Origin of the sequence: Pseudomonas sp. W2Jun17, from assembly GCF_023127795.1 — a bacterium.
Taxonomy (GTDB): domain Bacteria; phylum Pseudomonadota; class Gammaproteobacteria; order Pseudomonadales; family Pseudomonadaceae; genus Aquipseudomonas; species Aquipseudomonas synxantha_A.
This window is the reverse complement of record NZ_SPKO01000027.1, coordinates 1-96,092: the sequence shown is the minus strand read 5'-3', so window position 1 is coordinate 96,092 and position 96,092 is coordinate 1. Positions and strand designations below refer to the sequence as shown.

Below are 96,092 nucleotides of genomic sequence, written 5' to 3'. Positions count from 1 at the left end.
GGTGTCCAGCGACCTGATGGAGGTGATGGGCATTTCCGACCGCATCCTGGTGCTGTGCGAAGGCGCCATGCGCGGCGAACAACTGCGCGAGCACGCGACTGAATCCAACCTGCTGCAGCTGGCCTTGCCGCGCGGCCTGGCGAACTGAGAGAAGACCATGACCATTCAAAACAACGCGCTGCCTTCGGCACGCAAACCCCTCGATATGCGCGCATTGCTCGACAACTGGGCGATGCTGTTGGCGGCGGTGGGCATCTTCGTGCTGTGCGCGCTGCTGATCGATAACTTCCTCTCGCCACTGAATATGCGCGGGCTGGGCTTGGCGATATCCACGGTGGGCATTGCTGCGTGCACCATGCTGTTCTGCCTGGCGTCGGGGCACTTCGACTTGTCGGTGGGCTCGGTGATCGCTTGTGCCGGTGTGGTGGCGGCGATTGTGATGCGCGATACCGACAGCGTGATGCTGGGCATCGGCGCTGCATTGTTGATGGGCCTGATGGTGGGGCTGATCAACGGCATCGTGATCGCCAAGCTGCGCGTCAATGCCTTGATCACCACCCTGGCGACCATGCAGATCGTGCGCGGCCTGGCGTACATCTTCGCCGACGGCAAAGCGGTGGGTGTGTCGCAGGAACAGTTCTTTGTGTTCGGCAACGGCCAGTTGTTCGGTGTGCCGGTGCCGATCCTGATCACCATCGTGTGCTTTCTGTTTTTTGGTTGGCTGCTCAACTACACCACTTACGGGCGCAACACCATGGCCATCGGCGGCAACCCGGAAGCTGCGTTGTTGGCGGGGGTGAACGTTGATCGCACCAAGATATTGATCTTCGCCGTGCACGGCCTGATCGGTGCCCTGGCCGGGGTGATCCTGGCGTCGCGCATGACCTCGGGCCAGCCGATGATCGGCCAGGGCTTCGAGCTCACAGTGATTTCGGCTTGTGTGCTGGGCGGCGTATCCCTGAGTGGCGGCATCGGTATGATCCGCCATGTGATTGCCGGGGTGTTGATCCTGGCGATCATTGAGAATGCGATGAACCTGAAGAACATCGACACGTTTTACCAGTACGTGATTCGCGGTTCGATCCTGCTTTTGGCCGTTGTTATCGACCGTATGAAACAACGTTGATTCAAGCCTTCGGGAGATCAAATTTGGAAGGGGCGGTGCGACGATTCGACTTGCTCGCGAAGGCGGCCTCAGGGCCGACCGGGGTGTTGGATCAGACTGAGTACATATCCGTTATTGGGGTAACGGCCGCTATGGGTTCCGCCCTTACGGCGGCTCACTTTTGAACAGCGCAAAAGTAAGCAAAACGCTCTTGCCCCACCACTCGGCACCTCGCTTAGGCTCGGTGTGCCCGTAATTCGCCAGTGATTTGGGGGGCCGCCGCCACGCGCCATCCATGGCGCGGGGCGGCTAAACCGGCATCCCTGCCGGTTTACCCCCCAAATCCCTGTCGAATTCCGGCCAGCGTGGTTTAACGGGGCGCCTGAGATCAAAAGCAGATCAAGATCAAGAGCGGCTCGCTTCGCATCGTAGTTACCTTCGGCTGCTACAACCTACAAAATTGTGTAGATACCTGTGCTCCCACATGTTCACCGAGCACGGCCGATCCAGACGGGTGGGTGGGTGCCAAGGCCGTTACGAAATCAAGCTTGCCCTTGCCTGAACAAATCCACTGCCACGCTTCAAGCGACCAACGGGGGCTTGCGTCACCTCTGTTTAATTGTTAGCTTCTGGCAAAATGTTAACGATAACATTTGCTCTAACAATAAAAACAAAACAGAGACTCACGCCATGAAAATGCTCCCAAAAACCCTGTGTTTACTGGCTGTCGGCATCACCTTCGGTGCTCAAGCCTTTGCCGCCACACCGCCCGCGCCCATTCGTATCGGCGCCTCCTTCCAGGAAATCAACAACCCCTATTTCGTCACCATGAAAAACGCTCTGGAAGAAGCCGGCGCGACCATCGGTGCCAAGCTGATCATCACCGACGCCCGCCACGACGTGTCCAAGCAGGTCAGTGACGTCGAAGACATGCTGCAAAAAGGCATCGATATCCTGCTGATCAACCCTACCGATTCGGTCGGCGTGCAGTCCGCCGTCAAGTCGGCCCACGCCGCAGGCGTCGTGGTGGTGGCGGTGGATGCCCAGGCGGACGGCCCGCTGGATTCGTTCGTGGGCTCGAAGAACTTCGACGCGGGCTTCCAGGCGTGTGAATACCTGGCGAAGACCATCGGTGGCAAAGGCAATATCGCCATCCTCGACGGCATCGCCGTGGTGCCGATTCTCGAACGTGTGCGCGGTTGCAAAGAGGCGGTGGCCAAGCACCCGGACATCAAGATCGTCAGCATCCAGAACGGCAAGCAGGAGCGCGACCAGGCGCTGACCGTGACCGAAAACATGCTGCAGGCCCAGCCGACCCTCAAGGGTATTTTCAGCGTGAATGACAACGGCTCCCTCGGTGCGCTCTCGGCCATCGAAGCCAGCGGCATGGACGTGAAACTGGTGAGCGTCGACGGTGCGCCGGAAGCGATCAAGGCGATCCAGAAACCCGGCAGCCATTTCATCGCCACCTCGGCCCAGTACCCCCGCGACCAGATCCGCCTCGCCCTGGGCATTGCCCTGGCCAAAAAGTGGGGCTCTCAAGTCCCGGCCAGCGTGCCGGTGGACATCACCTTGATCGACCAGGCCAAGGCCAGGGACTTCAGCTGGTAAACCCCCAGGCCCCAAGCAAACCGTGGGGCCCAGGTCTTCCTTCTGAGCGCGAGGTCGGCGGTATGAGCAGTCTTCTGAAGCTGGAAAACATCTGTAAGCGTTACCCGGGGGTACAGGCCCTCAAGTCCATCAACCTGCAAGTGGAGCGTGGCGAAATCCATGCCTTGCTGGGGGAAAATGGCGCGGGCAAATCCACCCTGATGAAGATCCTCGGCGGCGTCGAGCATCAGGACGAAGGGCAGATCCTCATTGACGGCCAGGCGCAGCAGTTCGCTACTTACCGCGATGCCATCGCCGCCGGTATCGGCATCGTGTTCCAGGAGTTCAGCCTGATTCCCTACCTCACGGCGGTGGAAAATATCTTCCTCGGCCATGAGTTGAGCAACCGCTTCGGCCTGTTGCGCAAACGTGAAATGACCGAGGCGGCGCAGGCGTTGTTTCAGCGTTTGGGGGTGAGTATCGACCTGTATTGCGCGGTCAAGCACCTGAGCGTGGCCGAGCAACAGTTCGTCGAGATCGCCAAGGCCCTGGCCCTGGACGCACGCCTGCTGGTACTCGATGAACCCACCGCGACGCTGACGCCCAGCGAAGCCGAGTTGCTGTTCGAGATCATGCGCGAACTCAAGCGCCAGGGCGTGGCGGTGATTTTTATCTCGCACCACCTGGAAGAGATTTTCCAGGTCTGTGACCGCATCAGCGTGCTGCGCGACGGCGGCAATGTGGGCGTTACCGACGTGGCCGACAGCGATATCGACCGCCTGGTGGAGATGATGGTGGGGCGCCGCCTGGAGTGCAGTTTCCCGCCCAAGCCCACTTGCGAGCGCGGCCCGCTGTTGCTGGAGGTCAAAGACATCCAGCTGGTGCGCAATGGCCCACACAACAGCTTCCAACTGCACAAGGGCGAAATCCTGGGCTTTGCCGGACTGGTCGGCTCGGGCCGTACCGAATTGGCCCTGGGCATGATGGGGGCGCTGCCGTCGGTGAGCAAAGAGGTGTGGCTGCGCGGCGAAAAAATCAGCCTTGACGACCCAGCCCAAGCCTTGGCGCACGGCATCGGCCTGCTGCCGGAAAGTCGCAAGAGCGAAGGGCTGATCACCGATTTCAGCATTCGCGAAAACATCTCCCTGAACAACCTGCCCAAATATCAGAACGCCTCGGGCCTGATCGACAAGGCCAAGGAGTGCGCCAGCGTCGAAGCGCTGATGCGCCAGCTGTCGATCAAGGCGCCCAGCGGCGAAAGTCGCGTGCTTAACCTCAGCGGCGGCAATCAGCAAAAAGTCGTGATCGCGCGCTGGATCAACCACCACTGCGAGGTGCTGGTGTTCGACGAGCCCACCCGCGGCATCGACGTCGGCGCCAAGGCGCAGATCTACGCGCTGATGCGCAGCCTCACCGAACAAGGCTACGCAATCATTATGATTTCCTCCGAATTGCCCGAAGTCATCGGCATGTGCGACCGCGTCGCCGTGTTCCACAAGGGCGCGATCGTCAAGGTCCTGGAAGCGTCCGCCGTCAATCCTCAAGAGGTCATGCGCCATGCAACAGGGGGCTCAAGTGAATACGTCCATTAACACCGCAAACACCGGCCGCTTGCGCCTGAATGTGGCACGGCTGCTGCGCTCGCCGGCGTTTTATCCCTTTGTCGGGCTGGTGGTGGTGACCCTGGTGATGATCCTCGCCAGTGACACCTTCCTCACCGCCAGCAACCTTTCCAATATTGCTCGCCAGGTATCGATCAACGCGATCATCGCGGTGGGCATGACCTGCGTGATTCTTACCGGTGGCATCGATTTGTCGGTGGGGCCGGTGATGGCGTTATCCGGCACGCTCACGGCCGGTTTGATGGTGGCCGGCGTGCCGCCCGGCCTGGCGATTGGCGCCGGGTTGCTGGTAGGCGTGGCGTTCGGCATCGGCAACGGGCTGTTCGTGGCTTACCTGCACATGCCACCGATCATCGTCACGCTGGCGACCATGGGCATCGCCCGTGGGTTCGGGCTGATGTACACCGACGGCTACCCGATTTCCGGGCTGCCGGAGTGGTTCGCCTTTTTCGGGCGCGGCAGCGTGTTCGGTATGCAGGTGCCGATCCTGATCATGTTGCTCACTTACCTGGCCGCCTATGTGTTGCTGCAACACACGCGTATAGGCCGCTACATCTACGCCATCGGCGGCAATGAAGAAGCGGTGCGTTTGTCCGGGGTGCGTGCGGCGCGCTTCAAGCTGCTGGTGTACGGCATCAGTGGCCTGACCGCGGCGATAGCCGGGCTGGTGCTCACCTCGCGGCTGATGAGCGGCCAGCCCAATGCCGGTGTGTCGTTCGAGCTTGATGCGATTGCCGCCGTGGTACTCGGCGGTGCATCGATCGCCGGCGGGCGCGGGGTGATCGTCGGCACCTTGCTCGGCGCCATGCTGCTGGGCGTGTTGAACAACGGCTTGAACATGCTTGGCGTATCGCCTTACGTACAGAGCGTGATCAAGGGCGGGATCATTTTGCTGGCGATCTTTATCAGCCGTCAGCGCCATCGATAAATACCTCATCACACAGGACCCAACACCATGGACAAGCACACCCACATGCAAGCCGTCGTCTGCCACGGCCCGAAAGACTACCGCCTGGAACGCATCGGCAAACCCCAGGCCCGCGCCAATGAGTTAGTGATTCGCATCGCTGCCTGCGGTATCTGCGCCAGTGATTGCAAGTGCCACTCCGGCGCTGCGATGTTCTGGGGCGGTGACAACCCCTGGGTCAAGGCGCCGGTGGTGCCGGGGCATGAATTTTTCGGCTACGTGGTGGAGGCGGGCGAGGGCGCCGAGGAACACTTCGAGGTCAAGGTCGGTGACAAGGTCATCGCCGAACAGATCGTGCCGTGCGGCAAGTGCCGTTTCTGCAAATCGGGCAAATACTGGATGTGCGAAGTGCACAACATTTTCGGCTTCCAGCGTGAAGTGGCCGAAGGCGGTATGGCCCAGTACATGCGTATTCCCAAGACTGCCATCGTGCACAAGATCCCTGAGGCGGTGTCCCTGGAAGACTCGGCCCTGGTGGAGCCCATGGCCTGCTCGATCCACACCGTGAACCGCGGCGACATCCAGCTCGATGACGTGGTGGTGATTGCCGGTGCGGGCACCCTTGGCCTGTGCATGGTCCAGGTCGCCGCGTTGAAAACCCCGAAAAAGCTGGTGGTGATCGACATGGTCGACGCGCGCCTGGAACTGGCCAAGCAATTCGGCGCCGATGTGGTGATCAATCCCGCCCGTGACAACGCCCGCGAGATCATCAATGGTCTCACCGACAACTATGGTTGCGATGTCTACATCGAGACCACGGGGGTACCGGCCGGCGTCACCCAGGGCCTGGACCTGATCCGCAAGCTTGGGCGGTTTGTGGAGTTCAGCGTGTTTGGCGCCGAGACCAGCGTGGACTGGTCGATCATCGGCGACCGCAAGGAACTCGACGTACGCGGCGCGCACCTGGGGCCGTATTGCTACCCGATTGCCATCGACTTGTTCGAGCGTGGCCTGGTCACGTCCAAAGGCATCGTCACCCACGATTTCCCGCTGGACGACTGGGCCGAAGCGTTCGAACTGGCGAACTCGACCAAGTCGATCAAGGTGCTGTTGAAACCGGTGCTGCCCGCCCATGAGTAACAACATGAACTACGTCATGGGTGTCGACATCGGCACCCAGAGCACCAAGGCGCTGCTGGTGGATGCCCAAGGCACGATCATTGCCCAGCACAGCCAGGGCTATCGCGTGGATACCCCCAAAGTGCGCTGGGCCGAGCAATGGCCGCAGGTGTGGCTGGACGCTGTGCAAGCCTGCGTTGCCCAGTGCATGGCCAAGGCTGGCGTGCCGGCGGGGCAGGTCAAGGCGCTGTGCATCAGCAGCCTGTACGGCGGCTCGGGGATTGCCGTGGATGCGCAGATGACACCGTTGCACCCGTGCCTGATCTGGATGGACCGCCGCGCTGGCGAGCAGGTCGAGTGGGTGCGTGAGCATGTGGATCTGGAGCGGCTGTTCGCGGTCACCGGTAACTCGGTGGACAGCTACTACGGTTTCACCAAAATGCTCTGGCTCAAGCAGCATCAACCGCAAGTGTGGGCGAACACTCGCTACTTGCTGCCGCCCAACAGCTACATCAACTGGTGCCTGACCGGTGAGTTGGCGGTGGACCACAGCAGCGCCGGCAATATCGGCGGTATCTACGATGTGGCGGCGCGCAACTGGTCAGGCGAGATGCTGGATGCGCTGGGTATCGCGCGGTCGATGATGCCCGAGCGCTTGGTGTATTCCGGTGAGGTGGTGGGTGGTTTGCTCGCAGACTGGGCCACTCGCCTGGGCTTGCAGGCGGGCACGCCCATCCTGGCCGGTGGCGTTGACGCGGCCATGGCGACCCTGGCCGCAGGTGTCACCCAGCCGGGCAACCATGTGGCGATGATCGGCACCAGCATGTGCTGGGGCTACCTCAACCAGCAGGTGGATGCGCACCACGGCCTGGTCAGCATGCCGCATGTCTATAACGGCCACCGCGACCTGTACATCTTCGGCGGTGCGATCACCGCCGGAGCGTCGGTCAGCTGGTTTCGCGAGCAGTTCTGCCAGGCCGAAGAGCAGCAGGCCCAGACAACCGGGCAAGACAGCCTGGTGCTGCTGGAGCAGAGTGCCAGGAAGATCCCGGCGGGCAGTGAAGGCGTGGTGTTCCTGCCGTACCTGATGGGCGAGCGCAGCCCGGTATGGGACGACCGCGCGAGCGGCAGTTTTGTCGGGCTGAACCTGTATCACAGCCGCATTCACCTGTACCGCGCGGTGCTGGAGGGTGTGAGTTTTGCCCTGCGCCACAATATCGAAGCGGGCACCCAGGGCGCGCATTCCCTTGACCCGCGTTTGATCGTGGTGGGTGGGGCGAGCCATTCGGATTTGTGGATGCAGATCATTGCCGATGTCACCCGCTACCCGGTGTACACCATTGTCCAGGAGGTTGAAGCGGCTCTGGGCGCGGCGTTGCTGGCGGCGCATACGGTGGGGTTGGTCAGTGATGAGGCGATGGACACAGGCTGGGTGCAACTGGAGCAACGGGCGCAGCCCAAGCGCGAGAATGTCATGGCCTATGACCGGGCGTTTACCGAGTACCTGAAGCTGTATCCGGCCCTGAAACCGATCATGCACAACCTGCAAGCTACCTGACTCAACACGGTTAAAAATGTGGGAGGGGGCTTGCTCCCGATGGCGGTGTATCAGTCAGCTTATCTGTAGCTGACACACCGCCATCGGGAGCAAGCCCCCTCCCACAGTCAATCTTCATTGTTCTTGAGATTTTTATCTATGAACGCAGTCTTCAACTTCACCCACCAGCGCATCCTAGTCACCGGCGCCAGCAGCGGCATCGGTCGCGAAATCGCGCTCCAACTGATCAACAGCGGCGCCGAAGTCTTTGCCCTTGGCCGCGATGCCCAAGCCTTGGCCGCACTGGGCTGCTACTCCCTCTGTGTGGACATTGCCGACAGCGCAGCCCTCGATAAAGCGCTGCAAGACCTGCCGCCCCTGCACGGCCTGGTCAACTGCGCCGGCATCTCGCGCCTGGAGCCCGCCGCCGCGATCAGCGCCGAGGCTTTCGACCAGGTAATGAACGTTAACGCCCGTGCCGCCGCCCTGGTGGCCAGCCGTGTCGCGGCCAAGATGATCGCGGCAAACATTATTGGCAGTATCGTCAACGTCTCCAGCCAGGCGTCGTTGGTGGCGCTGGACGATCATCTCGGTTACTGCGCCTCCAAGGCCGCCATGGATGCGATCACCCGCGTGCAATGCGCCGAATGGGGCCGCTTTGGTATTCGGGTAAACAGCGTCAACCCCACGGTGACCTTGACGCCGATGGCAAGCATGGCCTGGTCCGACCCGGCCAAGCGCGACCCGGCGCTGGCGGCGATCCCCTTGGGGCGTTTTGCGCAACCGGCGGAAGTGGCGTTGCCGGTGCTGTTCCTGCTGAGCGACGCAGCCAGCATGATCAGTGGTGTGAGCTTGCCTATCGACGGCGGCTATACCAGCCGTTAGCCGTTTTCCAATTGCCCGGCGATGACGACCTTGTCCCGTGGCTTGTAAGGGTCTTCAAGCCGATCGAGCAGCAGGCGTACCGCGCTGCTGCCAGCCAGTGACGCGTCGTGGGCCACGCAGGCGATCGGCACGCCAAAGATATCGGCGAAGGGCAGGCGGTCGATGCCGCAGATGGTCAGGCTGTCATGGGAGATGTTGTGCATGCGCAGTGCGCGCAGGGCGCCGAGGGTGATCAACTGGTTAAAACCCATGATCGCGTCCGGCGCCGAATGTTCGGCGAGGTAGTCGAGGGTGTGCAGGTAGGATGGCATCAGCGTGTAGTCACCGGCCCGCACTTCAACGTGCACCTGGGGATGCTCGGCCAGCACTTCGCGCAAGCCTTTGAGGCGCTCCACGGTGATGCGCGAGTGCTCGGGGCCGGTCAGCACCAGCAGGCGCTTGAGGTGCGGCGTCTGGCGCAACAAGTAGTGCGCGGCCTGGATGCCGCTGTGGTAGTTGTCGAGCACCACGCGGCTGAACGGGCTGTCGTGGATCGTGCGATCCAGCAGCACCACAGGGGTCTTGCCGTTACCCAGGCGTTCCAGGTAGTCGGGCTGGTAGTTCGGCTCATCGGAGACCGGCGACAGGATGATCCCCGCCACGCGGTAACCCAGCAGCGTATCGACCGCCTTGCTTTCCAGTTCTTCCAGTTCGTCGGTGTCCACCAGCATGATGGTGTAGCCGTGTTGTTTCGCCTCGCGGGAAATGGCCTTGATCATTTCGCTGTAGAACGGGTTGTCCACCGAGGCGGTGATCACGCCGATGATCAGGCTTTCACTGCGCTTGAGCCCGCGCGCGAAGGCGTTGGGCACGTAGTCGAGTTCGCGTGCCACTTCGAGGATGCGCGCCAGGGTGGCGGGTTTTACCAGGTCAGGTTTGCTCAGCGCCCGGGACACGGTGATGGTGGTCATGCCGACCCGTTTGGCAATGTCGCTGATGGTGACGGACTTTTTCTTGTTCATCGGTAAGGCTGCGAGAGGACACATCAGCAGGCTAGCATGTGTGCAGGCCCAGTGTGATTCAAATCAGCGGGTCCCAGCGTTGCGACCAGTCACCTTCAGCCTTGACCACCTCGCGCAGCAACGCCAGCGCCTGCTGCAACACCGCCGAATCCCGCGCCCGCGAATACACCAGGTAAGTCGGGAAACTGAACTCCGGCGCCTTGGGCACGCGCTGCATCACGCCACTGTCCAGATAGCTTTGCACCACCCGCGTGCGGAAATACCCGGCGCCGCCGTTTTCCAGGATGTACTGCAGCGCCAATGGGCCCAGGTTGAAACTCACGGCGGCACGTGCGCGGTCGGGCAGGGCGGCGTCATGCTGCTGGCGGAAACCCTGGCCCCAGTCGATATACACATAGGGCTCGGGTTTGCTCGCCAATTGCACCAGGATCAGTTTTTCTTCCAGCACTTGCTCTACCTGCAAACCTGGCCAGTACTGCGGCTGGAACACCAGCGCGGCATCGAGCACGCCCAACTCCAGTTGACGCAACAGGTACTCGCCCTCGCGAATTTCGGTACGCAGTGCATGTCCGGGAATATGCTCGCGCAGCGCCTTGGCCCAACCGAGCATCAGCGGGTTGCACAGGCTGACCTCACCGCCGATATGCAGCACATTGCGATAGCCATCGGGTAACGGCAGGTCACGGCGCGCCGCTTCCCAGGTTTGCAGCAGCTGGTTGGCGTACACCACAAAGGCCTCGCCATCGGCGGTCAGGCGTGCACCGGCACGGTTGCGGATAAACAGCGTGCTGCCCAACTGGCTCTCCAGGTTCTTGACCCGGGCGGTGATGGCGGTCTGGGTGACGTGCAGTTTCTCCGCCGCTGCGGCGAGGCTGCCGCAGCGGGTGATTTCGAGGAAGGTGCGTGCCAGTTCGATGTCCATGAAGCCCCCCGGAAGATGAATGGAGGGCATTGTAGTGGAATGCGGTAAAAACTGTGGGAGGGGGCATGCCTCCCACATTTTCGATTGAATCTCAGCTCAGGGTTTCAGGTGCTTGCAAATGCTCGATAGGGAAGGCTTTTGCATAGGCATGACACACCCTCAACACCTGCTCATCGGCAAACCGCGCAGCCACCACATGCAACCCCACCGGCAAACCATTGGCGGCCAACCCGCACGGCACCGACGCAGCCGGTTGCTGGGTGAGGTTGAAGGGGTAGCTGAACGGCGTCCATTCCATCCACTCGTTCATCCCCGAGCCGGGCGGTACGTTGTGCCCGGCTTCGAACGCGGTAATCGGCATCATCGGCGATACCAGCACGTCGTAGTGCTCATGGAACGCCGCCATGCGCGCAACCAGTGCGGCGCGCGCTTCCAGGGCGGCGTTGAAGTCGTCCAGGCTCAGACGCTCGCCCCGTTGCGCAATACGCAGCAGCCCCGGGTCCAGCAGTTGCTTTTGCGCGTCGCTCATGGAGCCAGTCAGGCGTGCAGCGCCGGCGGCCCACAGGGTGCTGAACACCTCAAGCGGGTCGCTGAAACCCGGGTCGATCTGCTCGACATGCGCGCCCAATTGCACCAGGCGCTCCACCGCCTGGGCGACGACCTTGGCGACTTGCGGGTCGACATCCACATAGCCGAACGTGGGGCTATAAGCCACGCGCAAGCCCTTCAGATCCGCCCCTGGGGTGAGCCAGGGCGTGGTCCTTGGCGCCCCGATCAGGCCATCGCGCACATCCATTTGTGCCACGGTCTGTAGCATCAGCACGCTGTCTTCCACCGTGCGGGTCATGGGCCCCAGGTGCGACAGGATGGTCATGGAGCTGGCCGGCCACTGCGGCACATAACCGAAGGTCGGCTTGATCCCGAACGTGCCGGTGAACGCACACGGGATGCGAATCGAACCGCCCGCATCGCTGCCCTGATGCAACACGCCGAGGTTCAACGCCGCCGCCGCCCCGGCGCCGCCGGACGAACCGCCCGCCGTGGTGCGGGTATCCCATGGGTTGCGGGTGATGCCGTACAGTGGGTTGTCGGTGACGCCTTTCCAGCCGAACTCGGGGGTGGTGGTCTTGCCCAGCAGCACCGCGCCAGCCTTGCGCATGAAGTGCGAGAAGGGCGCGTCCACATTCCAAGGCCCCTCGGCGGATGAGGTGCGCGAGCCCTTGCGGGTGGGCATGCCGAGGGTCAGCGTGAGGTCTTTTATCGACGCTGGTACGCCATCCAGGGCGCCGCAAGGGGCACCTTTTAACCAACGTTGTTCCGAGGCCCGCGCCGCGTTCAATGCACCCTCAGGATCGACATGGCAGTAGGCGTTCACCACCGGGTTGTAGCGTTCGATGCGCAGTAACGCATCTTCGGTGACCTCTACCGGTGACAAGCTCTTGTCGCGATAATGCTTGAGCAGTTGCACCGCCGTCAGTTGGCCGATCTCACTCATGCTTGAACTCCCTGCGCCGCATTGACCATGGCCCGCAGCAACACCGCGCAGCCAGCCGCCAGATCATCCGGCGCCGCGTTTTCGATTTCGTTATGGCTGATGCCGCCTTCGCATGGCACAAAGATCATCCCGGCCGGGCCCAGTTCGGCGACGAAAATCGCGTCATGCCCAGCGCCACTGACAATGTCCATATGGCTCAAGCCCAAGGCCCTCGCGCCATCGCGCACGGCATTGACGCAGGCCGGGTTGAAGTCCAGCGGCGGGAAGTCGGCGGTGGGTGTCAGTTCAAAGGTCAAGCCGTGTCGGGCGGCCGTGGTTTCGATCACTGCGTGTACTTCATCGACCATGGCTTGCAGCTTGTCGGCATGCAGGTGGCGCAAGTCGAGGGTCATCTGCACCTGGCCGGGAATCACATTGCGCGAACCCGGGTGCAGGCTCAGGCAACCAACGGTGCCGCAGGCATGGGGCTGTTGTTGATGGGCGATACGGTTGACCGCGCTGACCACCTCGGCGGCGCCGACCAGGGCGTCCTTGCGCAGGTGCATCGGTGTGGGGCCGGCGTGGGCTTCGACGCCGGTGAGGGTCAGGTCGAACCATTTCTGGCCCAGGCAGCCCATGACCACGCCGATAGTGGTGGCCTGGTCTTCCAGTACCGGGCCTTGCTCTATATGGGCTTCGAAGTAGGCCCCGACCGGATGGCCCAGAACCGCACGGGAACCGGCATAGCCAATGCGCTGTAATTCGGCACCTACCGACAGGCCCTGGTCGTCGCATTTGTCGAGGGTGTCCTGCAAGTCGAACTTCCCGGCAAACACCCCGGAACCCATCATGCACGGCGGGAAGCGCGAGCCTTCTTCGTTGGTCCACACCACCACTTCAATCGGCGCCTGGGTCTGGATCTGCAAGTCATTCAAGGTACGGATCACTTCCAGCCCGGCCATCACCCCGTAGCAGCCGTCGAACTTGCCGCCGGTGGGTTGGGTGTCGATGTGGCTGCCGGTCATCACCGGGGGCAGGGCGGGGTTGCGTCCGGCACGACGCGCAAAGATATTGCCGATGGCGTCGACAGTGACGCTGCACCCAGCCGCTTCGCACCACTGCACAAACAGGTCGCGGGCCTGGCGGTCCAGATCGGTGAGGGCCAGGCGACACACGCCACCCTTGGCCGTGGCGCCGAGTCGGGCCAGGTCCATCAGCGATTGCCACAGGCGGTCACGGTTGATCAGCGGGGCGTTGCTCTGGAGCGGTTGCGCAACACTATTCATCAGAGATCTCCAGTCAGGCACTCAAGGCCAGATAACGGTTCTTGATCGACGGGTCGGCACGGAAGTCAGCGGCGCTGCCTTCGTACACCACGCGGCCCTGTTCGAGTACGTAATGGCGGTCGGCGAGTTTGTCGCAGACCATCAGGTTCTGCTCCACCAGCAGCACCGGCAGGCCGTCGTCCTTGACCTTGCGCAGGATCTTCACCAGCTCGTCGACAATCACCGGGGCCAAGCCCTCGGTGGGTTCGTCGAGGATCAGCAGCTTGGGGTCGTTGAGCAGGGCGCGGGCGATGGCAAGCATTTGCTGTTCGCCGCCGGATAGCGCATGGCCGGCGTTTTTGCGCCGTTCCTTGAGGCGCGGGAACATGGCGTATACGTCGTCCAGTTGCCATCGGCTGCTTTTGCGCACGGCGATGCGCAGGTTTTCCTCGACGCTGAGCAGGCGGAAAATCCCGCGGTTCTCCGGCACCAGCGCTAAGCCCTGGCGTGCAATTTCAAAGATTTTCTGCCCCACCAGCGCCTGGCCATTGAAGTGAATCTGGCCCTGGCGCGGGCAGATGATGCCCAGGATGCTGCGCAAAGTGGTGGTCTTGCCGGCACCATTGCGACCCAGCAGGGTCACCAGTTCGCCAGGGTTGACGGTCAATGACACGCCCTCCAGCACATGGCTCTTGTCGTAGTAGGAATGGATATTCTCGACGATCAGCATCAGGCGGCCTCCCCAAGGTATGCAGTGCGCACACGTTCATCGGCACGCACGAACTCTGGCGTGCCTTCCACCAGGATCTGGCCGTGGCTCATCACCGTGATGCGTTGGCTGATGGACATGACGATGCTCATGTTGTGTTCGATCAACAGCACCGTGTGGTCGCGGCCCAGGTCGCTGATCAGTTGGGTCATGATCGGGATATCATCGATGCCCATGCCCGAGGTCGGTTCGTCGAGCATCAACAGTTTCGGTTTGGAGCAGATCGACATGCCCACCTCCAGCACCCTTTGCTGGCCGTGGGACAACTCGCCGGCCAGGGTGTCGGCGCGGGCAGTGAGTTGCAGGCGCTCAAGGACCTGGTCGGCCATCTCCAGGTGTTCGCGCTTGCTGTCAACTCGGCGCCAGAAGTTCAAGGCACGGGCGCCATCGCGGCCCTGGGCGGCCAGGCGCAGGTTTTCGCGCACGCTGAGGTTCTGGAACAGGCTGGTGAGCTGGAACGAACGCGCCATGCCCAGGCCGACGCGGGCATGGGCGGGCTTGCGCATCAGGTTGTTGCCGTCGAAATGGATCGCTCCGGCAGTGGCCTGGCGCTCACCTGTCAGGCAATGAAACAGGCTGGTCTTGCCAGCGCCATTGGGGCCGATAATGGTGTGGATAGTGCCGGCCTCGACCTTGAGGTTGACGCCATTGACCGCATGGAACGCGCCATAGGCCAGTTCCAGGTGTTGGGTTTCCAGCAGGATGCTCATAGCCCTTGCTCCTTGGCGACGACCGCGCTTTTGCGCGTGCCGCGCACCTTCTCGAACAGCGAGGCGAGGCCGCCCCACAAACCGCCGCGCATGAAGATCACCACCAGGATCAGGATCACCCCCAGCAGCATCAGCCAGCGCGGCCACAGGTCGGAGAGGAAATCCCCCAGCAGCACAATGGAACCGGCGCCCAGCAATGAGCCGAACAACGAGCCAGTGCCGCCGACGATGGTCATGATCAGAATGTTCTCGGACATCGCCAGGTCAATATTGGACAGTGGCACAAAGTGCAGCAGCATGGCGTACAGCGCCCCGGCAATCCCGGTGACCGCCCCGGACAGCACGAACACCAGGATCTTGAAGTGCCGCGTGTCGTAGCCGATGGCCGAGGCACGTGTCTCGTTTTCACGGATCGCCATCAGCGTGCTGCCGAACGGCGAAGCGATCACCCGGCGAGCGCCGATAAAGATCAGCAGGAACAGCACCGCGACAAATCCATAGAAGGCACGGGCATCGGCCAAGGACAACAGCACGGTTTCACCCACACGGATTTCCGGGCGCGGCACGCTGAGCAGGCCGTTGTCGCCGCCGGTCCAGTCGCTCAGGGTGTAGGCGACGAAATAGGCCATCTGGCTGAACGCCAGCGTGAGCATCACGAAGTAAATGCCGGTGCGCCGAATCGCCAGGGCGCCCACCAGCAATGCCAGGAAACCGCCGGCGATGGCGGCACCCAGCAGTGCGGTGAACAACCCCAGTTGCAGGTGGATCATCAGCAACGCCGCGCAGTAGGCGCCGGCCCCGAAGAAGATGCCTTGGCCGAATGACAGCAAGCCGGTGTAGCCCAGCAACAGGTTGCAAGCCAGGGCGGCCATGGCAAAGATCAGGATCTCGGTGGCCAGGGTTGCCGAGGGCAGTATCAACGGCAGGCCGATCAGCACCGCCAATACCCACAGCAGCATCGCTTTGGATTGGGTTTTGGCAAACGGCAGGGGGTTTTTCTCGCTCATTTCAGGCTCTCCCGAACAGGCCGTAGGGGCGGACCAGAATCACCACGGCCATCGCGCCGTAGATCATCAGGCTCGCACCCTGGGGCCAGAGTGTGGTCATCAGGCTTTGCACTACGCCTACCAGCAAACCGCCGACCAGCGCACCGCTGAACGAGCCCATGCCGCCGATCACCACCACCACGAACGCCACCCCGAGAATCTCCGGGCCGACAAAGGGCTGGGCACCACGCAACGGCGCGAACAACACCCCGGCGACACCGGCCAGGGCCACGCCGAGGGCGAAGGTCATGGAGAACAGGCGGAAAATATTGGTGCCCAGCAATGACACGGTTTCAGTGCTCTCACTGCCGGCGCGCACCAGGGCGCCGAAGCGCGTGCGTTCCAGCAGCAGCCACAGGCCCAGGCCGACGAGCCCGGAAAACACGATGAGAAACAGGCGGTAGTAGGGATAGACAAAATCCCCCACCACCAACACGCCGCGCAGCAACTCCGGTACGGCGACACTTTTGCCCACCGGGCCCCAGATCATCACGCTGGCTTCCTGGATAATCAGCGCGATCCCCAGGGTTACCAGAATCTGGAACATGTGCGGCAAGTGGTAGATCCGCTGGATCAGCACACGCTCGATCACCCAGGCCAGCGCAGCCACCACCAGCGGCGCGACGAGCAGCGCCAGCCAGAAGCTGCCGGTGAGGCTCACGGCGGTGTAGCAGATGTAGGCGCCCAGCAGGAAAAACGCGCCGTGGGCGAAGTTGACGAAGTTGAGCAGGCCGAAAATGATCGTCAGCCCGACCGCGATCAGGAAGTAGATCATCCCCAGCCCAAGGCCGTTGAGAATCTGGAACAGGTACAAATTGAGCATGCAGGAACCCTCTGCAGGCGGCCGCTTGCGCGGCCCTGCGCGACAAAAAGTAAGCAGTCAGCCGAGCGTGCAGCCCGTCGCCTCGACCGGTGGGAACGATTGGCCGGCGCTGAGCACCTTGGCCAGGTCGTCCTTGTCGGCCATGTCGCCGCTGGCCTTGCCGACCAGCAGGTAGTAATCCTTGATCACCTGATGGTCGCCGGCGCGGATCGACTCCTTGCCGGTCGGGCCTTCATAGCTCAAGCCTTGCATGGCCTTGGCCACGGTTGCGCCGTCGAAGCTGCCGGTGGCGATGACGGTGTCGAGCATGACCTTGGTGCTGATGTAGTCGGCGGCCAGCGGGTAGGTGGGGTTGATGCCGTATTTGGCCTGGGTCAGCTTGACCAGTTCGCGGTTGAGTGGCGTATCGACCTGATGCCAGTACTGCGCGCCGAGGTACACACCTTCGAGCACATCGCTGCCCAGTTCCTGGAATTGATCAAGGCCGGCCGACCATACCAGCAGCACCTTCATGCGTTCCTTGATGCCGAAGTTCACCGCCTGGCGCAGGGTGTTGGACGACTGGCTGCCGAAGTTGAGCAGTACCAGCACGTCGGGCCGGGTGGAAATGGCGTTGGTCAGGTAGCCGGAGAATTCCTGCTCCTGCAGCGAGTGGTAGCTGTTGCCGACGTGTTCCAGGCCGTGCTCCTTCAGCACGTTCTTTGCGCCTTCGAGCAAGGCTTCGCCGAACACGTATTGCGGCGTGATGGTGTACCAGCGTTTGGCGTCCGGCAGCAGTTTGATCAGCGGCACCATGGTTTCGCGGATCGCGCCGTAGGTGGGCACTGACCAGCGGAAGGTCGCCTTGTTGCAATCCTTGCCGGTGACTTCATCGGCACCCACCGGGGTCATGAACACGCCGCCGACTTTATCGACTTCCTTGGCCACCGCCAGGGCGGAAGACGACAGTGTGCAGCCCTGGAAGAACCGTGCGCCGTCCTGCGCGATTGCCTCCTGCACCTTGCGCACCGCTTTGCCGGCGTTGCCTTCGGTGTCGATAACCTTGTAGGTGAGCGGGCGGCCGAGGATCTCGGCATGCTGTTGCACGGCCAGGCGCGAACCCATGTCGGCAAATTTGCCATAGCTGGCAAACGCGCCAGACATGGACTTGAGGCCGTAAAAGGTAAAAGGCTCGGCGGCGAAGGCCGAACGCACGCTCAGCGGCAAGCTGAGGGCGGCGGCTGCGGTGAGGCTGGCTTTCAATAACGTACGACGCTGCATGGGGTGACTCCCTGGTTTAGTTATTGGCAGGAGCGGCAAGGGCGATACGGTGGTGCAAGGGCCTGTGGGCAGGCTTGTTATTGGGTAACTCGGTTCAACAGATGGACACGGTCAAATGTGGGAGCTGGCTTGCCTGCGATGCGGGCGCCTCGGTGTTACAGGGGGACCGAGCCGATACCATCGCAGGCAAGCCAGCTCCCACATTGATTGGGTTTTGTTCCTAACGGTGATCAAACTCCAGAAGGAAGTGCGGGCTGACCTGGCCTTCCAGCGCAGTCATATGGTGTTCGGCATCGCACATATGCTCATGCATCAAACTGCGCACGGCGCTTTCATCCCCGGCACGAAAGGCGATCAGCAGTTGTTTGTGATAGTCGAGGTTGGCCGCGTCGAACTGCTTGCGCTTGGGCTTGTAGGCTTTCTTCAGTACCACCAGGTCGCGCAGCAGGTCGTTGAGAAACTGCGCCATAAAACTCAGCAGCGGGTTGGGGCACGCCCGGGCCAGCAGGTTGTGGAACTCCAGTTCCGCCAGGCGCTGTTCGCGCTGGCCGGCTTCGCTGTCTTCGGGGGCGCTGCAAAAATCCACATTGGCTTGCAGGGCCTGATAGTCGTCTTCGCTCAAGCGCCCGAGCACCGATAGCGCCAGTTCCACTTCGATGACCTTGCGCAACTGATACACCTGCTCGCCATCCAGATGCTGGAAGTGCAGGTAGTTGCGCAAGGCGCGGCTGGCAGGTTCAGTGCCGGCCTGGTTCAGATAAGCCCCGCCACTGGGGCCGGTGCGCGTATTGACCAACCCTTCGACTTCCAATGCCTTGAGCGCTTCGCGTGCCGAGCCCTTGGAGCACTGGAAGCTTTCCATCAGCTCGCGTTCGGTGGGCAAGCGGTCGCCGGGCTTCAAGGCATCGGTGACGATGGAGCGCTTGACCGACTCGACAATCACATCGGACAGCTTCTGGCGTTTGCGGCGTAGCGGGCGAGTCAGCATGGGTTCGATTTATCGTATTAATGCGGATAAATAGCACTTAATAACGATTGCATCGGAGCGTCAACGCAGCGTGTCGTTTTCGATGGCAACAGGTCGCAAATGCGCCGGTTACTCCCAGGCACCAAGGTCAAGGCAGCGCGCGGAGGCTGGCGGCTGTTTGCCATAGGCGAGGAAATCCCCCAGCCAGCGGGTGACACAGCCGTCGGCGCCCGACTGCTTGGACTCCTTGAGCAATAACTGCTCGACGCCCACAGCGATAGGATCGCCCGGCGCCGCATTAATCAGCACCATGCGTGCGATGCGCTCGGGAAACAGCGTGCCGTAGCGGCTGCCAAGACGGGTCGCGGCGGCGCTGCCCAGGTAGTGCAGGCGCGCTTCGCCGAGCTGCCCGCGCACATATTCCATGTCCAGCGCCGCCTGCTCGACCGCGTTTGACTGGCGCAGGTCGCGGGTGCTCAGTTCGATCACGTCATAACGGTCCACCAGCGTGCGATAAGCGCGGGTGGCGAGCGACTCCCAGTGGCTGGCCAGGTGCAGCACGAAAGGCGCGTTGGCGGGCTGGGGCGGTTCGCCGGCCTGGATGAACACCACGCCCTCGCGGTTGAGCGGTTGCCTTGCGCCCACACGCGTCACGCTCAGGCGTATACGACCGCGCCCGGGAGCAGCGTGGTCCCGTGGCACACTGACCAGGCCGCATTGGGTGCGCCCGACCACCTCAGGGTCCAGGCGCGCAGTGGTAGTGAGGGGGCAATCCAACAGCCAGTCGATTGCAGTGGGCACGATCAAGGGCTCAGCGCGCACTGCGTTTGCTATAAGCCAGCAGCTTATGCAGACCAGGCTTTTTACAAGAACGCTGGGTGTCATCACGAGGTCCCGGGCAGCCGTATGTAACAGCTTTTTTACCAAGGACCTGGGGGTGGAGAATGTAAGGCTAAGAAACAGTTTGTGTAAGAAATGCCGATTTTGTTTATCAGCTATCGGTCTTCCATCCACCCCCTAATGCCTTGTACAGCGCGATACTGGCTTGCAGCCGCGACAGGCGCAGTTGCACGTTCAGGTCCTGGGCGGCATAGAGGGTGCGTTGGGTTTCCAGCACCGTAAGCAGGTCTTCGGCGCCGGCCTCGTAGCGGCTTTGCGCAATCTCAAAGGCCGTTTGCGCCTGCTGCAGTTCTTCGGTTTGCCATTGGCGTTGTTGATCCAGGCGAGTCAGGCTGCTGAGGGCTTTTTCCACATCGGCAAAGCCGTTGATGATCGCCCCGCGGTAGGTCTGCAGCAGTTCATCCTGGCGCGCACGGGCTTTATCGCGCTCGGCACTCAGCCGACCGTTGTTGAAGATCGGTGCGATCAGGCCCGAGGTCAGGGTGTAGAACGGGCTGCGCAGAACATCTTCAGCCTTGTACGCACCCGAGCCGAGGGTTGCGCCCAATGTCACCGTGGGCAGCATGGCCGCACGGGCCACTGTGACGTCGGCATTGGCCGCCGCCAGCTGTGCCTCGGCCTGGGCGATGTCAGGGCGGCGACGCAACAACTGGCTAGGCACACCGGGGCCGATATTCGGCCAGGTCAGTGCCTGGAACGGCTCGCTGCCCAGCGCCAGGGCCTGTACGGGCTGGCCGAGCAAGGCGGCGAGGGTGATGCGCGATTCTTCGGCCGATTGCTGGATCAGCGGCAGTTGCCGTTGCTGGCCGGCCACCAGGCTCTTCTGTTGTGCCAACTCCAGGCCCGTGGCGGAACCGGCATCGTAGCGGGTTTGCACCAGGTCCAGCACATTGCGCGCATTGGCCAGGTTCAGCTCGGCGATCTGCAGGCGCTGGTGCGCGGCCAGGGTTTGCGCATAGCGGTCGGCGACATTGCTGAGCAAGGTCAACTCCACGTTGGCCTGATCGAACTCACTGGCGTGCAGGCTATGCACAGCGCTGTCTCGCGCAGCGGCGCGGCCACCCCAGAAGTCGATTTCGTAGCTGGCCGTGAGGTTGGCATCATAGTTATTGACCGTCTTGTTGCTCTCGGTGGCGTCCAGATCCGAGTTGCCGCTGCCGCGCAACAGTCTTTGACGGCTGGCGCTGAGGTTGAACTTCACCTCGGGCAGTAACGGTGCGCCGGCAATCACCGCTGTCGCCTGGGCCTGCCGCACCCGCGCCATGGCCGCAGCCACATCAAAGCTGTCACGGCGGGCCTGATCGATCAGGCGGTTAAGCACAGGGCTGTCAAACTGCGTCCACCAACGCTGGTTGGTGGCCTGGTCGGCGTCGCGCTCGGCATATTGCCAGACGGCGGGCGCGGCAATGCTGCTGTCGAGGGCAGGCGAAGTGCCGGCACAGGCATTGAGCAACAGGCACAGGCTGAGCGTCGACAGGTGCGGTGCGATGGATCGTTTATTCACTGGTCAATGCCTTAACCGGATCGAGCCGGGCAGCTTTACGGGCCGGCATAAAGCCGAATACGACGCCGGTGACCAGCGCACAGCCAAACGCGCCGAACACCGCCACCAGGGAAAACTGCACCGCCACTTCGGCCAGCACCAGCACGCCGCCCACCAGCAATGCCAGGGCGATTCCGAACAGACCGCCGACCACCGAGAGCATCACCGCCTCGGTGAGGAACTGGCGCAGGATGTCGCGCTGGCGCGCCCCGGTGGCCATGCGGATGCCGATTTCGCGGGTGCGTTCGCGCACGGTCATCAACATGATATTCATCACGCCGATACCGCCCACCAGCAGGGAAATCGCGGCAATCGAGCCGAGCATCAGCGACAGGGTGTTCTGGGTCCGCGCTTCGGCCTGGATCATCGCGGCGTCGTTCGTCAGGTGGAAGTCGCGTTTGCCGCCGTGCAGCGTTTGCATAAGCTGACTGATGGCTTGCTCGGCCTCTTGCACCTTGCGCGCATCGGCGGCGGCAATGGCAACGTATTCGGGGTTATAGGTGCCGAACAGGCGCACGCTGGCGGCGGTATAGGGAATGGCGACACGGTCATCGCTGTCTTGCATGCCGGAGCTGGAGCCTTTTTCCGCCAACACGCCAATCACCTGGAAGGGCACGTTTTCGATCAGGATGTATTGGCCGATGGGGTCTAGCTGGCCTTTGAACAGCTTTTCGCGCACGCGGTGACCGATCACCGCCACCGTGGCCCCGGCGCGCTCGTCGGCTTCGGTAAAGTAGCTACCCTCGGCCACTGGCCAGTTGAAGATGTCCGGGAAGTTGGTGTCGTTACCGCCCACATAGGCCATGTAGTCGACGTTGCCGAAGCGAACACCGGCGTAGGTGCCGTTCACCGGCATGATGCGCTTGACCTGGGGCAATGTAGCCAATGCGGCCACATCATTGAGGGTCACGATACCTGGCGGTGTGCGCGGGTTAGGCGAAAAACCGCTCAGGTAGATGATGTTGGAGCCGAAGGCCGCCATCTGCGCCATGACCTGGCGCTTGCTGCCTTCGCCCACTGCCAGCATCACCACCACCGACGCCACGCCGATGATGATCCCCAGCAGCGTCAGCGCGGTGCGGAAGCGGTTGATCCACATCACCCGCCACGCCGCCTGCACCGCGTCCAGCAGCTCGGCTTTCCAGGCACCATTGTGTTCGGCGCCGTCGGCCAGGCGCTGGCGCAGGTCCACGGCTTGCAATGCGTCGCTGCCGGCCGTGACGGGCACGTGGGGGGGGCTCAACGCCGAATCGCTGATGATCAGGCCGTCGCTGATCTCGATGATGCGGTTGGCGTGCGCCGCGACTTCGCGGTCGTGGGTAATCAGGATAACCACGTGGCCCTGGCTCGCCAATTCATCCAGCAGCACCATCACCTCGGCACCGCTGTGGCTGTCGAGGGCACCGGTGGGTTCGTCGGCAAGGATGATATGCCCGCCGTTCATCAACGCACGGGCAATCGAGACGCGCTGCTGCTGACCACCGGAGAGCTGGTGCGGGCGGTTGTTGGTGCGATCGGCCAGGCCCAGGCGGGTCAGCAGAGCCTTGGCGCGGGCATGGCGTTCGGCAGCGCCGATGCCGGCATAGATCGCCGGCATCTCGACGTTTTCCTGGGCCGAGCCGGACGGGATCAGGTGGTAGCCCTGGAACACGAAACCAAAGGCTTCGCGGCGCAGCCAGGCCAGTGCGTCGCTGTCCAGGTGCGCGACGTTTTCCCCGGCGAACAGGTAGTCGCCCACGGTGGGGCGGTCGAGGCAACCGAGGATGTTCATCAGTGTGGATTTGCCGGAGCCCGAGGCGCCGACGATGGCAACGAACTCTCCTGCATGGATCGACAGGTCGATCCCGCGCAATACGTCGACCTGCGGGCTGTCACCGCCGCCGTAGGATTTGCGGATGTTCTTGAGTTCGATCAGTGGCGTGGTCACGTCAACCCCCGCTGCTGCTGGCGGGGCCGATCAACAGGTGATCACCTTCGTCCAGGCCATCCAACACTTCAACTCGCAGGCGGTCACTGATACCCAGCTGTACTTCTCGCTTCTGGATGGCACCGTTTTTGGTCACGACCCGCGCGATCTGCTTGTCGGTGCCTTGGCTGCCGAGCAGCGCTGCGACCGGGATGGTGAGAGCGTCCTTGACCTGGCTGGCTACGAAAAACACCTGGGTGGTCATTTCGGCCATCAGTGCATTGTCAGTGTTGTCCACATCCAGCAGTACGGTGTACAGCACTACGCGGCCACTACCGGTTTTGCTCGTGCTACTGGGGCTGCCGCTGCCCTGGCTGGTTTCATTCAGCGGCTTGGGCGGTATCGGCAGGATCTGGCGCACGGTGCTGCTCCAGCGCCGGTTGCCGCCGGCGAGGGTAGTGAAATAGGCGCTCATGCCCGGTTTGACGTGGCCGATATCGGCTTCGGACACTTCGGCCCATACGGTCATTGGTGACAATTTGGCGATGCGCAGGATCAACGGCGTTTGTTGTTGGGCGTTGAGGGTTTGGCCGACTCGCGCATCTACCGCCACCACGGTGCCGCTCATGGGCGCGTAAATCCGCGTATAGCCCAGTTCGGCCTCGTCACTGCGCAGGCTGGCCTGGGCTTGGCGGATCTGTGCCTGGAACATATCGACACGGGCTTGGGTGGCACTCAGTTCGGCTTTGGCGGTTTGCACATCTTCTTCGCGGGTGGCGTTGCCTGCAACCAAGCGTTGCTGGCGCTGGTATTTCTGGCGTGCGAGTTCGTGCTGGGCTTTCTGTTCCTGCAACTGCGCCTTGAGGTTTTCAATGGAATAGCGGCTGGCGTCGAGCTTGGCCTGTTGCGTGGCGGGATCGATTTCCACCAGCAGATCGCCTTCCTTGACTTGATCACCAGCCTCCACATGGATCTTGCGAATCTGTCCGGACGCCTGGGCACCCACGTCCACATAACGGCGCGGTTGCAGGGTGCCCAGTGACGTAACGCTATTTTCAATGTCGCCGCGGGTTACGGTGACCGTGGGTAGGCTGTCGCGGCCCGACGGCAGCACTTGCCAGGCAGCCACCACAAGGATGGGGAGCAGGCACGCCAGCACAAGCAGGGCGCGTCGGGCAGGTCGAGGGCGTTTCATGTCTTGGTTCCAGCCAGGAGGTGTTGGCCGCAGGAGCGGGGAGTTGACAGTTATACGAGAAAAATACTCGGGAATTTAGGTTGTTACACATGTGGTAACAGCTCGTGCGACGAAAAAAAATGCACCGTTGGTGCAAGACTCCTTTAAAAGTAGATGAGAATTACTATAAATTGCACGCACTCAAACTGCCATCATCGATGGGCTCGCTCCTACACGGGCTGGCATCGTTAGCACCACGGCCATGGGGCCAGGAGTCATGTTGGAAAACTACTATCGCGAGCTGGTGTGTTTCCTGAACGCCAAGCTGGGCAACCGTCAGGTGGCCGAAGATGTGGTGCATGACGCTTATGTTCGGGTGCTGGAGCGTTCCAGCGACATCCCGATCGAACAGCCCCGCGCCTTCCTGTACCGCACGGCCTTGAACCTGGTGATCGACGGCCACCGGCGCAACGCCTTGCGTCAGTCCGAGCCTCTTGAGGTGCTGGACAGCGAAGAACGCTTCGCCCCCTGTTCACCCCACGCCAGTCATGACCACAACCAGCGCCTGGAGATGCTTGAGCGCGCCCTGGCCGAGTTGCCGGCGGCGTGTCGCGACAGTTTCCTGCTGCGCAAGCTCGAGGGCCTGTCCCATGTGCAAATCGCCGAGCGCCTGGGGATTTCCCGCAGCCTGGTGGAAAAACACATCGTCAACGCCATGAAGCATTGCCGGGTGCGTATGCGTGAGTGGGAAGCGCACTGATCGCCAGTTGGTTAAATTTTATTTCACTGTCCTCGTTTCCTATCAACACACGGCCTGTTGTTCAGGCCATGAAGGTATTCCCGCCCCACCGCCAAGGGGCTTATCCAGAGGACACTGGAATGACACAGGCAATTGCTTCGCCCGCGGTTCACGACCTGATCGGTATCGGCTTCGGCCCTTCGAACCTGGCGCTGGCCATCGCCCTGCAGGAGCGTGAAAAGGCCCAGGGCAAGCTGGACGTGCTGTTTCTCGACAAACAGGCCGACTACCGCTGGCACGGCAATACGCTGGTGACCCAAAGTGAGCTGCAGATCTCTTTCCTCAAGGACCTGGTGACCCTGCGCAACCCCACGAGCCCGTACTCCTTCGTCAATTACCTCAAGGCTCACGATCGCCTGGTGGACTTCATCAACCTGGGCACCTTCTACCCCTGCCGTATGGAGTACAACGACTACCTGCGCTGGGTGGCCGGGCAGTTCCAGGCCCAGGCCAACTACGGTGAGGAAGTGCTGGCCATCGAACCGATCCTGCATCAGCAGCAGGTGGAGGCCTTGCGCGTCATTTCCCGCGATGCCCAGGGCGAGCAGCATGTGCGTACCACCCGCTCGGTGGTGGTCAGCGCCGGCGGCACTGCGCGCATCCCCGAAGCGTTCAAGGCGCTCAAGGGTGACAGCCGCGTGTTCCATCATTCCCAGTATCTGGAGCGCATGGCGAGCCAGCCTTGCGTGGATGGCAAGGCCATGCGCATCGCGGTGATCGGCGGTGGCCAGAGCGCGGCCGAAGCCTTTATCGACCTCAATGACAGCTTCCCGTCGGTGCAGGTCGATATGATCCTGCGCGGCTCGGCGCTCAAGCCGGCCGATGACAGCCCGTTCGTCAACGAAGTGTTCTCGCCGGCGTTTACCGACCTGGTGTTCCAGCAAGTGGGGGCCGAACGCGAGCGTTTGGTCGCCGAGTACCAGAACACCAACTATTCGGTGGTGGACCTGGACCTGATCGAGCGCATCTACGGGATTTTCTACCGTCAGAAAGTTTCCGGCATCGCCCGCCAGGCGTTCCGCACCATGACCGTGGTGGAGAAGGCCACGCCCGGGCCGCTGGGTATCGAACTGGTATTGCGCAACAACGCCACGGGCGAAACCAGCGTCAACCACTACGATGCCGTGATCCTCGCCACCGGCTATGAGCGCCAGATGCACCGCGAACTGTTGGCGCCGCTGCAAGCCTACATGGGCGACTTCGAAGTGGCCCGCGACTACCGCATCGTCACCGACGAGCGCTGCAAGGCGGGTATCTACATCCAGGGCTTCAGCCAGGCCAGCCATGGCTTGAGCGATACCTTGCTGTCGGTGCTGCCGATTCGGGCCGATGAGATTGCGGCGTCGTTGTATGAGAACGATCGAAACCGTGACAAGGGCCGTTCGGTGCAGGACCTGCTCCTGGCAACCGCCAGCTGATCTGCCCCTCCTACAGACGGCACTTGTGACAACGTGCGGCTATTGGTACTGTACAAAAAACCAGTATCGGTAGCCCGTCATGCAGTTGATCGAAAAACTCAGCATCCTCGCCGACGCCGCCAAGTACGACGCGTCGTGCGCCAGCAGCGGCGCGCCCAAGCGCAGCTCCGAGGGCAAGGCGGGGTTGGGTTCCACCGACGGCATGGGCATCTGCCACAGCTACACGCCCGATGGCCGTTGCGTGTCGCTGCTCAAGGTGTTGCTTACCAACTTCTGCCTCTACGACTGCCAGTATTGCGTCAACCGCCGTTCCAGCGACGTGCCCCGTGCGCGTTTCAGCCCGGAAGAGGTGGTCACCCTGACCCTGGATTTCTACAAGCGCAATTGCGTCAGCGGGCTGTTTCTCAGCTCCGGCATCATCCGTTCGTCGGACTACACCATGGAGCAATTGGTGCGGGTCGCCAAACTGCTGCGCGAAGAGCATGACTTTCGCGGCTATATCCACCTCAAGACCATTCCCGATGCGGATCCTGCATTGATTGCCGAGGCTGGTCGTTATGCCGATCGCCTGAGCGTGAATATCGAACTGCCCACCGAGGCCAGCCTGCAGACCCTGGCGCCGGAGAAGCAGATTGTGTCGATCAAGCAGGCGATGCAGACCATCTACACCGGCGAGCAGACGGTGTTCAACGAGCCTCGCGCCCCGCGTTTCGCCCCGGCCGGGCAGAGCACGCAGATGATCGTAGGTGCCGACGACACCGATGACAGCACCATCCTCCACGGTGCCGAGGCGTTGTATGGCAATTTCAAGCTGCGCCGCGTGTACTACTCGGCGTTCAGTCCCATCCCCAACAGCCCGAAAAGCGTGCCCCTGGCCGCGCCGCCGTTGATGCGCGAGCACCGCTTGTACCAGGCCGACTTCCTGCTGCGCAGCTACGGTTTCAGCGCCAGGGAGCTGTTTGCCGGCCCCGGCCACCTGGCCCTGGATATCGACCCCAAGCTGGCCTGGGCCCTGGAGCATCGCGAAGTGTTCCCCCTGGACCTGAACCGCGCAGAGCCCACCCTGATTGCGCGCATCCCCGGTATTGGCCTGCGCACCACCCAACGCCTGGTGGACCTGCGCCGCGAGCGCAAGATCCGCTTCGAAGACCTGGCGCGCATGCGCTGCGTACTGGCCAAGGCCAAACCGTTCTTCATCACCAGTGACTACCACCCGCAACAGGCCGACAGCACCAGCGTGTTGCTGCGCGAGCAATTGCGCGACCGTCCGCAGCCGCAACAGATGGGGCTGTGGGGATGATCAGTCTGGAATGCGACAACCTGTTCAGCACCTGGCGCGAACAGGCGCGCTGGCTGCTCAGCCATCAGGTCGACCCCAGCCAGGTGAGCTGGGGCGAGGCACAAGCAGCTGACCTGTTCGCTACCGATGAGCCGATCCCGCCAGGGTTGGGGCCGTTCCAGGCACGGATTCCCAAGGCGCTGTTGGAGTTGCTGGAGTCTGCCGCCTGTTATCACGGTGATCAACGCTGGAGCCTGCTGTATGAAGTGCTGTGGCGGGTCAGCCACGGTGATCGCACTGCGATGCTGGCGGGGGACAAGCTGGGCAGCGAGTTGCAGCGACGCATCAAGCAAGTCAGCCGCGAGGCCCATCACCTGCATGCGTTTGTGCGCTTTATTGCCCTGCCGGCCGAGGCGGGGCCCGAACTTCCTGAATACGTGGCCTGGCATGAACCGGCCCACGACATTCTTAAAAGTGCCAGCCAGCATTTTGTCGGGCGCATGGGCCGTCATCGCTGGATGATCGCCACGCCACTGGACGGGGTGTATTACGACGGCGAGCAGTTGATTCATCAGCGCCGCTGCCCCGAGGCGTGGCAGCAACTGGCGCAGAATGTTGACGACCCCCACAGTGCGATGTGGCTGACCTACTACAGTCACATCTTCAACCCGGCGCGGCTGAATCCCAAGGTCATGGAAGGGCACTTGCCCAGCCGCTTCTGGAAGAATTTGCCGGAGGGCAAGTTGATCCCGGGGCTGATCAGCGAGGCGCGTACGGGCAAGCAGAAGGATGGGCAGGCGAAGCTGGTGGGGGCCAAGCCAGGCAAAAGAATTGCAAACCCGGTCAATGTGGGAGCTGGCTTGCCTGCGATAGCGGTCGACCAGTCAGATGTGGGGTGACTGATGCACCGCTATCGCAGGCAAGCCAGCTCCCACATTTGGTTTTCGCAGCCTGAAGGAGTGGGTATCAGGCCAGTTCGGTCGCAGTGTTCTTGACTACTGCCAACTCTGGATGGGCCACCAACTTATCAATGTGCAACTCATCATTGTTCAACCAGATCTCGGTCAGCACCCGGTAATGCTCCATATCCCGGCAGCGCATACGCAGGCTGTAGTCGAACGGCCCGCTGATCAACTGGCATTCGAACACCTGCGGGCAGGCTTTGACGCAGGCTTCGAAGGCCTTTTGCGCCGAGCGCCCGCTCTGGTTGGACAAGGCCACCAGCACCAGCAGCGACAGCCCTGGTGAGACCATCTGCACATCGATGATCGCCCCATACCCACGGATCACCCCGCGTCGCTCCAACTTGCGCACCCGCTCCAGGCATGGCCTGGGGGTCAGGTGCACCAGCGACGAGAGTTTTTCATAGGTGATGCGCCCCTGGTGCCTGAGCACATCGATGATCGCCTCGTCGATGCGATCCAGCGCAGGGGAGGAGTGGGGTCCGTTGGCCTTGGTATCCATGAGTTCACTTCAAACGGTTGGAAAGAAATTGCTGCAAGCGTTCGCTGTTGGGGTGGTCGAGGATCTCGGCGCCGCCGTGTTCCTCGACTCGGCCCTGATGCAGGAACAGCACTTGGCTTGACACCTGGCGGGCAAAGCCCATTTCGTGGGTGACCATCAGCATGGTACGGCCTTCCTCGGCCAACGTCTGTATGACTTTGAGCACTTCGCCTACAAGTTCCGGGTCGAGGGCTGAGGTCGGTTCGTCGAACAGGATAATCTCCGGCTCCATCGCCAATGCCCGCGCAATTGCCACACGCTGCTGCTGACCACCCGAGAGGAACGCCGGGTATTGATCCGCCACGCGGCCTGGCAAGCCGACTTTGTCCAGGTACAGGCGCGCACGTTTTTCCGCCTCGGCGGCGCTCACATTCAGCACCCGGCGCGGGGCCATGGTGATGTTTTCCAGCACCGTCATGTGACTCCACAGGTTGAAGTGCTGGAACACCATGGCCAGGCGCGTGCGCAGGTTTTGCAGTTGTGCCTGGTGCGGCGCGCGGGTGCCGGCGCGGCCTTGCTGCATTTCGATGCTGATGCCGTCCAGGGTGATGACCCCGGCGTCCGGCTGTTCAAGAAAGTTGATGCAACGCAGCATGGTGCTTTTGCCCGAGCCGCTGGCGCCGATCAGGCTGATCACATCGCCTTGACGGGCATTGAGGGACACACCTTTGAGCACTTCGTGTTCGCCGTAGCGTTTGTGAATGCCTTCGACTTGAAGCTTGATGGCGGCAGTTGCAGTTTCGACAACCGGCACATCCACCGGATAAACGGCCAGGGCCTGCGCGGACTGATTCATGGGTTAGCCTCGGGTAGGAACAAGAAAACGCATCCAGCGACGTTCGGCCAGCCGAAACAGGCCCACCAGTGCAAAGGACAGCAGCATGTAGAGCAGGGCGGCGATACCAAACGCCTGAAAGGTCAGGAAGGTTTCGGCATTCGCATCGCGGGCGACCTTGAGGATGTCGGCAACGGTGGCGGTAAACGCCAGTGACGTGGCGTGCAGCATCAGGATCATTTCATTGCTGTAGGCCGGCAATGCGCGGCGCAATGCGGCGGGTACCACCACGAACAGATTCAGGCGCCAGCCGTGCAGGCCATAGGCGCGTGCCGCTTCGATTTCGCCGTGGGGAATATTGCGGATCGCCCCGGCGAAGATTTCCACGGTGTAGGCACAGGTGTTGAGCACAAACGCCAACAAGGTGCAGTTCAGCGCATTGCGGAAAAACTGGTTGAGCAGGGCGTTGTCCTGCACCACCTCCAGGCTGTACAGCCCGGTGTAGCAAATCAGCAACTGGATATACAGCGGCGTGCCGCGGAACAGGTAGGTGTAGACCTCCACCGGCCAGCGCAGCCAAACGTGCTGCGAAACCCGCGCCAGTGCCAGGGGGATCGACAGGCAAAAACCGAGCACCACCGAGATGATGAACAGCCACACGGTCATGGCGACGCCGGACAAGCCGCTGCCATCGCTGAACAGGTAGGCCAGGCCGTATTGCTGGAACAGTTCGATCATCGCGCCATCCCCTTGATGCCCAGGTTATAGCGCCGTTCGAGGCGCTTGAAGATGCGGTTGGAGAGGGTAGTGATCAGCAGGTACACCAGGCCCGCGAGGATCAGGAAGTACAGTGGCTCGCTGGTGGACTTGCCGGCGTTTTGCGCGGCCTTGACCAGGTCTGACAGGCCGATGATCGACACCAGCGCCGTGGACTTGAGCAGCACCAGCCAGTTATTGCCCAGGCCCGGCAGGGCAAAACGCATCAGTTGTGGGAACAGCACCAGGTGGAAGCGCTGCCAGCGGCTCAGGCCATAAGCCGTCGCGGCTTCCAACTGGCCCACCGGTACGCTGAGGATCGCGCCACGGAAGTTCTCGGTGAAATACGCGCCGTAGATAAATCCCAGGGTGACCACCCCGGCGGTGAACGGGTCGATTTCAAAGTACTCCCAGCCGAACACTTCAGTCAGGTCGTTGAGCCACAGTTGCAGGCTATAGAAGATCAGCAGTATCAACACCAGGTCCGGCACGCTGCGGATCAGCGTGGTGTAGAGCGTGGCAGGTACGCGCAGCCATCTGGCGCTGGATAGCTTGGCGCCGGCGGCGACCAGGCCCAGGGTTAGGCTCAGGGCCAGGGCGAGGAAGGCCAGCTTGAGCGTCATCCAGGCACCCTGGGCCAGCATCGGGCCGTAGCCTTGCAGGTTGAGGAGTTCGTTCATGGGAAGATCTCTAAAAGGCACACACACCATCTTTGTGGGGAACCGATTTGTGTGGGAGGGGGGGCTTGCTCCCGATAGCGGTGGTTCAGTCAATATTTTCAATGACTGACCACTGCTATCGGGAGCAAGCCCCCCTCCCACAAAAGCTGCATCCACAGGGAGGTCGATGGCTTAGTTATTCGTTGTAGATATCTTGATCGCCGAAGTATTTCTTCTGGATCTGCGCGTAAGTGCCATCGGCCTGGACGGCGGCGATGCCTTTATTGATCAGCTCACGCAGTGCCTGGTCGTTCTTGCGCAGGCCCATGGCGATGTCCAGCGGCAGGGTCGGGTCCTTGAAGGCCGGGCCGGTCTTGAAGTCGGCGCCTTCGGGCTTGGACAGGAAGTTGAGCTGGGCTTCGAGTTTGTCGGTCAGGGTGGCGTCGAGGCGCCCGTTTTGCAGGTCGGCGTAGTTCTGCTCTTGAGACTGGTACGCCTTGATCTGCGCACCCAGCCTGGCCAGGTGCGCTCGGGCGTAGGCTTCCTGCAGCGAGCCTTGCAGCACGCCGACCTGCTTGCCCTTGAGCGATTCCGGGGTATCGCCGAAGTCGGCGCCTTTGCGCGTGATCACCGAGGTGGGGCTGAGGAACAGGCGATCGGTAAAGTCGATGACTTTTTCGCGAGCCGGGGTCACGGCCATGGAGGACATGATGGCGTCGAACTTGCGCGCACGCAGGGCCGGGATCATGCCGTCGAATTCATTGTGCACCCAGGTGCATTTCACTTCGAGCTTGGCGCAGATGGCGTTGCCCAGTTCAATATCGAAGCCTTGCAGGCTGCCGTCGGCGGCCACGGATTCGAAGGGTGGGTATTCGGGGAACACGCCAAAACGGATTTCTTTCCAGTCCTGGGCGTGGGCGGCGGTGGCGCACAGAGGCAACAGCAACGCAGCGAAGAGTGATCGCAGTGGAGTCATGTGGAGGTCCCTATATTTTGTAATTGATGTCAGGGCAGTGAATAACTGGGAGCAGAGAATGCTTCATGATGGTGCGTTTTTTGTGTCGTTTACCCCCTGCACAAAGCGCAAATTGCGCTGTTAAAACCGACAATGCAGCGCAATCGGCTGTTGCACCCGCCGAATCGGCTTTTAATCCAGCAAAGTCCGGCCCGCCCTCGACGCAAAGCGGCAGGCCAGAGCGGTCTCAGGCGCGCTTTTTGTGCTGTGCGACCGGCTGCCGGGCCAGGCGGGCAAACAGGTCTTTGGGGTCAGCCAGGTCGGGTACCAGTTCCAGCTCGCTGCCCACGTCCAACGCCTTGGCGACGTCCAGTACATAGCGCAGGGCCGAGTAGTCTTCGATGGCAAAACCCACCGAGTCGAACAGAGTGATCTGGCGCGCATTCTCGCGGCCGGGCTTCTGGCCGTTGATCACTTGCCACAACTCGGTCACCGGCGAATCCTCAGGCATGTGCTGGATCTCACCTTCGATGCGGCTTTGCGGTTCGTACTCCACGATCACCCGGGCACGTTCGACGATGCGCCGGTCCAGCTCGGTCTTGCCCGGGCAATCGCCACCCACGGCATTGAGGTGCATACCCGGTTCGATCATCTCGTCGGTGAGGATGGTTGCATAAGCCTTGTCGGCGGTGACGGTGGTGACGATATCCGCGCCTTTGACCGCGTCGGCCACGCTGTCAGCCAGGATCACCTTGATCGCCGGGAACGCCTTGAGGTTGGCGGCGAGTTTGGCGGTGGCCTTGGCGTCGATATCGAACAGGCGAATTTCGTTAATGCCAAGCATGGCGTGGAAGGCCAGGGCCTGGAATTCGCTTTGGCAGCCGTTGCCGATCAACGCCATGCTGCGGCTGTTGTCGCGCGCCAGGTAGCGGGCGACCAGGGCCGAGGTGGCAGCGGTGCGGATGGCGGTAGTCAGGGTCATTTCCGCCAGCAGCACGGGTTTGCCGGTATCCACATCGCCCAAGGCGCCAAAGGCCATCACGGTCAGCATACCGGCCAGGGTGTTTTTCGGGTGGCCGTTGACGTATTTGAACGCGTACAGCGAGGCGTCCGAGACGGGCATCAACTCGATCACGCCATCCGGTGAATGGTTGGCCAGGCGTGCGCATTTCTCGAAGTCCTGCCAGCGCAGGTAGTCGGCACGGATGTACTCGGCCATCTCGGTGATGCAGGTTTGCAAACCTTTTTGCGAAACCAGGTAGCTGAGGTCGTTGACGTCGATATAACGGGTCATGGCAAGACTCCTTATTGAAATGAGGGGCGGATCGGCAGATGCACTTCGGCCAACATGCAACGGGCACTGCCGCCGCCGATGCGTTCGATGTTGTCGATATTCACCACCACTGGTCGCGTATGGCGCTCCACCTGCTGGCGCTGCGCCGGTTGCAACGCGCGCCAGGCGCTGGCAGACATCACCAGCAATGGCTGGCCGTCACGGTCGTGGACTTCGAGCATGTTGCCGGCGAAGGCCTCCAACTGGTCGAAGTCGAGGGCGAGGATGTCCTTGCCGGTGTCGCGCAGTGAGCGTTCCAGGGCCAGGCGCTCGCGCTCGTCGGGCAGGGCTTGCAGGCACACCACTGCGAGGTCGCGACCGACGCTCATCATCACGTTGCTGTGGTAGATCGGTGCGTGGTGGCGGTCCAGGGCGTGGAACACGCAGAGTTGGTAGTCCAGACGTTCGGCAAACTGGCGCAGCGCCGCGTGATGGGTGCGCCCGGAGTGGCAGGCGTAGCTGATGCGGTGCTGGCGGTCGAGCACCATGCTGCCGGTGCCTTCGAGGAAGATGTCCTGTTGTTCCAGGTGGCTGAGGTCGATGGTGGTGTTGATCGCAAAGCGCTGCTCCAGAACTTGCAGCACGCCTTTGTTGCGCTCCAGCCGTCGGTTCTGGCCTTGCATGGGGTAAAGCACCAGGCTGCCGTCGGCGTGGCTGCTCCACCAATTGTTGGGGAAGATCGAGTCCGGTGTGTGAGGTGCCGGGGTGTCCTGCACCACCAGCACTTCCACGCCGTGACTGCGCAGGGTGTCGACATAGCCGTCGAATTCTTCCAGCGCTTTGTGCTGTGCACTGAGCGGGTCCGGCGGCAGGCGTTGAAAACGGTTGTTGATCGCGGTATCCGGGTTGAAGGCAAAGCGCGCCGGGCGAATCATCAGGACGGTGTTGGTGGTTTGCATGGGGGCACGGGTCCATGGGGGATCTTGTGACGCTATTTTGTGCCATAGGGTGGGAGGATCCCGGCTGAAACAGCGGGGCGGCTCAGCCGGGAAAGCTGAAAAGGTGGATAAGGCAGCTGAATCGGCTGCCGGATTGAAATGTGCTCAGATGTGGGAGCATAGGTATCTACACATCTTTTGGTACGGCGCTGTACCTGTGGCGAGGGAGCTTGCTCCCGTGACGACCTGTTAGTCGCCGAATCTATATCTGATGTGCTTAGGTCCAAATGTGGGAGGAGTGGTGCGACGATTCGACTTGCTCCCGATGGCGGCCTCAGGGCCGACCAGGATGTTGGATCAGACCGAGTACATATCCGTTGTTTGGGTAACGGCCGCTATGGGTTCCGCCCTTACGGCGGCTCACTTTTGAACAGCGCAAAAGTAAGCAAAACGCTCTTGCCCCACCACTCGGCACCTCGCTCAGGCTCGGTGTGCCCGTAATCCGCCAGTGATTTGGGGGGCCGCCGCCACGCGCCATCCATGGCGCGGGGCGGCTAAACCGGCATCCCTGCCGGTTTACCCCCCAAATCCCTGTCGAATTCCGGCCAGCGTGGTTTGACGGGGCGCCTAAGATCAAAAGCAGATCAAGAGCAAGAGCGGCTCGCTTCGCATCGTGGTTACCCACATCAAAGTGGCGGCAGCTACAAAGTTGTGTAGATACCTATGATGTGGGAAGGCAACCTGCTCAATAGCCGTTACCTGTCACGCCACCATAATGATCTTCGATACCAGCTCCACCACGGTCTTGGCCTGCAATTTCTTCATCAACCGCGCCCGGTGCACTTCCACCGTGCGGTGGGAAATCGCCAGGCGCAGGGCGATTTCCTTGGACTTGAAACCATTGACGATGTGCATGGCGATTTCCCGCTCCCGCGGCGTGAGGTCGCCAGTGCCCTGATGCAGACGGTCCAGGCGTTCGAAGTGCCAGATCATCAGCTTGAACGGGTCTTTGGGGGTGAGGGTGTAGCCGTGGGACTTGGCCCAGAACACTTCGCCATTGTGGTGCTGCATGAAGCGCTCATCGGAATAAAAGCCGTTGTCGCTGTCGAGCAGCCAGTCATGGCTGCGCTTGCCGATGGCATGGTAGTCGGCCTGGGACGGGTAGATCAGAAGGGTCAACTGATTGACCAGTGCCTGGCGTGTATAGCCGAACAGCTTCAGGAAGGCATCGTTGCAGTCGAGTATTACCCGGTCGCTGGTGACGATCTGCGGGGCAGGGGACAGCTTGAACGCCAGGCGTTCGAGGTCGGGAAATTGCTGTGCAAGCGCGTTCATGGGGCATCCTGCCTCGTTGTTCAATGCCCTGGTGCGCTACTTACCCATGTAAGTAGTTACACGAATTGGCGCGGGACCAGGGGTGGGTCATTGTAAGTAAAGTCCGGATCAAGAACAGAAGAAATTGATTATGCCTGCTGATTGCGTCTCCATTGTTGCCGCTGGTCACTCCCGCTTTGGTCGCCTGGAAGGCACCACGCTGGAAGACCTGATCGTCCAGGTTACCCGTGAAGCCTTGAGTGACGCTGCGATTGATGCGTCGCAAATCGACGCGCTGTTCCTGGGGCATTTCAACTCTGGGCTGGTGCCCGACGGCTTTGCCGCCTCGTTGCTGTTGCAGGCCGACCCCGGGCTGCGCTTCAAACCTGCCACCCGCTGCGAAAACGCCTGCGCTTCGGGTTCGGCGGCGATCCAGGCGGGAGTCAATGCGATTCTCTCCGGCAGCGCCGAGTTGGTGCTGGTGGTGGGCGCCGAAAAGATGACTCACACCAGCACCGCCGCGGTCACCCAAGCCCTGGCCGGCGCCGGCTATCAGAACGACCCGGCCGAAGCCGGCCTGAGTTTCCCGCAATTGTTCGGCCGCGCCGCCCGCCAATACGCCGAGCGCTACCACTGCCCGCTGGGCTCGATGGCGGCCATCGCCACCAAAAACCACTCCAATGCCATGGCTAACCCGCTGGCGCAGATGCATCGGGAGATGAATTTCGAGCACTGCAACAACGTGTCCCAGAGCAACCCGTTCGTGGCCGACTCCCTGCGCCTGACGGACTGCTCGCTGATCAGCGACGGCGCCGCTGCGATCATCCTGGCGTCACCCAAACGTGCGCGAGCGTTTCGCCGCGAGGTGCAGATCCGGGCGATGACCCAGGTCAATGACACCTTGCCCATCGCCCAGCGCGACATCCTCGCCTTTGAAGGCCCGCAACGAGCGATCCATGCAGCGCTGCGCACAGCGAATGTGACCCTGGCAGACCTGAGCTTCGCCGAGGTGCACGACTGTTTCACCATTGCCGAGCTGCTGATCTACGAAGCCATGGGCCTGGCGCCCAAAGGCGAAGGGCATCGCGTGCTCGACAGCGGCGTGGTGCGTGCCGGCGGGCGCTTGCCGGTCAACCTTTCCGGCGGGCTCAAGGCCAAGGGGCATCCGGTCGGTGCAACGGGGGTGTCCATGCACGCCTTGGCGTTCCGGCAATTGACCGGCGAACCGATTGGCCTGGCGGTGCCCAACCCGGAGTTCGGCCTGGTGTTCAACATGGGCGGCATGGCGGTGGCCAACTACGCATCGGTCCTGCAGGCACGCCGGAGCTGAGCCATGAACATTGCCAACTGGCTGCACGACACCCAGCGTCGGGCCCCGCAACGCCCGGCGCTGTTCAACGGCACCACCCAAGTGGCCGACTACGCCACCTTCGCCGCCCACGTGCGCCAACGCGCCGCGCACCTGGTGGACCAGCACGGCCTGGTGCCGGGGGACGCGGTGGCGCTGCTGATGAAAAACAGCTGCGACTATCTGGAATTGCTCTATGCCATCTGGTGGATGGGCGCCGTGGCAGTGCCGATCAATGCCAAACTGCACCCCAGCGAAGCGGCGTGGATTGCCGATAATGCCGAGGCACGCTTGATCTTTACCGATGGCGGCCGGGTGTTCTCATCACGGGATTTGCCCCCGCGCTGCAAGGAGCTGGACGGCCACCTCTTACCTCCCAACACTGGCTGGCCGACCCTGGAACAACCGGTGCCACGCCACGACCAGGACCTCGCCTGGCTGTTCTATACCTCCGGCACGACAGGGCGCTCCAAGGGTGTGATGCTGTCCCACGGCAACCTGGTCGCCATGTCGCTGTGCTACGCCACAGATGTCGATGCGGTCAGCGCCGACGATGCCGCGGTGTATGCCGCGCCGATGTCCCACGGTGCTGGCCTGTATAACTTTATCCATGTGCGTTGCGGTGCACGCCACGTGGTGCCGGCCTCCCATGGCTTCGACGCCGCCGAGCTGTTCGGGCTGGCCGAGCAGGTGGGCAATGTGTCGCTGTTTGCCGCGCCGACCATGGTCAAGCGCATGGTCGAGCAGGCACGGCGCCAGGATTATCACGGCGCTGGCATCAAGACCATCGTGTATGGCGGCGGCCCGATGTACCTGGCCGATCTGCGTGAAGCCGCCGACACCTTCGGGCCGCGCCTGGTGCAGATCTACGGTCAGGGCGAGAGCCCGATGACTATCAGCGTGTTGCCCCGTGCAGTGATTGCCGATCGCCAACGCCCCGACTGGGCCAGCCTGGCCGCTTCGGTGGGCCACGCGCAGTCCTGTGTGGAAATCCGTATTCTCGATACTGCACACCAGCCTTTGCCCACCGGTGAGCGCGGCGAAATCGCGGTGCGTGGCGCCACCGTGATGCAAGGCTACTGGCGCAACCCGCAAGCCACTGGCCAAACCTTGGTGGACGGCTGGCTGCTGACCGGTGATATCGGCTATCTAGACGCAGCCGGCTATCTGACCCTGACGGATCGCTCCAAGGACGTGATCATCAGCGGCGGCAGCAACGTCTACCCGCGTGAAGTCGAGGAGGTGCTGGCCCAGCATCCGCAGGTGTTTGAAGTGTGCGTGGTGGGCGAGCCGGACGCTCAGTGGGGCGAGTCGGTGGTGGCGTTTGTGGTGACGCGCAGCGGCCAGCCCCTGGATGAGGGTGAACTCACCGCCTGGTTCCTGGCGCGCATGGCCTCGTTCAAGAAACCGAAAAAATATGTGTGGCGCAGCGACTTGCCCAAGAACAGCTACGGCAAGATTCTCAAGACCGACTTGCGGCAGTGGTTGAAAGCAGCGAGTATCGCCGCGCTTTGACATGGATCGATAATCAGACAAGGAGTCCCCACGATGGGCAATCCCGCACAAGACACTGTCCGCAAGCGCCGCCGAGCGTTTCTGGGCGCCACCTCGGGCCACTTGATCGAGTGGTACGACTACGGCGTCTATGGGTTTCTCGCGGTCTATATCGGCCAGGCGTTCTTCGTCTCCGATGACCCCACCACCAGCCTGCTGGCCAGCTTCGCCGCGTTTGCCCTGAGCTTCTTTATCCGCCCTCTGGGTGGGCTGTTCTTCGGCCCGCTGGCAGACAAGATCGGCCGGCGCAAAACCCTGATCATGGCGCTGGTGATGATGACCGGTTCCACGGTGATGCTGGGGTTGTTGCCGACCTACGCCAGCCTGGGCATCGCCGCGCCGATCCTGCTGATCCTGGTGCGCTGCGTGCAGGGCTTCTCGGCGGGCGGCGAAATCGGCACGGTCACCAGCTTTATCTCCGAATACGCAGGGCCCGGTCGCCGCGGCTTCGCCACCTGCTGGTTGATGGTCACCGCTGTGCTCGGCCTGTTGCTGGGCGGCGCCGTGGCCAATGGCATGACCTGGGTGCTGGGCGCCGAGGTCATGCAGGAATGGGCCTGGCGCGTACCGTTCCTGATCGCTGCGCCCCTGGGCTTTATCTCCATGTACATCCGCCTCAAGCTTGAAGACAGCCCCGAGTTTTTAGCCCTGCAACGCGCCGGGCAAACCTCGCGGGCGCCGCTGCGGGAGGTCTGGCAGTGGAAGCGCGCGATTGCCCTGGTGTTCTTTATCATCACCTTGCACAGCTCGATCTTCTACCTGGTGCTGACCTTCGCCTCGACCTACATGGCCAAGATCCTCAAGTTCGACAGCGGCACCACCTTGCTCTACGTGTTCGTTGCCAGTTTCTCGGCCGCCTTCGTTATGCCGTTTGGCGGGGCATTTACCGATAAATACGGGCGCAAGCCGTTCCTGATGGTGATCGGCACGCTGGCGACCCTGGCGATGTTCTGGCTGTTCAAGTCGGCACCCACCGCGACCCCGGCGTCGTTCTTCGCACCGTTGATGGCGGTGGCGATTCTGTTCGGGCTGTATGCGTCGTCGACCTACGCGTTGATGAGTGAGCTGTTGCCGACGCGGATTCGCTCCACCGGCATTGCAGTGGCATACAACGTGCCGGTGGCGGTGTTTGGCGGCAGTGCGCCGTTGATTTCCACCTGGTTGATCAAGGTGACCGGGGACATTACTTCGCCGTGGTACTTCTACGTGGCCACCGGGGTGGTGTCGCTGGTGGCATTGGTGGTGTTGCGCAAGGAGGATTTTGTCGCGTGTGGGAGGGGGCTTGCTCCCGAAGACGGTCTCATAGCCGACGCTTATCTGACTGATGCAGCATGATCGAAAAAAGGTGGTCAGCCGTTGTTGTGATGAGAATGGGTCATTTCCAATGAATTGACCCAAGGTTTTGGCGATGAGCTATACCTTAATCGGTTCGATGCTCGCACACCGCCTTAATCAATGATCAACAAGGAAGAGACCACTATGAGCGATGTTCAACTGATCACCAGCGTATCCATTCAAAGCCTCACCGAGCTGTTGCAGGAAGCCGGGTATCGGGTCAACCAGTCTGAGCAGAACGGCGTTGTGCAATTGCTCAGCGCCAGTCAGGGCATCGGTTTTGCCGTGCGCTTTGGCAATCCGGCGGCCGAGCAGGGCAGTTATGTGGACTTTACCTACAGCTGCGCCCTGCGGGTGCAGGGTGAATTGCCCGAGGGCCTGGCTCAGGTGTGGAATGCCTCGCGGCGCTTTGCGCGGTTGTCGGTGCAGGGTGAGTTTCTGTTGATGGAGATGGACGTGGTGGTGGCCGGTGTCGGCGCTTCGCATCTGCGTAGCCAGTTGGAACTTTGGGACCGCCTGTTGCAGGAATTTATCGTCTACCTGCGCGAATACAGCCAGCAAGCCGCGCAGTTGCAGGCTCAGGCCGCAGCCGCTCCGCTCAGTGAGAGTGCATCCGCCTGATTAAATGTGGGAGGGGGCAAGCCCCTCCCACAGGTACATCGTTCACACTGGGGGTGCAGTAACATACCGAAAACAGAGTGAAGTGCGATGCTCGCCACCCGTTTGACCCTGATCTGCCACGCCATCACGCCCCTGCAAAAACATGGGCGTTTTCCCGACGATGAGTCCGTCTCGATGGACTGGCAAAGTGCTGCTTGCTCCCTGGCCGGACGCTACAAAAAACAGCCACGCCTGCTCTGCGGCCCCGAAGCCAGGGCCCGCCAGACAGCCGGCTTGTTCGGCGCCCACGCCGAGGTTGAAGTGGCGTTGCGCGATGTTGATCTCGGTTTATGGAAAGGCCAGGACATCAGCCAACTCGATAGCCAGGAATTAAAGGCCTGGAGCGCCGACAGCACCCGCGCACCCCATGGCGGCGAGTCGGTGGATCAGCTCTGTGCGCGTGTGGGCCAATGGCTCGAATCTCTCGAAACCCACCCTGGCCATACAGTCGCCGTGACCCACCCGTTCGTGATTCGCGCCGCGATGCTCTCCGTCATGCAGTTCCCGGTCTCGATGTTCTATCGGATCGACGTCGAGCCCCTGTCGGCCACTGAGTTGCGCTTCAATGGCGTGTGGCGCCTGCGCCTGGAAACTCACGCCTGACGTGCAGATCATGGCAAAATCAACGCCCCGCACTGAGAGCACCCCATGAAACGCATCCTGATCATCGGCATTGGCGCCGGCAACCCTGACTACATCACGATGCAGGCCGTGAAGGCGCTGAACCGTACCGACGTGTTCTTCCTGATGGACAAGGGCCAGAGCAAGGACAAGCTGATCGACCTGCGCCGTGAGATCTGCCAGACCTACATCACCGAGCCCGGCTACCGTTTTGTCGAGGCCGATTGCCCTGAGCGCGTACGCGGTGACATCGACTACACCACCGCCGTGCAGGACCTTAACCGCGATAAGCAGCACACCTTCGAGCGCATGATCAACGAAGAAATGGCCGACGGTGAAGTGGGGGCGTTCCTGGCCTGGGGGGATCCTGCGCTGTACGACAGCACCATTCGCATTTTGCAGGCGATCCTGGCCAGTGGCCGGTGCGTGTTCGAGTTCGAGGTGATCCCCGGCATCACCAGCGTGCAGGCGCTGGCGGCCCAGCATAAGGTGCCGTTGAACCGTATCGGCAAGTCCGTCGAAATCACCACGGGACGTCGCCTGGCGGCGGGGCAGGCCAGTGATGCCGATACCCTGGTGGTGATGCTCGACGCAGAAGATTCCTACCGCAGCGTGGCGGATCAGGACCTGGATATTTACTGGGGCGCCTACCTGGGCACGCCTGACGAAATCCTGATCAGCGGTAAAGTGGCCCACGTGGCGCAAGAGATCGAACGGGTACGCAAGGCGGCGCGCCTGGAAAACGGCTGGATCATGGACACCTATTTGTTGCGCAAACCCTGAGGTAAATCCGATGCTCAAACAGCTTGCCCTCGCATTGGCCCTGGTGGCCGGCGCCGTTCATGCCGATACCGGCTTGCACACCGACTTGCCGTTGTCCTACCTGGAACAAACCCAGAGCGATGCGCGCAATCAGCCGCTGGTGATCTTCCTGCATGGTTTTGGCAGCAACGAGGAAGACCTGTTTGGTATCAAGGACGCGTTGCCATCCACCTGGACCTACCTGTCGGTGCGTGCGCCGCTGCCGGTGGAACCGCACGGTTATCGTTGGTTTACCAAGACTGATGAGCCTGAGTACAACGGCGAGACCGATGAACTGTTCAGCAGCGCCCGACTGATCAAGGACTTTGTGGTCAAGGCCACGGCCAAGTACCACACCCAAAGCGATCGGGTATTCCTGGTGGGGTTCAGCCAGGGCGCGATCATGTCTTACGAGGTGGCCTTGCGTGAACCCGAGTTGGTACGCGGTATCGCCGCGCTCAGTGGCAGCGTGTTACCGGTACTCAGGTCTGCGCTGAAGCCTGATGCGTCCATGGGCAAACTGGCGATTTTTATCGGCCATGGCACTCTGGACCAGGCGCTGCCCTTCAGCTCGGCCACGCAGGCAGATAAGGTGCTGGTGGGGTTGGGGCTCAAGCCGGAGTTTCATGAATACCCGGGGATGAATCACACGATCAGCGAAGCGGAAGTGCAGGACTTGAAAGCCTGGCTAGAGAAAAGCTTGAAGTAAAATGCAGTAAAAAATGTGGGAGGGGCGGTTACTTGCCGCCCGTAATCTGCTTCACCAATGCCGCATGCCCCTTCACATCATCGGCCCGGGAAATCGCCTGGATCACTAGCAGATGGTTGCCGGAACCACCCAGGAACGTGGAGTTCAAGGTCTTGCCGCCGCCCTGGGTAGCGCTGCTGTCAACCTGGCGCAGGCCCAGGCCCTTGTAAGTGAGTTTCTTCTCGCCCAGCTTCTTGAAGTCGGGCAGGGCGGCGCTCTGGTCCTTGACGAAATCGGCCACGGCACCATCGAGGAACTGCGGGTCGTTATCCTTGATGGTTGCCCCATCGTTGCGCACGGTTTCGGCGACGATCACCACACTTTTCGTTGTCGAGTTGGCATACAGCGTGCCCTGGGTATCAGCGGTGCCGTCCTCAGCCTTGCCGGAGGGCAGGGTGTCAGCGCTGTAAGCCTTGGGCAGGTTGAAGGTGAACTTGCCACCCAAGGTGGAGATTTTTTGCGTGGTTGGCTTGGCGGCAGCGAACACGCTGCCGGCGGTAAGCGCGAGGGCCAGCAGCACTGCGGTCTTGGTGAACGTGGCCATGTGGCGCTCCAGGGATGAACGAAATTGCGGCGTATTCTGTCAGAAAATTCGCAATTTCGTTCATTCTCCATGTCACACCTTGTCGGACTCTTCCTCAAGCCTGTCCATCTCAAACAAGCGCGCCAGTTCCGTACGGGCTTCCTGAGCGGTTTGCATGACTTTGGCTGCATCGTCGTACACCGCGTGTTGCGCGGCGAGCACTTGCTGGTCGTGGGTCTTGAAGCGGTTGATGCGCGCGTCGGCCTGAGCCTGGCTCAAGCCAAGGCCGACCAGGGTGCGGCGGCTCATTTCCAGGCTGGAGTAGAAGGTTTCGCGCACCGGTGAAGCGTCCAGGTCCACCAAGCGGTGTACGTGCTGGCGGTTACGGGCACGGGCGATGATCTTCATGTGCGGGTAGAGGCTGCGCACCAGAGCGGCGGTCTTGATGTTGATCTCCGGATCGTCCATGGCAATGACGAAGAATTCCGCCTGATCGACCTTGGCCGCGTGGAGAATTTCCGGGCGCTGGGGGTCACCGTAGAACACCGGCATACCGCCAAAACTGCGGGTCAGCTCGATGGTTTCCACGGAGGTGTCGAGGGCGATAAACGAAATGTTCTGCGCCCGCAGGATCCGCGCCACGATCTGGCCCATGCGCCCCATGCCGGCAATGACCACGCGGGGCGCGTCGCTTTCGATGGCGCGGTATTCCTCCGGCACTTCCACCGGCTTGACCTTGGGTTTGAACAGCTTCGGACACACCAGCAGCAACAGCGGGGTCAAGGCCATGGACAGGGTGATGGTCAGCACCAGCACATCGTAAAGGTGTGGTTCGAACAGGCCTTGGTCGCGGCCGATCTTGAACACCACGAAGGCGAATTCACCCCCGGCTGCCAGTACCACGCCGAGGCGCAAGGCGCTTTCGCGATTGAGATCGCCGACCATGCGGCCAACGGCGTACAGCAGGGGCAGTTTCAACCCGATCAACAGCAGGGTCAGGCCGATCACCACCAGCGGCGTACTGAGCAGCAGGCTGAGGTTGGCGCCCATGCCCACGCTGATAAAGAACAGCCCCAGCAGCAGGCCCTTGAAGGGTTCGATCTGGGATTCCAGTTCGTGGCGGTATTCCGAATCTGCCAGCAGCAGGCCGGCGAGGAACGCCCCCAGGGCCATGGACACGCCCACCAGCTCCATCAGCCAGGCGGTGCCGATCACCACCAGCAGCGCGGTGGCGGTGGATACTTCGCGCAGGCCGGTTTTGGCGACGATGCGAAACACCGGACGCAACAGGTAGCGCCCGCCGATGATCACCACGGCGATGCTGCCCAGTACCTGCATGCCATGGCGCAGGCCCTCGGCTTCGGTGGTTGGGTGACTGCCACCGGCCAGCAAGGGTACGAGGGCGATCAGCGGGATGGCCGCGATGTCCTGAAACAGCAGGATGGCGAAAGCCAGACGCCCGTGGGGCTGGTTAAGCTCCTTGCGCTCGGCCAGGCTTTGCAGGCCAAACGCGGTGGAGGACAGCGCCAGGCCCAGGCCCAGCACGATGGCACTGTTCCATGGCTGGCCAAACAGCCACAGCGCCACCGCGCCCATGACCAACCCAGTGAGCAGCACCTGGGCCAGGCCGACACCGAACACGGCCTTGCGCATCACCCACAGGCGTTTGGGCGATAGCTCCAGGCCGATGATGAACAACAGCAGCACCACACCCAATTCAGAGAACTGCGCCACGCTTTGCGGGTTGCCGATCAGGCCGAGTACCGACGGGCCGATGATCACACCGGCAAACAGATAGCCCAGCACCGCACCTAGTTGCAGGCGCTTGGCCAGGGGCACGGTGAGCACGGCAGCGAGCAGGAACACTACGGCCGCTTGTAACAGGTTGCCTTCATGGGGCATTGCGAACTCCATTGTTTACTTGAATCAACGGCTAACCGCAGAGGGAAATAGGGCGCTATTAGAACGCTTTTTCACATTTTGAAACTTGTATTTTTGTCGCGACAGTCAATGGATGTTGGTTGTTACCCCATTCGATCACGGGTTTTACGAAAGTATTAATACCATTTAATTCAATGACTTTTCCGTGGCTCTACTAACGTTTCGACAAACTGGATTGTTAGTCAACACGGTCAGGTATTTCGAATTCGATGCGTGTGGAAGGTTAAACCCGGGCTTTTTACGCATTCATGGACGAAACGCTTGCACCACAAGGAGTAGAACGTGGATAGAAGACTTGCGACTGCCGCTGTACCTCGTATTTCTGCGCTTTCTCTTGCTATCCGCCTGGGCGTGGCCGGTTTGGTCATGGGCTTGGCGAGCCCGGATGTGTTCGCTGCCTGTACCCCGGCAAGTCCTGCAGCCGGCGCGACGGTGACCTGTACGGGCGTGCCGTCATTGCCATTGTTCCTCAACACCTTCAGCAGCGCGGTCAACGACCTGACGGTCAACGTCAGCGCCGGAGCGCAACTCAATGCGACGCTGGGCGGCAAAGCGTTGACCCTGACGGGTAACAACGCGACGTTGAATAACTCCGGCACCATTGACCCGGCACTTCTGGGATTGGTTTCAGTGCTGAGCGGTGGCGTAGTGATCGGCAACACGGCAGCCAGCGCGTTGAACATCACCAACACCGCCACCGGCATCATGCGCGGTACCGGTGCGCTGCTCGGGCTCAACCTGGCCTCGCTCGATGGCATGGCCCTGAACGCCACCAACGGTGCAGGCGGCATCACCACCATCGTCAACAACGGCACCATCGGCTCTTCGTCCTTGCTCGGCCTGACCCTGTTCACTTCCGACACCCCAGTGGTGGCGGTGCAAGGCGGCGGGCAAGTCAACATGACCAACAACGGTACCCTGACCGGGCGCGTGGCGTTCGAAAGCTCCACCGCTGGTAACACTTTCCTCAACACTGGGACTATATCCGGCGGCGTGTCGATGGGGGCCGGTAGCACCAACACCTTCACCGCTGTCACCGGTTCAAGCGTAACGAACGGCGGCGGCATCGGCGCGAGCCTGGGCGGACTGCTCGGTGTGAACCTGACATTCGCGCCCACCGGCCAAGTGGATGGTGGCGCGCTGGGCAGCAACACCTTGATCTTGCAGAACACCACGGGTGTCGGCGGCGGTATCACGGGGACTGGCACAGCGTCGAGCGCCAACTATGTCAACTTCAACAACCTGACCATCAACAGCGGCACCTGGACCCTGCAAGGGCCTTTGGTCAGCGGCAGCACGACCCTCAATGGCGGCATTTTGCAGTTCAATAACAACACCACCTTCGGCACTGGTGTGTTGACCGCCAACGGCGGGACCATCGAGGCCACCGGCAATGGCTTGACCCTGTCCAATTTGCTGACCCTAGGCACTGGCGGCTTGACGGTGCAGGGTGCCTCGACCGGGCTGACCCTCAGCGGCGTGCTCTCGGGCGCGGGCGGCTTGACCAAGGCCGGTACCGGGCAACTGATCCTCAGCGGCGCCAATACTTACACAGGTGCGACGAACCTGGCCGGCGGTTCGGTGCAACTGGGCAATAACCTGGCCTTGAGCAGCAGCGCAGTGACGGTCAGTGCAGCCACCACCTTGCAGGCCCCCGGTACTGTCAGCCTGGGTAATGCGCTGACCCTGAACGGCAACCTGACCACCGACGTCGCTGGCGCGCTGACCTTGGGCGGTGCGATTTCCGGCGCCAGTGGGATCACCCACAGCGGTGCGGGCAGCCTGACTCTCAATGGCGTCAACAGCGGCTACAGCGGCACCACCAGCCTGGGCGCCGGCACACTGGTGCTGGGCAATAACACCGCATTGGGCAGCGGTGGCTTGAGTGTGACGGGTGCCGCGAACCTTGATGCTGGCGGTGCGTCGTTACTCACCAACAACGTGGCGCTGGGCGCCAACCTGACGCTGACCGGCACCAACCCGCTGACGTTGGGCGGGGTGATGTCCGGCGCCGGCAGCTTGATCAAAACCGGTGCGGGCCTGTTGACCTTGACCGGCAACAATACGCGCACCGGGATTACTGCGCTGAATGCCGGTGGGCTGGTGGTAGGTTCCGCTACCGCGTTGGGTTCCGGAGCATTAAATGCGGCGGCGGGCACGACCCTGGACGCCAGCACGGCCGTCACCTTGACCAATGCGGTCAACCTGGCGGGCAACCTGGGCATCGGCGGCACCGCCGATCTGACCCTGAGCGGTGGCATCAATGGTGCCGGTAGCCTGACCAAAGCCGGCGCGGCCAACCTGATTCTCAGTGGCACCAATGGCTTCCTGGGTGGCACCACCTTGAATGCAGGCACACTGACCGTCGGCAGCAACTCGGCGCTAGGCCTTGGCGACCTGACTGTCGGCGGCGCGGCGACTCTGGACAGCAGCGCGGCGGTTGCGCTGAGCAATGGAATTGTCCTCAATGCCGGGCTGACCGTTGGCGGCACCAATGCGCTGACCCTGGGCAATACGATCAGCGGCGCGGGCCCGCTGATCAAGGACGGCCTGGCCAATCTGACCCTCAACGGCACCAACACCTTCAGCGGTGGCGCCACCCTCAATGCCGGTACCTTGACCCTGGGCACAGCGGGCGCGCTGGGCAGCGGCGCCTTGACGGTCGGCGGCGCAGCCACCCTGGATAACAGCGCGGCCTTCGGGATCGGCAACGACATTGCACTGAATGCCGACTTGAGCCTCGCGGGCAATAACGACCTGGCGCTGAACGGCGTGATCAGCGGCGCGGGTGCGCTGATCAAAAATGGCCTGGCCGATCTGGCGCTGTCGGGCAGCAACACCTTCACTGGCGTCGTGGATATCCTGTCTGGCAGCGTCACGCTGTTGAGCGCCGATGCCCTGGCGGGCAGTTCCGGCGCCAACGTGGCAGCCGGTGCGGCGCTGAACCTGAATGTCGATTCCAGCCTGGCCGGCCTCAGCGGCACGGGCGACGTGGCGGTGGGCGGTGGTTTCAATCTCACCGTAGGCGGCCTGAGCACCAGCAGTACCTTTGACGGTAGCCTCAGTGGCGCGGGTGGCTTGATCAAGGTCGGCACCGGCACGCTGGACCTCACCGGGATCAACGGCATCAGTGGTAACACGGCGATCAACGCAGGCACCTTGAACCTCACCGGTTCCCTGGGCAGTGCGGTGGTTGACGTGAATAGCGGCGGCACGCTGACCGGCAGCGGTTCGCTGTTGGGTGCGGTGAATATCAACAACGGCGGGCACTTGGCCCTGGGTAGCGGCGCGACCTTATCCGCCGGCAGCTTGAACATGAGCGCCGGCGGCAATCTGGATGTGGCCCTCGGTGCACCTTCGCTGACTTCGTTGCTGAATGTCGGTGGCAATGTGAACCTGGCCGGTAACCTGAACGTCAGCGATGCCGGTGGTTTCGGTGCCGGTGTGTATCGGTTGATCAACTACACCGGCAGCCTGGCCGGCGCATTGAACGTCAACAGCGTGCCGTTGGGCTATGGCCTGGGTGACCTGTTGGTACAAACCTCGGTGGGCAGCCAGGTCAATCTGGTGGTGTCGGCACCGAACATCCGTTTCTGGGACGGCAGCAACACCGTGCCCAACGGCAGTGTTGACGGTGGCAGCGGCACCTGGACGGCGGGCGGCACCAACTGGACCTCGTCCGACGGCATTCTCAACCAGACCTGGGGCGGCGGTTTTGCGGTGTTCCAGGGCGCGGCGGGTACCGTCAGCGTGGAGGGTGCGCAGACCCTTACTGGCATGCAATTCGTCACCGATGGCTACAATCTGGTCAGTGGCACCGGGGGGCAATTGAGCACCGGCAGTGGCAACTTCGCGGTGCGTGTCGACCCGCTGGCAACCGCGACCATTGGCGTCGATATCACCGGGGCAGGTGCCCTGAATAAACTCGATACCGGCACACTGGTACTCGGTGGCGCCAACAGCTACACCGGTGGCACCTTGCTCAATGGCGGTACGTTGGTGGTCGGCAGTAACACCGCGCTGGGCACTGGCGCCCTGACCGCTGCGGCGGGCACCACGCTGGACAGCAATACCGCGGCAGCGCTTGGCAATGACGTCACCCTCAACGGCGACCTGAACCTGGCGGGCAGCAACGCGTTGGCGCTCAACGGCGTGATTGGCGGCACGGGCGGCTTGATCAAAAATGGCGCGGCCACTGTGACCCTGGGTGGCAGCAATACCTTCCTTGGCCCGGTGGCCTTGAATGCGGGTGGTCTGGTGCTGGCGGCCAATAGCGCGTTGGGCGCTGGCGTGCTCAATGCGGCAGGCGGTACAACCCTGGATGCAAGCACTGCGCTGAGCGTCAACAATGCAATCAACCTGGCGGGCAATCTGGGCATCGGCGGCACCGCCGACCTGGCCCTGACGGGGGCGATCAATGGCGCCGGCAGCCTGACTAAAGATGGCGCTGCCAACCTTACCCTGACGGGTGCCAATGCCTTTCTCGGCGGTACCACACTGAACGCCGGGACGCTGACCCTGGGCAATGCGGCGGCGCTGGGGCTGGGCAATCTGATCGTTGGTGGCGCCGCAACCCTGGATAACAATGCAGCCTTGACCATCGGTAACAACGCCGTCCTGAACGCGGCGCTGACCGTAGCCGGCAGCAATGACCTGACCCTGGGTGGCCTGCTCAGTGGCACTGGCGAGCTGGTCAAGAACGGCGCCGCCGACCTGACGCTCAACGGCGTCAACACTTATCAAGGCGGTACCACCCTCAATGCGGGCACCTTGACCCTCGGTACGGCAGCGGCGCTGGGTACCGGCGCCTTGACGGTCGGCGGTGCGGCCACCTTGGCCAACAGCACACCGCTGGTGCTGGCCAACGCGGTCAACCTCAATGCAGGCCTGACAGTGGGTGGTCTCAATAACAACTTGACTCTCGCAGGTGTGCTGACAGGCAGTGGTGACCTGATCAAAACCGGCACGGCTGATTTGAGCCTGACTGGCAACAACACCTTCAACGGCTTGTTCGATGTGCAATCGGGCAGCCTTACCACCGTGGGCAATGGGGCATTGGGTGTCGGTGCCGGCGTCAATCTGGCGGGCGGTACCTCCCTGAACCTGGGCGGTACCGCCAGCCTGGGCGCGCTCACCGGCACAGGGCTGGCGACAGTCGGGGCGGGCAGCACGTTGAGCGTTGGCGGTAATAACCTCGACAGCACGTTCGACGGCGTATTGGCCGGGCTCGGCAACTTTGCCAAGGACGGCACGGGCGCCCTGACCCTCGGTGGCCTCAGCGCGCTCACCGGCGATACGCTGGTCAATGGTGGCAGCCTGCTCGTCAACGGCTCATTGGCCAGCGCCAATGTGAGCGTGGGCAGCGGCGCAACCCTGGGCGGTACCGGTACCTTGCTGGGCAATGTGGTCATCGCCGATGGCGGCCACCTGGCGGTCAACTCGGGCGCTACCCTGACCACCGGCTCGTTGTTGCTCAATGCCAACTCCAACCTGGATGCCGGCCTTGGCGCGCCATCCACCGGCGGTACGGCACTGGTACAAGTCAACGGCAACCTGACCCTGGACGGTACGCTCAACGTGAGTGACATCGGCGGCTTCGGCACCGGTATCTATCGCCTGATCGACTACACCGGCGGCCTGACCAACAACGGCCTGCAACTGGGCAGCCTGCCGGTGAATATCCCGGCCGCTGACCTGGACCTGCAAACCGCCATCGGCAACCAGGTCAACCTGTTGGTCAACGGCAGTACCAACGTGCAGTTCTGGGACGGCAGTCAAGTCACCGGCAACGGTGCCATCGAAGGCGGCAGCGGCACCTGGAGCGCAGGCACCGGCAACTGGACCGGCGTCAACGGCGCATTCAATACAACCTGGGCGCCGAACAGCTTTGCGGTATTCCAGGGCACAGCGGGCACCGTCACCGTTGACGGCGCGCAAGCTATCACTGGGTTGCAGTTCGTCACGGATGGCTACAACCTGGCGGGTGGCACGGCGGGGGCCTTGACCCTGTTCAATGGCACCGGCGGCAACACCGCCGTGCGGGTCGACCCTGGCGTCACCGCGACCCTGGGCGTCACGCTCAATGGCGGCGGTACCCTGGCCAAGCTGGACACCGGCACCCTGGTACTCAACGGGGCCAACAGCTACACCGGTGGCACCGAGCTCAATGGCGGCACGCTGGTGGTCGGCAATGACAGTGCCCTGGGCAGTGGCGTGTTGACCACCGCCAATGGCACCACTTTGGACAGCAACGCTGCGGTCAACCTGGCCAACAATGTGAACGTCAACGGTACGTTGACTGTTGGCGGCAGCAACGCCTTGACCCTGGCCGGCACCGTGGCAGGCACCGGCAGCCTGATCAAAAATGGCATCGCCAACCTGACCCTCAGTGGTAACAACACCTACGCCGGGCCAACCGCACTCAACGCCGGCGCCTTGATCCTGGGCTCCAATAGCGCACTGGGCAGTGGCGCGTTGAACGCGGCAGCCGGTACCAGCCTCGACAGCAGCACCGCGGTGGCTTTGGCCAATACCCTGAACCTGGCCGGTAACCTGGACATTCTGGGAACTGCCGACCTGAGCTTGAACGGTGTGGTCAGTGGTGCCGGCGGCCTGACCAAAACCGGTGCGGGCAACCTGACCCTTAATGGCGCCAATGCCTATCTCGGTGGCACCCAACTGAACGCGGGGTCGTTGACCCTGGGCAACGCATCGGCCCTGGGCAGCGGTGCCCTGGCAGTCAATGGCGTCGCGACCCTGGATACCAGCGCTGCACTGGCCCTGGCCAATATCACCAGCCTGAATGCTGCGCTGACAGTCGGCGGCAGCAATGATCTGAGCCTTGATGGCGTAGTTGATGGCAGCGGTTCCCTGACCAAGGCCGGCGGCGCCAACCTGACGCTCAACGGCGCCAACAGCTACAGCGGTGGCACAACCCTCAATGCCGGTACATTGACCTTGGGCAACGCCACGGCTCTGGGGTCGGGCGCCTTGACCGTCGGCGGGGCGGCGACCCTGGCCAACAGCACGCCGCTGGTGCTGGCCAACGCGGTCAATCTTAATGGCGACCTGACCGTCGCAGGCAGCAATAACCTGACCCTGGCCGGGGTACTGGCCGGCAATGCGGCGCTGATCAAAAATGGCGCGGCGGACCTGTTGCTCACTGGCAATAACAGCTTCAGCGGCCCGCTGACTGTGGCCGGCGGCAGCGTGACTACGTTGGGTAACGGCGCACTGGGCAGCACTTCCGGCGTTACTGTCGGCAGCGGCGCCAGCCTCAACCTGGGCGGCAATGCCAGCCTCAACACGCTGGCCGGCAACGGCACGGTGCAGGTGGCGGGCGGTAGCACGCTGGCGGTGGGCGGCAGCAACCTGGACAACACCTTTGGCGGTTCGCTGGGCGGCACCGGTGGCCTGGATAAAAACGGCAGCGGTGTGCTCAACCTGAGCGGCACCAATGGCATCAGCGGCGCCGCCAACGTCAACGGTGGCACCTTGAATGTCACAGGCTCGCTGGCCAGTGCCACGGTGGCGGTCAACAACGGCGCGACCCTGACCGGCAGCGGTGCTCTTGGTGGTGCCGTGACTGTCGCCGACGGCGGCCATATCGGCCTGAAAACCGGCAGCACGCTGTCGGTGGGCTCGCTGGTGCTGGGCGGCAACTCCAATCTGGATGTCGGTCTAGGCACCCCAGTTGTGGGCGGCGGCACCGGGCTGCTGAATGTCGGCGGCGACCTGACCCTGGACGGCAACCTCAACGTCACCGATATCGGCGGCTTTGGCAGCGGCGTCTATAACCTCATCAACTACGGCGGGGCGCTTACCGACAACGGGTTGACCCTCGGCATACTGCCGGGCAGCGTGGTGCCGGGCGATCTGCAAGTGCAGACCGCCATCAGCAACAAGGTCAACCTGCTGGTGACTGCACCTAACACTACTGTGCAGTTCTGGGATGGCAATAACCTGATCGGCAACGCTGCCATCGACGGTGGTAACGGTACCTGGGGCGCCGGTAATACCAACTGGACCAATGTCGACGGCACGCTCAACCAAGGCTGGACCAATAGTTTCGCAGTGTTCCAGGGCGCAGCCGGCAATGTGACGGTGGACGGCACGCAAAACATCACCGGCATGCAGTTTGTCACCGATGGCTATAACCTGGCCTCCGGCACGGCGGGTGTGCTTAACCTGGTCAATGGCGGCACCGGCAATACCGCGGTGCGCGTCGATCCGAACGTGACCGCGACCCTGGGCGTCACGCTCAATGGTGCCGGTACCCTGGCTAAGCTCGACAGCGGCACCCTGGTGCTCAACGGCGCCAATGGCTACACCGGCGGCACTGCGCTCAATGGCGGCACCCTGGTGGTCGGCAACAACAGTGCCCTGGGCACCGGCGTACTGACTGCCGCGGCGGGCACCACCCTGGACAGCAACGCGGCAGTGAGCCTGGCAAATGCAGCGGTACTCAACGGCGCCCTGGCGATTGGCGGCAGCAATGCGCTGACCCTCAATGGTGGCATCAGCGGCAGCGGCAGCCTGGTGAAAAACGGCGCTGCAACCTTGACCCTCAATGGCACCAACAGCTACAGCGGCGGCACTGGCCTCAACGCCGGTCAACTGGTGCTGGGCAACAACGCCGCACTGGGCAGCGGTGCCCTGACTGTCGGCGGCGCTGCGCAACTGGATGGTGGCACTGACTTGCAACTGGCCAATGCCGTCAATCTGGGCGGCCCGCTGACCCTGGCCGGTAGCCATGACCTGGCCCTCAACGGCGTCGTCAGCGGCACAGGCAGCCTGGTGAAAAACGGCAGCGGCGCCTTGCTGCTGGCGGGTGCCAACACCTACGGCGGCGGCACCACGCTCAACGGTGGTACCACCACCGGCAACACCAACAGCCTGCAAGGCGCCATCGCCAACAATGCGGCATTGACCTTTGAGCAAGCCACCGACGGCACCTACACCGGCAACCTCACCGGCACTGGCGTACTGAACAAAACCGGCACCGGCGCGTTGCTGCTGACCGGTAACAACACCTTTACCGGCACTACCAACGTCAACACCGGCAGCCTGTTGGTCAACGGCACCTTGAACAGCGCTGCGGTGCAAGTTGCCGGCGGCGCGACCCTGGGTGGCAGCGGCACCTTGGGCGGTGCGGTGAGCATGGCGGACGGTTCGGTGCTCAAGGCGGGCTCGGCGACCCCACTGTCGGTGGGCTCGCTGGCCTTGTCGTCGGGTACCACGCTGGACTTCGCCCTCGGCGCGCCGGGTGCTTCGAGCACTGCGGTGAATGTCGCTGGCAACCTGACCCTGGACGGAACGCTCAACGTCAGTGATGCCGGCGGCTTCGGTCTGGGTGTGTATCAACTGTTCCGCTATGGCGGCAGCTTGGTCGATAACGGCCTTACCTTTGGCACCTTGCCCGTCGCCTTGGGCAACGTGAGCCTGCAAACCGCGCTGGCCAACCAGCTCAACCTGGTAGTGCAAAATGCCCCAGGGCAGATCCAGTTCTGGAACGGCGGCACCACCAACCCCGACGGCACCATCACCGGTGGCAGCGGCACCTGGGGCCCCGGCACCAACTGGACCGACCCCACCGGTACCCAAGGGCAGGCGTCCACCAACCAGTTCGCGGTATTTGGCGGGCAGGGCGGCACCGTGACGGTTGTCGGTAACCAAGGCTTTACCGGCCTGCAATTCCTTGACGCCGGTTACACCCTGACGGCCGGCGCTGGGGGCAGCTTGAGTCCGACCAATGCGGCGGATGGCAGCCTGGCTGCGGTGCGGGTCAACTCCGGCGTGACTGCCCAGATCGATGCACCGCTGGTGGGAACCGGTGGGATCAACAAGTTGGATTCCGGCACGTTGCTGCTGACCGGCGCCAATACCTACACCGGCGGCACTACGGTCAGTGGCGGTACGCTGGTGGGCAATACCACCAGCCTGCAAGGCAGTATCCTCGACAACGCCAGTCTGGTATTTGCCCAAAGCAGTAATGGCCAATTCAACGGCACCTTGAGCGGCACCGGTGCGGTGGTCAAGCAAGGCACCGGTGCGCTGTTGCTGACCGGCAACCAGCCGTTCAGCGGGACCGTAGCGGTGCAAGAGGGCGTACTGCAGGTGGGTAATGCGGCCAACCCAGGTGCGGTGCTCGGTGGCCAGGTCACCGTGGCCAACGGTGCGGGCCTGACCGGCAACGGCAGTGTCGGTTCGCTGGTCAACAACGGCTCAGTGACGCCTGACGGCGGCAAGTTGACCGTGGCCGGCAACTTCACCAACGCCAGCACGGGCGCGCTGAACCTGGTGATTACCCCATCCACCACCGGCTCCCTGGCCGTGGGCGGCACTGCCAACCTGGGCGGCACCTTGAATGTGATCAATTTGGCACCGTATGCCGGCGCGACCACCTACACTCTGCTGACTGCGGGCGCGGTCAACGGCACCTTTGCCACCACCAACCTGGAGAACCTGGCGTTCCTGACTACCGCGTTGAACTACAGCCCAACCCAGGTGGCACTGGCGGTCAGCCGCAACAACGTCAGCTATGCCAGTGTGGCGGCTACCGCTAACCAGCGCGGCGTGGCGGCGGCCTTGGGCAGCGGCGCAGCCGTCGGTGGCGTGGCGGTGCAGAACGCGTTGCTCAATTCTGACGTGGCAGGAGCGCGTGCAGCCTTCGACAGCTTGTCTGGCGAGATTCATGCCAGCACCGCCAGCGCGATGCTCGAAGATTCGCGTTACGTACGTGACGCGGTCAACGAGCGTATGCGCCAACCCGGTTGCTACCGCGAGGACGACCCACGCAATGCCCTGGCGCCAAGCGAAAACCGTCTGACCAGTGCCGGTTGCCACGGCGAGATGGTCGGTTGGATGCGCGTGCTCGGCACCTGGGGCCATATGGGCGGTGACAGCAACACCGCCAAGCTGGACCGCAATCTCAGCGGCTTCCTGCTGGGCACCGACAAGCAAGTGGACGACGCCTGGCGCGTCGGTGTGGCCGCCGGCTACACCCGCAGTGATCTGGATGCCAAGCGCCGCAACTCTAGCGCCGATGTGGACAGCTACCACTTGATGGCCTACACCGCCTACCAGCAGGAAGCCTTCGCCGCACGCATGGGCGTGGCGTACAGCTGGCATGACATCGAAAGCAAACGCAACGTGGCGGTCGGCGGTGAGGGCCAACGCCTGAAAGCCGACTACAAGGCACGCAGTGCCCAGGTGTTCGGTGAAGTCGGCTACACCATCCAAACCGCCAGCGTGGCCCTGGAACCGTTCGCCGGCCTGGCCTACGTCAACTACGACAGCGATACGATCAAGGAAAAAGGCGGCTCGGCAGCCCTGCGTGGCGATGCCGACCAGAGTATTACCTACTCGACCTTGGGCGTACGCATCGGCCAGACCCTTACCTTGGGCAACGGCTCGAAAATCACCCCACGGGGCAGCATCGGCTGGCGCCATGCCTTCGGCGATACCAAGCCTGACGCCGACCTGAGCTTCATCAATGGCGGTGGCTCGTTCAGCACCCAGGGCGTGCCGATTGCCAAGGACAGCGCGGTGGTGGAGGCGGGCCTGGACTACCAGATCAGCCAGAACGGCAAGCTGGGCCTGGGCTATTCGGGTCAACTCTCGCGCAACGACAAGGACCACGCGGTGACGGTGAGTTTCTCCCTCGGTTTTTGATCAAGGCCGAGTTTTTTCAACCGCCCGAAAGGGCGGTTTTTTTTTGAAGTAATACTGGTTCCTGAATGCACAGAGTTTATTGCTCACCCGCCAGGCTGAAGAATGTACACACAATTTCTTCCGGAGCGCGGCTGGTGTGGCGTGCTCGACTCGGGTTATTCCCGTTGTCCTGAACGTGGCTAACGCCCGTCAGGATTCACCTTCCTTGCGGGCACTGTTTGTTACTATCGCCATCCCTTGCCAACAGGAGTCACCGGCCCATGCAACACCAGTGGGATGAAATGCACCGCACCCGCAAGCCCACATTCGTTCTATGTGGCGAGCCCCAGGGGGATGTGCTCAATCTCTATGTTCACGGTTATTCGGCCTTCTTCAACCGCCAGCAACTGGGCAATTTCAAGGCACAACTGGCGGGTATCGAAGGCTCGACCAACCTGATGCTGTTCTGGCCGGCGGGGCACTTTCTGGAAAACCTGTTCGCGCCGTTCAAGGATGTAATCGCTTCGATGCTCGGCGGTGGTGGCCTGGGCGCAGCGACGGTGGGCGTCGGTAGGGCGATTGCCTATTTTCTTGACCATTACAAAAGTGTCGAGGCGCGGGTCGATGAAGTGGCCAGGACCTTGTTGCCTGAACTGGCCGGCTACCTGCACGACGAGGCGCTGCCGGTGCGGCGCATCAACCTGATCGGTCATTCCCTGGGCGCACGTATTCTGGTCAAGAGTCTGTTGGCCAGCCCCGATATCGCCCGCGAGCTGCCGTTGAATAACCTGTTGCTGATGGGCGGGGCGATCTGTACGTCAAGCCCTTGGGATGACGTGTCGGCGCCGCTCAAGGGCCGGCTGATCAACTGCCATTCCAGCAAGGACTGGGCGCTGGCCTTGAAGCCGGATAGCGAGCGCTGCATCGGCCGTTATGCGATTGACGTTACGCCTGCACTCAAGACCAAGGTCACCAATGTGCATCTGGCCAGCTTCGATCATGCCGCTTATTGGCCGCAATTGAAGACGGTGGTGCAGTACACCGACTTGCTGCAGGAGCGCCGTGGTCTGATCCGCGCTGACCTGCGCAGCAGCGAAGTGCGCTTTGCCGAAGAAGATGCCGAACTGTTCCCGGCGCTGGTGCAGGCGCGTCCTGAAGAGCTGAAGTTCCTCGCCGAGCTGATGGCGCAAAAGCGCAGTGCCTCGATCGACGCCAGTGTGCGTGAACCGCTGAAACTGGCCATCGAGTTGCAGCGCATGGGCGGTGACAGCTTCATGAACCTGGCCCGTGGTCACGGGGTGAGCTATCGCCAGATTGCCGAGGAGGTGGCGCAACGCCTGGGCATCAAGTTCGACGAGCCACTTCAAAGCGTGGCGCTGGCGGATATCGAAGCGCAGGTCGCTGAAAAACTGATCGAGCAGTACAAGGACAAACTCAGCCGCACCGACCGTCAGGCGTTCGACGCCGAACTCAAGGCCGCCGCGCAAAAAGAACAGGGGTTGTTCACCCGCTTCGACGTGGGTCGTTCGGCCACCACAGCCTTGAGCGGTACCGCGCTGGCCGGGCTGACCGGGTTTATCCTGCGTCGGGGTGCAGCCACGGCGATTCCGGTGGTGGGCCAGGCGCTTGCTGTGGCGATGTTGCTGGTCAGCGGCGTGCGAGCGTTTTCCGGCCCGGCGTATTCGATCACCACCTTGGCGGTATTGGTGGTCGGTGTGATTCGTCAGCGCATGGAGCGCGAGGCGCTGAACCAGGAGCTGGACTTGGTGGTGCAAGTGGTAGAGGCCTTTGATTTGCCGCGCGATACGGTGATGCGCACAGTCGCGTCCGACTGATAAGCTGCTGCCCAAGCCTAGTGTATTGTCTGGAATTGCGCGTGAAATTCAACCTGCCGAAAATCGCTACCGCTCCGTTCTGCCCGCCGGAAGTGGCCGGCTCTGTTGCCGTTGACCCCAAGGCGTCCTTTTTCAAACGCATGTTGATGTTCGCCGGCCCCGGCTTGTTGATCTCCATTGGCTACATGGACCCGGGCAATTGGGCGACCGCCATTGAAGCCGGTTCACGCTACGGCTACAGCCTGTTATTTGTGGTGCTGCTGGCCAGCCTTGCGGGGATGGCGGTGCAGTGCCTGTGCTCACGGTTGGGCATCGCCACTGGCAAGGACCTGGCGCAGCTGTGCCGCGAGCGTTACAGCAAGCGCTCCTCACGTACCCAGTGGCTGCTGGCGGAAATCTCCATCATCGCCACCGATCTTGCCGAAGTGCTCGGTTGCGCCCTGGCGTTTCACCTGCTGCTTGGCGTGTCGCTGACCACCGGCATTGTCATCACCGCCTTCGACACGCTGTTGATCCTGGCCCTGCAAAACCGCGGTTTCCGCCGCCTTGAAGCGATCATGCTGGCGCTGGTGGCGACCATCGGCGTGTGTTTCTTTATCGAACTGGTGCTGATCAAACCCTACTGGCCCGACGTGCTCAGCGGTTTCACGCCTTCACTGTCGGCGATCAGCGACGCGGCGCCGTTGTACCTGGCGATCGGCATCCTTGGCGCCACGGTCATGCCCCATAACCTCTACCTGCACACCTCCATCGTGCAGACGCGCCTGATCGGCAAGGACCTGGCGAGCAAGCAGGACGCGGTCAAGCTGGCGCGTATCGACACCATCGGTTCCCTGGCTCTGGCACTGTTGGTCAACGCAGCGATCCTGGTGCTGGCCGCTGCGGCGTTCTACAAGACGGGCCATACCGATGTGGTGGAAATCCAGGACGCCTATCACCTGCTCGACCCACTGGTAGGTGGCGCCTTCGCCAGCATCCTGTTCGGTATAGCGTTGCTGGCGTCTGGGCAGAGTTCGACCTTTACCGGCACCATTGCCGGGCAAGTGATCATGGAGGGCTACCTGAACCTGCGCATACCCTGCTGGCAACGCCGCCTGATCACTCGCGGACTGGCGTTGATCCCGGCGTTCCTTGGGGTATGGCTGATGGGCGACGATGCTATCGGCAAGCTGCTGATTCTCAGCCAGGTGGTACTCAGCCTGCAGTTGCCGTTCGCGCTGTATCCACTGATTCGCATGACCGGTGACAAGCTGTTGATGGGGCCTTTCGTCAATCGATTGCCCACGCGGCTGTTGGCGTGGTTCCTGTTCGCGGTGATCAGTGGGGCGAATGCGTGGTTGATTGGGCAGTGGTTGTTGGATTGATGATATAGGGCCGCTGGAATACAGGCCTACACCAACATTGCCAATGAGTCTGCGGCATTTTCAATCAGCTTGTGAGCTTTGCCGGATAGTCTGGGGTCATCGTTGAGCGCCCACAGCAGAATATGGGTATCCAGCAACAGTCTCACGAGTGGTTGCCCTCGAATGCATCCAGTAAATCGCTAGGTAGTGGCGCGTCGAAATCTTCAGGGATGACCAGCTTTCCCTTCATTGCGCCAATCCGCTGTCCGTTGGATTTACCCACGGGCACCAGCTGTGCCATTGCGCGCCCATGCTTGGCAATGGTGATGATTTTACCGGCGGCGGCATCGTCGACCAATTTGGACAGGTTGTTTTTTGCCTCACCCAGAGGAACGGTAATCATGTTGTCTTCCCCGTGTTTTGGCCAAATATAGCCAAGACTACGTGAGCTATCAAAGACGGCTCGACCACCGGCCAAAGCTGCTCGTTCCGCGCGTGATGGTTTGTAATACACGACATCCATGGCATATCTCCAAGAAAGAACAAACCAAAGTCTGCCCCAGCGATCGGTATCCAGAAATACTGGCGCGTAAAATCAGAACGGGCCTACTTTTCTTCCGAGGAATTTTCCCTCGGTGGCACCATCAACAAGGGCGGCTTCACTTACCGATCCCAATACGGCACCGTCCCAAAACACTCCACGAAATAGTCGATCACCGTACGCACTTTCAACGACAATCTCCGGCTGCCCGGCCACAGTGCGGCAATCTGCTGGGGCTCCAGGGTGGTCGCCACTTCATATTCAGTCAGCACAGCCTGCAAACTGCCGGCGCGCAGGCTTTCGCCAATCAGCCAGGACGGAAACACCACCAGGCCCAGGCCCTGTTCGGCGGCGTGGGTCAGGGTGTCGGCGTGGTTGCCGGTAATCGGGCCCTTGACGCTGTAGGAGGTCCAGTCACTTTGGCCGCGCCGGAAGAACCAGCGTTGCTGGCCCGTGATGCCTTTGTAGGCCAGGCAGTGGTGGTCGACCAGTTCGTCGGGGTGGCGCGGCGTGCCGTGTTGCGCCAGGTAGGCGGGGCTGGCGGCGATGCGAAAGCGCTGGGGCGCGAAGATGCGTGCCTGCATACCCGAATCATTGAGCACGCCAATGCGAAACAGCAGGTCGGTGCCGTCTTGAAGTGGGTCGACGAAGGTATCGGTTTGCTGGATATCCAGTTGCAGCTTCGGGTAGCGCCGGCACAGTTGCCCCAACCACGGTGAAAGATGGCGCTGGCCGAATACCATCGGCGCGTTGATACGCACCAGCCCGCTGGGCTCACTGTCTTGTTCCTGCAGGGCTTGGTTCGCCGTTTCCAGCTGCTCCAATACCAGCCGCGCGTGACGCCCCAGCAGGCGCCCGGCTTCGGTGGGGCTTACGGCGCGGGTGTGGCGGTACAGCAATTGCTGGCCGAGGGCCTGTTCCATCAGTTGAATCTGCCGCGAAATGGAGGAGGGTGCCAGGCTTTCTCGGCGGGCCACTTCGGAAAAACTGCCATGGTCGAGCACGGCGACGAACAGGCGCAGCGCCTTGAAACTCAGCTCATTCAAACCCTGCATCATCTCTCCTGGCTGTGCGTGTTGCGCAAAGGTGTTGTTTGCATGCTCCCATTTATCGCACAGGACGGCCACCGGATAATGCGCGCCATGTTTTCTTTGTCGATGCGCAGGTGATCTATGCAGGCACGTTCTATCGAAGGTGTGGCGCAGGCCAGACCTAACAAAAATTTTCTGCGGTTGCTGTTGTTGCCGTTGGTGATCCTGGCGGGCATGGGCCTGTCGGTGGAGGCTGGCCTGCTCGGGCCACTGGGCGCGCAGGTCGGGCATTTGTGGGCGACTTTGAGCATCTTTGGCGTCGGCACCGCGATTCTCCTTCTACTGCTGCTGTTCAGCGGCCCGCAGAAGGGCCCGGCGTTCACCGAACTGCCGCGCTGGCAGTTGATTGGCGGGTTCCTGGGGCCGATGTACGTGGTGGTGTTGACGCTGGCCACGCCCCATATCGGTATCGCGATGACCATGATTGCGATCCTGTCCGGCCAGGTGGGCAAGAGTGTATTGATCGACCACTTCGGTTGGTTCGGCACGGCGCGCAAGCGCGTCAATGGCGAACGCTGGATTGCGCTGGCGTTGATTGTGGCGGCATTGGTCCTGATTGCACGAGGGTAAGACGATGAATCTGATTCTGTTATTGGTGGTGGTGATTGCGGCAGGGGCGGTGTTGAGTGTGCAGGCCGCGATCAATGGGCGCCTGGGCCAGACGGTAGGCGTATTGCGCAGCAGCCTGCTGACCTTTGCCGTCGGTGCGCTCACCACGGCGTTGTTGATATTTTTCTTCGAGCCGGCCCAGGCCGTCAGCCTGCTGGATGTGCCGAAATGGCAATTGACCGGCGCCTTGTTCGGCGTGGTGTACATGCTGGTGATGGTCGGCGCGGTGCCTGTGGTTGGCACGGCGGTCGCCACGGTGGCGGTGATTGTCGGGCAGTTGGGCATGGGCATGCTGATCGACAACTTTGGCTGGCTGGGCAACCCGGCGATCGAATTGTCGGGCAGCCGCATCGTGGCGATGCTGTGCCTGGCGCTGGCACTGGTGTTCATGTACCGCAGCAATACCCGGGCGGCCGACTGACGGCGCTGAACCTTGGCGCTCTGCGTGGAGTCACTGCTTAAGGTGTGGCGTTCGCTGCACCGGGACGACCATGAAGAAGGAGTCTGACCATGCCAGATAAAACCTGTGCTTGCCCACATTGCAAATGCGTACTGGGTGCCGATGCGATCATGAAGGACGGTAAGGGCTATTGCTGCCAGGGCTGTGCCGAGCATCATGCCCACGGTGAGCCCTGCGCCGCCGCGACCGGCTGCGAATGCGCCAAGTCGGCCCGCACCTGACGTGATCTACCTGCAGGCTCGGACATCCCGGGCCTGCCGGGTGAGTAAAAACAGTTCGCTTGTCGGCGGCCAGTCTTTACCATGGTCGCCTTTCCCTTGATTGACATATACCCGCCATGGCCCTGGCCGCGCCCCCCGACCTCAGTGATCAAGCCGTCCCAGTGCAGCCCCTGGCACGCACATACCCGCGTGGGTTGTATGTGGAGCCCCATCGCCATGATTGGGGCCAGTTGCTCTATGCGATGAGCGGCGTGATGTGGGTCGAGACGCCCCGTGAAGCCCTGATAGTTGCGCCGCAGCGCGCCGTGTGGTTGCCGCCGGGAGTCGAACACGGCATCCGTGTTGTCTCCGACTTGCAGATGCGCAACATCTACCTGCGCCCGGCGTTGGCGGCGACGCTGGACAGTCAGGTGCAGGTGATTGAGGTGGGCCGGTTATTGCGTGAATTGATCGTGACGTTAGTGGAGCAGGTCGATCACGCCGATGCCGGCTACTACGAGGCGCTCGTTGGCCTGGCCCTGTTGGAGCTGCAACGGGCACGCCGCTCGCAAATCCGTATCGTCATGCCGGTGGCGACTGATCGTCGGCTAAGCAGTGTATGCCGGGCGGTCATGGCTGCGCCGTCCCTGGACATCCCTTTCGAGCAGCACGCCGAAACTGTCGGTGCCAGCGTGCGCACCCTGGCGCGGTTGTTCCAGAACCACCTGGGCATGGGCTTCGCGCAGTGGCGGCGCCAAGTGCAGTTGGCGACGGCGGCGGCGGAACTGATCCAGGGCCGGTCGGTGAGCGGCATTGCTCGTGCCCTGGGGTATTCGCCCAGCAGTTTCAGCGACATGTTCCGCCGTGAACTGGGTGTATCGCCTTCGCAGTACGCGGGTTGGCCGAAATCCTGAAGCACTTGGCCGATGCCGAAGCCAGTCGCACCTTAAGCTGAGCCCATCAATCAACCGGGCGTAGTCACCATGAACTATCTGATTTCCTTGGCCATCGGCCTGTTTGTCGGCGTGATCTACGGCGCGCTGGGCTTTCGTTCGCCCGCACCGCCGGCCATTGCTCTGGTGGGGCTGATGGGCATGCTGCTCGGCGAACAGTTGTGGCCCATGGGGCGGCAGTTGGTCAGCGGTTGGTTGTCCTGATCCTTTTCTTCTTCGACGGATGCCTTTAATGAAAGCACTACAATTTAGCGCCAGTGGCGACCTCGCCGACCTGCGCCTGGTCGATGTTGCCACGCCCGTACCGTCTGCCGATGAAGTGCTGGTCCAGGTCAAAGCCGCCGGTCTGAACCCCAGCGATGTGAAAAACGTACTCGGCCGGTTTCCCTACACCACGCTGCCGCGCATTCCCGGACGTGATTTTGCCGGGGTGGTGGTCGAAGGTCCGCCAGCCTTGCTCGGTCAGGAAGTCTGGGGCACCGGTCGCGACCTGGGTTTTTTTGCTGACGGCTCCCATGCCCAATACCTTCGGGTATTGGCCACAGGCGTGGTGCCCAAGCCCGGTCACTTGAGCTTCACCCAGGCCGCGAGCCTTGGCGTGCCGTATACCACGGCCTGGGATGCGCTGGAACGCAGTGGTGTGGGCAAGGGCACGCGGTTGCTGGTGATCGGCGCCAATGGTGCCGTTGGCAGCGCGGCGTTGGCACTGGCGAAGCTTCGTGGTGCGCAGGTGCTGGCAGCGGTGCGTCGCCCTGATCAGGTGGATGTCTTACAGGCGCAAGGCGTGGAGGCGATTGCCCTGGGCCAACCGCAGGAACTGGGCGTACAAGTGCACGCCGTGTTCAAGGGCGGCGCCGAGGTGATCTTCGATACCAGCGGTTTCTGGCTGCCCGCTGCAGTGGCGGGGTTGGCGCCTTTCGGCCGTATCGCAATCATTGCCGCGCCGGTCGACGGCCACGTGCAACTGCCGGCTCTGGCGCTGTATCGCAAGGGGGGGACGGTGGTAGGCGTCAATTCGTTGCTCTATAGCTGTGAGCAATGTGCGGTGATGTTAGGGGCGTTCGGGCGGTTCTTTGATGAGGGGTTGTTGCCGTTGCCCACCGGCCTGCGCGAAGTGGCGTTGGCTGATGGAGTTGAGTGTTATGAGCAAGTGAACAGCGGCAGCCCGGACAAATTCATCCTGCTGCCGTGACATCGTCTCAAATGTGGGAGGGGGTAAGCCCCTCCCACTTCATATCTTTACTCGACCTCGGGTACGCCTTTTTCCCACGCCGACCACTGCTTCACAATCGCCTGCACCAGCGGGATGCCCGTGCGGTACAGGTTTTCCAGTGCCGGTACAAAGCCGCCCTGGTCCGCATACTTGAGCAAGTTGTCGACCTCGCTGTAACCCGGATAAGGCCGGTCAAAATCGGAGCCTGCGCGCACCACGGCCAGGCGCTGGATATCCACCAAACCTTCGCGGCTGGCCCGCAGCAGCGCTTCATAGGTGGAGTTGTCTTCCTGTTGGGTGGTGCAGTATTCGCCTTTATTGTCGGTGAGCAATTTGGTCCAGACTTCGGCGCGTTCGCTCAGGCGGGTGCCGGAAAACCAGGTATTGCCCGCCAGCGTGTCGCAGCGCGTGACTTGCGGCGGCTGGTTGGCCGGAGCGTCGGGATAGTGCTTGCGCCAGGCGGCGGATTCTTTGCTCTCGGTCAGCTCCACCTTGTGCGACAAGGCAAACGCCTTGGCTTGCAGCTTGGGGTTGAGCTCGAATACTTCGGTCTTGTAGTCCAGCGGTGGCTTTTCGTTGGGCCCCTTGGTGTTGATGCCGATATAACCGGTCGGCCAGTCCTTGGGCGCATCCCGTGAATCCAGCTCCCACTGGGTGCCGAACTCCACCAGGTAATGGGCCCAGGCGGCGGTGCCGATGGTGCCGTGCTTGGGGCTGATACCGGCGATACCGGCGATCAGGAAATAGCTCTGGCGCAGGTCGAATTTGGGCGACAAGGCCAGGGCCAGGGTCGACGCAGCGGCGTTGGTCTGGCCCATGCCGGTTACCAGCAGGCACACGTCCTGGGAGTTGCAGCGAATCACTGGGTATTCGGCAGACAGCCCTGGCACGCGTACTTCCTGCTTGAGTTCCAGGCGGTCGATCCAGGTTTGCGCCTCGGGGGCGAACATGGTGATCAACATCACCTTGGGCTTGATCGGTGCGGGGTTATCCGCCAGCACTACGTGGGGCAGCAGAGCGAGGCCGACGGCCAGCGAGATACGAGTCAGTGCGTTCATGTACAGCTCCTTGATCAGAATTGGTAACCCACGCCGGCGTAGTAACCCCAGCCATCAGAGCGGGCGCGGAAGTTGCCTTCGCCGAAATTCAACTCGCTGCCGTCTTCCCAGTTGCCACCGTTGTGAAAGTAGCGACCCACCAGGGTAAAGCGCAGGTGGGTGAACGCGTACAGCAACACGTTGGTAGCCACCAGGGAATTGGCGGTGCGCGCCGGGTTGTCCTTGTGCAGGTCCGAGCCGAAGTCGTAGTTGGTAAAGCCGATATAGGTCAGCGAAGCACCGTTGTCGAACTTGCCGATGGGCACGATGTACTTCATCTGCGCGCGGTAGCCATCCCAGGAATATTCATTGCTGGCGCCGTAGTTTTCCCACTGGTAGCGGCCATAAAAGTTGGCCGACAGGTTGACCCGCGAGTGGGTGTCGATATCGGTGCCCAGGCCGCTGTACAGGGTGTTGGCGCGGTTTTCCTTATGACTGCCGTGATCGTAAATCCAGTCGAAGGCCACATACCACTCCTTGAACGGGCCGATCGCCAGGCTGCGCCCTGCGAGGTAGTCGATGGAGATCCGCGGTTCATGCTCCATGAATACCGGCGAGCCATGGTCCCATACACCTTTGTCATTACTGTTACCGATGGTGAGGATCTTCGGCACGTCGATATAGCCGTACAGCTCAAAGGGCCCCTTGCGCCCGAAGTACTCGTACTCCAGGTAGACATCGTCCTGAGGCTTGGGGCCGAAGCTGATGTCTTTGCTGCCGATCAGCGTCAGGTCCTGGTTGAACCACTCCGACAGGTAAACGCCTTTTTTCGCCGGTGGGCTGGCCTCAGGGCTAAGGGTTTCGCCCTGGGCTGAATCATCGACGGGCTTTTGTTGCGCCAAAATGGGGCCACTGAGTACTCCCGTAACGGCGGCCAGTAGCAGGGAAACACCAAGGCAAGCACGAGGCTTAGAGGTGGGATGCATTGAAAGTCCTTATTCGTACACGGTTTAGCCCGATTCATCGGGTAGGGCTGAACTTGGCAGCCAAGTTCGTTCCGCAAACGTTTGCACAGGCTGTACCAACTTGTGTCAATGGCTTGAACTGTTTGGAAAAAATGCGAATTAGCCGACGCTTTGGTCAGAAATCAGCGAGCGATCCTGGCGATGGGATTGAATACACGCAGTGCAGTCTGCCGCCGGTATTCGCTCGGCGTCTGGTGCATTTCGATGCGAAAGTGGCGGTTGAAATTGGACAGGTTGGCGTAGCCCACTTCAAAGCAGATATCCGCCACCGACATCTGGCTTTGCAACAACAACCGGCAGGCACGTTGCACGCGGAACTTGCGCATCAGGTCGATAAAACCGTGGCCGGTGTTGCGCTTGAAAAAACGCGAGAAGCCCGGCTCGCTCATCTCCAATTGCCGCGCAATGTCCGATAGGCGCACGTCGCCGGTCAGTTCGCGCATCAGGTAATCGAAGGCTTTGTTGATGCGATCGGCACTGCGCGCATCCAGGGTGGGTGCGTAGTACGGGCTGGCCAGGGTCTTGGCCTGTGTGGGCGAGGCGTTCTTCAGGGTGTCGAGCAGCTGCAGGAACAGGGTCAGGCGTTGCAGGCCATGGGCGCTGCCGATGGCCTCCATCAGTCGTGCCGCACTCGCTGCTGCTTCGCCGCTGAATTCAAGGCCGCATCGCGCCCGTTCAAACAACGGTTGTAGATCGCCGAGCTCAGGCAGGGTGGTGCGCAGGGCGAGGAGGGCGGCGCCGTCGAACTGCAGCACCACGTCGCGGCCGCTCAGGTATTCGCCCGGCGCCAGGTCGCCGATCCAGTCGTGGGGCAGGTCAGGACCGATCAACGCGACATGACCGGCGCTGAACGCACCAATATAGTCGCCCGCCACCAGCTTGCCGCTGCCTTGGCGGATCAGGTGAATCTCGAACTCGGGGTGGTGGTTCCAGCGCGCCAGCTCATAGGGATAGTCATGTTCGAACCAGCGAAAACCATGCTCCGGTTCGGGCAGGATCACTTCAAGCTCCGCAGGGCGGTGCTCGAACGGGCTGGCGCGGCTGATGGGCATGGTGCTGCCTCTTGTCGTTGTGCAATGGACTCAAAATACGCGCACCGGCAATCAGTGTGCTACCCCGGTTTTGCCTTGCACTGGTACTTTTTTGATCCTGGGCTTGAGGTTAAAAAAGTATCAGCCGCGCAGTCGCCAGTCGTTTGTGAGGGCCAGGCCGAGCTGCTGTAATCGAGGCACGCCCACAAAAACAACAGGTGCAATGTGCCGGCGACCCGAACTCATTTTTACAGGACACCGCGATGAAACGACTCGAAGGTAAAAGCGCGTTGATCACCGGATCGGCGCGGGGTATCGGCCGAGCATTCGCCCAGGCCTATATTGCTGAAGGCGCTACCGTTGCCATTGCCGACATCAACCTGCAACGCGCCCAGGCCACCGCCGCCGAATTGGGCCCCCAGGCTTATGCCGTGGCGATGGACGTCACCGATCAAGCTTGCATCGACGCCGCCATCGCCGCGGTCGTGGCCCATGCCGGCAAGCTGGATATCCTGATCAACAATGCTGCGCTGTTCGACCTGGCACCTATTATCGACATTACCCGCGACAGCTTTGAGCGGCTGTTCTCGATCAACGTCGCCGGCACCCTGTTCACCCTACAAGCCGCGGCGCGGCAGATGATCAGCCAAGGCCATGGCGGCAAGATCATCAATATGGCCAGCCAGGCCGGACGACGGGGTGAGCCGTTGGTAGCCGTCTATTGTGCGACCAAGGCCGCGGTGATCAGCCTGACGCAGTCGGCGGGGTTGAACCTGATCAAGCAGGGCATCAACGTCAATGCCATCGCCCCGGGCGTAGTGGACGGCGAGCACTGGGACGCCGTTGATGCGCTGTTTGCCAGGCATGAGGGGCTGGCACCTGGCGAGAAGAAAAAGCGGGTAGGGGATGAGGTACCGTTCGGGCGCATGGGCACGGCGCAAGATCTGACTGGAATGGCGATCTTCCTTGCGTCGAAGGAAGCCGATTATGTGGTGGCCCAGACCTACAACGTGGATGGCGGCAACTGGATGAACTGAAGCCATGCACCGTTAAAAACATGGGAGGGGCGGTGCGACGATTCGACTTGTACCCATGGCGGTGTTGCCAGCCATCTATAAAGTGACTGACACTCCGTCACCTGGGGCCTGCCACCGGAGAATCACCATGACCCTTGCGAAAACCGCCATCGCCTCATTCGACGTCGACGCGCAGAAAAGCTTCACGCCTTTGTGCCCCAACGAATTGCCGGTGGTCGGTGGCGACCGCATTGGCGCCGAACTCAACTACATGGCCAGCCTCGCCGGTCATCGCATCGGCAGCAAGGACGCCCACACCCCGCACGCCCCCTGGGTGGTTGCGCAGCACAGCCAGATGTTGCAGCCCACTGGCCTTGCCCACGCCGATGTCACCTGGGTCAGCCACTGCGTGCCGGGTACCGAAGGCTTCACATTGCTCGACGAACTGCCAGCGCCTTATGACTATGACTACTTCATCTGGAAGGGCGTCGAACCCGACCTGCACCCTTATGGCGCCTGCTACCACGACCTGCACGACAAACTGTCCACCGGCGTCATCGAGTACCTCAAGGCCCGAGGGGTGGTGCGTGTGATCGTCGGCGGCCTGGCTTTGGACTACTGCGTCAAGACCACTGCGTTGCAGTTGCTCAAGGCCGGATTGCAAGTGGTCCTGCACCTGCCGGCGTGCCGCAGCATCAGCGAGGAGGGGGGTGTACAGGCGGTCAATGAGTTGCTCAAGGCGGGGGCTGTCATCAGTAGCACCCGCGATGAACTGGCCGCGATTGCGCAGCGCTCAAGCCTCAACGCTCAATCGAGCGACTCCACCGCGCATTCCATTCCGGCCTCGCCTGGTTAACCTGGTCCCAGTCAATTGAAATCGCCGTCTGCAAGTAACCCTGCATGGCTTCCACCCGTGCCCGGGTCTTTTCGGTGGTGGGCGTTGTCGGGTTCGACGGGATCTGGTCGCCGTCCTCCAGCGCCGGCGCCTGGGCCTCGGCGGTCAGCAAGAACGCTGCGAGTTTCTGCGCCAGTTCCGGCTGGTCATTGCGGGCGATCACGCATTCGGCCACGTTGAGAACCACCGCGCCTTCCTTGGGCTGCGCATATTCCATGGGTATGCCCAACAGCTTCTGCGTGGCGACCTGGGTCGGCGTCAGGGGGAAGAGTGCGGCTTCGTCGGTTTGCACCATCTCGGAGATCTTCGCGGAGCTGGCGATGTATTCCAGTACGTTGGGGCCGACGCTCGTAGGCCAGGCTTTGAAGCCCGGTTCTACATTGGTTTCATCGCCACCCTGTATGCGGTTGAACATCAGGAAACCGTGCAGGCCAAAGGTGGAGGAGGCCAGGGACTGGAACACCACTTTGTCCTTGAAACGCGGGTCGGCCAGGTCCATCCACGAGGTGGGTGCGGACCAGCCCTTGTCCTTGAACATCTTGGCGTTGTAACCCAGGCCGGTGACGCCCAGTGTTACGGCCACGGCTTCGTCCTTGATTCTGGCCTTGGCCGGGATCTGCTCCAGGGTCGGGCTTGGCGCGAGCTTGTCGCACAGGCCCATGGAGATCGCGCGGTACATGATGCCGTCGTCGAGGAACATGACGTGCATCTGCGGGTTGGCCTTGTTGGCCTGGACCTTGGCAAGGATGTCCGAGGAGGTGCCGGGTACGATCACCACCTTGACGTTGTTGGCTTTCTCGAAGGCGGGCAGCACCTTGTCGGCGTACACCCGTTCCATGGTACCGCCGTTCATGCCCAGATACAGCGTGGGGGCGGCATGGGCGGTGCCGGTGAGCAAGGCGAGGGACAAGCAGGATAAAGCGATGCGTGAGTGCATGGATGTTTTTCCTCTCAGGCTTGGAAACGACGGATGGAAAACGCTTCGATGGGTTGGCGGCTGGCCCCTGCGCAGACAATCTCTGCCAGGGCTTCGCCGACTGCGGGGCCGAGCTGGAACCCGGCGCCGGCGAAGCCGAAACCGTGGAGCAGGCCAGGTTGGGTGCTGCTGGGGCCGATCACCGGTTCGTGATCGGGCAAGTAACCTTCGGTGCCGCTCCAGGTCCGGATCGCCTGGGCACCCTTGAGAAATGGATAGAGTTCGCTGGCATTGCGCAGAATTTCCAGCAGCGCGGCCTGACCTGGCCTGGCTTGCTGTGGGCCGAGGGCAAAGCCGCGACCGCCGCCGAGGATGCAGTTGCCCCTGGCGACTTGCCGCGCATAGATCCCTCCGCCCTCGACACCGGTACTGACAGTCATCACCACCGGCAGTGGTTCGGTGACCAGCATCGCCGGGTGCGCCGAGGTAATCGGTACCGGCTCGTCAAACTGTGCAGCGACACTGCCGGCCCAGGCACCGGCGCAGTTGAGCAGCCAGGGGGCTTGCAGATGCAAGCCATTGGCACAGTGCACCTGGAACTGTTGGCTGTTGTGCTCGATGCCGATCACTTCGGCTTGCTCGTACACCTCGGCGCCGTGGCGTAGGGCGGCACGGGCGAAGGCAGGGGCCACTAGTCGCGGGTTGGCATGTCCGTCTTCCGGGCACAAGGAGGCACCCACTGCCACGTCGCCCACCCAGGGGAAACGCCCGCGCAACTCAGTGCGATCCAACAGCTGCAAGCCCAGGTCGAAGCCACGGGTTTGTTCGGCATACGCATGCAGCGCAGCAAAATCTACCGGGCTGCGCGCCAGCTTCAAATGCCCGCAGCGCACGTACTCGCCACTAATGCCAATCAAGCCTGGCAAGTCGGCCCACAGTTGATGGGCGCGCTGGGACAACGGTAACTGATGCAAGGGCCGGCCCTGGCGGCGCACGCCGCCATAATTGACGCCGCTGGAGTGCGAGCCACAAAAATCCCGTTCCACCAGCGCCACCCGCTGGCCTTTTCGCGCGAGTGTCAAAGCTGCCGAAGCGCCGACGATCCCGCCGCCCAGGACGATGACGTCGATCATGGTTGCCCCTCCACGCCAAACGGCAGCGGCTTGATCGGCGCTTGGCCTCGCAGGCGTCCGACTTGTTCGATGCCACGCCCGCTGCGCTGGGCGACAATTTCCGCCGTCGCCAACCCGCACATCCGTCCCTGGCAGCGGCCCATGCCAATGCGGCAATGGGCTTTGACCCGATTTATTTCCCAGTGACCCTCATCCACTACTGCCCGCACTTCACCGACGCTGACCTCTTCGCAGCGGCACAGAATCAGTTCGTCGGGGGCTTGCACAGCCCATTGTTCGGGGAAAGGGAACGCGGTTTCCAGGCCCTGACGAAAGCCCTGGATCCTCGCCAACTGCTTCTGCAGCGTATCCTGGCGGTGCTGATCGACCGTAATGCCGGCATCCTCCAGCAGCGCCAACGCCGCATATTCGCCAGCCATCTGCGCCGCATCCGCGCCCATGATCCCTGCGCCATCGCCAGCCAGATACACCGCCTCGACGCTGCTGCGCCCAGCGCAGTCCCGCTGCGGCAACCAGGCGCGGTTGAGATTATTCCAGGCAAAGTCACAGCCGAGTAAATCCGCTAGTTGCGTTTCGCTGCGCAGGGCATGCGCGAAGGCCACCGCATCGCATTCCAGCGTCTGTTCGCCCCAGCGAATGCCGTGGACCCGTTGCTCTCCATCGATCTGCGACAGTGTTGCGCCCTGATGCACGGCAATCCCATGGGCCGTCAGCCAAGCACGGTAATACAAACCCTTTGCCAGGGTCGCCGGTTGCCTGAGCAGCGCCGGTAATGCGCGACATTGGGCACTGAACGGCGCACTGTCGAGCACGGCCAACACCTTGGCGCCCGCCTGGGCATATTGATAAGCGACGAGATAGAGCAGTGGTCCGGAACCACAAAACACTACGCGTTCGCCAATTGCGCAGCCCTGGTACTTCAAGGCGATTTGCGCCGCGCCCAGGCTGTAGACGCCTGGCAAGGTCCAGCCCGGCACCGGCAGGATACGGTCGGTGGCGCCGGTGGCGACAATGATGCGCGAATACTCAACGCTGTCGATGCGACCGCTGGTGAGCAGGTCGAGACGGTTGTCCTCGGCGTTCCATACCAGGGTTTGCGGCCGGTAGTCGATCAACGGCGCAAGCTCGTCCATGATGCGATGCACGGTCTGCGCCTTGCTCGCTTCAAAGCCGTAGAGTTGTTTGGCCGAGCGCTGGAAGTTTGCCGGTTGGCGCCGATATATCTGCCCGCCGTCGCGCAGGTTCTCATCGATCAAGCAGGGTTTTATGCCGTGATCGAGCAGCGTACGTGCGGCAGCGATGCCCGCTGGGCCTGCGCCTACAATTGCCACGGGCTTCATGGCAGCCGTCCTGGATCGCGGCTGATCGCGTGACCTTCTTCGAGCAACGTCGAGCAGGCCCGTACGCGTCGCCCATCGGCAAGCCGCACCCAACAGTCCTGGCACGCACCCATCAGGCAAAAACCGGCGCGGCGTTCGGCGCTGAAATCGCTGCCGCGCAGATGGTCGGCGCAGGTCAGCATGGCAGTCAGCAAGGTATCGCCGAGCAGCCCGGTGGCCGGCTGCCCATCAAGGGTGAACGCCAGGGCTGGGCGCTGGGTTTCGGTCAGTCGCTTGAACAGCGCCATCAGTGTTTCCCCACCAGTACACGGTCCAGGCCGTAGACCCGATCGAGCAGAATCATGGTCGCTGCGGTGAGTGCAATCACCAGCGCCGATACCGCCGCCATCATTGGATCGATGGACTCAGTGGCATACACGTACATGCGCACCGGCAGGGTTTGTGTGGCAGGTGAACTGACGAAGATTGACAGGGTCACCTCATCGAAACTGTTGATGAACGCCAGCAACCAACCACCGGCCACCCCAGGCAAAATCATCGGCAAGGTGATTTGCCGGAACAACGTAAAGCGCCCGGCTCCGAGGGATTCGGCGGCCTGCTCGGCACTGCGATCAATCCCGATCGCTGCCGCCAGCACCAGGCGCAGTACATAGGGAGTGATGATCACCACGTGCGCCAGCATCAGCCAGGTAAAGCTGCCATTAACACCCATCAACGCAAACAGGCGCAGCATCGCCACGCCCAGCACCAGGTGCGGGATGATGATCGGCGACAGAAACAGTGCACTGAAAAAGTTACGCCCGGGGAACGTATAGCGACTGATCGCCAAAGCCGCCGGTACCGCGATCAAGGTCGCCAGGGACGCGGCGGTAAACGCCAGGATCAGGCTGTTATAGAAGGCCTGGATGAAGTCGGCGCGTTCGAATACGGCGCGAAACCAGCGCAGGGAAAAGCCCGATGTGGGCAGGCTCAAGGTGTTTTCCGGGGTGAACGCCACCAGGCACACCACCACCAGCGGCGCCATCATGAACAGCACCACCAAACCATGGAAACCGAGGGCCAAAGGACCGTTTCTGGACATGCGCTTAAACCCCCAGGGACTTTTTATAGCGGCCTTCGACCATTCGGTTCCAGCTCAGCATGATCAGTAGATTGACCAACAGCAGCACCACCGCGATAGTCGCGCCCATGGGCCAGTTGAGTTCCGAGAGGTATTGGTCATACACCACAGTGGCGACCATTTTCAGACGTCGCCCGCCCAGCAGCCCTGGGATTGCGAATGAACTGGCGGCCAGGCCGAACACGATCAAGGTGCCGGACAGCACACCGGGCATCACTTGCGGCAACACGATCTTGCGCATCACCGTGGCCTGGCTTGCGCCCAGCGACAGCGCCGCTTGTTCCGCCGAGGGGTCGAGCTTTTGCAGGGAGGTCCATACCGGGATGATCATGAACGGCAGCATTACGTGCACCAGCGCGATGATCACGGCGAACGGCGTATACAGCAGCTTCACCGGGCGCCCGCCGATGGCCTGGATCACTTGGTTGACCAGGCCATCGGCGCCGAGCAGCAAGCTCCAGCCAAACGCGCGTACCACCACGGAAATCAGAAGCGGTGTGAGGATCAGGATCAGGAAGACCGACCGCCACGGCGTACCCATACGGCTGAGGATGTACGCCTCCGGTACCCCGATCAGCACGCACAGCAACGTTACCAGCGCACTGATCCAGAAGGTGCGCCAGAAGATCTCGTAGAAATAGGCATCGCTCAACAATGCCAGGTAGTGGGCCAGGGTCCACTGATCGGCCTTTACACCCACCTGGTAATCGAACACGTTGAAGGACAGTACCAGCGTCAAGGCCAATGGCAAGATCAGTAACCCGCCAAACAGCACCAATGCCGGTAACGAGAGCAGGTAGCCGCGCCTCATGGGTGCACCTCATCGGCCGCCAGTACCCGCAGCAAATCCGCTTGCCATTGCAGGCCCACTGCCGCGCCGTTGCAAAGCGGTGCGCTGCCATCGTTGCCGCGCACCACGGTAATTTCGCCAAGGGGGGTATGGATGCGATACAGCCATTGGCTGCCGAAAAAGTAGCGGTCGAGCACCTGGCCTTGCACGCGGCCTGAACCTGCTTGTACCAATTGGATCTTTTCCGGACGCAGGCTCAGGGTCAGTTGGCCAGCGCCGCCCTGGTGACGCACTTGGGGGACACCGAGCGCGTCGTAGTCGCCGGCCAGCAGGTTGGCCTTGCCGACAAAGTCAGAGATGAAGCGCGTGCGCGGGTGTTCATAGAGTTTGTACGGCGCGTCGATCTGGGTCACGCGCCCGGCCTGCATCACGACCACGCGATCGCTGATGGAGAGCGCTTCGCCCTGGTCATGGGTGACCATTAAGGTGGTGATGCCCACCGCACATTGAATGCGGCGGATCTCGAACTGCATCTCTTCACGCAGGTTGGCGTCAAGGTTGGACAACGGTTCATCCAACAGCAGAACCGGTGGCTCGATCACCAATGCACGGGCCAGCGCGACGCGTTGGCGTTGGCCGCCGGAGAGTTCCCGAGGGTAGCGTTCGGCATGGGGGGCCAGACGCACCAGTTCGAGTACGGTCTTGACAAGGCTTGCGATCTCGGCGGCCGGTACCTTGCGCATCTTCAAGCCGAAGGCGACGTTGTCGCGCACGCTCATATGGGGAAACAGCGCATAGCTTTGGAACACCACGCCCAGGCCACGACTGGCAGGCTTGGCGCGGGTGATGTCGCGGCCATCGAGCAGGATCTGGCCGCTGCTCACCTCGACAAAGCCGGCGATCATTTGCAGGGTGGTGGTCTTGCCGCAGCCCGAAGGACCAAGCAGGGAAACGAATTCACCTTTTTCCACCGCGAGGTCGGTGGCAACTACTGCATCAACGGCGCCGTAGCGTTTACTCAAGGCGTTGAGTTGGAGAAATGCCATGTCTGCGTTCCACCTTTTATTCCGCCGCGCCGAAGCGCGCTTTTTTGTTTTGGGCAGATGCGAAAAGAGTGTTGCCGGTGCGTTGACGCTCGATCTTGAGTCGGCTGCCAGTTGTTGTTCGTTTCGCCCCTGTGGACGCAGATTAGAGCGAAGACTAGGATGGGCGGAAGATGGGATTTCATTCAGCGGACTACTATTTTAAGATTTATTCACTGAGCAGAATTTATGTTGATATCGAGTGATACAGATTCCATTCAGCGGAATAGTAGCGGCAAGGAAGTCGGTGCTGGTGGCGTATCCCGCGTGTTTGCCTTACTACGCGCTCTGGGTGAAGTGCCCGAGGGAGGCGAACGTGTCACCCAGCTCGCCCAACGCGTTGGCCTCTCCCAGCCCACCACTCACCGCTTGCTACGCAGCCTGATGGATGAAGGCATGGTCGAGCAGGATGCGCGCAGTAAACGCTATCGCCTGAGCCTGGAGTTCTTTGCGTTGGCGGCCAATGCCGGCAAGACTGGCAACCTGCGCGATCTGGTGCGCCCAAGCCTGTTGCGCCTGAGTGCATCGTTGGGAGATTCGCTGTTCCTGCTGGCTCGCAGCGGCTTCGACGCCATTTGCCTGGACCGCAGCGAAGGCCCGTATCCGATTCGTACCTTCACCGGTGATATCGGCGGGCGCGTAGCCCTGGGGGTAGGGCAGGGCAGCCTGGCAATTCTGGCCTTTCTGCCGCAGGAAGAGCGCGAGACGGTCATCCGCTACAACCTGCCACGGCTCAAGGATTTTCATTTGTATGACGAAGTGCTGCTGCGCTCCGAAGTTGAGAACGTTCGCAATTTGGGCTACGCGGCACGCAACACCGGGGTGCTGGAAGGTATGGCGGGGTTGGCAGTGCCGATCCTCAACCGCGAGGGGCATGCGGTCGCAGCGTTGAGTGTGGCGACCATCAGTGACCGCCTGGGGCCAAGCCGATTGCCGATGGTGGTGGAGTTGCTCAAGCGCGAAGCTGCAGCAATCGGGCCACGCATCAACCCGTTCGACCCTACGTTGCGCAGGCCGTCGCAAACGTTTGGTGGATGAGTGATCTTTGCTAAAACGCATTAGCATTGGATCCACTTACGGTATAACCCTGCGACGCTTTCGTTATTCGAGGTCCCATTTTTCATGCTGACCCCTTTGCAACGCCCGCTGTGGCAGATCTACCTGATCTTTCTGGCACCGATGGTGCTGTCCAATTTTCTGCAAAGCTTTTCCGGCACCCTCAACGGTATCTATGTCGGGCAAATGCTCGGCACCCAGGCTTTGGCGGCGGTGTCGGGGATGTTCCCCATCGTGTTTTTCTTTATCGCCCTGGTGATCGGCCTGGGGGCGGGCGCCTCAGTGTTGATCGGCCAGGCGTGGGGTGCCCAGGAGACGGGGCTGGTCAAGGTGATTACCGGCGCCACCCTGACGTTGGGCGCCCTGGTGGGCCTGATTGCCGCGGTGCTGGGCAGCCTGTTTGCGCGCCCGGCCTTGCAGGCATTGGGTACGCCGCTGGATGTGCTCGACGATGCGGTGGGCTATGCCCAGATGATGATGTTGATCATGCCGCTGTTGCTGGTGTTCATCCTCTATACCCAATTGCTGCGTGGGGTGAGCGATACGATTTCACCGTTGCTGGCGTTAATGGTTTCGACCCTGGTGGGCTTGCTGCTCACGCCAGCGCTGATTCGCGGCTGGATCGGCCTGCCGCCCCTTGGCATCCAGAGTGCGGTTTACGCAGGTTTGGTGGCTAACGCCTTGGCGATGCTGTTCCTGGTGCTGCGCCTGCGGCATAAAAACCATGTGATGGCACCGGATCGCGAGCTGCTCGCGGCTTTACGCCTGGACCGCGTCATCCTCGGTAAAGTGCTGCGCATCGGCCTGCCGACAGGCTTGCAGATGGTGGTGTTGTCGTTGTCGGAATTGGTCATCCTGGCCCTGGTCAATAGCCACGGCTCCCAGGCCACGGCGGCTTATGGCGCGGTGACGCAGATCGTCAACTACGTCCAGTTCCCGGCGCTGTCGATTGCCATCACCGCCTCGATCCTCGGTGCCCAGGCGATCGGCGCCGGGCGCCTGGAGCGCATCGGGTCGATCCTGCGCACGGGGTTGGTGATCAACCTGTGCCTGACCGGGGGCCTGATTGTGCTCGGTTATGGGTTGTCGCACTGGTTGCTGGGGCTGTTCATCACTGACGACAGCGCCCGGATCAGAGCCGAACACCTGCTGCACATCATGCTCTGGAGCATCCTGGTGTTCGGCTTCCAGGCGGTGATCGGCGGCATCATGCGCGCCAGCGGCGTGGTGCTGATGCCGGTGGCAATCTCGATTTTCTGCGTGCTTTGCGTGGAGCTGCCGATGGCTTATCTGTTCAACGCACACTTCGGGCTGGAGGGGGTGTGGATGGCGTTCCCGGTGACCTACCTGGCAATGCTGGTATTGCAGACCGCGTATTACCGGCTGGTATGGCGGCATAAGCAGATCAAGCGGTTGGTTTGAGGCTGAGCCCGCGCAGTAACACCTCCAGGCCCTGCAAGCCTTCCTCCAGCCGCGCGCTCGGGTGTGCATCTCGGGCGATCCACAACGCCGTGTTGACCAGGCTGCCGTTGATCAACTGCGCCAGTGCCTGGCTGGGTGCCGGCTCCACCCATCCGGCTTGCATCAGGGCCTCCAAGAGTTGGCGCAACGACTCAACGCAGTGGTGTTGTGAGCCGGTATCCCCCAGCACCGCTGGCGCATCCTGCAACACAATGCGCTGGATTTCCGGATCCTGGGCCATGCGCAGATAAGCTCGGCAGCGTTCGCAAAACCCGCTCCAGGGCTCTATGGCCTGCGCGCTGATGCGTTGCAAGTGCTCGTCCATCTCGCTGTCGAGCTGGGCGACTACGGCTGCCAGCAAGCCTTTTTTGTCACCAAAGTGATGGTACAACGCACCGCGCGTCAGCCCGGCTTGAGCGGTAAAGTCATCCATCGAGGTATGGGCATAGCCTTGGGTGGCGAATGCCCGGCGCGCACTTGCGATCAGGCGGGCGCGAGTCTCTTCGATCATTTCGGCACGGGCTCGGCTCATGGAAGTCTCATTGGTTGGTGATTGACATACGGTGCGTATGCGAAGCATGATCCCTCACATACGCACCGTATGTATTCTGCCCGGATCGCTTCAGATAGCAAGGCCGCGGCTTGAGCAAGAGGTTACGCAGGATGGCAAACCCTTACGCCGAATTATTCCAGGTCCCAGGCGCCCGAGCCTTTGTGCTCGCAGGCATGTTGGCGCGCATGCCAATCTCGATGACCGGTATCGGCCTGATCACCATGCTCGCCCAAGTCCATGGCGGTTATGGGCTGGCGGGGTCGGTGGCGGCGGTGTTTGCCCTGGCCACGGCGTTTTGTGCGCCGCAAGTGTCGCGTTGGGTGGACCGCTACGGCCAGGGCAAGGTCCTGCCGATAGCCGCACTGATCGGCGGCGGGGCGCTATTGATGTTGTTGCTGTGTACGCGTTTGCAGGCACCAAGCTGGACGCTGTTCCTGTTCGCTGCGCTGGCCGGCTGCATGCCCAATATGTCCGCCATGGTGCGTGCGCGCTGGACCGAGTTGTACCGCGGCCAGCCCAGGCTGCAAACCGCGTTTGCTCTGGAGTCGGTGCTGGATGAGGTGTGCTTTATTATCGGCCCACCCATTTCTGTGGGCCTGAGCGTAGTGCTGTTCCCCGAAGCCGGCCCTTTGGTGGCGGCATTGTTACTAGCGGTCGGCGTCACCACCTTTGTAATGCAGCGGCAAACCGAGCCACCCATACACGAGCACCACGGCGCGCATGGCCGCTGGCTGATCGCTTCCCCTGCGGTTTTGATTCTGATGACCTTGCTGCTGGCCATGGGCGTGATCGTCGGCGTGGTGGACGTGGTCAGTGTGGCGTTCGCCCAGCATCAGGGCCAGCCGGCGGCGGCGAGTATTGTGCTGTCGGTGTACGCCATCGGTTCGTGCCTGGCCGGGCTGGCTTTCGGTGCCCTCAAGCTCAAGGCGCCGTTGCCGCGTCAGTTCCTGTTCTGCGGTGTGGCCACGGCGTTGACTACCTTGCCCTTGTTGCTGGTGAGCAACATCCCCGGCCTGGCCGTCGCCATATTTATCTCCGGCCTGTTCTTTGCGCCCACCTTGATCGTGTCGATGGCCATGGTCGAGCAGATCGTTGCGCCCAGCCGTCTTACCGAAGGCATGACCTGGTTGATCACCGGGCTGAGCATCGGCGTTGCTATCGGCGCCGCCAGCTCTGGTTGGATGATCGATCATTTCGGCGCTGCCAGTGGGTTCCGGGTGGCGTTGGCGGCGGGGGCGGTGGTGTTGTTGGCCGCATGGTTGGGGTATCGGCGGTTGGGCTGAGTGCCGGCTTGTTCACACTTGATAGCGACCGCTGTGTCGATGCCACTCGTAATTGCCGCCCAGCCAGGCTTTTACCCCGCCGAGGAAGCGCTTGAGCGTGGGGGAGGCCTGTTTGAGCAGCCTTCTTTCCTTGGCTTCATATCTACGTATAAGCGTGTTGTGAAGATCGGCTGTCAACCACAAGGCTTGCTGTAATGAACAACCTTGTTCGTTTGCCAGCAGCAATGGCAGGTTGAAATCACCGATGCCAGGCTCTTGCTCTTTGGATGCGGAATACAAGTCATTGACGAGCATGGTCAAACTTGCAGCTAGGGCGATCACTTCGCGTACAGGCGCAGAAAAATAAGTATCGGCACCCAGTTCATAGCCGCCGACAATATCAATGAGGGCCATGCAAGGTAAAAAGCTGTTGACTTGACGATGTGCCAAATATTCCCAGACTTGAGGCAGGCTGTGTTCGATGCGCCATGAAGCTTCCGCATTCATGGTCACGAACATCGCAATGGTCTCCGACTGAACGCGAGCTTTCTGCGAGGGTGTCGCATAGCGATCCAGGTGGTTCATATATCCCCGCAATCCACGTAAAACCGGATCATCGTTGAGCGCACGTTTGAGCGCGAGGTCGTGGGGTGGAATCAGATATGCCCTGTCCAGGGCGGCCAGGGCCAGTGACAAGCGTGCGCCCAGGAGCTTGGGGTTGGCGCCACTTCGCTCATCATCACAATAGTGATCGTCTACCGCGAACAGCGCCGCCATGCATTTTGCAGACAGTAGCAAGCGTTGAACGTCGTCGGTGTCGGCGTGACACAGCATTACGAAACGCCCGAAGTTCGAGGCCCTTACGTAATCCAACTGCCCCTCGAAAATACCGATTCGATTGATCCACGCCATTAACAGCGCATTGATACGGTTGCCGAGCGCTTCGTCCAGTCGTATCGGTAATGGACATTCAAGCGCAGGTATTTCCAGGCCGGTTGAGTTTTTTTGTGGGGGAGGCGGCGGGCTGATGTCGTTCATAGCAAGACTCCGGGTGTCTATGCCATTGGACGTTACTGCGGACCAAGGATCAGGAAGGGCGTTGATTTCAATTTAGAAGTCCGGGTGGAAAAACACAATGGACCCTTTAGTTCTGATTGGAGTCAACGACCTCTAATGCCCGAATAAGACCATTTGGGATGACTCGCGTCGTCACTTCGCCACACGCATCGAACGAGCCCTGTGGCGATGTTGCCTGACTGGCCAATTCAAACCGCCGCTAGACCGTCGTCGTGCTGTTGCAGAAACTCATTCAGCGCTTGGCGCGTAAGGTCGTTCAACGTCACCTTTTTACGCATTGCGGCCAGAGCGGCTGCCAGATGCAGTTCATGCCCAACGCGTACGTTGAACGAGCCCTTGCATGGCTTCTCAGGTGATTGCCCCAGGGTCTGGCAGGTAGCCAGATAATCGTCCACGGCTTCGCGAAAGGCTGCGTCCAGTTCTGCGACGGTTTTGCCTTCGTAGCTCACTAATGCCTTGATGAATAAAATCTTGCCGAACAGGCAGTTGTCTTCGAGGCTGGCCTCGATAGAGCCGATGTAGCCTTTATGTTTGAGCTGGTTGTTCACTGAATCAGTTCTCCTGATTTCAATTGTTCGATGATCTGGCGCCGAATGTAATGTTTCAGTTCGTTGCCCGGGTGAGGCTTGTGCAACGTGATCATTGCACTGGGGTCGCCGCTATCGAACTTGACGCGGCTTCCAGCCCCTTCAATCAGTGTGTATCCGAGTCGGCGTAACAGCGTGACGAGCTCGGGCCAGGTAAATGCCATGTGCTCATTGAGCAATTTGGCGAGCAGCTTTTCATTTTTGGACACGGCGTTCCTTGCGTGTAACTAAATGTAGTTGCAAAAAGTGGTGTTCGTCAATGCTAGCTCGGGGGCGTGTGCCTTTCCCGGAATTGATGTAACCCTTGATGACAGCTCGCTCGATGCCACCCATCCCCCCGCTAATTTTTCCCTTCCCGGTTCGTTTTATAGGGACGACGTGCCTTTGTGCTTCCCGCCTATTGCCCCGGATTCGAAGAAATGAATGCTGAAGACTCCTTGAAACTTGCTCGCCGGTTTATCGGGCTGCCCCTGGAAAAACGCCGACTGTTCCTGCAAGCCTTGCAGAAAGAGGGCGTGGATTTTTCCAGGTTTCCGATACCGGCAGGGGTGGAGGTTGAGGATCGCCAGGCGCTTTCCTACGCGCAGCAGCGCATGTGGTTTCTCTGGCAATTGGAACCGGCCAGTGGCGCCTACAATTTACCTGGCGCGGTGCGCTTGACCGGCGCGCTGAGCCTACCTGCGATGGAGCAGGCGTTCGCCAGCCTGGTGGCGCGTCACGAAACCCTGCGCACCGTGTTCCAGCGACAGGCCGACGAGCGCTTGGCGCAGGTGGCGGTAGAACCTGCGGTGAATGTCGAGCAGTTGGACGTCAGCGCCTTGCCAGCCGCCGAGCGCGAGCAGGCCGTCAGCGACGCCGCTACCCGCCAGTCCCTGTTGCCGTTCGACCTGGAGCACGGCCCGCTGCTGCGTGTGCAACTGCTCAAACTCGCCGATCAAGAGCACGTGCTGCTGCTAACCCTGCATCACATCGTCTCTGATGGTTGGTCGATGAACGTACTGATCGACGAGTTCATTCGTTGCTATGACGCCCATGAGCGCAACGAAGAACCGCAATTGCCGGCGCTGCCGATCCAGTACAGCGACTATGCCCTGTGGCAACGGCGCTGGCTGGAAGCGGGGGAGCAGGCGCGCCAGTTGGAATACTGGCAGGCGCGCCTGGGCGACGAGCATCCGGTACTGGAACTGCCCACCGACCACCCACGCCCGGCGATGCCCAGCCATCAAGGCACGCGGTATAACTTCGCGATTGATCCGGCATTGGCGGTACAACTGCGCAGTTGCGCGCAAAAACACAACGTCACTTTGTTCATGCTGCTGCTGGGCGCGTTCAATGTGCTGCTGCATCGCTATACGGGCCAGGGTGATATCCGCGTCGGCGTGCCGATTGCCAATCGCAACCGCACTGAAGTCGAAGGGCTGATCGGTTTCTTCGTCAACACCCAGGTGTTGCGCACCGAACTGAGCGGGCAAACCCGCGTCACCGAGCTGTTGCAAGGCATCAAGGAACACGCCCTGGGTGCCCAGGCCCATCAGGAATTGCCCTTCGAGCGCCTGGTAGAAGCGCTGAAAATCGAGCGCAACCTGAGTCACACGCCGCTGTTCCAGGTGATGTACAACCACCAGCCGGTCGTCGCCGACATCGCTTCGGTCAGTACCGCGTCCGGCCTGGAGCTGGCCCTGGTGGAATGGCAAGGCCGCACCACGCAGTTCGACCTGACCCTGGACACCTATGAAAAATCCGGCACCCTGCACGCCGCGCTGACCTACGCCAATGACCTGTTTGACGCGCCGACCATCGACCGCATGGCCCAACGCTGGATCAGCCTGTTGCAGGCGATGGTGTTGGATGGCAAACAGCGTATCGGCGAATTGTCGATGCTTGATGCCCAAGAACAGCACCGGCTGGTTCACACCTGGAACCAGACTGCCGAGTCATACCCAACCGAACGCGCAATTCATCACCTGATCGAAGACCAGGTTCAGCGCACCCCGGATGCACCGGCACTGGTATTCGGTACAACCACCTTGACCTACGCCCAGCTCGACAGCCGGGCCAACCAGCTGGCCCACGCCTTGTGCGAGCAGGGCGTAGGCCCCGACGTGCTGGTGGGAATCTGTGTCGAGCGTTCCGTCGAAATGGTCATCGGCCTGCTGGCGATTCTCAAGGCCGGTGGCGCCTACGTGCCCCTCGACCCCGAGTATCCCCAGGAACGCCTGGCCTACATGATCGAAGACAGCGGCATTCGGTTGCTGCTCAGCCAGCAAAGCCTGCTGGCCGCGCTGCCCGCTGCCGGTATCCAGGTGATTGCCCTGGATCAGCCGGCGCTGTGGCTCGACGGCTACAGCCGCGAAGCGCCCGCCGTGGCGGTCCATGCCCTCAACCTCGCCTATGTGATCTACACCTCCGGCTCCACCGGCAAGCCCAAGGGCGCTGGCAACAGCCACCGTGCGTTGGTCAACCGTTTGAGTTGGATGCAGCAGGCGTACGGCCTGGATGCCGCGGATGCAGTGTTGCAGAAAACCCCGTTCAGCTTCGACGTGTCGGTGTGGGAATTCTTCTGGCCGCTGATGACCGGTGCGCGCCTGGTGGTTGCGGCGCCTGGGGAGCACCGTGAACCGGCGCGCCTGATCGAAACCATCGGCCGGTACGCCATCACCACGTTGCACTTCGTGCCGTCGATGTTGCAGGTGTTTATCCATGAGCCGGGCGTTCAAACGTGTGCGAGCCTCACGCGAATCGTGTGCAGCGGCGAAGCCTTGCCCCTGGATGCGCAACGGCAGGTGTTCGCCAGGCTGCCCGATGTGGCGCTGTACAACCTCTATGGCCCGACCGAAGCGGCCATCGACGTCACCCACTGGACCTGCATCGACGAAGGCGCCGACAGCGTACCCATCGGCCGTCCGATCGCCAACCTCGCCACCTATGTGCTCGACGCCCAACTCAACCCGGTGCCTGACGGTGTAGCTGGCGAGCTGTACCTGGGCGGTACTGGCCTGGCGCGCAGTTATCATCGGCGCCCGGCGTTGACCGCCGAACGTTTTGTGCCAAGCCCGTTCGTGACGGGTGAGCGGCTGTATCGTACCGGTGACCGTGTGCGCCAGCGCGCCGACGGTGTGATCGAATACCTCGGCCGTCTCGATCACCAAGTCAAGTTGCGCGGCTTGCGTATTGAACTGGGCGAAATCGAAACCCGCCTGATGCAGCACCCGCAAGTGCGCGAAGCGGTGGTGTTGGTGCAAGGTGGCAAACAATTGGTCGCGTACCTGGTGTGTGAAGGCGAGGAGCCGACCGACCTCAAGGCCTGGCTGCTCGGCAGCCTGCCGGAATATATGGTGCCGACCCACTTCGTCACCCTGTCCAAGCTGCCGGTGACCGCCAACGGCAAGCTTGACCGCAAGGCATTGCCACTGCCGGATGCAGCGCTGCAACAGGCGTTTATCGCCCCACAAGGCGACCTGCAAACAGCCCTGGCGGCGATCTGGAGCGATGTGCTCGGCGTTGAACAGGTCGGCCAGGACGATAACTTCTTCGAGCTGGGTGGCGACTCGATCATTTCTATCCAGGTGGTCAGCCGCGCCCGCCGGGCCGGTATCCGACTCAGCCCCCGGGACCTGTTCCAGTACCAAAGCATCCGTAGCCTTTCGCGGGTGGCCAGCTTCGACCAAGTCAGCCTGATCGACCAGGGCCCGGTCAGTGGCGAGGTGATTCTGACCCCAGTGCAACAGCACTTTTTCGCCCAAGCGATCCCGGCACATCATCACTGGAACCAGTCGTTGCTGCTGACCCCGCGAGAGGCGTTGCAGCCCGCGCAGCTGGAAGCGGCCTTGAACCAGCTGATCCAGCATCACGACGTCTTGCGTCTGCGTTTTGTGCAGCAGGCGGATGGCTGGCATCAGAGCCATGCGGCGCCCCTCGCCGAGCCGCTGCTGTGGCAGTCCCACGCCAACATCGACGCCGAGTTGGCAGCGCTGTGTGATGAAGCCCAGCGCAGCCTCGACCTCGAACAAGGCCCGCTGATACGCGCCGCATTGGTGAGCATGGCCGATGGCAGCCAACGCTTGCTGCTGGTGATCCACCACCTGGTCGTCGATGGTGTGTCCTGGCGCATCCTGCTCGAAGACCTGCAACAGGCTTACCGCGAACAGTCGCTGCCGGCGAAAACCAGCGCGTACCAGCATTGGGCGCAGCAACTTCACGACCACGCGCAAACCCTCGACGAACAACTGCCGTACTGGCAGGCGCAATCGGTCGACACCGATCTACCTTGCGACCACCCCGAGGGCGGCCTGCAAAACCGGCTGGGCACCAAACTGGAAACCCGCCTCGACGCCGAGCAGACCCGCCGGTTGCTGCAAGACGCACCGGCGGCCTATCGCACCCAGGTCAACGACCTGCTGCTGACGGCCCTGGCGCGGGTGATCAGCCGCTGGAGCGAACAACCCGCTGCGCTGATCCAGCTGGAAGGCCATGGCCGCGAAGACCTGTTCGACGACATCGACCTGAGCCGCACCGTCGGCTGGTTCACCAGCCTGTTCCCGGTGCGTCTGCGCGCCGAAGGCGAGTTGTCCGATGCGATCAAATCGGTCAAGGAGCAACTGCGCGCCGTGCCCGACAAGGGCCTGGGTTACGGTCTGCTGCGTTACCTGGGGTCGCCGCAGGCCCGCGAAAGCCTGGCGAACCTCGCCGCACCGCGCATTACGTTCAACTACCTGGGCCAGTTCGACCGTCAGTTCAATGAGTCGGCACTCTTCGTACCGGCCAGTGAAGGCAGCGGCCAAGCCCAGGATCCCGAGGCACCGCTGGCCAACTGGTTGACAGTGGAAGGGCAGGTGTATGGCGGTGAGTTGGCGCTGCAATGGGGCTTCAGTCGTGAGATGTTTGACGTGTCGAGCGTCCAGCGTCTGGCGGATGAATACACCGCTGAACTCAAGGCGTTGATCGAACATTGCTGTGCTGCTCCGGCAGGGCAGGTGACCCCGTCGGATTTTCCGTTGGCACGTCTTACTCAGCAGCAACTGGATGCATTGCCCGTGGCGGGGTCGGCCATTGCCGATCTTCACCCGCTGTCGCCGATGCAGCAGGGCATGTTGTTCCACACGTTGCTTGCGCCCGAGGCCCAGTCTTATATCAACCAGTTGCGCCTCGACATCGAAGGGCTCGACCTATTGGCCTTCGGGCGTGCCTGGCAGGCCGCGCTGGACCGCCATGACACCCTGCGCAGCAGCTTCCATTGGCTGGGCATGGACAGTGCTCACCAGTTGATCCAGCACCAGGTTGACCTGCAACTGCAAGTGATTGAAGACCCGTATGCCGACTTCGACGCCCTGGCCCAGGCTGAACGTGAGCGCGGTTTCGCACTGAATGCCGCGCCGCTGTTTCGCCTGACCCTGGTGCGCGGTGCGGGCGCGGCCTGGCACCTGATTTTTACCAGCCACCACATTCTCATGGATGGCTGGAGCAACGCGCAGTTGCTTGGCGAAGTCATTGCTCACTACGCAGGCCAGGCTGTGCCCGCACCACTGGGGCAATGGCGCGATTATTTGGGCTGGTTGCAACAGCAAGGCTCTGGAGAAGCGTTCTGGAAAGCCGCACTGGCAGCATTGCCGGCGCCGACCTTGCTGTCGCAGGCACTGCGCAAGCCGGTGGACGGGATCGGCATGGCGGACCATCACGTGGCGCTGGACAGCGACGTTACCCGACGTCTCGGCGAGTTTGCGCGCCAGCACAAAGTGACCCTCAATACCGTGTTGCAGGGCGCCTGGAGCCTGCTGTTGCAGCGCTACACAGGCCAGGATTGCGTGGCCTTTGGCGCCACCGTGGCCGGGCGTTCTGCGCCACTGCCAGGGATCGAGCAGCAACTGGGCCTGTTCATCAATACCTTGCCGATCATCAGTGCAGCCTCGCCAGCCCAGTCGGTCGCAAGCTGGCTCGGCGAGTTGCAAGCGCTCAACCTCAGCCTGCGCGACCATGAGCATGTACCGCTCTACGATATCCAGGCTTGGGCCGGCCATCACGGCGCGCTGTTCGATACTTTGCTGGTGTTCGAAAACTTCCCGGTTGCCGAGGCGCTCAAGCAAGGCGCGCCGGCTGGCCTGACCTTCGGCCGCCTGCACAACCATGAACAAACGCACTACCCATTGACCCTGGGCATTGAGCTGGGGGCCAACCTGCGCCTGGAGTTCAGCTACGACCGTTCCCTGTTCAGCGAGCCGCAAGTCGCCCGCCTGAGCGCCAACCTTCAACACCTGCTGGCGCAATTGCTCGCAGATGCCCATGTACCCCTTGGTAACCTGCGCCTTCTCGACGCCACCGCACAGCAGAATATGCTCGCTCTCAGCCGGTCAGCTGCGGCTGCCCAGGGTAACGAGCGCGTGCATCAACGCATCGCTGCCCAAGCCCAGGCCACCCCAGACGCCATGGCTGTACTGGCCGGTGGCGAAGGCTTGACGTACGCCGAGCTAAACCAGCGGGCCAATCGTCTGGCCCATCGCCTATTGGAGCTTGGTGTCGGTCCCGGACAACGGGTGGGCCTGGCTTCGCGCCGTGGCCCGCAGTTGATTGTCAGCCTGTTGGCGGTACTCAAAAGTGGCGCGGCCTACGTACCGCTGGACCCGAAATACCCCGTCGAGCGCCTGGCCTACATGCTCGCCGACAGCCGACTCAACCTGCTGCTCAGCGAAGTGGGTTTGCTCGTCGATCTGCCATTGCCCCAAGGACTGGCACGTGTGGATTTCACCGCCTGCGGTGACGAGCTGGCCGGCTACCCGACGACCAACGTGCCCAACCCTGCCGCCGCTGCTGATCTGGCGTATGTGATCTACACCTCGGGCTCCACCGGTCAGCCCAAAGGTGTGGCCATCGATCATGCCGCCCTCGGTCAATTCTGCGACAGTGCCACGCTGTACAGCCGCTTGAGTGCCGAGGATCGCGTCTTGCAGTTTGCGACCTTCAGCTTCGACGGCTTTGTCGAGCAGTGCTTCCCGCCCTTGTGTGTGGGTGCAGCGTTGATCATGCGCAGTGATGAGCTGTGGGACGCCGGGCAACTGGCGCGGGAGATCGTCGAGCAAGGCGTAACCCTGGCCGACTTGCCGGCGGCCTACTGGTATCTGTTGGCGCAGGAATGTGCAGTGCACTGCCGCTCCCTGGGCAAGCTGCGCCAGGTGCATGTGGGCGGTGAAGCCATGGCGGTGGAGGGTGTACGTGCCTGGCATGCCGCAGGGCTTGGTCATGTGCGCCTGGTCAATACCTACGGGCCGACCGAAGCCACGGTGGTGTCCAGCGTGCATGACTGCCAGTTGACCGATGCCAACGACGCGTACGGCGTACCGATTGGGCAGGCGATTGCGGGGCGTGCGCTGTATGTGCTCGACAGCGGTTTCGAACTGCTAAGCACCGACGGTGTGGGCGAGTTATGCATCGGCGCCGAGGCGGGCTTGGCCCAGTGCTACTTCGATCGCCCGGCGCTCACTGCCGAGCGCTTCTTGCCTGACCCATTTTCTGCCACGCCCGGTGCGCGGCTTTATCGCAGTGGCGACCTGGCCCGGTACAACGCGGCGGGGGCGCTGGAATACGTGGGGCGTATCGACCATCAGGTGAAGATTCGCGGCCTTCGTATCGAAATGGGCGAGATCGAAGCCAGCCTGCAAGCCTTGCCCGACGTGCGTGAAGCGGCAGTGATTGCCCAGCCGAGCGCGATCGGCATGCAGTTGGTGGCGTATGTGGTACCCGCCGACGATCAGCAGTTGGAAACGCAGGCACTGGCCACTCGCTTGCGTCAGGCGTTACCGGATTACATGGTGCCGGGACATTGGGTGGTACTCGATGCCTTGCCGCTCAACAACAATGGCAAGCTCGACCGCCGGGCGCTGCCGGCACCGGATCTGAGCCAGGCGTGCGCCGTGTACGTGGCACTTCAGAGCCCTTTGCAGGTGCAGTTGGCAGCGATCTGGCAAGCGGTGCTGCACGTGGAGCGGGTTGGCCTGGACGACCACTTCTTCGAACGCGGCGGTCACTCGTTGCTGGCGACTCAGGTGATCTCACGGGTGCGTCACGACCTCAAGCTGGACGTGCCGTTGCGGGCCCTGTTCGAACAGCCGACGCTGGCAGCCTTCGCGGCGGCTTGCGCAGGCTTGACGGCCGATACGGCGCCAGCGCTCCAAGCACTTGGACGTGAGCAGCCGCTGGCGTTGTCCTTTGCTCAGGAGCGTCAATGGTTCCTGTGGCAATTGGACCCGGCCAGCGCGGCTTACCATGTACCGACTGCATTGCACGTGCGCGGTCAACTCGACAGTGCGGCACTTGCACGCGCCGTCCAGGCCCTGGTGCAGCGTCATGAACCGCTGCGCACTACGTTTGTGGAGGCGGGCGAGCACACCTTGCAAGTCGTCCACCCCAGTCTGACCGTGCCGATTGAGCAGCAAGCGATCGACGCCGATGCCATCGAGCACGCCGTCAGCGAAGAAATCCAGCGCCCGTTCGACCTGCTTGACGGCCCATTGATGCGCGTCAAGTTGCTGGTCGTCGCGCCTGAGCACCACGTGCTGGTCATCACCCAACACCACATCATCTCTGACGGCTGGTCGATGCAGGTCATGATCGACGAGTTGGTAGCGTTGTACCAAGGTGACACGGGCTTGCCGGCCTTGCCGATCCAGTACGCCGACTATGCCCGTTGGCAGCGGGATTGGATGGCGGCAGGGGAGCAACAACGCCAGCTCGATTACTGGTGCGCCCGTCTGGGTAACGAACATCCGCTGCTGGACTTGCCGCTGGACCATCCGCGCCCAGCGGTGCAGAGCTATCGCGGCGCACGCCGGCAGATCCATCTTGACCGCGTGATGCTGGCTGAGCTCAAAGCCTTGGCCGAACGCCAGGACGTGACCTTGTTCATGCTCCTGCTGGCCTCGTTCCAGACCTTGCTGCACCGCTACAGCGGCCAGTCGCAGGTTCGCGTCGGCGTGCCGATCGCCAACCGTAATCGTCTCGAAACCGAGCGGCTGATGGGCTTCTTCGTCAATACCCAAGTACTGCAGGCGCAGTTGCACGGGCAGATGCCTTTCGAGCAGTTGCTGGGCCAAGTCAAACGGCGCGCTTTGGAAGCCCAGGCCCATCAGGACCTGCCGTTCGAGCAACTTGTGCAGGTGTTGCAGCCGGAGCGCAGCCTGAGCCATAACCCGCTATTCCAGGTGATGTTCAATCATCAAAGCAGCCTGCGTTCGGGTTCAGTGCAACTGCCTGGCCTGGTGTTGCAGCCAATGGACTGGGCGGGTCACAGCACGCAGTTCGACCTGAACCTGGAAACCGAGGAATCGGCCGACGGCCTCTGGGCGTCCCTGACCTACGCCACCGACTTGTTTGACGCTGCAACCGTGGAACGTCTGGCCGAGCATTGGCAAAACCTGCTGCGCGCGGTCGTGCACGATGCCTCCCAGCCCCTGGATGAACTGGCGATGCTGAGCACGTCGCAATGGCAACAAATGGTGCACGACTGGAACCGCAGCGACACCCCATACCCACACGAACACTGCGTACACCAGCTGTTTGAGGCCCAGGCCGTGGCGCAACCCGACGCCATCGCGCTGCACTTCGACGAGGAGCGCCTGAGCTACGGTGAACTCAACCGCCGCGCCAATCGCCTGGCCCATCGTTTGATCGCCATGGGCGTCGGCCCGGACGTGCTGGTGGCAGTGCACGTGGAGCGCTCCCTGGACATGGTGGTCGGCTTGCTCGCGACTCTCAAGGCCGGTGGCGCCTATGTCCCGCTCGACCCGCAATTCCCGGCAGAGCGCCTGGTGTTCATGCTCGAAGACAGCCGCGCCCGGGTGCTGCTGACCCAGGCGCACCTGCAAGGGCGCCTGGTGCAGCCGCAAGGCGTGCAGGTGCTGATGGTCGAGGATGTCGGCACGCAGGCATATAACCCGCAGGTTGCCGTTACACCGCAAAATCTGGCCTACGTCATCTACACCTCCGGCTCCACCGGCAAGCCTAAAGGGGTGATGGTAGGCCACCAGGCGCTGTGCAGCTTTACCAGCGGTATGGCCGGCACCTTGGATATTGGCCGGCAGACGCGGCTGTTGTCGCTGACGACCTTCTCGTTCGATATCTTCGCCCTGGAGCTGTACGTGCCGCTGAGTATGGGCGGCACAGTGCTACTGAGCGCCCAGGACATGGCCCTCGACCCTGAGGCGATTCTCGAACTGGCCCAGCGTCAGGCCGCGAGTGTGCTGCAGGCCACGCCATCGAGCTGGCGCATGTTGCTCGATAGCCCGCGCGCCCATTTACTGAGTGGCATAACCTGTCTGTGCGGTGGTGAAGCGCTGCCAGCCGACTTGGCCCAGCGCCTGCTCGCGCTGCAAGGTACCGTATGGAACCTCTATGGCCCGACGGAAACCACCATCTGGTCAGCGGCTCATCGTCTGCACCAAGCGCAGCCTTTCGTTGGACGGCCGATTGCCAATACCGGGTTGTTTATCCTCAATCCCGGCCTCACGCCATGCCCGCAAGGCGCTTCTGGCGAGCTGCTGATCGGCGGTGTCGGCCTGGCGCGCGGTTACCACAGGCAGCCGGCGCTGACTGCCGAACGCTTCGTGCCCAACCCGTTTGGGGCGCCGGGCGAACGCCTGTACCGCACCGGCGACCTGGCACGCTACCGGGCCGACGGCGTGGTGGAGTACATCGGGCGCGTCGACCATCAGGTCAAGGTCCGTGGTTTCCGGATCGAGCTGGGTGAAATCGAAGCCTGTCTGCGTGAGCACGACGGTGTACGCGAAGTGGTGGTGCTGGCCGATAACGACCGCCTGATCGCCTATCTGGTCAGCTCCGCACCGCAGCCACAGCAGGCGTACAAAGCCGCGCTGCGCGAGCGCCTGCCGGATTACATGGTGCCTGCGCACTGGATGTTCCTCGATAGCCTGCCCTTGACCCCCAACGGCAAGCTCGACCGCAAGGCGCTGCCCAAGCCGGAGCTCGGCAATTCACTCAAAGGCCATATAGCACCGGTAACCCTGCGCGAGCAGCAGGTGGCGGCCATCTGGGCCGAAGTGCTGGAGGTGCCGCAGGTCGGCCTCGACGACCACTTCTTCGAGCTGGGTGGCCATTCATTGCTGGCTACGCGTGTGGTGTCGCGGGTTCGCCAGGCCCTGACACTGGAAGTTGCGCTCAAGACCTTGTTCGAACACCCGCTGCTGAGTGATTTCGTTCGGGCCTTGGGCGAGGAGGGTGCTCCTGCGCCAGCATTGCTCAAGGCCGACCGCACGCAGCCTTTGCCGCTGTCCTACGCTCAGGAGCGCCAATGGTTCCTCTGGCAACTGGACCCCACCAGCGCCGCGTACCACATCCCCAGCGCCTTGCGTTTGCAGGGGCCGCTGGACCTGAGTGCACTGCAACGCAGCTTCGACAGCCTGCTGGCGCGCCATGAAAGCTTGCGCACGCATTTTCAGCAACAGGCCACCGGTGCGTTGCAGGTCATTGAGGCCGTTGGCTGCGTCGATATCGACCGGGTCGATAGTGATTACGCTAGCCTCAAGGCGCGGGTCGCCGAAGTGGTCGCCCACCCGTTCGACCTGCTGCGCGGGCCACTGCTGCGGGTCAAGTTGCTGCGTCTGGCCGACGATGATCATGTGCTGGTGCTGGTGCAGCACCACATCGTCTCCGATGGTTGGTCGATGCAACTGATGGTTGAGGAGTTGGTGCAGTTGTATGCCGCCTTCAGCCAGGGTCAAACCCCAAGCCTGCCGATGCTGCCGATCCAGTACGCCGACTACGCCGTATGGCAACGCGACTGGATGGCCGCGGGCGAGCAGGCACGTCAATTGGCCTACTGGCGCGAGCATTTGGGCGGCGAGCAACCGGTGCTGGAATTGCCGTTCGATCACCCGCGCCCGGCACAGCCAAGCCATCGCGGCGCCCGCTTGGGCATCGAGTTGGCCCCCGAGCTGTTGGACGGCTTGCGCAGCCTGGCACGCAGCGCGGGTGTGACGCTGCCGATGGTGCTGCTGGCGTCTTACCAGGCCTTGTTGCATCGCTACAGCGGCCAGGAGGACGTGCGCGTCGGCGTGCCGATTGCCAACCGCAACCGTCTCGAAACCGAGGGTTTGATTGGCTTCTTCGTCAACACCCAAGTGCTCAAGGCCGATATTCATGGCCAGATGAGCGTGGAGCAATTGCTGCGCCAGGTACGCCAGCGCTCTCTGGAGGCTCAGGCGCACCAGGACCTGCCCTTCGAGCAGTTGGTGCAGGCTTTGCAACCGGAGCGCAGCCTGAGCCTGAGCCCGTTGTTCCAAGTAGTGTTCAACCACCGTGTAAGCGGTGCCGACAGCCACCTGAGTCGCCTGACCGACCTGCACGTGGAGGTCCTGGATCTGGATGAGGGCGTGGCCCAGTTCGACCTGGCGCTGGATGTGGAAGAAAGCCCGACCGTGCTGCGCGCCTCCCTGAGTTACGCCACTGACCTGTTCGCTGTGGCGACCATCGAGCGCATGGCCGGGCATTGGCAGAACCTGTTGCGGGCAATGGTGGCCGACCAACAACAGGCTATCGGCCAATTGAAGCTGCTGGGCCAGGATGAGCAACAGCACATCCTTGAGCTGTGGAACCAGACCGACGCCGGTTTCTGCGCCGAGCGTCTTGTTCACGAGTTGGTAGCCGACCGTGCCCGGGAAACCCCGGATGCGGTGGCGGTTAAGTTCGATGCGCAAACCCTGAGCTACGCCGAACTGGATCGCCAGGCCAACCGCCTGGCTCATGCCCTGATTGCCCGTGGCGTCGGCCCGGAAGCACGCGTGGCGATTGCCATGCCGCGCAGCGCCGAGATCATGGTGGCGTTCCTGGCGGTGATGAAAGCCGGTGGCGTGTATGTGCCGCTGGATATCGAGTACCCGCGTGATCGCTTGCTGTACATGATGCAGGACAGCCGTGCGCAACTGCTGCTGACCCATAGCCGTGCGTTGCAACAACTGCCGATCCCCGAGGGGCTCACCACCCTGGCGATTGATCGTAGCGAAGAATGGACCGGTTACAGTGATACGGCACCAGACGTGGCGCTGGACGGCGACAACCTCGCCTACGTGATCTACACCTCCGGTTCCA

General features: G+C 61.9%; 73 protein-coding genes and 1 pseudogene. 33 read left to right on the top strand and 41 right to left on the bottom strand.

The genetic code is table 11. The features are described 5' to 3' along the window. Nucleotides 1–157: 157 nt before the first annotated feature. The 7 genes from araH to E4O98_RS17000 all read left to right on the top strand — a co-directional run bounded on the left by araH (nt 158) and on the right by E4O98_RS17000 (nt 8,765). Complete coding sequence (gene araH / locus E4O98_RS17030) at nt 158–1,126, top strand: L-arabinose ABC transporter permease AraH (RefSeq protein ID WP_005787495.1); 969 nt, start codon at nt 158–160, stop codon at nt 1,124–1,126. Between the two features lie 669 nt (nt 1,127–1,795). Further along, nucleotides 1,796–2,716 carry a substrate-binding domain-containing protein gene (locus E4O98_RS17025; RefSeq protein WP_103735356.1) on the top strand — a complete coding sequence of 307 codons (921 nt, stop codon included), beginning with the start codon at nt 1,796–1,798 and terminating at the stop codon, nt 2,714–2,716. Nucleotides 2,717–2,778: 62 nt separating this feature from the next. After that, entirely contained in the window at nt 2,779–4,287 is a 1,509-nt protein-coding gene (locus tag E4O98_RS17020) for a sugar ABC transporter ATP-binding protein (protein ID WP_032876453.1), read from the top strand. Continuing rightward, complete coding sequence (locus E4O98_RS17015) at nt 4,253–5,245, top strand: ribose ABC transporter permease (RefSeq protein WP_078821149.1); 993 nt, start codon at nt 4,253–4,255, stop codon at nt 5,243–5,245. Before E4O98_RS17020 ends, E4O98_RS17015 begins: the two co-directional genes overlap by 35 nt. 27 nt (nt 5,246–5,272) lie before the next feature. Then, complete coding sequence (locus E4O98_RS17010) at nt 5,273–6,364, top strand: alcohol dehydrogenase catalytic domain-containing protein (protein WP_032876446.1); 1,092 nt, start codon at nt 5,273–5,275, stop codon at nt 6,362–6,364. A gap of 4 nt (nt 6,365–6,368) precedes the next feature. Beyond that, nucleotides 6,369–7,901, top strand: coding sequence for an FGGY-family carbohydrate kinase (locus E4O98_RS17005; RefSeq protein WP_148854169.1), 1,533 nt, complete (start codon nt 6,369–6,371; stop codon nt 7,899–7,901). 138 nt (nt 7,902–8,039) lie between these two features. Then, nucleotides 8,040–8,765 (top strand): SDR family oxidoreductase, encoded by a 726-nt coding sequence (locus E4O98_RS17000; RefSeq protein WP_248135753.1) that lies wholly within the window; start codon nt 8,040–8,042, stop codon nt 8,763–8,765. Here E4O98_RS17000 and E4O98_RS16995 read toward each other — a convergent pair. The 14 genes from E4O98_RS16995 to E4O98_RS16930 form a co-directional block, all read right to left on the bottom strand. Next, nucleotides 8,762–9,766 carry a LacI family DNA-binding transcriptional regulator gene (locus tag E4O98_RS16995; RefSeq protein WP_248135752.1) on the bottom strand — a complete coding sequence of 335 codons (1,005 nt, stop codon included), beginning with the start codon at nt 9,764–9,766 and terminating at the stop codon, nt 8,762–8,764. The two genes, E4O98_RS17000 and E4O98_RS16995, sit on opposite strands and share 4 nt — an antisense overlap. A 58-nt stretch (nt 9,767–9,824) precedes the next feature. Next, nucleotides 9,825–10,688 (bottom strand): LysR family transcriptional regulator, encoded by an 864-nt coding sequence (locus E4O98_RS16990; protein WP_005787511.1) that lies wholly within the window; start codon nt 10,686–10,688, stop codon nt 9,825–9,827. 91 nt (nt 10,689–10,779) lie between these two features. Further along, nucleotides 10,780–12,183, bottom strand: a complete 1,404-nt coding sequence (locus E4O98_RS16985; protein ID WP_248135751.1) for an amidase — start codon at nt 12,181–12,183, stop codon at nt 10,780–10,782. Continuing rightward, nucleotides 12,180–13,448 (bottom strand): Zn-dependent hydrolase, encoded by a 1,269-nt coding sequence (locus tag E4O98_RS16980; RefSeq protein WP_248135750.1) that lies wholly within the window; start codon nt 13,446–13,448, stop codon nt 12,180–12,182. Before E4O98_RS16980 ends, E4O98_RS16985 begins: the two co-directional genes overlap by 4 nt. Nucleotides 13,449–13,461: 13 nt before the next feature. Continuing rightward, a complete protein-coding gene (locus tag E4O98_RS16975) occupies nt 13,462–14,157 on the bottom strand; it encodes an ABC transporter ATP-binding protein (RefSeq protein WP_005787517.1) in 696 nt (231 codons plus the stop codon). Further along, a complete protein-coding gene (locus tag E4O98_RS16970; RefSeq protein ID WP_223018649.1) occupies nt 14,157–14,906 on the bottom strand; it encodes an ABC transporter ATP-binding protein in 750 nt (249 codons plus the stop codon). The genes E4O98_RS16975 and E4O98_RS16970 overlap by 1 nt, the downstream gene beginning before the upstream one ends. Continuing rightward, the gene (locus E4O98_RS16965) at nt 14,903–15,913 is read right to left on the bottom strand and encodes a branched-chain amino acid ABC transporter permease (protein ID WP_148854174.1); all 1,011 of its coding nucleotides are present in this window, start codon (nt 15,911–15,913) and stop codon (nt 14,903–14,905) included. Before E4O98_RS16965 ends, E4O98_RS16970 begins: the two co-directional genes overlap by 4 nt. A 1-nt stretch (nt 15,914) precedes the next feature. Further along, the gene (locus E4O98_RS16960; RefSeq protein WP_032876425.1) at nt 15,915–16,775 is read right to left on the bottom strand and encodes a branched-chain amino acid ABC transporter permease; all 861 of its coding nucleotides are present in this window, start codon (nt 16,773–16,775) and stop codon (nt 15,915–15,917) included. A 57-nt stretch (nt 16,776–16,832) separates the two neighbouring features. Continuing rightward, entirely contained in the window at nt 16,833–18,035 is a 1,203-nt protein-coding gene (locus E4O98_RS16955) for an ABC transporter substrate-binding protein (protein WP_148854175.1), read from the bottom strand. A gap of 220 nt (nt 18,036–18,255) precedes the next feature. Beyond that, nucleotides 18,256–19,023: an FCD domain-containing protein gene (locus E4O98_RS16950; protein ID WP_005787529.1), complete on the bottom strand. Its 768-nt coding sequence runs from the start codon at nt 19,021–19,023 to the stop codon at nt 18,256–18,258. Nucleotides 19,024–19,131: 108 nt separating this feature from the next. Further along, entirely contained in the window at nt 19,132–19,887 is a 756-nt protein-coding gene (locus tag E4O98_RS16945) for an alpha/beta hydrolase (RefSeq protein WP_148854176.1), read from the bottom strand. Between the two features lie 106 nt (nt 19,888–19,993). Beyond that, the gene (locus tag E4O98_RS16940; RefSeq protein WP_032876415.1) at nt 19,994–21,406 is read right to left on the bottom strand and encodes an efflux transporter outer membrane subunit; all 1,413 of its coding nucleotides are present in this window, start codon (nt 21,404–21,406) and stop codon (nt 19,994–19,996) included. After that, entirely contained in the window at nt 21,399–23,372 is a 1,974-nt protein-coding gene (locus E4O98_RS16935) for a MacB family efflux pump subunit (protein WP_148854178.1), read from the bottom strand. Before E4O98_RS16935 ends, E4O98_RS16940 begins: the two co-directional genes overlap by 8 nt. 1 nt (nt 23,373) lies before the next feature. Continuing rightward, nucleotides 23,374–24,546: an efflux RND transporter periplasmic adaptor subunit gene (locus E4O98_RS16930; RefSeq protein WP_032876409.1), complete on the bottom strand. Its 1,173-nt coding sequence runs from the start codon at nt 24,544–24,546 to the stop codon at nt 23,374–23,376. A gap of 256 nt (nt 24,547–24,802) precedes the next feature. On the opposite strand from E4O98_RS16930, the gene E4O98_RS16925 reads away from it, so the two are divergent. From E4O98_RS16925 to E4O98_RS16910, 4 genes are all read left to right on the top strand, one after another. Then, a complete protein-coding gene (locus E4O98_RS16925; protein ID WP_005787538.1) occupies nt 24,803–25,285 on the top strand; it encodes a sigma-70 family RNA polymerase sigma factor in 483 nt (160 codons plus the stop codon). A 119-nt stretch (nt 25,286–25,404) separates the two neighbouring features. Then, nucleotides 25,405–26,742 (top strand): SidA/IucD/PvdA family monooxygenase, encoded by a 1,338-nt coding sequence (locus tag E4O98_RS16920; protein WP_032876406.1) that lies wholly within the window; start codon nt 25,405–25,407, stop codon nt 26,740–26,742. Between the two features lie 79 nt (nt 26,743–26,821). Next, nucleotides 26,822–28,042: a putative DNA modification/repair radical SAM protein gene (locus E4O98_RS16915; protein ID WP_005787541.1), complete on the top strand. Its 1,221-nt coding sequence runs from the start codon at nt 26,822–26,824 to the stop codon at nt 28,040–28,042. Then, nucleotides 28,039–28,920: a TIGR03915 family putative DNA repair protein gene (locus E4O98_RS16910; RefSeq protein WP_216091199.1), complete on the top strand. Its 882-nt coding sequence runs from the start codon at nt 28,039–28,041 to the stop codon at nt 28,918–28,920. Before E4O98_RS16915 ends, E4O98_RS16910 begins: the two co-directional genes overlap by 4 nt. A 67-nt stretch (nt 28,921–28,987) precedes the next feature. Here the strand turns inward: E4O98_RS16910 and E4O98_RS16905 are convergent, their stop codons facing one another. The 8 genes from E4O98_RS16905 to E4O98_RS16870 all read right to left on the bottom strand — a co-directional run bounded on the left by E4O98_RS16905 (nt 28,988) and on the right by E4O98_RS16870 (nt 36,215). Then, the gene (locus E4O98_RS16905) at nt 28,988–29,485 is read right to left on the bottom strand and encodes an Lrp/AsnC family transcriptional regulator (RefSeq protein WP_005787545.1); all 498 of its coding nucleotides are present in this window, start codon (nt 29,483–29,485) and stop codon (nt 28,988–28,990) included. A 4-nt stretch (nt 29,486–29,489) separates the two neighbouring features. Beyond that, nucleotides 29,490–30,320, bottom strand: a complete 831-nt coding sequence (locus E4O98_RS16900; protein WP_032876400.1) for an ATP-binding cassette domain-containing protein — start codon at nt 30,318–30,320, stop codon at nt 29,490–29,492. Nucleotides 30,321–30,323: 3 nt separating this feature from the next. Then, the gene (locus E4O98_RS16895; RefSeq protein ID WP_078821072.1) at nt 30,324–31,037 is read right to left on the bottom strand and encodes an ABC transporter permease; all 714 of its coding nucleotides are present in this window, start codon (nt 31,035–31,037) and stop codon (nt 30,324–30,326) included. Then, complete coding sequence (locus E4O98_RS16890; protein ID WP_032876394.1) at nt 31,034–31,735, bottom strand: ABC transporter permease; 702 nt, start codon at nt 31,733–31,735, stop codon at nt 31,034–31,036. The genes E4O98_RS16895 and E4O98_RS16890 overlap by 4 nt, the downstream gene beginning before the upstream one ends. A 175-nt stretch (nt 31,736–31,910) precedes the next feature. Beyond that, on the bottom strand, nt 31,911–32,690 hold the full coding sequence (locus E4O98_RS16885; RefSeq protein WP_005787553.1) for an ABC transporter substrate-binding protein: 780 nt from the start codon (nt 32,688–32,690) through the stop codon (nt 31,911–31,913). A gap of 226 nt (nt 32,691–32,916) precedes the next feature. Then, the gene (locus E4O98_RS16880; protein WP_078821073.1) at nt 32,917–33,963 is read right to left on the bottom strand and encodes an ornithine cyclodeaminase; all 1,047 of its coding nucleotides are present in this window, start codon (nt 33,961–33,963) and stop codon (nt 32,917–32,919) included. Between the two features lie 11 nt (nt 33,964–33,974). Continuing rightward, on the bottom strand, nt 33,975–34,901 hold the full coding sequence (locus tag E4O98_RS16875; RefSeq protein WP_248135749.1) for an arginine deiminase-related protein: 927 nt from the start codon (nt 34,899–34,901) through the stop codon (nt 33,975–33,977). Nucleotides 34,902–35,642: 741 nt separating this feature from the next. Then, a complete protein-coding gene (locus E4O98_RS16870) occupies nt 35,643–36,215 on the bottom strand; it encodes a LuxR C-terminal-related transcriptional regulator (protein ID WP_005787559.1) in 573 nt (190 codons plus the stop codon). A 130-nt stretch (nt 36,216–36,345) separates the two neighbouring features. On the opposite strand from E4O98_RS16870, the gene E4O98_RS16865 reads away from it, so the two are divergent. From E4O98_RS16865 to E4O98_RS16835, 7 genes are all read left to right on the top strand, one after another. Beyond that, nucleotides 36,346–37,524: an acetyl-CoA acetyltransferase gene (locus E4O98_RS16865; protein ID WP_078821075.1), complete on the top strand. Its 1,179-nt coding sequence runs from the start codon at nt 36,346–36,348 to the stop codon at nt 37,522–37,524. Between the two features lie 3 nt (nt 37,525–37,527). Continuing rightward, complete coding sequence (locus E4O98_RS16860; protein WP_005787563.1) at nt 37,528–39,057, top strand: AMP-binding protein; 1,530 nt, start codon at nt 37,528–37,530, stop codon at nt 39,055–39,057. A 33-nt stretch (nt 39,058–39,090) separates the two neighbouring features. Further along, complete coding sequence (locus E4O98_RS16855; RefSeq protein WP_005787565.1) at nt 39,091–40,431, top strand: MFS transporter; 1,341 nt, start codon at nt 39,091–39,093, stop codon at nt 40,429–40,431. Nucleotides 40,432–40,575: 144 nt separating this feature from the next. Beyond that, a complete protein-coding gene (locus tag E4O98_RS16850) occupies nt 40,576–41,052 on the top strand; it encodes a YbjN domain-containing protein (RefSeq protein ID WP_032876374.1) in 477 nt (158 codons plus the stop codon). An 87-nt stretch (nt 41,053–41,139) separates the two neighbouring features. Then, nucleotides 41,140–41,694 carry a histidine phosphatase family protein gene (locus E4O98_RS16845; RefSeq protein WP_032876371.1) on the top strand — a complete coding sequence of 185 codons (555 nt, stop codon included), beginning with the start codon at nt 41,140–41,142 and terminating at the stop codon, nt 41,692–41,694. Nucleotides 41,695–41,739: 45 nt separating this feature from the next. Continuing rightward, a complete protein-coding gene (gene cobF, locus E4O98_RS16840; RefSeq protein WP_005787570.1) occupies nt 41,740–42,495 on the top strand; it encodes a precorrin-6A synthase (deacetylating) in 756 nt (251 codons plus the stop codon). Between the two features lie 10 nt (nt 42,496–42,505). Continuing rightward, nucleotides 42,506–43,222 carry an alpha/beta fold hydrolase gene (locus E4O98_RS16835; RefSeq protein WP_032876368.1) on the top strand — a complete coding sequence of 239 codons (717 nt, stop codon included), beginning with the start codon at nt 42,506–42,508 and terminating at the stop codon, nt 43,220–43,222. 28 nt (nt 43,223–43,250) lie between these two features. On the opposite strand, the gene E4O98_RS16830 is transcribed toward E4O98_RS16835, so the two are convergent. Together E4O98_RS16830 and E4O98_RS16825 are read right to left on the bottom strand one after the other, a co-directional pair. Next, nucleotides 43,251–43,805, bottom strand: coding sequence for a hypothetical protein (locus tag E4O98_RS16830; protein WP_032876365.1), 555 nt, complete (start codon nt 43,803–43,805; stop codon nt 43,251–43,253). Between the two features lie 72 nt (nt 43,806–43,877). Continuing rightward, nucleotides 43,878–45,686 carry a monovalent cation:proton antiporter-2 (CPA2) family protein gene (locus E4O98_RS16825; protein WP_248135748.1) on the bottom strand — a complete coding sequence of 603 codons (1,809 nt, stop codon included), beginning with the start codon at nt 45,684–45,686 and terminating at the stop codon, nt 43,878–43,880. Nucleotides 45,687–46,007: 321 nt separating this feature from the next. Between E4O98_RS16825 and E4O98_RS16820 the strand changes: the two genes are divergently transcribed. From E4O98_RS16820 to E4O98_RS16810, 3 genes are all read left to right on the top strand, one after another. Beyond that, on the top strand, nt 46,008–57,398 hold the full coding sequence (locus E4O98_RS16820) for an autotransporter-associated beta strand repeat-containing protein (RefSeq protein WP_248135747.1): 11,391 nt from the start codon (nt 46,008–46,010) through the stop codon (nt 57,396–57,398). Nucleotides 57,399–57,658: 260 nt separating this feature from the next. Then, complete coding sequence (locus E4O98_RS16815; RefSeq protein ID WP_248135746.1) at nt 57,659–59,212, top strand: DUF726 domain-containing protein; 1,554 nt, start codon at nt 57,659–57,661, stop codon at nt 59,210–59,212. 41 nt (nt 59,213–59,253) lie between these two features. Next, nucleotides 59,254–60,576 carry an Nramp family divalent metal transporter gene (locus E4O98_RS16810; protein ID WP_248135745.1) on the top strand — a complete coding sequence of 441 codons (1,323 nt, stop codon included), beginning with the start codon at nt 59,254–59,256 and terminating at the stop codon, nt 60,574–60,576. A 47-nt stretch (nt 60,577–60,623) separates the two neighbouring features. Here the strand turns inward: E4O98_RS16810 and E4O98_RS16805 are convergent. The 3 genes and pseudogenes from E4O98_RS16805 to E4O98_RS16795 form a co-directional block, all read right to left on the bottom strand. Then, a pseudogene (locus E4O98_RS16805) lies at nt 60,624–60,722 on the bottom strand (PIN domain nuclease); the annotation flags it as partial. After that, nucleotides 60,719–61,078, bottom strand: coding sequence for a type II toxin-antitoxin system prevent-host-death family antitoxin (locus E4O98_RS16800; protein WP_248135744.1), 360 nt, complete (start codon nt 61,076–61,078; stop codon nt 60,719–60,721). The gene E4O98_RS16800 and the pseudogene E4O98_RS16805, both read right to left, overlap by 4 nt. Before the next feature lie 140 nt (nt 61,079–61,218). Beyond that, on the bottom strand, nt 61,219–62,151 hold the full coding sequence (locus E4O98_RS16795; protein ID WP_103735378.1) for a LysR family transcriptional regulator: 933 nt from the start codon (nt 62,149–62,151) through the stop codon (nt 61,219–61,221). Nucleotides 62,152–62,268: 117 nt separating this feature from the next. On the opposite strand from E4O98_RS16795, the gene E4O98_RS16790 reads away from it, so the two are divergent. The 6 genes from E4O98_RS16790 to E4O98_RS16765 all read left to right on the top strand — a co-directional run bounded on the left by E4O98_RS16790 (nt 62,269) and on the right by E4O98_RS16765 (nt 65,601). Next, nucleotides 62,269–62,757, top strand: coding sequence for a DMT family transporter (locus E4O98_RS16790; RefSeq protein WP_078821085.1), 489 nt, complete (start codon nt 62,269–62,271; stop codon nt 62,755–62,757). A gap of 4 nt (nt 62,758–62,761) precedes the next feature. Beyond that, nucleotides 62,762–63,217: a DMT family transporter gene (locus E4O98_RS16785; RefSeq protein ID WP_032876352.1), complete on the top strand. Its 456-nt coding sequence runs from the start codon at nt 62,762–62,764 to the stop codon at nt 63,215–63,217. 89 nt (nt 63,218–63,306) lie between these two features. Next, the gene (locus tag E4O98_RS16780; RefSeq protein ID WP_032803483.1) at nt 63,307–63,477 is read left to right on the top strand and encodes a metallothionein; all 171 of its coding nucleotides are present in this window, start codon (nt 63,307–63,309) and stop codon (nt 63,475–63,477) included. A gap of 116 nt (nt 63,478–63,593) precedes the next feature. Beyond that, nucleotides 63,594–64,370, top strand: a complete 777-nt coding sequence (locus tag E4O98_RS16775; RefSeq protein WP_103735379.1) for a helix-turn-helix transcriptional regulator — start codon at nt 63,594–63,596, stop codon at nt 64,368–64,370. A 69-nt stretch (nt 64,371–64,439) separates the two neighbouring features. Beyond that, complete coding sequence (locus E4O98_RS16770; protein ID WP_005787598.1) at nt 64,440–64,613, top strand: DUF1427 family protein; 174 nt, start codon at nt 64,440–64,442, stop codon at nt 64,611–64,613. A 28-nt stretch (nt 64,614–64,641) separates the two neighbouring features. Further along, nucleotides 64,642–65,601: a zinc-binding alcohol dehydrogenase family protein gene (locus tag E4O98_RS16765; protein ID WP_032876348.1), complete on the top strand. Its 960-nt coding sequence runs from the start codon at nt 64,642–64,644 to the stop codon at nt 65,599–65,601. Nucleotides 65,602–65,648: 47 nt separating this feature from the next. Here the strand turns inward: E4O98_RS16765 and E4O98_RS16760 are convergent, their stop codons facing one another. The 3 genes from E4O98_RS16760 to E4O98_RS16750 form a co-directional block, all read right to left on the bottom strand. Beyond that, nucleotides 65,649–66,680 carry a purine nucleoside permease gene (locus E4O98_RS16760; protein WP_248135743.1) on the bottom strand — a complete coding sequence of 344 codons (1,032 nt, stop codon included), beginning with the start codon at nt 66,678–66,680 and terminating at the stop codon, nt 65,649–65,651. Between the two features lie 14 nt (nt 66,681–66,694). Next, nucleotides 66,695–67,645, bottom strand: coding sequence for a nucleoside-specific channel-forming protein Tsx (locus E4O98_RS16755; protein ID WP_005787604.1), 951 nt, complete (start codon nt 67,643–67,645; stop codon nt 66,695–66,697). 161 nt (nt 67,646–67,806) lie between these two features. Next, nucleotides 67,807–68,736, bottom strand: a complete 930-nt coding sequence (locus E4O98_RS16750; RefSeq protein ID WP_248135742.1) for an AraC family transcriptional regulator — start codon at nt 68,734–68,736, stop codon at nt 67,807–67,809. A 242-nt stretch (nt 68,737–68,978) separates the two neighbouring features. Between E4O98_RS16750 and E4O98_RS16745 the strand changes: the two genes are divergently transcribed. Then, entirely contained in the window at nt 68,979–69,752 is a 774-nt protein-coding gene (locus tag E4O98_RS16745; protein ID WP_032876342.1) for an L-iditol 2-dehydrogenase, read from the top strand. Nucleotides 69,753–69,879: 127 nt separating this feature from the next. Further along, nucleotides 69,880–70,587 (top strand): nicotinamidase, encoded by a 708-nt coding sequence (locus tag E4O98_RS16740; protein WP_228309748.1) that lies wholly within the window; start codon nt 69,880–69,882, stop codon nt 70,585–70,587. On the opposite strand, the gene E4O98_RS16735 is transcribed toward E4O98_RS16740, so the two are convergent. The 7 genes from E4O98_RS16735 to E4O98_RS16705 are packed head-to-tail and all read right to left on the bottom strand — an operon-like array spanning nt 70,532 to nt 76,971. After that, on the bottom strand, nt 70,532–71,563 hold the full coding sequence (locus E4O98_RS16735; RefSeq protein ID WP_032876340.1) for an ABC transporter substrate-binding protein: 1,032 nt from the start codon (nt 71,561–71,563) through the stop codon (nt 70,532–70,534). The two genes, E4O98_RS16740 and E4O98_RS16735, sit on opposite strands and share 56 nt — an antisense overlap. Before the next feature lie 14 nt (nt 71,564–71,577). Beyond that, a complete protein-coding gene (locus E4O98_RS16730) occupies nt 71,578–72,675 on the bottom strand; it encodes an FAD-dependent oxidoreductase (protein ID WP_223018659.1) in 1,098 nt (365 codons plus the stop codon). Next, a complete protein-coding gene (locus E4O98_RS16725; RefSeq protein ID WP_148854194.1) occupies nt 72,672–74,015 on the bottom strand; it encodes an NAD(P)/FAD-dependent oxidoreductase in 1,344 nt (447 codons plus the stop codon). Before E4O98_RS16725 ends, E4O98_RS16730 begins: the two co-directional genes overlap by 4 nt. Continuing rightward, nucleotides 74,012–74,302, bottom strand: a complete 291-nt coding sequence (locus tag E4O98_RS16720; RefSeq protein WP_148854195.1) for a (2Fe-2S)-binding protein — start codon at nt 74,300–74,302, stop codon at nt 74,012–74,014. The genes E4O98_RS16725 and E4O98_RS16720 overlap by 4 nt, the downstream gene beginning before the upstream one ends. Next, the gene (locus E4O98_RS16715; protein ID WP_005787620.1) at nt 74,302–75,096 is read right to left on the bottom strand and encodes an ABC transporter permease; all 795 of its coding nucleotides are present in this window, start codon (nt 75,094–75,096) and stop codon (nt 74,302–74,304) included. Before E4O98_RS16715 ends, E4O98_RS16720 begins: the two co-directional genes overlap by 1 nt. A 4-nt stretch (nt 75,097–75,100) precedes the next feature. Continuing rightward, nucleotides 75,101–75,946, bottom strand: coding sequence for an ABC transporter permease (locus E4O98_RS16710; RefSeq protein ID WP_032876335.1), 846 nt, complete (start codon nt 75,944–75,946; stop codon nt 75,101–75,103). Then, complete coding sequence (locus tag E4O98_RS16705; RefSeq protein ID WP_032876332.1) at nt 75,943–76,971, bottom strand: ABC transporter ATP-binding protein; 1,029 nt, start codon at nt 76,969–76,971, stop codon at nt 75,943–75,945. The genes E4O98_RS16710 and E4O98_RS16705 overlap by 4 nt, the downstream gene beginning before the upstream one ends. Nucleotides 76,972–77,196: 225 nt before the next feature. Here E4O98_RS16705 and E4O98_RS16700 point away from each other — a divergent pair, with 225 nt between their 5' ends. After that, complete coding sequence (locus E4O98_RS16700; protein ID WP_248135741.1) at nt 77,197–78,045, top strand: IclR family transcriptional regulator; 849 nt, start codon at nt 77,197–77,199, stop codon at nt 78,043–78,045. A gap of 84 nt (nt 78,046–78,129) precedes the next feature. Continuing rightward, nucleotides 78,130–79,485, top strand: a complete 1,356-nt coding sequence (locus E4O98_RS16695) for an MATE family efflux transporter (RefSeq protein WP_248128376.1) — start codon at nt 78,130–78,132, stop codon at nt 79,483–79,485. On the opposite strand, the gene E4O98_RS16690 is transcribed toward E4O98_RS16695, so the two are convergent. After that, nucleotides 79,469–80,056 carry a TetR/AcrR family transcriptional regulator gene (locus E4O98_RS16690; RefSeq protein ID WP_032876325.1) on the bottom strand — a complete coding sequence of 196 codons (588 nt, stop codon included), beginning with the start codon at nt 80,054–80,056 and terminating at the stop codon, nt 79,469–79,471. The two genes, E4O98_RS16695 and E4O98_RS16690, sit on opposite strands and share 17 nt — an antisense overlap. A gap of 131 nt (nt 80,057–80,187) precedes the next feature. On the opposite strand from E4O98_RS16690, the gene E4O98_RS16685 reads away from it, so the two are divergent. Beyond that, the gene (locus E4O98_RS16685; RefSeq protein ID WP_032876322.1) at nt 80,188–81,360 is read left to right on the top strand and encodes an MFS transporter; all 1,173 of its coding nucleotides are present in this window, start codon (nt 80,188–80,190) and stop codon (nt 81,358–81,360) included. Between the two features lie 12 nt (nt 81,361–81,372). Here E4O98_RS16685 and E4O98_RS16680 read toward each other — a convergent pair whose 3' ends face one another. The 3 genes from E4O98_RS16680 to E4O98_RS16670 all read right to left on the bottom strand — a co-directional run bounded on the left by E4O98_RS16680 (nt 81,373) and on the right by E4O98_RS16670 (nt 83,212). Next, on the bottom strand, nt 81,373–82,377 hold the full coding sequence (locus E4O98_RS16680; protein ID WP_248135740.1) for a family 2 encapsulin nanocompartment cargo protein terpene cyclase: 1,005 nt from the start codon (nt 82,375–82,377) through the stop codon (nt 81,373–81,375). Nucleotides 82,378–82,604: 227 nt separating this feature from the next. Next, nucleotides 82,605–82,964, bottom strand: a complete 360-nt coding sequence (locus tag E4O98_RS16675; protein ID WP_103735389.1) for a type II toxin-antitoxin system HicB family antitoxin — start codon at nt 82,962–82,964, stop codon at nt 82,605–82,607. Beyond that, on the bottom strand, nt 82,961–83,212 hold the full coding sequence (locus tag E4O98_RS16670; RefSeq protein WP_248090366.1) for a type II toxin-antitoxin system HicA family toxin: 252 nt from the start codon (nt 83,210–83,212) through the stop codon (nt 82,961–82,963). Before E4O98_RS16670 ends, E4O98_RS16675 begins: the two co-directional genes overlap by 4 nt. A 210-nt stretch (nt 83,213–83,422) precedes the next feature. Here E4O98_RS16670 and E4O98_RS16665 point away from each other — a divergent pair. Beyond that, nucleotides 83,423–96,092, top strand: a 12,670-nt coding sequence (locus tag E4O98_RS16665; protein ID WP_248135739.1) for a non-ribosomal peptide synthase/polyketide synthase, incomplete at its 3' end; no start/stop codon positions are given.

What these genes read in the sequence shown, in the direction of transcription:
- araH (WP_005787495.1), top strand. Translation starts at nt 158, where the DNA reads ATGACCATTCAAAACAACGCGCTGCCTTCGGCACGCAAACCCCTCGAT.
- E4O98_RS17025 (WP_103735356.1), top strand. Translation starts at nt 1,796, where the DNA reads ATGAAAATGCTCCCAAAAACCCTGTGTTTACTGGCTGTCGGCATCACC.
- E4O98_RS17020 (WP_032876453.1), top strand. Translation starts at nt 2,779, where the DNA reads ATGAGCAGTCTTCTGAAGCTGGAAAACATCTGTAAGCGTTACCCGGGG.
- E4O98_RS17015 (WP_078821149.1), top strand. Translation starts at nt 4,253, where the DNA reads ATGCAACAGGGGGCTCAAGTGAATACGTCCATTAACACCGCAAACACC.
- E4O98_RS17010 (WP_032876446.1), top strand. Translation starts at nt 5,273, where the DNA reads ATGGACAAGCACACCCACATGCAAGCCGTCGTCTGCCACGGCCCGAAA.
- E4O98_RS17005 (WP_148854169.1), top strand. Translation starts at nt 6,369, where the DNA reads ATGAACTACGTCATGGGTGTCGACATCGGCACCCAGAGCACCAAGGCG.
- E4O98_RS17000 (WP_248135753.1), top strand. Translation starts at nt 8,040, where the DNA reads ATGAACGCAGTCTTCAACTTCACCCACCAGCGCATCCTAGTCACCGGC.
- E4O98_RS16995 (WP_248135752.1), bottom strand. Translation starts at nt 9,766, where the DNA reads ATGAACAAGAAAAAGTCCGTCACCATCAGCGACATTGCCAAACGGGTC.
- E4O98_RS16990 (WP_005787511.1), bottom strand. Translation starts at nt 10,688, where the DNA reads ATGGACATCGAACTGGCACGCACCTTCCTCGAAATCACCCGCTGCGGC.
- E4O98_RS16985 (WP_248135751.1), bottom strand. Translation starts at nt 12,183, where the DNA reads ATGAGTGAGATCGGCCAACTGACGGCGGTGCAACTGCTCAAGCATTAT.
- E4O98_RS16980 (WP_248135750.1), bottom strand. Translation starts at nt 13,448, where the DNA reads ATGAATAGTGTTGCGCAACCGCTCCAGAGCAACGCCCCGCTGATCAAC.
- E4O98_RS16975 (WP_005787517.1), bottom strand. Translation starts at nt 14,157, where the DNA reads ATGCTGATCGTCGAGAATATCCATTCCTACTACGACAAGAGCCATGTG.
- E4O98_RS16970 (WP_223018649.1), bottom strand. Translation starts at nt 14,906, where the DNA reads ATGAGCATCCTGCTGGAAACCCAACACCTGGAACTGGCCTATGGCGCG.
- E4O98_RS16965 (WP_148854174.1), bottom strand. Translation starts at nt 15,913, where the DNA reads ATGAGCGAGAAAAACCCCCTGCCGTTTGCCAAAACCCAATCCAAAGCG.
- E4O98_RS16960 (WP_032876425.1), bottom strand. Translation starts at nt 16,775, where the DNA reads ATGCTCAATTTGTACCTGTTCCAGATTCTCAACGGCCTTGGGCTGGGG.
- E4O98_RS16955 (WP_148854175.1), bottom strand. Translation starts at nt 18,035, where the DNA reads ATGCAGCGTCGTACGTTATTGAAAGCCAGCCTCACCGCAGCCGCCGCC.
- E4O98_RS16950 (WP_005787529.1), bottom strand. Translation starts at nt 19,023, where the DNA reads ATGCTGACTCGCCCGCTACGCCGCAAACGCCAGAAGCTGTCCGATGTG.
- E4O98_RS16945 (WP_148854176.1), bottom strand. Translation starts at nt 19,887, where the DNA reads ATGACACCCAGCGTTCTTGTAAAAAGCCTGGTCTGCATAAGCTGCTGG.
- E4O98_RS16930 (WP_032876409.1), bottom strand. Translation starts at nt 24,546, where the DNA reads ATGAAACGCCCTCGACCTGCCCGACGCGCCCTGCTTGTGCTGGCGTGC.
- E4O98_RS16925 (WP_005787538.1), top strand. Translation starts at nt 24,803, where the DNA reads ATGTTGGAAAACTACTATCGCGAGCTGGTGTGTTTCCTGAACGCCAAG.
- E4O98_RS16920 (WP_032876406.1), top strand. Translation starts at nt 25,405, where the DNA reads ATGACACAGGCAATTGCTTCGCCCGCGGTTCACGACCTGATCGGTATC.
- E4O98_RS16915 (WP_005787541.1), top strand. Translation starts at nt 26,822, where the DNA reads ATGCAGTTGATCGAAAAACTCAGCATCCTCGCCGACGCCGCCAAGTAC.
- E4O98_RS16910 (WP_216091199.1), top strand. Translation starts at nt 28,039, where the DNA reads ATGATCAGTCTGGAATGCGACAACCTGTTCAGCACCTGGCGCGAACAG.
- E4O98_RS16905 (WP_005787545.1), bottom strand. Translation starts at nt 29,485, where the DNA reads ATGGATACCAAGGCCAACGGACCCCACTCCTCCCCTGCGCTGGATCGC.
- E4O98_RS16900 (WP_032876400.1), bottom strand. Translation starts at nt 30,320, where the DNA reads ATGAATCAGTCCGCGCAGGCCCTGGCCGTTTATCCGGTGGATGTGCCG.
- E4O98_RS16895 (WP_078821072.1), bottom strand. Translation starts at nt 31,037, where the DNA reads ATGATCGAACTGTTCCAGCAATACGGCCTGGCCTACCTGTTCAGCGAT.
- E4O98_RS16890 (WP_032876394.1), bottom strand. Translation starts at nt 31,735, where the DNA reads ATGAACGAACTCCTCAACCTGCAAGGCTACGGCCCGATGCTGGCCCAG.
- E4O98_RS16885 (WP_005787553.1), bottom strand. Translation starts at nt 32,690, where the DNA reads ATGACTCCACTGCGATCACTCTTCGCTGCGTTGCTGTTGCCTCTGTGC.
- E4O98_RS16880 (WP_078821073.1), bottom strand. Translation starts at nt 33,963, where the DNA reads ATGACCCGTTATATCGACGTCAACGACCTCAGCTACCTGGTTTCGCAA.
- E4O98_RS16875 (WP_248135749.1), bottom strand. Translation starts at nt 34,901, where the DNA reads ATGCAAACCACCAACACCGTCCTGATGATTCGCCCGGCGCGCTTTGCC.
- E4O98_RS16870 (WP_005787559.1), bottom strand. Translation starts at nt 36,215, where the DNA reads ATGAACGCGCTTGCACAGCAATTTCCCGACCTCGAACGCCTGGCGTTC.
- E4O98_RS16865 (WP_078821075.1), top strand. Translation starts at nt 36,346, where the DNA reads ATGCCTGCTGATTGCGTCTCCATTGTTGCCGCTGGTCACTCCCGCTTT.
- E4O98_RS16860 (WP_005787563.1), top strand. Translation starts at nt 37,528, where the DNA reads ATGAACATTGCCAACTGGCTGCACGACACCCAGCGTCGGGCCCCGCAA.
- E4O98_RS16855 (WP_005787565.1), top strand. Translation starts at nt 39,091, where the DNA reads ATGGGCAATCCCGCACAAGACACTGTCCGCAAGCGCCGCCGAGCGTTT.
- E4O98_RS16850 (WP_032876374.1), top strand. Translation starts at nt 40,576, where the DNA reads ATGAGCGATGTTCAACTGATCACCAGCGTATCCATTCAAAGCCTCACC.
- E4O98_RS16845 (WP_032876371.1), top strand. Translation starts at nt 41,140, where the DNA reads ATGCTCGCCACCCGTTTGACCCTGATCTGCCACGCCATCACGCCCCTG.
- cobF (WP_005787570.1), top strand. Translation starts at nt 41,740, where the DNA reads ATGAAACGCATCCTGATCATCGGCATTGGCGCCGGCAACCCTGACTAC.
- E4O98_RS16835 (WP_032876368.1), top strand. Translation starts at nt 42,506, where the DNA reads ATGCTCAAACAGCTTGCCCTCGCATTGGCCCTGGTGGCCGGCGCCGTT.
- E4O98_RS16830 (WP_032876365.1), bottom strand. Translation starts at nt 43,805, where the DNA reads ATGGCCACGTTCACCAAGACCGCAGTGCTGCTGGCCCTCGCGCTTACC.
- E4O98_RS16825 (WP_248135748.1), bottom strand. Translation starts at nt 45,686, where the DNA reads ATGCCCCATGAAGGCAACCTGTTACAAGCGGCCGTAGTGTTCCTGCTC.
- E4O98_RS16815 (WP_248135746.1), top strand. Translation starts at nt 57,659, where the DNA reads ATGCAACACCAGTGGGATGAAATGCACCGCACCCGCAAGCCCACATTC.
- E4O98_RS16800 (WP_248135744.1), bottom strand. Translation starts at nt 61,078, where the DNA reads ATGGATGTCGTGTATTACAAACCATCACGCGCGGAACGAGCAGCTTTG.
- E4O98_RS16795 (WP_103735378.1), bottom strand. Translation starts at nt 62,151, where the DNA reads ATGCAGGGTTTGAATGAGCTGAGTTTCAAGGCGCTGCGCCTGTTCGTC.
- E4O98_RS16790 (WP_078821085.1), top strand. Translation starts at nt 62,269, where the DNA reads ATGCAGGCACGTTCTATCGAAGGTGTGGCGCAGGCCAGACCTAACAAA.
- E4O98_RS16785 (WP_032876352.1), top strand. Translation starts at nt 62,762, where the DNA reads ATGAATCTGATTCTGTTATTGGTGGTGGTGATTGCGGCAGGGGCGGTG.
- E4O98_RS16780 (WP_032803483.1), top strand. Translation starts at nt 63,307, where the DNA reads ATGCCAGATAAAACCTGTGCTTGCCCACATTGCAAATGCGTACTGGGT.
- E4O98_RS16775 (WP_103735379.1), top strand. Translation starts at nt 63,594, where the DNA reads ATGGCCCTGGCCGCGCCCCCCGACCTCAGTGATCAAGCCGTCCCAGTG.
- E4O98_RS16770 (WP_005787598.1), top strand. Translation starts at nt 64,440, where the DNA reads ATGAACTATCTGATTTCCTTGGCCATCGGCCTGTTTGTCGGCGTGATC.
- E4O98_RS16765 (WP_032876348.1), top strand. Translation starts at nt 64,642, where the DNA reads ATGAAAGCACTACAATTTAGCGCCAGTGGCGACCTCGCCGACCTGCGC.
- E4O98_RS16760 (WP_248135743.1), bottom strand. Translation starts at nt 66,680, where the DNA reads ATGAACGCACTGACTCGTATCTCGCTGGCCGTCGGCCTCGCTCTGCTG.
- E4O98_RS16755 (WP_005787604.1), bottom strand. Translation starts at nt 67,645, where the DNA reads ATGCATCCCACCTCTAAGCCTCGTGCTTGCCTTGGTGTTTCCCTGCTA.
- E4O98_RS16750 (WP_248135742.1), bottom strand. Translation starts at nt 68,736, where the DNA reads ATGCCCATCAGCCGCGCCAGCCCGTTCGAGCACCGCCCTGCGGAGCTT.
- E4O98_RS16745 (WP_032876342.1), top strand. Translation starts at nt 68,979, where the DNA reads ATGAAACGACTCGAAGGTAAAAGCGCGTTGATCACCGGATCGGCGCGG.
- E4O98_RS16740 (WP_228309748.1), top strand. Translation starts at nt 69,880, where the DNA reads ATGACCCTTGCGAAAACCGCCATCGCCTCATTCGACGTCGACGCGCAG.
- E4O98_RS16735 (WP_032876340.1), bottom strand. Translation starts at nt 71,563, where the DNA reads ATGCACTCACGCATCGCTTTATCCTGCTTGTCCCTCGCCTTGCTCACC.
- E4O98_RS16730 (WP_223018659.1), bottom strand. Translation starts at nt 72,675, where the DNA reads ATGATCGACGTCATCGTCCTGGGCGGCGGGATCGTCGGCGCTTCGGCA.
- E4O98_RS16725 (WP_148854194.1), bottom strand. Translation starts at nt 74,015, where the DNA reads ATGAAGCCCGTGGCAATTGTAGGCGCAGGCCCAGCGGGCATCGCTGCC.
- E4O98_RS16720 (WP_148854195.1), bottom strand. Translation starts at nt 74,302, where the DNA reads ATGGCGCTGTTCAAGCGACTGACCGAAACCCAGCGCCCAGCCCTGGCG.
- E4O98_RS16715 (WP_005787620.1), bottom strand. Translation starts at nt 75,096, where the DNA reads ATGTCCAGAAACGGTCCTTTGGCCCTCGGTTTCCATGGTTTGGTGGTG.
- E4O98_RS16710 (WP_032876335.1), bottom strand. Translation starts at nt 75,946, where the DNA reads ATGAGGCGCGGCTACCTGCTCTCGTTACCGGCATTGGTGCTGTTTGGC.
- E4O98_RS16705 (WP_032876332.1), bottom strand. Translation starts at nt 76,971, where the DNA reads ATGGCATTTCTCCAACTCAACGCCTTGAGTAAACGCTACGGCGCCGTT.
- E4O98_RS16700 (WP_248135741.1), top strand. Translation starts at nt 77,197, where the DNA reads ATGTTGATATCGAGTGATACAGATTCCATTCAGCGGAATAGTAGCGGC.
- E4O98_RS16695 (WP_248128376.1), top strand. Translation starts at nt 78,130, where the DNA reads ATGCTGACCCCTTTGCAACGCCCGCTGTGGCAGATCTACCTGATCTTT.
- E4O98_RS16690 (WP_032876325.1), bottom strand. Translation starts at nt 80,056, where the DNA reads ATGAGCCGAGCCCGTGCCGAAATGATCGAAGAGACTCGCGCCCGCCTG.
- E4O98_RS16685 (WP_032876322.1), top strand. Translation starts at nt 80,188, where the DNA reads ATGGCAAACCCTTACGCCGAATTATTCCAGGTCCCAGGCGCCCGAGCC.
- E4O98_RS16680 (WP_248135740.1), bottom strand. Translation starts at nt 82,377, where the DNA reads ATGAACGACATCAGCCCGCCGCCTCCCCCACAAAAAAACTCAACCGGC.